Here is a 112153-nt window from a genome sequence, read left to right on the forward strand (position 1 = left end):
GGACCTGGATGCGTTGATCGCGGAGGCGGGTGGCTCGGCACACCTGTTCGGGGCGTCCTCTGGTGGCGCGCTGGCGCTGGAAGCCGCCGCGGCCGGGTCAGCCATCGACACGATCGCCGTGTGGGAGGTGCCCTACGCGGTCGGGGACGACATACGCCCGCGATTCGAGGAGTACGTCGCCGACACCCGACGCGCCTTCGACGTCGGGCGAGACGAGGAGGTTCTCGAACTGTTCATGCGCCTGTCCGGCGCTTCCGACGACAACATCGCGGCCAGGAAAGCGGCAGGCAAGCAGACGTCGCATTGGGCGGATTCGGTCGCCCTCGCGCCCACGCTGGTCCACGACAGCGTCTTCCACAACCGCTACCAATTGCCGGCCGATCGACTGGCAACGGTCACCCAACCGGTCCTGGTCACCACCGGAGGACCGATCACGGTCCCCTACATGGCAGGCCTGCCCTCGGACTTCTTCGACCGCGCAGCCGACGAGCTTGCAGACCTCCTACCCCACGCTCAACGGGAGACCCTCGAGGGGCCGGATCACGTCGTCGACCCACAGACCATCGGCCCGCTGTTGCTACGGTTCTTCAGCAGCGAACACTGAGAGGCCCGCGAGGTGTTGCGGGGAGACCGATTAGGCACCCTGATCCTGGGCGTGCTCGTCACAACGTCTTCGTCGCCACGCGAGGCCGGGCCGTCGTACTGACCTGGGCCTCAGTGGAACTCGACCAGGCCTACCCGCTGCTCATCGGCTCCGTCGTCGGTCGTACCCCGCACTCCGGGCCGCCTCAGTACCGCCCGCCGAACCCCTGCGCAGCACATGACCAGGCACCTCGGTACGGCCAGTGATTCCGGGCTGTAATCGCATGCGGTCACCGTTCCCGGGCGGTGGCCCGGTGCCGAAAGTCGTGCCCACGGCGTGCTCACGTCAGGAGTGCCACCGATGACGCAGCCGCGTTCCCGGGTCGACCTGTACGCGGCGATCCGACGGGATGCCCGATCTGGGATGTCCAACCGCGCGCTGCAGCGCAAGCACGGCGTCGGCTTCCGAACCGTGACAGCGGCGCTGGAATCTGCATGGCCGAAGGAGAGAACGCAACCGCCCAAACGCGGCTCACGGCTTGACGCGTACCGAGTGGTGATCGACGACTGGCTGCGCTCGGACCTCTACGCGCCGCGGAAGCAGCGACACACGGCGAAGCGGATCTTCGATCGACTGCTTGACGAACAGGACGGGGCCGGGTGGTGTCGTACTGGATGGTCCGCGAGTACGTCGCCACCCGACGCCGTGAGATTCGCGTCGAGGTCGGACGGGAACCTGCCAACGCGTTCATCGCGCAAGAGCACCTCCCGGGCCGCGAGGCCGAGGTTGACTTCGGCGACGTCGCCATCCGCCTGCGCGGCGAGCTCGTAACCTGCGCGCTGTTCAGCCTTCGGCTCTCCTGCTCGGGCAAGGCCGTGCACAGGGTCAGTGCCTCGGCTGGGCAGGAAGCCTTCTTCGAGGGTCACGTCCACGCCTTCAACGTGCTCGGCGGGGTGCCGACCGGGAAGATCCGCTACGACAGCCTCAAGGCCACCGTCGCGAGCGTGATCGGGTTCTCCCGCCAGCGGGTCGAGGCCGACAGGTGGACCGCCGTCCGTTCCCACTACGGCATCGAAGCCTTCTATTGCCAGCCCGGAATCCAAGGTGCGCACGAGAAGGGCGGCGTCGAGGGGCAGATCGGCTTTCCTCGGCATCAAAGTTGGCAGGCGCTCTGGTCACCTGGGCAGCAGGCAGTACGACGGACCCACCGAGCATCCGGGTACCTCGAGCGATCCAGCACCCAGCGGCAGCTCCATCGGAGGCGGACCACTGTTCCAACCGGTGAATGCAAGTCGGTGACCGACTCTCCGAGCGAGAACTCGTCACCCCGTCGCCCAGCGCGTCGATGTCCCCGGCAACGTCCGACAGAGGAATCAGGTCCTCGCCCGGAAGCCGGCCGAACGGACCCGCGAGGGGCATCTGATCTCGGCCGTTGAACGACAATGCCTACCCGGAGCCGTACCTCGTCCGGGCCTGGCTCGGGCACCGGGGCTCGCGCAGAACGAGCGCGCGTGGGTCGTTGCTGTCGGCGGAGAGTCCGTTGTTCCACCAGCGGTCGATGGCAGTGGATCCTCTTCGCCGGCACGTCAGCTACCTGCATCGCGCAGGTATGCCGCGGATACGTGTTGGTGTCTCGCCTGTGGTAGCCGGCACGGCGGATGCCTCTGCAGTTCAGTGATCGGGCGAGTGCAGTCCCGTCAGAAGCAGAGCCAGCAAGGTGCGGATCGCATCGGGCCGTCGATCAGCCTGCGTGCGCAGCGAGGAAATCGCCATCAGGCCCACGCGGACATCTTTGACAGAGATCCCTCGCCGCAGGACCCTCTGCCGGCGTGCGCGTGCCACAAGTTGCTCCAGTGCCGCAGCGTGGGCCTGCCGGTCGTTGCGGAACGCGTCGCCCGCCGTGTGTGAGCCCAGCAGGGCCTCATTGAGGCCGGGGGCCCGGATCTGCTGTTCCGCGAACTGGCGAATAACTGCGCTGAGCGCGGTCCAAGCGTCCGGCTCCGACAGTGCCGCCTCCATGTCAGCCCGGCAGGCCGCCACATCCCCGGCAAGGGCCGCGCTGATCAATTCCGTGCGGGTGGGGAAGTGTCGGTACAGCGTCGCGATGCCCAGGCCGGCACGCCGCGCGATCTCGCGCATGGAAAGGTCCACGCCCTCCGCGGCGATGGCCTGACGGGCGGTCGCAACAATGTGTGCACGGTTGTCGGTCGCGTCGGCCCTGACTTTCCGAGTCACTTTTCTCCGCCTCCCTCTCAGTTGCTCTCGAAGTGGAACAGGGTGCTCAGGAAACATGCTTACCTCATCGAAGCGCCCGGAGACTCCGGTCGGGAGAGGTGATCATGTTTGCTGTGCAGTTCCAGCGGTTCGGCCCGCCCGAGGTCTTAACCCTGGTCCCCGCGCCCGAGCCGCACCCCGGTCCTCACCAGGTGAGGATCGCTGTCAGGACCGCGGCCGTCTCACCCGTCGACCTCGGACTGCGCGCCGGCTCGTCTCCCATGAGCAAGAACCTCCACCTGCCACACATTCCCGGCGTCGATGCCGCCGGAGTGATCGACGAGATCGGCGCCGGGGTAACGGACTACGCCGTCGGTGACGAGATCTTCGGCGCGGTCGACGTCGCACGGCTGGGCGGAGCGAGCGCGCAGTACGCGGTCCTGGACTTCTGGACGCACAAACCACCCGGCATGACGTGGGCCGAAGCCGGCGCGGCGGGCACTGGCATCGAGACCGCAACCCGTGCCCTCGACCTGCTCGACATCAAGGAAAACTCGACACTGCTGGTCGACGGTGCGGCCGGCGGCGTCGGCAGCATTGCCGTGCAGCTTGCGGTGGCACGCGGCGTCCGCGTGATCGGCACCGCACGCCCCGACAGCCACGCGTTCCTCAGGCAACTAGGGGTGGAACCAGTGGATTACGGGCACAATCTGCCCGCCCGCATCCGCGCGCTCACCGCCGCTCCGGTCGACCGGGCTCTCGACGTTGCGGGGGCCGGATCGCTGAGCGAACTGATCGAACTGACCGGGGCCGCCGACAGCGTCGTGACGCTGGCCGACTTCAAGGCTTCAACCTACGGAGTTCGGCTGTCCATGGGCCGTCTCGGCGGTCAGCCCGACGGCGTTCACGGACTCACGTCAGCCACAGCACTCGCCGATCAGGGCCGCTTCCATGTTCCAGTCCGGGGCACCTACCCAGCGGATCAGGCAGCACAGGCACATGAGGCAGCCGCACGACCGCCCCGACGGGGAAAGATCGTCATCGACATGACCCATACCAGTTAGACCACGACGCTCCTCCCCCCGCTGGGCGTGCTCCTCGCTGACCGAGGCGCGGTCGCCAGTGCGCGCGTCCGCGGCGCCCTCGCCACACGGGGCCTCACCATCAAGGCGGCCAGGTCGAGCAATGCTGTGGTGTCCGGCGCGGCGACCACGACCGACGCCGGCTCCGCCGCCGTACGACGATTCTCGAACCCCAACGCTGCTGCGTCAGGAGCACCGAGCACCCGGCACAGTGCGTCGCGGGCATGCTTATCGGGCCAGCGGTACCAGCCGCGCTCCCAGTCGGAGATCGACTTGGCGGTGATCGCACCGACTGAGCCCGTGGCGCGCAGGATTTTCTCGTTGCCGAGTTCGGCGAAGCGGGTCTGCCGGCCCGGTGGTGGAACGGTCAGCTTCCAGAAGGGCGACGGGCGTTATGCCGGTGGCAGAAGCTCTGTCGGATCGTCGGCGTGCGGGGGCATTCTGACACGATGGATCTGGGGTTTGGCGGCGAAGTTGCTGAGCTGTATCACCGGTACCGTCGCGGTTATCCGGCAGCGTTGATCGGCGCGTGCGTCGATGCGTTCTCGTTGCAGGGCGACGATCTCGTGGTGGATCTCGGTTGCGGCACGGGGCAGCTGGCGACGCCGATCGCGCCGCAGGTTCGGGCCGTGGTCGGGGTCGATCCCGAACCGGACATGCTGACCCGCGCTCGCTCCGCCGCCCAGGAACAGGGGGTCACGAATGTGGCGTGGATGGTCGGCAGCGACTCCGACCTTCCGCTGCTGCGATCGCTGTTGGGCGGACAGTCGGCTGGTGCTGTGACGATCGGACAAGCACTGCACTGGATGGACCACGAGGCGGTGTTTGCCGCGGTCGGTCCGCTCCTGCGTCCTGGAGGTGGTGTCATGGTCGTGGCCAACGGGATCCCGCTGTGGCTGCAGGACTCGGACTGGTCACGGGCGTTGCGCGAGTGGCTGTCCGACTGGTTCGGCGCGCGTCCAGCGGACAGTTGCGGCACCGACAACGCAACGCAGCAGCGCTATCGCCAGAGCCTGACGGCCAACGGCTTCGAGGTCAGCGAGGTCGAGTTCGACTATGCCGACGAACTCGACTTCGATCACCTGCTCGGCGGGGTCTACAGCGCGCTACCGGTCGACCGGCTTCCCTCGCCCGAGGAGCGTCCACAGATCGCAGCGGAGCTCCGTGAACTGCTTCATCCCCATCGGCCGTACATCGAGCAGGTCCCGGTGCGAGCCCTCCTCGGCACGAAGGTCGCGTGAGCAACCGGCCATCTCCTCCCACGGGGTCTCGCCGGCTCCAACTCGGCATCTCCCGCGCCAAGTGCCCGGTGATCACCCCCTGTCCGGGCACCCGTAACAGACTGTATTCGGGGTTCGAGACGGGTTCGCCGCCGCTGGGCCGGCCCGTGAGAAACTACTTCTCGACCACTCCGCGGTCCTGGCTGATCGACTCCTGGTAGAGGTCGGCGTAGGTGCAAGAGTCCTGGATCAGGTCGTCGCAGAACGCAGCCACGTCGGTGCCGATCAGCTCGAGGACTCCCTTGCCGGACGCAACGCCCTGCTCGAAGAAGTCGACGATCCCCGACAGCAGGTCCCCCTCGGTCAGCTCGACCGGACCGACCTTGAAGAAGTACTTCTGCATCTCCTTGTAGACGATCTGGTAGTCCGGAGGCAGCGCCTTGACCCGGGCCACGTGCGCCCGCCACTGCTTCTTGCCCTCGATGATGTCGCGAATTCCCATCTCAGCCTCCCAACCGGCCCAGTTTGCGGGCGACGTTGCTGTTCAACTGCTCACGCCACCGGTCGCGATACGTCCGGCTCCCCTCTCCACCAACCAGCGCCGTGCAGAAGCCCTGGATGTCTTCACCCAGCACCTCGTCGACGCTCTGCCCCTGGGCGGCCGTCTCTTCGAGCAGGCCCAGGGCTCCATCGAGAATCGGCAGCAAGTTCCGGCCCGTGAAATCTCCGTACGGAAACAGATGTCCTTTGACCTGTTCCCACGCCGCCCGGTAGTCGGCCGGCAACGCCTCGGCCCGCGCCTCGAACGCCTTCCACTCCCTGGTGAGATCGCTGCCTGTCATCGACTCCCAGATCTTCATCTCCCGCCCTCCCTGAGCTTCTCGATCCGTGTGCTGACGTAGTCCCACTTCGCCCAGAACGTGGCGAGCTCCTTGCGGCCTGCGGCGTTCAGCGCGAAGAACTTGCGCGGCGGACCCTGCTCGGACGGTCGTCTCGTCACCCGGACGAGCCCGTTGCGTTCCAGCCGCAGCAAGATCGTGTAGACCGTGCCCTCGACGACGTCGGCGAAGCCGAGCTCGTTCAGCCGGCGGGTGATGTCGTACCCGTAGGTCTCGTCGCTGCTGATGATCTGCAGGACACAGCCCTCGAGCGTGCCCTTCAGCATCTCCGTCAGGTCATCCATCGTGATCCTCGTCAACCCTCGCAGTACTCAGTGGCACCGAGTACTAGTACACAGTAGCACTAGGTAGAGATGGTGCAACGGGTCATCGATCCCCCATGCCGGGTTCTCACAGGTCTCTAACACCGATTACGGCTTGGCCGGAAAGCTCATGCATCCTGGCACCCGTGACCACTCAAGACGACTATGCCGTACCCGCCACCGTCCAGGGTCCGAGCGACAACGCCAGCACGCGCGGAGTGCGCGGCTGGTTGCTGCAGCACCGGGTGCAGCCGGTGGGTCCGGAGGCCGGCGAGGGGCACGCGCCGCCGCAGGCGTGGTGGAAGGTCATGTGTCTGACCGGCGTCGACTACTTCTCGACCCTGTCGTACCTGCCGGGCATCGCCGCCCTCGCCGCCGGCGCACTGTCGCCCTTGGCAACGCTCCTGATCGTGGCGCTCACGCTGCTCGGCATGTTGCCGATGTACCGGCGCGTGGCCAAGGAGAGCCCGCACGGCCAGGGCTCGATCGCGATGCTGGAGAACCTGCTGCCGTTCTGGCGCGGCAAGGTGTTCGTCCTGGTTCTCCTCGGATTCGTCGCGACCTCGTGGATCATCACGATCACGCTGTCCTCGGCCGACGCCACTGTGCACCTGCTGGAGAACCCGTACGCGCCGGGATTCCTGCACGGTCAGGAGGTCGCGGTCACCGTCGTACTGCTGCTGGTCCTGGGCGGAGTCTTCCTGCTCGGATTCAGCGAGGCCGTCGGCGTCGCGATCCCGTTGGTCGGGATCTTCCTCGCGCTGAACGCCGCCGTCGTGGTGGTCGGCCTGTACGACGTCGCCACGGGCTCCGGCGCGTTCTCCCATTGGGTCGACGCGCTGACCGAAGGCCGCAACGGTTTCGGCGGGGTCGTCGGGCCGGCGATCGTCGCCTTCCCGCTGCTGGTCCTCGGTCTGTCCGGTTTCGAGACCGGAGTCAGCATGATGCCGCTGGTCGCCGCCGACGGCGAAGACGCAGAACAGCGCCTCGCCAACCGGATCCGCAACACCAAGAAGCTGCTCACCGTCGCCGCGCTGATCATGAGCGTCTACCTGCTGGCCACCAGCTTCATCACCACCGTGCTCATCCCCGCCGAGGAGTTCGAACCGGGCGGCGCCGCCAACGGGCGCGCGATGGCCTACCTCGCCCACGAGCACCTCGGCGAGATCTTCGGTACGGCGTACGACATCAGCAGCATCCTGATCCTGTGGTTCGCCGGCGCCTCGGCGATGGCCGGGCTGATCAACATCGTGCCGCGCTACCTGCCGACGTACGGCATGGCGCCCGAGTGGGGCCGCGCCGTCCGGCCGGTGGTGCTGGTCTACACCGCGATCAGCATCCTGATCACCGTGGCCTTCGGCGCCGACGTGGACGCCCAGGCCGGCGCCTACGCGACCGGGATCCTGGTCATGATGGTCTCCGGCGCGGTCGCCGTCACCGTGTCGGCCGCCCACCGGCGGCAGCGTCGCCAGACGATCGCCTTCACCGTGCTCACCCTGGTCCTGCTCTACGCCCTGGTCGAGAACATCCGGGAGAAGCCCGACGGCATCGCGATCTCCGGCCTGTTCATCGCCGGGATCATCGTCGTCTCGCTGGTCTCCCGGGTGTCGCGCACCACCGAACTGCGCGCCGACCGCATCGAGTTCGACGACAACGCCCGGCGGTTCGTCACCGACTCGATCCGCAACGACGGCGCCCTCAACCTGATCGCCAACCGCCGCCAGGCCGGCGACGCCGCCGAGTACTCCGCCAAGGAGGCCGAGGTCCGGGCCATGGACCCGGTCCCCGGCCACGCCGACGTGATGTTCCTGGAGATCGACGTCGTCGATCCTTCCACCTTCAGCGACGTACTGCGCGTCGAAGGCGTCGACGTCGACGGCTACCGGATCCTGCGCGCCAAGAGCCCGGCCGCGCCCAACGCGATCGCCGCGATCCTGCTGACCCTGCGCGACACCACCGGCGTACGGCCGCACTGCCACTTCGAGTGGTCCGAGGGCAATCCCCTGTCGCACCTGCTCCGCTACCTGATCCTCGGCCGCGGCGACACCGCACCCGTCGTCCGCGAGATCATCCGCCAGCACGAGCCGGACCCGGCGAAGCGACCCGGAATCCACGTGGGCTAGACGAAGTGGTTCAGGACTCCGAGCACGAGCGCCAGTACGCCGACCACCAGGATGATCCGCACGACCGCCAGCAGCTCGGGATTGACGGCATCGGGCCGCGACTCGGGCTTGTCTCGATCAACGGTCATGGGAGCCCACCAGCTCCGGCGTCGTGGCTCCGACATCGGGTCCGATCAGTGCGGCGTCGAGCTGGATCACCTGAACGCCGAGCTGCACCAGCAGGCCGCGCAGCTCGCGCTCGTCCATCCGTACCCAGTCCTGCCGCGGGCCCGACGCCGCCCGCAACGCTGCCAAGCTGCTGAACGCAATGCCTACTCGGACACCATCGGGCCGCCGACCGATCTGAATCGCCACGACGTCCGGTGCTCCGGCGGTCCGGGTCGGCACGAACAACGGAACTTGATCATCCTCGGATCTGCTCACGTGTCCACGCTAGGCGCGGGATCGCCCGGATCGGCGCTTCCTCACACCACTCCCACAGCGACCGGCCGAGTTCGCACGGATCTCTCACAGCCGGCCGACTCTCAGGGTTCGAACCGGTAGCCCATGCCCGGCTCGTTCAGCAGATGCCTCGGGCGGGTCGGGTCCGGCTCGAGCTTGCGGCGCAACTGCGTCATGTAGAAGCGCAGATTGCCGCTCGCGGTCTCGTAGCCCGGGCCCCAGACTTCGGTGAGCAGCTGGCGCTGCGGCATCAGTTTGCCGGGATGACGCGTCAGCACCTCAAGCAGGTGCCACTCGGTCGGGGTGAGGTGGATCAACTCCCCCGTGGCCTTTCGCACCTTCTTGGCCGCCAGGTCCACCTCCAGGCTGCCGATCGTGAACTGCGGCGTATCCGGTGTGAGGCTGCTGCGACGCAGTACGGCGCGGAGCCGGGCGAACAACTCGTCGATGCCGAACGGCTTGGTCATGTAGTCGTCGGCCCCGGCGTCGAGGGCCTCCACCTTGTCGGAGCTGTCGGTGCGGCCCGAGAGCACGAGGATCGGCGCCTTCAGCCAGCCTCGAAGTCCGAGGATCACGTCCACGCCGTCGAAGTCGGGCAGGCCGAGGTCGAGCACGACCAGGTCCGGCGGGTACTTGCCGGCCGTCGACAACGCCGAGGCGCCACGATCGGCCGTGTGCACCTCGTACCCGCGGGCCTTCAGGTTGATCTGCAGGGTTCTGATGATCTGTGGTTCGTCGTCGACCACGAGAACTCTGGTCACTGGTTCTCCTCCGACTCCGGCGCGGATCGTTCCCGGCTCCCGGGAACCGGCGCTGCCTCGGCCTCGGCCGCGGGGACCGAAACCACCATGGTCAAGCCGCCACCGGGCGTGTCCTCGGGCTGGAGCGTGCCGTGCATCGTCTCGGTCAGTCCGCGGGCGAGCGCGAGGCCGAGACCCACGCCGGTCGAGTTGTCGGTGTCGCCGAGGCGCTGGAACGGCGCGAACACCCGGCCTCGGTCGGCCGGCGGAATCCCCGGCCCTCGATCGACGACCCTGATCTCCACGACACCGCCCAGCGCGCTTGCGGACACCAGCGGCGGCCGGTCCGGCGGGGAGTACCGCACGGCATTGGCCAGCAGATTGACGATCACTCGTTCGAGCAGGGCGGGATCGGCGTCGATCAGCGGCAGGTTCTCAGGAACGTCGACCCGGACCTCCCGGCCGTCACCGAGTTCGGCCAGTACGCCGGGCACGATCTCGTCGAGGGCGGTGGGCCGGTTGAAGACCGGCAGTACGCCGGCCTGCAGCCGGCTCAGGTCGAGCAGGTTGTCGACCAGGCGGTTCAACCGGTCGAGTGACTCGTCTGCCGTCGCCAGCAGTTCCCGGCACTCGTCCTCGGTCCAATGGACGTCGGTGCTGCGCAGGCTGGTCACGGATGCCTTCGCCGACGCCAGCGGAGTGCGCAGATCGTGGCCGACGGCTCGAAGCAACGCCGTACGGACCTTGTCTGCTTCGGCCAGCGGCTTGGCTTCGGCGGCGGCCTCGGTCAGCCGGGCGCGATCCACGAGCGCCGCGGCGTGAGCGGCGAACGCACCCACTAGCCGGCGCTCGTCGGCGGCCAGTGACCGGCCCTGCAGCACCAGAACGAGATCTTCGCGCCCAGGGATCTCGGCATCGCCGTCCTCGGGCCGCCGGCAGGTCGGCGTACCGGCGGAGGCGATCGGCCGCCAGATTTCGGTCATCTCGTCGCCGACCCGCTCCATCAGGCAGGCGCTGGTCATCCCGAAGGCCTCGCGGACTCGTTCCAGCAGCGCGGGCAGCGCGGTCTCCCCGCGCAGGACCGTGCCGGCCAACGTCGCCAGAGTCTCCGACTCCGCTGTGGAGCGCGCCGCCTGCCTGGTACGGCGGGCCGCCCGGTCGACCACCGAGGAGACCAGCGCCGCGACCAGGACGAAGATCGCCAACGCCAGGACGTTGTTCGGCTCGGCGACCGTGAAGGTGCGTGTTGGCGGCGTGAAGTAGTAGTTCAGCACCAGCGATCCACCGACCGCGGTCAGCAGCGCGGGCCACAGGCCGCCCACCAGCGCGACGACGACCACCGCGAAGAGGAAGACGAGCACGTCACTGGTCAGGTTCAGGGTGTCCGCGCCGATCCCGAGCAGCAGCGCCAGCAGCAGCGGCAGCCCGCAGGCCAGGACGAACCCGTAGACCTTGCGGCGCCGCGACAAACTGCCCCGCCGCCGCGGCAACCGGCCTCGACCCATCTCCGAGTGCGTGACGATGTGAACGTCGATGTCGCCGGACTCCCGGATCGTGCTTGCGCCGATCCCAGGCCCGCTCAGGGAAGCCAGCACCGATCGCCTGCTGCCGCCCAGCACCAACTGCGTCGCGTTCTCCGCACGAGCGAACGACAGCAGTGCTTCCGGGACATCGTCCCCGACGACCTGGTGGTAACTGCCGCCCAGGCTCTCGACCAGTTCACGTTGCTGAGCCAGGCGGGCAGGGCTCGCACCCGTCAACCCGTCGGATCGCGTGACGTGAACCGCCAACAGGTCTCCGCCAGAGGACCGCGCCGCGATCCGGGCCGCACGCCGGATCAGCGTCTCGCCCTCGGGACCGCCGGTCAACGCGACCACGACCCGCTCACGTGCCTCCCAGGTCGAGTCGATGTCGTGCTGCTCGCGGTACTGCTGAAGTCCCGCGTCCACGCGATCGGCCAACCACAGCAGCGCCAACTCCCGCAGGGCGGACAGGTTGCCGATCCGAAAGTAGTTGCCCAAGGCAGCGTCCACCTTGTCGGCGGCGTACACGTTGCCGTGGGCCATCCGCCGTCGCAGCGCCTCCGGCGTCATGTCGACCAGCTCGATCTGCTCCGCCGCCCGGACCACCCGGTCCGGCACGGTCTCGCGCTGCGGGACGCCGGTGATCTTCTCGACCACGTCGTTAATCGACTCCAGGTGCTGGATGTTCACCGTGGAGATCACGTCGATCCCGGCGCTCAGCAGCTCGTCGACGTCCTGCCAGCGCTTCGCGTTCCGGCTGCCCGGGACATTGGTGTGGGCCAGCTCGTCGACCAGCGCGACGTCCGGTCGACGGGCCAGTACGGCGTCCAGGTCGAACTCGGTGAAGCTGGCACCGCGGTGGTCGACGATCCGCCGCGGTACCACCTCCAGGCCTTCGAGCATGGCCTCGGTGTGAGGCCGGCCGTGGGTCTCCACGATGCCGACCACCACATCGGTGTCGCGGGCTTCCCGGCGCTGTCCCTCGCCGAGCATCTTGTACGTCTTCCCGACTCCCGGGGCAGCGCCGAGATAGACCCGCAGACGCCCACGGCCGTTCCTGCTCATGATCCGACTCTCGATCCGGTCAGCTCTGCTCGGCCAGGTCGCGGTTCAGTGTGACCACGTTCACCGCCGGCTCCCCCACGAACCCCAGCGTCCGGCCCTTGGTGTTGTCCTTCACCAACTGCTGGACCTGACCGACGTCGAGCCCCCGCTCCCGCGCGACCCGCTGTACCTGCAGTGCGGCGTACGCCGGGCTGATGCTCGGGTCGAGCCCGCTGGCGCTGGCCGTGACCGCGTCCGGCGGAACCTGCGACGGGTCGACGCCCTCGAGCTTGGCGACGTCGGCGCGACGCTGCTCGATCAGCTTCAGCAGGTCGGGGTTGTTCGGCCCGTACTGCGACGCCGAGCTGCCCATCGCGTCGTAGTCGACCGCCGACGGCCGCGTCTGGAACCACCGGGGATCGGCTTCCATCACCGCTTCCCCGTCCGCGTCCCTCTGCCCGGTGTCGCGGGTGTAGGCCTGACCGATCAGGTCCGAGCCGACGTCCTTGCCGTCCACCTGGACGATCGAGCCGTTCGCGTTGTCGTGGAACAGCGCCTGCGCGGCGCCGGTCATCGCCAGCGGGTAGAGCACGCCGAGCAGGACGGTGAGCGCGACCATCGCGCGGATGGCGACGCCGAACTGGCCGAGGCGGATTCTTCTGGTTGCCATGTGAGATGCCTCTTCTAGCCGATGCCCGGGATGACCGAGACCAGCAGATCGATGAGTTTGATACCGATGAACGGGGTGACCAGGCCGCCGACGCCGTAGATCAGCAGGTTGCGGCGCAGCATCGCGGAGGCCGACGACGGCTTGTACCGGACACCGCGCAGTGCCAAGGGCACGAGAACGACGATCACGAGCGCGTTGAAGATGACGGCCGACAGGATCGCCGACTCGGCCGAGTCGAGCCGCATGATGTTGAGCTTGTCCAGGCCCGGGTACGCCCCGGCGAACAGTGCCGGCAGGATCGCGAAGTACTTGGCCACGTCGTTGGCGATCGAGAACGTGGTCAGCGAACCTCGGGTGATCAGGAGTTGCTTGCCGATCTCGACGATCTCGATCAGCTTGGTCGGGTTGGAGTCCAGGTCGACCATGTTGCCGGCCTCCTTGGCCGCCGACGTCCCGGAGTTCATCGCGACGCCGACGTCGGCCTGCGCCAGTGCGGGCGCGTCGTTGGTGCCGTCGCCGGTCATCGCGACCAGCCGGCCACCCTCCTGCTCCTTCTTGATCAGCGCCATCTTGTCCTCGGGCGTCGCCTCGGCCAGGAAGTCGTCGACCCCCGCCTCCTCGGCGATCGCCTGCGCGGTCAGCTGGTTGTCGCCGGTGATCATCACCGTCCGGATGCCCATCGCACGCATCTGGTCGAACCGCTCCCGCATACCGGCCTTCACGACGTCCTTGAGATGGATCACGCCCAACGCTCGTGCGCCGTGGGAGTTGCTCTCGGCAACCACCAGCGGAGTCCCGCCGGAGGCCGAGATACCGTCGACCAACTCGCCGAGGGCACTGTCGAGCTGACCGCCCTGCGCTGTTATCCACGCCGTCACCGCGCCCGCGGCGCCCTTGCGCACCTGCCGGCCGTCCACGTCCACGCCGCTCATCCGCGTCTGCGCGGTGAACTCCACGAACGTTGCGTGCGGCAACTCACCGGTGTGCCGCTCGCGCAACCCGTACCGGCTCTTCGCCAGGACGACGATCGACCGGCCCTCCGGCGTCTCGTCCGCCAGACTCGACAACTGCGCCGCATCCGCCAGCTCGGTCTCGCTGACGCCGGCCACCGGGATGAACTCCGCAGCTTGCCGGTTGCCGAGCGTGATCGTGCCCGTCTTGTCCAGCAGCAACGTGTTCACGTCGCCGGCCGCCTCGACGGCCCGGCCGGACATCGCCAGCACGTTGCGCTGCACCAGGCGGTCCATCCCCGCGATCCCGATCGCCGACAGCAGGGCGCCGATCGTGGTCGGGATCAAGCAGACCAGCAGCGCGACCAGGACGACCAGGCTGAGGTCCACCCCGGCGTACTGGGCGAAGGGCTGGAGTGTCACCGTGGCCATCAGGAACACGATGGTCAGGCTGGCCAGCAGGATGTTCAGCGCGATCTCGTTCGGCGTCTTCTGCCGCGACGCACCCTCGACCAGAGCGATCATCCGGTCGATGAAGCTCTCCCCCGGCTTCGTGGTGATCTTGACGACGATCCGGTCCGACAGCACTCGGGTACCACCGGTCACGGCACTGCGGTCACCGCCGGACTCACGGATCACGGGCGCGGATTCGCCGGTGATCGCCGACTCGTCGACGCTGGCCACGCCCTCGACGACGTCACCGTCGCCGGGGATGATCTGGCCGGCCTCGACGACCACTCGGTCGCCCAGTTGCAGGGCTGTCGCCGGCACCTCCTCTTCGGTGCCGTCAGCGGTCAGCCGGCGCGCGGTGGTTTCGGTCTTGGCCCGGCGCAGCGTCGCCGCTTGAGCTTTGCCCCGGCCTTCGGCGACGGCTTCGGCGAGGTTGGCGAAGAGCACGGTGAGCCAGAGCCAGACCACGATCCACCAGACGAACGTGCTGGAGTCGGTGAAGGCGAGCACCGTGGACGCGATCGCGCCCACCTCGACGACGAACATCACCGGGTTCTTCACCATCAGCCGCGGGTCGAGCTTGCGCAACGCGTCCGGCAGGGAGGTGAGCAGCATCTTCGGGTCGAACGAGCCCGACGGCGTCTTCTGCTGGACCGGCTGCTCCGACGGTGCTTCCGGTGCAGGCGTCATGGTCTGGGTGGTCACAGTCCCTCCGCGAGGGGTCCGAGAGTGAGTGCGGGAAAATAGGTGAGGCCCGTGACGATCAGTACGACGCCGACGAGCATCGTCACGAACAGGGCCTTGTGGGTGGGCAGCGTTCCGGAGGTGACCGGGACCGGCTGCTGACGCGCGAACGAACCGGCCAGCGCGAGCACCAGGATCATCGGGACGAACCGGCCGAGCAGCATCACGATGCCGAGGGCGGTGTTGTAGAAGGTGGTGTTCGCGCTCAGTCCGCCGAACGCGCTGCCGTTGTTGTTGGCCGCCGAGGTGAACGCGTACAGCACCTCGGAGAAGCCGTGCGGGCTGTCGGTGTTGAAGATCGACGCGCGTGCGCTCGCCAGACCCATCGCGACGGCCGCTCCTGTCAGGACCAGCGACGGGGTCGCCAGGATGTAGAGCGAGACGAGCTTCATCTCCCGCGCGGTGATCTTCTTGCCGAGGTACTCCGGCGTGCGACCGACCATCAAGCCGGCCACGAACACGGCCAGCACGGCGAGCACGAGCATCCCGTACAAGCCCGATCCCGTACCACCCGGTGTCACCTCGCCCAGCATCATGTGGAACAAGGCAGTGCCACCACCCAGTGGGGTGAAGGAGTCGTGCGCGGAGTTCACCGCACCGGTCGACGTACCGGTCGTGGACGAGGCGAACAACGCCGACGCCCATTCACCGAAGCGGGTCTCCTTGCCCTCCATGGCCGCGCCCGCCGCGCGCGTCGCCGTACCGGCGCCATTCACCTCGAACGCGGTGGCGGCCGCGGTGAACGCAATCCACAGCGTCGTCATCACGCCGAGGATCGCGTAGCCCTGCCGCTTGTCCTTGACCATCAGGCCGAACGTCCGGGTCAGTGCCACCGGGATCAGCAGCAGCAGGAAGATCTCGAACAGGTTGGACAGGCCGTTCGGGTTCTCGAACGGGTGCGCGGAGTTGGCGTTGTAGAAGCCACCACCGTTCGTCCCGAGCTCCTTGATCACCTCCTGGCTCGCGACCGGACCACCCGGGATCGTCTGCGTCTGACCGACCACCGTCGTCAACTCGTGCCCGGACGACAGGTTCTGCACGACGCCCGTCGCGACCAGAACCAGGCCGCCGACGATCGCCAGCGGCAGCAGGACCCGCAGCACGGTCCGGGTCAGGTCCACCCAGAAGTTGCCCAGGCGCTCGGTCTTCGACCGGGTGAAGCCACGGATCAGGGCGACCGCGACGACGATGCCGACGGCCGCGGACACGAAGTTCTGCACCGCGAGGCCGGCGAACTGGACCAGGTGGCCCATCGTCACCTCAGGCGAGTACGACTGCCAGTTGGTGTTCGCGACGAACGACGCGGCGGTGTTGAACGACAGCCCCTGCTCGACGCCGGGCAGGCCGTTGGAGAACGGCAGGTGACCCTGCAGTCGCTGCAACACGTAGAGGAAGATCAGGCCCACCGCGGAGAACGCGAGCACCGACCGGGCGTAGACCGCCCAGGTCTGATCGGCCTTCGCGTCGACGCCGAGCAGCTTGTACGTCGTACGCTCGAACCGGCTGTCCTTGGTGGAGGTGTAGACCTTGGCCATGTAGCCGCCCAGCGGCCGGTAGGCGGCGGCCAGGAGCAGGACCAGCAGGCCGACCTGAAGCAGGCCGGCGGCGGTGTCGGACATCAAAACCTCTCGGGGAAGATCAGGGCGGCGACCAGGTAAAGCACCAGCGCCGCGGCCACCACGAGACCCGCGATGTTGTCGGTGCTCACAGCTTCTCCACCCCCCGCAGGGCGAGCCAGACCGCAGCGAACGTGGCTACACAGACGGCGAGGAACACAACGTCCTTCATGACTTGCCCCACCCCTCGGCTAAAGAGCTCATGGGACCACTGCACACCGCTCGCTGCCCGATCAGGAGCCTTCTCGCACACCTCTCACGTCCGCGTAGTCACCTCTCACAGGACTCTCACAAGCCGGCGCCGGTCACCGCGGGGCGCGATCACCACGCCGCACCGCTGACCGACTGACTTGTTGGTGGTTTCACCGCTGTGACGCGAGGATCGGCCATCATGACGGGGTGATGCACCTCCGACTGATCCTTCCGCCCGACCGCACAGAGCTGATCGTGGACTCGCTGGTGGCCGACGACCGGACGACCAACATCGTCGTACTGCCGGCCGCCGCCAAGCGCCCGGCAGGGGACGTCGTGCACTGCGACGTCACCCGGGAAGCGACCTCCGACATCCTCGAGTGGCTCAAGGACCAAGGCATCTACGAGGACGGAGCCGTCGCTCTGTCCACCGTCGACGCAGCGCCGTCCCGCAATGCCAGGGAGACCGAGGAAGCAGCACCCGGAGCACCCGACGACGCGGTCGTCTGGGACGCCGTGGTCGACCAGGGGTACGCCGAGGCCCGCGGCTCCTGGGCCTTCTACGCGTTCTTGACCCTGGCAACTATGATCGCGGCGATCGCGGTCATCACCGACTCGTCCATCCTCGTGGTCGGCGCCATGGTCGTGGGCCCGGAGTTCGGCGTCGTCGCCGCCTTGGCGCTCGGCCTCGCCCTGGGGAGGATGAGGCTCACCTCGCAGGCCTTCCTTCTGCTGGCCAAGGGCTTCTTGCTGGCGATCGTCCTCACCACCCTGGCCGCTCTCCTGGCCCGGGCGGTCGGGTGGATCGACACAGGTGACGTCACCGCTGCCCGCCCGCTGACCGGCTTCATCTGGCGGCCCGACCGATGGTCGGCAGTCGTCGCCGTCCTGGCCGGCTGCGCCGGCGTACTGTCACAAACCGCGGGCCGCTCCAACGCCCTGGTCGGCGTCTTCATCTCCGTCACCACCGTCCCGGCCGCCGGCGACCTCGCCCTCTCGGTCGCCCTGTGGGCACCGCACCAGATCGGCGGGTCAGCAGCCCAACTCGGTATCAATCTCGCCGGAATGACGATGGCCGGAGTCGCGACCTTGATCCTCCAACGAATCCTGTGGCGGTGGCTGATCAACCGCAGGTCACCCTCAGCCCCGCCCGAACTCCCGATCGGCTGACCGACGACATCCGCGCCGACAAGGTCGAAGCTCAGTCGATCGCCTGGTACACCGTGGCCCAGAAGTCGTGCAGGAGTCGCGTCGAGTCCGGCGTGGACGCCCCGACCTGCGTGAGCAGCAGGCCGACGAGCTGGTTCTTCGGATCGGCGTACGACGACGTACCGCTGCCGCCGTCCCAGCCGAACTGGCCGACCGGCGCGTAGTCGCCGCGGTAGGTGCGCACGGCCATCCCGAAGCCCCAGCCACCGTGCTGTCCCTGCCCGTGCGAGATGTGCACGTTGTCGCGGCCCATCGCCTCCCGGGCCGCCAGCTGCTCGGCCGTCAGGCGGTTCGTCGTCATCAGCTCGACGGCGGGCCGGGACAGGATCCGGTCGGCTCCGTGCAGGCCGCCGTTCAGCAGCATCCGGAAGTAGGCGTGATAGTCGTCGACGGTCGAGTTCAGCCCACCGCCACCGCCCTGGAACGCCGGCGGCTTGCTGTGCCGACCGCCCTCGGCCTCGTCCCAGACGTGGAACTCACCGGTCTGCGGGTCGGGCGCGTACAGCGGAGGCAGCCGGTGCAGCTGCTCCGTCGGCACGTGGAACCCGGTGTCCTTCATCCCCAGCGGACCGAAGACGCGCTCGCGCAGGAACTCCTCGTACGACTGCCCCGACACCCTCGAGACGAGGACGCCGAGCAGGTCGCTGCTGATCTGGTACTGCCAGCGCTCCCCCGGCTGGTGCATCAGTGGAAGCGTGCCGAGCCGGCGCATCCACTCGTCCTGCTCGGGCATCGGCTCGGGCAGGTTCGGCGTGATGCCCTGCTCGAACACCGCGCCCATGATCGGCGTCCCGAGGACCGTCATGTCCATCCCCAGCCCGAAGGTCGACGTCAGCACGTCCCGGACGGTGATCGGCCGCTTGGCCGGTACGACGTCGTCGATCGGCCCGTCGATCCGCTGCAGCACCTTGCGGTCGGCGAGCTCGGGCAGCCACGGCTCGACCGGGTCGTCCAGCCGCAGCCGGCACTCGTCCAGCAGCACCATCGCCGCCGAGACCGCGACCGGCTTGGAGGTCGAGGCCATCCGGAAGATGGTGTCGCGCTGCATCGCGTCGCCGCCGTCGTGGCGCATCGTGCCGAGCGTTTCGACGTGGGTCTCGTCCCCGCGGCTGACCAGGGCGACGAGACCGGGGATCCGCCCGGACTCGATGTGACGGTTGAGCACGTCGTGCAGCCTGCGGAGGCCCGTGGTGGTGAAGCCGGTGGTGGACATGGTGATTGTGCTCCTTGCTGTGGAGGGGACGGGGCGTGGGGCGTCAGAGGCTGCGGGCGACGATGTCGCCGTGCGAGGTGATCGCCTGGATCGCCAGATCCGCAGTGCCGTCGTTCTTGAGCGAGTTGTCGACCCGGCCGAGCGTCGTACCGGCGTCCAGCGAGGCCGACACCCCGTGCGCCGCGGTGATCGACACGTCGCCGGACTGCGTGCGCAGTACGACGGCACCGCCGTGAGCCTCGGCGATCCGGATGTCGCCCTTGCTGGTGGTGATCTCGGCCGGCCCGTTGAGACGGTTGACCGAGACGTCGCCGGCGAGCGCGGTCAGGCGGACACTCGCGGCCTCGTCGACCTCGATCGTCCCGTACGCGCCGTCGAAGACGACCTCGCCGAAACGTCCCACGGCCTGGAACTCGGCAGCCGCCGCCTTCCCCTCGATCGAGGAGCCCGCGGGCAGCTGAACGGTCACGTCGATCGAGCCGGAGGTGCGGAAGTACTGGTTCTTCGCCGAGGCCTCGATCCGCAGCACACCGTCGGCGTACTCGACCGTGGTCTGCTCCGCGACCTTCAGGTCACGGCTCTTCGAGGCGTCCGCCGGCCGCACCTGGACGACGGTGTCGGCCCGCTCGCCGGCGACGAACCGGACACGACCGGCCGGAATGTCGAGTACGGCGGAGATCGCGGCGGCGGTGGGGAAGGTGTGCATGGTGTTCTCCTGAACGTTTCGTCCGAGCGCCACCGCTGGTGGCGACGCATCCGGTCACGAGAACCACGATCGCCCGCCGTACTGACACCACCCGGCCAGCCCGCTGACGCGGTCCTGACACCGTGAGCAGGCTGCGCTGGATGGCCGCAGGGTGCAGTAGTTGTCGACCACGGGAGTAGTGCGGATTGTCCACCGTGGGCGGACGAACGAGCTGACCTGCTGGGCCAGTGTTTGAGGTCCGAAGACAGGGGGTTCTCGTGTTCACGTTGCCAGCAGGGCGGCGGGGTACGTGGGGTGTGGTCGCGGTCTGGGTGCTGTTGCCGCCACCCGGCGGGCGGTGCGGGCCACCGCGCCGGTGATCGCGTCGGCCGGACTGGTGCTGGCGGCAACCTTCGGGGTGCTGCCGTTCGTGCCGATGGTGGAGATGGGGGGTGGTGGTCGCCGTCGGGGTTCTGCTGCAGACTCTGCTGGTAGCGCCTGCGTTGCCGGCGCCGATGATGGTGGGTCTGCGCCGATGGATCTGGTGGCCGAGCCGCTCGGTGGACAAGGCACAACCGGCAACAGTCCCGGACGAGTCGGTGCTGGTCGGCGAGGAACGGAGCTGAACGATGGGGACGGTGGTCTTGGTGGGAGCGAGGCGGTACGGGATCGGCAGGGCCGACCTGCTGCTGACCGCTGCGCTGCTGCTCCTGCCGGTGGCCGCCGTCCTCTTCCTGCCGCGGCAGTGGCTCGACGACAGGCAGCTCGACGCTCTCGGGTTCACCCTGCTCGTTCTGGCGACCCTGCCGGTTCTCGTCAGGCGCCGCTACCCGATCCAGGGGCTGCTCTTCTGTGTGGCCGTCCAGATGGTCTACCACGCCTTGAACTACACGCACGACGTCATGCTGCCGGTGGCGGTCGTCCTCATCTACACCCTCTCCCTGACCACCTCCCGCATCTCGACGCTGGCACTGGTCGGCATCAGCATCGCCGGAGTCCTGGTGAGCGCGAGCGTCCCTCAGGACGAGTCGGTCGGCGCGGAAGTGATCAGCCCGCTCGGCTGGTTCGCGGTCGCCGCGGTCGGCGGGCAGGCGATGCGTCTGCACCGCGCGCTGCTCGCGGAGACGAGCGAGCGCCGGGTTGCCGAGGAGCGGCTGCGGATCGCGCGCGACCTGCACGACGTCCTGGCCCACCACATCGTCGTGATCAACTCCCATGCCGGCGTGGCCGCTCATCTGCTCGACGAGCGCACCGACGATCCGTCCCTCGCACCGGTCTCGCAGTCGCTGCACACAGTGGCGGACGCGAGCAGCGGAGTACTGGCCGAGCTGAGAACTACCCTGGACGTCCTCCGCGGCCACGAGGTCGACGTGGATCGGCACCCGACGCCGGACCTCGCCGGCCTGGCCCGGCTCGCAGCGGTCACGACGGCGGTCGGCGTACAGGTCGAGCTGCGCATCAGCGGCACCAGCCGGCCGCTGCCGGCCGCCGTCGAGATCACCCTCTACCGGATCGCGCAGGAGGCCCTGACCAACGTGGTGAAGCACGCGCACGCTCGACAGGCACTGGTGCAGCTCGAGTACGACGACGAGGAGGTTCGGCTCGAGGTCACCGATGACGGCCTGGGCAGCTCCGACGGCGGCAGCACAGCCGGCTACGGCATCGCGGGGATGAACGAGCGGGCGCAGTCCGTCGGTGGTCAGCTGGTCACCGGCGACGGCCGGTACGGCGGGTTCCGGGTGGCGGCGACCGTACCCACTCCGGGAGCGCGATGATCAGGGTGGTGCTGGCCGACGACCAGGAGCTGGTGCGCAGCGCCTTCGCGATGCTCGTCCGCTCGGCACCGGACATGGACGTCGTCGGGGAAGCCGCCGACGGCGACCAGGCCGTCGAGCTGGTCCGGTCGACCCGGGCCGACGTCGTCGTGATGGACATCCGGATGCCGGGGACGGACGGGATCACCGCCACCGGCAGGATCGCGGCCGACGAGGATCTGAGCGGCGTACGGGTGCTGATCCTGACCACGTTCGAGAGCGACCACAACGTCGTGGCCGCGTTGCGGGCGGGAGCGAGCGGATTCCTGGTCAAGGACACCAAACCCGCGCACCTGCTGGCCGCCATCCGCACCGTGGCCGCCGGCGAGGCACTGTTGTCACCCGGCGCGACCCAGGCCCTGATCGAAAGAGTGCTGAGGCAACCCGATCCGGCCGGCCCGGCGCCCGGCGTACTGGCCGCGCTGACCAGGCGGGAGCGCGAGGTCCTGACGCTGATCGGCCGCGGCCTGAGCAACGGCGAACTCGCCGAACAACTGGTGATCAGCCCATTGACCGCGAAGACCTACGTGAGCCGGTTGCTGACCAAGCTGGACGCCCGCGACCGGGCTCAACTCGTGATCGCCGCCTACGAGTCCGGCCTGGTCCGGGCCTCCGGCCAAGGAGAGTCCTCTTAGGGGTGCGGACTGCGGCACTCGCCGTGTCACAGTCCGCACCAGTGGTCGTCAGGTCAGAAGCCGCCGGTCGTGGTGCCGCCGCTGCCTGTGGCGGGAGTGACGAAGGTGATGTTCGGGTCAGGTCCCCACTGGTCGGCGGAGGCTGGGTAGTTGGCCTCTTGGCGCTTGACGCACTTCCACTCGATCGTCGTGTTCGGCGGAAGGTTGCTGATCGTGCCGGTCCAGGTCGGGTAACTCGTCGGTGAGAGCTTCACCGCACTGGCCACCGACCAGGAGCCGAGCTGCGGCGCGCTGCCAACGGCGTACACGGACTGGCCTGTGGTGGTCGTGCCGTTGGTGCAGCTGAACGTCTTGGACACCACCGCCTGGCCGAGCGTGAAGACGAACGACTTGGCCGTGCTCGTCGCCACCGAGGCGGACTTCGCGACGACCAGGTTGCCGCCGGCGTTGTACCAGCCACTGGAGGCTGCGTCGAATGCCGCCTTGGTGGCGTGCTGGGTCAGCGCGGCCCCGTTCAGCGTCACACCTGAGGCCTGGGTGTCGGCCACCAGCTCGATCACGTTCTGCCTCGACGACGGCGCTCCGGTGTAGGTGCCGGACGACGCCGCCACCCCGACCGTCGCCGTACTGCCCGATCTCACCTGGGTCAGGTCGGTCGTCCGCTTCGCGCCGGTCTGGTAGCCGATGGTCGCGCCGTCGTCCTCGGCGAGCGTGAACGAGGACGCGGTGGTGTCGGCGTACACCCGCGCGACGAGCTCGTTGCGGGTTGTCCCGTCGGCCCGCTTGCCCAGCACGTTCATCGTCTGGTCGTCGACGACCATCTTCGGGATGATCGCGCCGGCCCGGGCGTAGGCGGGCAGCTGGAACTTGCCGTTGCGCCACAACGGCACGTCGGCCAGGGTCTGGCCGGTGCTTACCGTCTTGGTGTTGGTGTAGTAGTCGAACCAGGTCCCGGCCGGCAGGTAGACGTCCCGCTTGCGCTGGTTCGCTCCGGCCACCACGCCGACCAGCAGGTCCTTGCCGATCAGCTTCTCGTGGCCCATCTCCCGCACGGTGGGATCGTTCTGGTACTGGTAGACCAGCGGCGGGACCAGGGGTTCACCGGTGGTGTGCGCCCGGTGCGCCAGCGAGTAGTAGTACGGCGTGAGCTCGTAGCGCTGCCGCAGGTTCGCCAGGTTGCTCGGTACGTCGCCGATCGAGTCCGGCGAGGTCTCCGCGCAGTTGCACAGGTTCTCGGTGTGCGGCCGGATCGGTACGTCGAACCACGACGAGTTCGCGAACCACTGGGTGTACAGCTCGTTCAGGTCGGTGTTCAGCATCTCCCGGCGGAAGCCGCCGATGTCGGAGCCGAAGTAGTCGATGCCGGACATCGACATCTGCATCTGCACGTTCTGCTGCGACGCGAGCGCGGTCAGCTTCGACCCGATGTCCCCGGACCACATCGCGGCGCCGGTGCGCTGGATTCCGCCGGCAGCGGACCGAGCCAGCATGAACGGCCGCTGCTGAACCGCGTTGTCGGTATAGCCCTTGGCGATCCCGCGGGCCCACTCCAGGTTGTAGAGGTTGTGGTAGTCGGAGTGCGCGTGCTTGCCCGGCAGCAGCCCGGCGGTCCAGTCGCCCGCGTCGTACATCTCGGGCTCCCCGAGGTCGAGCCAGTGACCCATCACCCCCGCGTCGACCAGCGGCTGCCGCTGCCCGTTGTGCCACTGGGCACTCGCGGCCGGCTGGGTCCAGTCGATCATCCCGCCGCGGCCCCACCAGTCGTTCCCGGTCAGGTACGCCGGGCTGCAGCTCGAGCAGCCCGCCCGGATCAGGTAGCCGGCCGTCGCCATGCTCGAGTGCTCGGGCAGGTTCTTGCCGACGTACGACTCCTCGATCGTCATCACGCCGACGCCGTTGGTGTTCTTGTACGCCGCCAGCTTGGTCGCCGGGTTGGGGAAGTTGACCGGGTCCCAGTCCAGCGTGCCCATCCGGGTGTTGTCCGAGCCCGCGGTGACCCCGCCGAACCAGTTCACGTCCAGCATCACGCCGTCGGTCGGGAACTTGTTCGCCCGCAGGCCGTTCAGCGTGGTGTCGATCTCGGACCAGTTGTCGTAGCCGTACTCCGACATCCACAGGCCGAACGCCTTCTTCGGCGGCACCGGCGGCCGGCCGGTCAGCTCCAGGTAGTCCTTGCGCAGGTCGGGCAGGTCGGGGCCCGACATCACGTACCAGCGAAGCTGGTCGCCGAAGGTGTCCATCGTCCACGGATCGCCGGTCAGGTCCCACTGCTGCTTGTAGACCTGGTCGACGAACATCCCGTAGTTGGTGGTGTTCGCGCCGACCGCGAACAGCACCGGGATCTGCGCGTTGCCGACGGGACCGTTGTCGGCGTCGTACAGCATCGCGTTGCCGTAGGTGCCGCCGGTGCGCTGCCGGCCGACCCAGTCGCCGTCGGCGCTGCCGCCCGTGAAGAACTGCTCGCCGAGCCCGTACGCGTTCTGCATGGACGACTTGGTGAAGCTCAGCCCCTTCCAGGCCTGGCTGAGATTGCGCGGGCAGGTGGTGTTGAGCAGCAGCTGTGGGGAGCGGGTGGTGTCGTAGACCGTCGCGCACAAGGTGCTCGTGTTGACATCCACCTTGATCCCCGGCGTCGTCAGTACGCCGCCCGCCTGGGTCAGGCTGGTCGGGCCGGGATAGTCGGTCTTGGCGATCTGCGTCGTGGTGAAGATCGGAGAGCCCGTCCCCGGACCGGATCCCGCGCCCATCTCGAAGTGCACGAGATCGTTGTCCAGGAACTCGACCACCAGATAGTTGCCCCCGGCAGTGAACTGGACCCGCTGCACCGCGGCCTGAGCCGTGGCGGTCGGCAACACCACGAGCAACGGCAGCAGCAGGACGAACGCCATCAGCCGCTTCATGGCCGGGCCACCGAGACGTTGTCGAGGTTGATTCCCCCGGATCCGTACACGACCTTGACCATCCGTTGACCGGCGGTCAGGTTGGTTGTCAGCGTCGCGGTTCCCCACGTGTCCCAGTTGCCGGTACTCGGCAGGTTGACCGAGCCGACACTGACACCGTCGACCTGGATCGTCCGCGTCGCGGCGGTGGCCGCGCCGTTGGCGTACCGCAGCTTGATCACGTGGCTGCCGGTGACACTCGCGCTCGTGTCGACCTGGACCGCGTCACCGGCCGTCTCGAACCCGTCGACGAAGCCGGTCCCGGTGTAGCCGGGGTGGTCGGTGTTGGTCGTCGTACCGGTGTTGCTGCCGAACTCGGCCTCGTACGCCGCCTTGTCGACGCCGTTCAGGACGACGCTACGTGCCGCCGCGCTCGACGCGGTCTTGACCAGCGTGAGCTGCTGGACCGGGTCCCAGTACCAGCCCTCGGCGGCCGCCTGCAGAGCGGCGAGGGTGGCGTGCGCGGTCATCGTCGACCCGTCCTTCGTGACCGACGTCGGCTTGCTGGAGGCCACCTGCAGGGTGCTCTTCGTGGCCAGCGGCGGCACGCTGACCGTGACCTGGTGGGCGGCGAAGTTCTCGGTCGAGGTGAACGTGCGGGTCTGGTTCGCCGAGTCCTCGAAGTAGCCGTAGCTCGTCGTACCGGACGGGTACACGCGGAAGGCGAGGTTGGTGTAGGTGTCGACGCTGTTGCCGATGGTGCCGCCCAGTTCGTAGTTCGCGTTCAGGTTGAGCGGGACGATCGCGCCGGCCTTGGCGTAGACGGGAATCGTGCCGGTGTCGGCGTTGTAGACCTTGGTCCCGGCGCCCTGCGCGCGGCCGCCGTTCCAGAAGTCGTACCACTCGCCGGCGGGCAGGTAGACGCTCTTGCTGGTCGCGCCCTGGGTGGTGATCGGTGCCACCAGCAACTGCCGCCCGAACATGTACTGCTGGTCCTGCGCGGCCGCGGTGGTGTCGGACGGGTACGCCACGCTCATCGCCTGCATCATCGGCAGCCCGGTGGTGGAGGCGTTCTTCGCCTCGGTGTAGAGGTACGGGATCAGGTTCATCCGGGTGTTGGCGAACTTGCGGAACTTCGGGACCACCGTGGTGTCCCCCGACCTGGCCTGCACGTTCCACGGCGTCCGGGCCTCGGAGACGCCCGGGTTCGCCTTCTCCGAGTGGTACTGCATGATCGGCGAGAAGGTCGCCTGCGCCGCGGAGCGCAGGTAGAGCTCACTGCTCGGGAACGTGCCGGTGAAGCCGGCCAGGTCCCAGGACCAGAACGGGACGCCGGACTGCCCGGCGCTCTGGCCCGCGCGGACCGCCTGCTGGAAGGCGTCGAAGGTCGAGGCCTGGTCGCCGGCCCAGAAGATCGAGTTCGCCTGCGCCCCCGCGGTGCCGCCACGGCTGAACAGCACGCCCTGCGAACCCGTCTTGGTCTGGACGAAGTCCTTGTACGCGCGGGTGTACTCGTTCGGGTAGGCGTTGTGCAGTTCGTCGCCCTTGCGGCCGCTCGCGCTGGTCACGTTCCGGCCGAACACCGCCTCGCTGCCGTCGGTCTTGAAGCCGTCGATGCCGACGTCGTCGAACAGGTAGGCGCGCTTGCTCATCCACCAGTTGGTCGCGGCGGTGCTGGTGAAGTCCGGCACGGTGCTGTTGCCGAACCACTGGCCGGACGGGATCCGGTACGGGCCACCGGCGCCGTCACCGAGGACGTAGCCCTGCGCCACGGCGTAGTCGCGGTCGTTGACGTGCTGCTGCGGCGCTGTCGGTGGATTGCTGTCGAAGTCCTGTTTCAGCACCGGGATCTGCCAGAGCACCACCTTGATGTTCTGGTTGTGCGCCGCGGTCACCATCGCCTTCGGATTGCTCCAGGCGGTGCCCGCGGGGAAGGTCAGATCGCTGTACGCGAGCGCCTGGCTGCCCGGCTTCGGCGTGTACGTCGCGCCGTGCCACAGGTAGAAGGTCGCCTCGTCGGCCCACTGCTCCAGCACCATCGCGCTGTGCGGGATGTTGTTCGCGGTGACGTTGGCCAGCTCGGTGTTCACCTCGGACTGGGTGTTCCACTCGTTGGCCGACATCCACAGCCCGAACGACCACTTCGGCGGCAGCTTCGGCCGGGCGGTGGTGGCCGTGTACTGGTCCAGGATCTGCGCCCGGGTGCCGGTGAAGAAGTGGTAGTCGACGGTGGAGTTGAGCGCGCCGCCGGTGTCGACGGTGAACCCGGCCATGTCGCTGAGATGGGTGCCGAAGTTGAACACCGAGTACCGCGTGCTGGGCACGTAGATGCCGTAGCCGGCCGAGTTGGTGAAGAACGGGACGCTGAGATAGGTCCGGCCGGTCGGCCCCTGGTCCTGGTACTGGTTGTAGACGTAGTTGTGCACGTCCTTGCCGCGCTGGTTCAGCGCGTCGTACCGCTCGCCGAGGCCCTCGAAGCGTTCGGTCGCCGGGGACAGCCAGTGGTCCTCGACCTTCGTCACCGTCGTACTGCCGTCGCTGGCCCAGCCGGTGTTGCGGAAGGTGGCGGGGTCGTACTGACGGGCGATCAGCGTGGTGCCGTCGCCCTTGTAGACCGCGACCCGGTACGGCGTCTTCTGGATCTTCAGCACCACGTTGCTGGTGGCGATCTGCAGCGTGGTCGCGCTGTTGGTGACCGTGTACGCCGACGAGCCGCTGATGTTCAGGCCGCCGCCGGTCGGCGCGACCTGGACGTGGAACCGGTCGGTCGCGGGGAACGCGAACCGCACCTTCGGCACGAAGCTGCCGGCGGTGTCACCGGTGGTCACGTCGACGCTGGTGCCGTTGTCGACGTACCCCGAGACGTTCCCGGTCCCGGAGAAGCTGGTGACCGCGAACGAGAACGGCCCGGTGGTCTTCTGGTTGGCCCCGTCCACGTCGGCGTTCACCGTGTAGGTGATCTTGTCGCCACGGGCAAAGGTGCCCAGGGCAACCTTCCAGTAGGTGTTGTTGCCGCTGTTGTGGTCGAAGGCGGCGCCGACCGGCGTCTGGTTCACGCCGTTCTTGGTCCAGGTGATCCAGACCGTCTGGCCGGGTGAGATCGGCCAGGTGGTGGCCTTCACCTCGACGGCCTGGCCGGCCATCGGGTCGCGCGGCGCGCGCTCGGTCGCGGTGGTGTTGTATAGCTCGTCGGCGCCGTACGGCGCGTGGAAGACGCCGGTCAGCGTCCCGGCGAACGCCGGCGACGGGGTGAACTGGAAGACCACCGCGGCGAGCACCAGGATCGCCGCGACGGCTCGTCGGCGCAGCAGGGCGGGTTGTCGGGGCGTGACGGCATGACTCATCTACGGCCTCACTTCGTCTGCCCGGCACGGGCCGGGGCGAGTGGTGTCAGCTGGCGGATCGAGTGGTCAGGGAAGGACGGTCTGCTTCGTCCGGGCGGAGATTGGGCTGGAAGAGCTCGCCGAGGAACAGTCCGGCGGCGCCGCGCGCCCACGCTTCGTCGTCCCAGTCGTCGACGACGACCTCCAGGTCCTGCTGGAGTCCGTCGAACACGGCCTGGCGCAAGGCGTCGTCGAAACCGGGCAGCAGCAGTTCCCCCGCCCGGGTTCCCTCTCCGGCGAGAACGATCAGCTTCGGGTTGAGCACGTTCACGAGGTTGCCGACGGCCGTCCCGAGGGTCCGGCCGACTTGGTCGAAGACGGCCCGGGCGGCTTCGTCGCCGCCGCGGGCCAGCTGCATGGCCTGCTCGATCGAGGTGGTGCGGGTGGCGGCGAGCACGGCGGGCTCACCGATGAAGGTCTCCAGGCAGCCGCGCGCGCCACACGCACACAGCGGCCCGTCCGCCGCGACCTTGGTGTGGCCGAACTCCCCCGCGCCGCCCCCGGCGCCGCGGTACAGCCGGCCGTCCAGCACCATGCCGAGTCCGACACCGCGGCCGATGCTGACCACGGCGACGTCGGACACCTCGCGGCCGGCGCCGAACCACTGCTCGTTCGCGACCAGCGTGTTGACGTCGTTGTCGACCACGACCGGCAGTCCGGTGCGCTTCTCCAGCAGGCCGGCCAGGTCGACGTCGTGCCAGTCGGAGTACGTCGAGTGCCGGACCACCCCGCTGGCCCGGTCGATCACCCCGGCCAGTCCGACTCCCACGCCGTACACGGGACCGATGCCGGCGGTCAGCTTCTTCGCCACCGCCGCCATCGTCCGTACGACGGTGCCGACGTCGTCGTGGCTCACCGCCCTGGTGGCCCGCTCGACGATGCCCGCACTGAGGTCGGTGAGCACGGCGATCACGCGCGTCTCGGTGAGCTTGATCCCGACCACGTAACCGGCCTCGGGCCGGAGCCCGAGCAGCACGGGCCGGCGGCCGCCGCCGGAGGACGCGGTCTCCCGCTCCTCCACCACGCCCGCGCCGATCAGGTCGCCGACGATCTCGGAGACCGTCGGCAGGCTGAGGCCGGTCCGCTTGGCCAGCTCCGTCCGCGACACCAGCCCGCCCCTGAGCTCCCCCAGCACCAGGGACGCGTTGATCTCGCGGATCAGCTCCTTGTTCCCGGCCCGAACCGGCTGCACCCGCCCACCCCTTACTAAGGTCACCGAAGGAAGTCTCCGGAAGCTAACCCCGGGATCAGGCCCGGGTCAACAGCTCGGCACCGCATCGAGCGCTTGAACTCCATCGACGGCGTGGCTCTTGACAGCGTCACCGGGCCGGGCTTAGTTTCTCACTAAATTTAGTGCCGAACTAAGTCGAGAGGACGCCGCGTGGTCAACGCCCAAGGTCCGATTCCCCGCGGTGACCTGGTCCCGTCGGGAGTGGTCGGGCTGCTCGGCACCAAGGGTCCGACGTCGCGGGCGGAGATCGCCCGGGCGCTCGGACTCAGCCCGGCGACCGTCACGCAGGTGACCAAGGACCTGATCGCCCGGGGGCTGGTCCAGGAGCTCGACTCCGTACCGTCGACCGGTGGCCGGCCGGCCCGCCTGCTCGGACTGGTCACCGACGCGGGCGTCGCGCTCGGCGCCAAGGTGACCGCCGACCACGTGGCCGTGGTGACCGTCGAGCTGGACGGCACCGTGCGGTCGTCGGCCGAGCACGAGTACGACCCGGCCGCCGGTGACGCGATCACCCGGCTCGGTCAGATCCTGGCCAAGGAGATCGCCGCGCTCGACGACCGCCTGCTCGGGGTCGGTGTCGGTGTCCCGGGATCGGTGGACTCCCAGGCCTCCGGCATCGTCGACGCGCCGACGCTGGGCTGGCGGTCCGCGGCGGTCGGGGCCACCTTGCGCGCGGCGCTGGACACCCCGGTCCTGGTCGACAACGACGTGAACACGCTGGCCGCCGCCGAGCGGCTCTACGGCATCGGCCGCGACCACTCGGCGTACCTGGTGGTCACCATCGGCCGCGGCATCGGCTGCGGGATCGTCGTGGACGGCGGCATCTACCGTGGCGCCAACGGCGGCGCCGGGGAGATCGGGCACATCCCGGTCTGGAGTGACGGCGGCGGCGAGCTGCCGCCCTGCACCTGCGGCTCGACAGGTTGCCTGGAGGCCTACATCGGGGCCGCTGGCATCGTCCGCGCCGCTCGGGCCCGGAAGGCGGTCGGCCCGCGCGGCACGGTCGCCACGCTGCTCCGGGCCGCCGCAGGTGGCGATCCGGTCGCACTGCAGGTCTTCGAAGCGGCCGGTGCGATGCTCGGACGAGCGCTCGCCGGTGTGATCCACACGGTCGACCCCGAGGTGGTCGTGCTGATGGGTGAGGGGGTGGACGGATGGGAGTTCTGGCAGACCGGGTTCGAGCCGTCGTTCCGGCGATCGTTGCTGCCGGCCCGCAAAGACGTGCCGGTCGTGGTGGAACCGTGGACAGAGGACCAGTGGGCCCGCGGGGCCGCGTCGCTGGTGCTGACGTCGCCGTTCGACTCGGCCGGCAACGGCGGCGAGCAGAGCCGCCTGGTCCGGGCCCGGATGGAGACCCGGTGAACGGCGTGAAGGTCGCGGCGAACGCACCCGCGACGGACGGCGTCGCCCCGGTCCGGGACCTCCCGGCCAGGCCACCGCGAGCGAGCCGCCGGCCAGGTCAGTGGAAACGCCTCGGCTGGGTGCTGTTCTTCCTGCTGCCCAGCGCGATCCCGCTGTTCGTCTTCACGCTGATCCCCATGGTGTCCTCGCTCTGGGTCAGCCTGCACAAGTGGAACCTGATCTCCCCGATGGAGTGGGTCGGCCTCGGCAACTACGCCAACCTGCTGAGCGACGAGATGACCCGGCGGGTCTTCCTGCACACGCTGATCTACGTCGCCGGCTACCTGCCGCTGGTGTACGTCGGCGGTCTGGCCCTGGCGCTCGCGCTGAACCAGAAGCTGAAAGGCCGCTCGTTCCTGCGGGCGACGTACTTCCTGCCGGTGGTGACGAGTTGGGTGGTGGTCGCGCTGGTCTGGAAGTGGCTGCTCAATCCGACCAACGGCCTGGTCAACCAGGTGCTCGGCGCGATCGGCCTGCCCGAGCCGGGCTGGTGGACCGACCCGCAGTGGGCGCTGCCCGCGGTGATCCTGTCGTCGGCCTGGAAGGACCTCGGCTTCGTGATGGTGATCCTGCTGGCCGGCCTGCAGGCGATCCCCAGCGACCTGTACGAGGCGGCGAAGGTCGACGGCTCGAGCGCCTGGCAGCGCTTCTGGCGGGTCACCCTTCCGCTGCTGTCCCCGTCGACCTTCTTCGTGGTGGTGATCTCCCTGATCAACGGCTTCCAGGTCTTCGACCAGGTCTACGTGATGACCGCCGGCGGCCCGGCCGGGTCCAGCCAGGTGGTGGTCGGGCAGATCTACGACCTGACCTTCCGCTACGGGCGGGCCGGCGAGGCGTCGGCCCTGTCCTGGATCCTGTTCGCGGTCATCCTGGTGATCACCGTGGTGCAGATCCGCGGCCAGAAGCGGTGGGTGCACTATGCGTGACACCCGCTCGTGGCCGGCCAAGCTCGCCCTGTACGCCGCCGTCCTGGCCGGCGCGGCGATCATGCTGTTCCCGTTCCTGTGGACGGTGATCACCTCGATCACCCCGGAGGGCTCGCTGGCCGACGGCCCGAAGCTCGTCGTCGACGATCCCACCCTGAACGCCTACCGCACGCTGCTGGACGCGATCCCGATGTGGCGGATCATGCTGAACTCGCTCGGCATCGCGATCGCCTCCACCCTGCTGCAACTGGTCACCGGCGCGATGGCGGCGTACGGGTTCGCCCGGTTGCACTTCCCGTTGAAGAACGTCGTGTTCGGGTTCTACCTGGCCACGCTGATGGTGCCGCTGCAGGTGCTGGTCGTGCCGCTGTTCATCGAGATGAAGACGCTGAACCTGCAGGACACCTACTTCGCCCTGCTCGCCCCGACGATCGCTTCGGCGTTCGGGGTGTTCCTGCTCCGGCAGGCGGTCACCGCCGTACCGCTGGAGCTGGACGAGGCGGCCACCATCGACGGCGCGGGACACCTGCGCATCTTCACCACCATCGTGCTGCCGCTGATCCGGCCGGCGCTGGCGACCGTCGCGGTGTTCGCGTTCATGGGCAGCTGGAACAGCTTCCTGTGGCCGCTGGTGGTGATCAGGTCACCGGAGTTCATGACGCTCCCGCTCGGCCTGTCCACCCTGCAGGGCCAGTTCACCACCCAGTGGGACGTCGTGATGGCGGGCTCGGTCGTCTCGATCGTGCCGATCGCGATCGTCTACCTGCTCGCGCAGCGCCACATCATCGCCGGTGTCGCACACACCGGCATCAAGTGAGGGGAACCGGAATCATGCGTCTACTCAAGTTCGGGGCGCTCGGCCTGACCGCCGCGCTCGCGCTGACGGCCTGCGGGCAGGGCTCAGCCACCAAGGAAGCGGCGGCGCCGGAAGGCAAGTCGGTCGTCCGCTACATGAACTTCTCGTCCAACGACGGTCACGAGAAGGACCTGACGGCGATCGTCAACGCCTTCCAGACCGCGAACCCGAACATCACCGTGCAGGTCGAGACGGTGCCGTACGCGGACTACTTCACCAAGCTGCAGACCTCGGTGGCCGGCGGCACCGCGGCCGACGCGTTCGAGCTGAACTACGAGAACTTCGTCACCTACGCCAAGAACGGCTCGCTGGGCGAGCTGAAGGACGTCGACGGCTCGGTCTACAAGAAGTCCCTGTACGACGCGTTCAATGCCGATGGCAAGCAGTACGGCGTACCGGAGTCGTTCTCGAACGTCGTGCTGTTCTACAACAAGGCGCTGTTCAAGAAGGCCGGGGTGGCCGAGCCGACCGCGGACTGGACCTGGAAGGACGAGCAGGCCGCGGCCGCGAAGCTGACCGACAAGGGCGCGAAGGTCTGGGGCGACTACCAGCCGGTCTCGTACAACGAGTTCTACAAGGTGCTGGCGCAGAACGGCGGCGAGTTCCTGAACGCCGACCGGACCGAGGCGACCTTCAACTCCCCGGCCGGCGTCGAGGCGGCCAAGTTCCTGATCGACAAGGTCGGCAAGACGATGCCGACCGAGGCCGACGGCGCCGGGACGCCGGACTTCGACTCCAAGCTGTTCAAGTCCGGCAAGCTCGCGATGTGGCACACCGGGATCTGGATGTTCTCCGCGATGGCCGACGCGCCGTTCGAGTGGGACGTCGTGGTCGAGCCGGGCAGCACCAAGAAGGCCTCGGCGATGTTCGTCAACGGCCTGGTCGTGTCGGCGGCGTCCAAGAACGCCGAGGCCGCGCAGAAGTGGATCACCTTCCTGGCCTCGTCCGACGAGACCACCAAGACCCGGCTCGCCACCTCGTGGGAGCTGCCGCCGGTCGCCGACGAGGCCAAGCTCGCGCCGTACCTGGAGCAGAAGAAGCCGGCCAACCGCAAGGCCGTCTTCACCGCGCTCGAGGACACCGTGCTGCCGCCGGTGATCGAGCGCCAGCAGGAGATGCAGGACCTGGTCACCCAGGAACTGACCTCCGCCGCGGCCGGCCGCAAGCCGGTCGAGAAGGCGCTCGCCGACGCCCAGACCAAGGTCAACGGCCTGCTGAAGAAGTGAAGGACGCGATGATCCCCACCTCCGCCCCCGAGACCACCGCCGCGCTGCGCGAGCTCGCCCGGCACAGCCACGCCGTGATCACCGAGCACCAGGACCCGGGCGGAGCCTATCCCGCCGCGCCGACGTTCTCGGCGTACCGGGGGTACGCGTGGCTGCGGGACGGCTCGTTCACCGCCGAGGGAATCTCCCGGTACGGCGACGTCGCCTCGGCCGGACGGTTCCACGACTGGGTGGACGGCGTACTGGGCCGTCGTCGCGAGCAGGTCGACAGCCTGCGCGCGGCGACCGCCCGGGGTGAGACGCCGCCGAACGAGGCGATGCTGCCGACCCGGTTCACGTTCGACGGCGCGGACGGTTCGGACCCGTGGTGGGACTTCCAGACCGACGGGTACGGCCTGTGGCTGTGGTCCGTCGTCACCCATGCCGCACGGCACGGGGTGTCGCTGGACCGGTGGCGGGCGGGGATCGACGTCGCGGTGGACTACCTGGTCACCTTCTGGGACCGTCCGTGCTACGACTGGTGGGAGGAGCACGTCGAGCACCGGCACGTGTCGACGCTCGGCGCGATCTACGGCGGACTGGTGGCCATCGCGCCGTACACGTCGGTCCCGGTCCTGGAAGTTGCCGAGCGCATCCGCGCGCTGGTCGAGGCCGAGGGTGTCCAGGACGGCCACCTGACGAAGTGGCTGGGCAGCTCGGCGGTCGACGGGTCGTTGCCCTCGTGCGTCGTCCCGTTCGGGCTGGTGACACCGGACTCGCCGACGGCCGCCGCGACGCTGGCCAAGGTCGCTCGTGACCTGGACGTCGACGGCGGAGTCCACCGCTTCACCGCGGACGTGTTCTACGGCGGCGGCCAGTGGATACTGCTGTCGGCTCTGCTTGGCTGGAACCTGGCCGCGGCCGGCGACACCGCCGGCGCCTGGCGGCACCTGCGCTGGATCGCCGACCAGGTGACGGCCGACGGCGATCTTCCCGAACAGGTCGACCACCACCTGCTCCACCCCGACTCCCGGGCCGAGTGGATCGCCCGCTGGGGGTCCGTGGCCAGCCCGCTGCTCTGGTCGCACGGCATGTACCTGATCCTCGCCGACGAACTCGGCATCACCGCAAAGGACGCCTGATGCTCACGCACCGGCCGTACGGCATCGAGCACCCCTATGCCGCCTCCCCTGACCAGCGCGTCCCCGTTCTCCCGCTGACCGGTGAACCCGTCCGGCTCGGGGTCGTCGCCCCCGGCGTCGATCGGGTGGTGTGCGAGTGGGGTTCGCTGGAGCTCCCGATGGAGCGAGGCTCCGCGGCGGCCGCGGACGCTGCCGCACTGGCCGGCGGCGAAGGACACCTGAGCGAGGCGCAGGCCAGGTCGCTCGGCGCCGACGGGGCCTGGTCGGTGGTTACCCCACCGGTGACCGAGCCGGTCAAGTACCGGTTCCACGCGGGGACCGAGACCACCGAGTGGTTCGAGGTCTCGCCGGCCGCGTGGGTGTCGTCCGGTGGCGAGATTCGGGGAGGTGACGGGCGGGTGCAAGACGTCGAGTGGCTGACGTCGGCGGAGGGAGTGCACCGGGCCCGGTTCTCCTTCGCGCTCGGGCCGGACGATCACCTGGTCGGGTTCGGCGAGCGGTACGACGTACTCGATCAGCGGGGGCGGTCGCTGGACGCCGTCGTGTTCGAGCAGTACAAGTCGCAGGGGGTGCACGGGCGGACGTACCTGCCGATGCCGTTCGCCCACGTGGTGGACGCATCTGGTCGTGGGTGGGGATTCCATGTGCGGACTTCCCGGCGTACGTGGTACTCGTCGGACGACCGCTCGCTGACGGTGGAAGTTGCCCTGGGCGACGAACCGGTGGTTGACCTGGGCATCTACGAAGGCTCCGCAATCGAAGTCCTGAAGGCCTTCCTGGACGAGGTCGGCCGGGCCGAGGAGCTGCCCTCGTGGGTCTTCCGGTTGTGGGCCTCGGGCAACGAGTGGAACACCCAGGAGCTGGTGACGGCGCGGATGGACGCGCACCGCGACCTGGCGATCCCGGTCGGCGCCGTGGTGATCGAGGCCTGGAGCGACGAGGAGGGCATCACCATCTGGCGCGACGCCCGCTACGCGGTGACGGCCGACGGCAGCGCGCACTCGGCGGACGACTTCAGCTACCCGGCGGACGGCGCGTGGCCGGACCCGAAGGCGATGATCGACGACCTGCACGCCCGCGGGATCAAGGTGATCCTGTGGCAGATTCCGCTGCAGAAGACCGAGTTCGACACCGGTCAGGTGGCGGCCGACGCCGCGGCGATGGTGCGGGACGGGCACGCCGTACTGGAGGCTGACGGTACGGCGTACCACAACCGCGGCTGGTGGTTCCCGAAGGCGCTGATGCCCGACCTGTCGGTACAGCGGACCCGCGACTGGTGGACGGACAAACGGCGCTACCTCGTCGAGGACCTGGACGTGGACGGCTTCAAGACCGACGGGGGCGAGCACGCCTGGGGCCACGACCTCGTCTACGCCGACGGCAAACTCGGTGATGAGGGCAACAACCTGTACCCGGTGCACTACGCCCGGACCTTCGGCGACCTGCTCCGCTCGGCCGGCAAGGCGCCGGTCACCTTCTCCCGCTCGGGCTTCACCGGCTCGCAGGCGCACGGCATCTACTGGGCCGGCGACGAGGACTCCACCTGGGAGGCGTTCCGGTCCTCGGTGACCGCGGGCCTGACGGCCGCCTCGTGCGGAATCGTCTACTGGGGCTGGGACCTGGCCGGGTTCTCCGGCCCGGTGCCGGACGCCGAGCTCTACCTCCGCGCGACCGCGGCCTCGACGTTCATGCCGATCATGCAGTACCACTCCGAGTTCAACCACCACCAGCTCCCGCTCCGCGACCGCACGCCGTGGCACGTCGCGGAGACCACCGGCGACGACCGCGTGGTCCCGCTCTTCCGCGAGTACGCCGAACTGCGCGAGCGCCTGGTCCCCTACCTGACCGAGCAGGCCGCCCGAACCATCGCCACCGACCGCCCACTGATGCGCCCCCTCTTCTTCGACCACGCCGACGACCCCGAGGTGTGGAACCACCCGCACCAGTACCTGCTCGGCGACGACCTGCTGATCAACCCGGTCCTGGAGCCCGGCGCAACCAGCTGGACGACCTACCTCCCCGCCGGCCAGTGGATCGACGCCTGGACAGGCGCCGCGACCGGCCCCGGCAGCGTCACCCGAGAGGTCCCCCTCGACGTCGTACCGGTCTACGCCCGAGCCACCGGTTGGCACCACCTCGAGCCGATCTTCCACAGGAAGGCGTAGCCGGACGGGCGGTCAGCTAAGCCGGACTGCCTTGCGGTGGCTTGCGTGGCGATTGCAGGGGGAAGTAGACGGTGTAGGGCTCGTCACGGATTTCGGCGAGCGGAACGAATCGGATGTTGGAGGGCTGACCGACAGTCCGGTAAGTCCCCGCCCGCCACCAACTGTGGTGCCGTTCCTGGTCGGCGGTGAGGAAGCTCGCCGGGTCGTCCGGTTCGCCGTACAGGATTGACTCTTGGCTCGTCAGACCGGCGAGGACCAACGGGCCGTCGAGCAATGCGACCGTGCCGGGCTGATCTGCCAGCGGCACCGTGCTCAGCCGTGACGGCAGGCTCAGCCGAATGCGCTGGTTGCTCCACACCTCTGAGGTGACGATCCATCCGTTGTCCACAGTGACCGGCACCGGCTCACCGTCGATCTCGAGCATCGGCGTCCCGGCTGCCCAGGACGGAACTCGAAGCCTGAGCTCGAACCGCGAGGGTCGATCGCAGCGAACGTCGACGACGTAGACGCGCTGGTCCGGTCGCCGCGGCGGTAGCGGCCGGGACAGCAGTTGCTGGATTCCGGCGGCACCGTGGGAGGTTTGTCGTTGCCCGAGGACGACCCCTTCGTCGGCGTCGGCGGTGATGGTGACCTGGACACGTCCGCCGAACAGATCGGGCCAAGTCGTCACCGAGTTCAGGTACTGGCTGACGGAGATCCCGGTGTCGTCGACGTACAGCGCGGCCTCGTCGACCGAGGCATGGGCCTGGAGCAACGTTCCGTGGCAGCACCAGAAGTCCTCGGTCGGCCGGCCCCACTGCTTGCGGCTTCCGGCGGCCAAAGGCAGGAAGTACGCCGGCATGCCGGAGTCCGGGTGCTGCTGGGCCCACATCCCGTTGACCAGGTTACGTTCCCAGTAGTCGGCGTACCGGTGATCGCCGGTCCAGCGGAACAAGACGGCGGCGAGTCGCATCATGTTGTGGACCAGGCAGTGCTCCTGCACCGCATGAAGACGCGCGGACTGTTCGCCCGGCGGCTGCCAGACCTCACCGCAGCTGCTACCGCCGGTGCAGTAGGTCCCGCGCGCCTCCACCGCGGCGTCCCAGAAGGCTTCGACGATGTCGCGCCAGCGCTGGACTCCAGTGACCTCCCACGCCCGCGCGGCGCCCAGGATCTCCGCGATCTGAGTGTTCGCATGCTTGTTGGTCAGCACGTCGACGCCGGCGAGCAGCGGCTCGAAGAACCGCGGCCGGTCGTACCGGTCGACGAGATCGGCGGCGCGCTGGTCGCCGGTGAACGCGAGCAGATCCGCCCAGACCTCGAGCATCCCACCCGTCTCCTGGTCGAGTACGTCGTCCAGCTGCTCGCGCGACAGCTTCCCACTCCAGTCGTGGAACCACCCGGCGAACGCCGAGACCACGCCGAGGGCCTCCTCGTTGCCGGCGACCCGGTACTGATCCAGCAGTCCCATCAGCGTCTTGTGGACGACGTAGTGCGGTGCCCACACGGGCTTGCCCGCCACCAGCCGTTCGAAGTACGCCGGTGGGATGGACGCAGCCCATCGACCGCCGTTGGCGCGCTGGCACGCAGCGAGTTCGGCGACGATCGACGACGCTCGAGCGGCCACCTCAGGGTCCTGGCGGCCGATCCGGGCTGCTGCGGACAGCCAGTGCCCGAGAATGTGGCCCCGCAGCTCGCAGGTGATCGATTCCCAGCCCCAGTGCCAGTCCTCCGGCCCGTCGACGGCTGCGGCGCCGACCGTCGTACCCCACGACCCGGAGTAGCTCCACAAGCCGGCCTCCGCACGGTACGGCCGCAGCAGGTTGTCGGCGCTGAGACTTCGCAGGTAGCGCGCATTCAGCCGCCAACGGTCCTTGGCCGGTCCGTCCGTCAGCTCCGTCCGCCCGCCCGCCCCAACGACCGTCCGCAGCACTGCTGTACTCCTCGTCAGTGATGGATCTGCCACAGCAGCGACTGCTCTCCATCGTCGCCATACATGGGATCTCTTGTCGTCTTCCCTGCGGATAAAGTATGAGCTTCCACCACACCAAGCGCTACCTCCCAGCATTCATGGGATTAATTCGAACGCGTGACTGGCTTCGGTGCGCCACTCGTCCGGTGCACCGTCTGGCACGATCCGCGCGGAGTCTGGCACCGCCCGCCCTGGCGCAGGCCATCCGTCGGCGCCTACCGTCGAACGATCACCGGTCCGGCGCTGAAGGGAGAGGCGGATGGCTGACGTAGCCCCCCACGGGCTTCACCACGTCACTGCGATCGCGGAGGATCCGCAGCGAAACGTCGACTTCTACACCACGGTGCTGGGGCTGCGCCTGGTCAAACGCACCGTCAACTTCGACGCGCCCGACAGTTACCACCTGTACTACGGCGACGATTCCGGGCGGCCGTCCACCCTGCTGACCTTCTTCCCGTGGCTGGGCGCGCCCAAGGGTCGGCAGGGCACCGGGCTGACCACGGCAACGGCTTTCAGCATCCCGCCGGAGTCGCTCGGCTGGTGGCAGTCGCGCCTGAAGGCCCTCGAGGTCTCGGCCGACGAGCCGGTCGCCCGCGGCGAGGAGGAGGTCCTGCGGCTGCGTGACCCCGACGGCCTGGTGATCGAGCTCGTCGCCTCCGACGGTGACTCCCGTTCCGGATGGGACGGCGTCGCCGCGATTCCGTCCGACCACGCGGTCCGGGGCCTGTTCTCGGTGACCATGACCGAGCAGCGGCTCGATCCCACGGCCGGCATGCTGGCCGGTCTGCTGGGCATGGAGCACGGGCACGACGCCTCCGAACGGAGCCGCTTCGTGATGTCCGGCACCCACGACGGCACGGCGGTCGACGTCCTCGCCAGTACGGGATCCCGGGGACTGCAGGCGGCCGGGACGGTGCACCACATCGCCTTCCGCGCGCCCGACCGCGAGACCCAGGCCCGGTGGCGGCTGGAGTTGATCGAGGCGGGAATCAACGTCACCGAGATCCTCGATCGGCAGTACTTCACCTCGATCTACTTCCGCGAGCCGGGCGGCGTACTGCTCGAGATCGCGACCGACCAGCCGGGGTTCACCGTCGACGAGCCGCTGCTCGAGCTGGGTCAGCACCTCAAGCTCCCGCCCTGGCTGGAGCCGAACCGCGAGCAGATCGAGGCCTCGCTGCCGGCCCTGCGCGTCCCGCCGGCACCGCGGCCGGAGGAATCCGGCGGATGACCGGCAACACACTCCAGCGACCGCACGTGTGGCACCCCGGACCAGGCGGTCCGCCGTTGCTGCTGCTGCACGGCACGGGCGGCGACGAGCACGACCTTCTCGGTCTGCGAGCCCACCTGGCGCCCGACGCCCCCGTGCTGTCGCCGCGGGGCACCGTGTCGGAGCACGGCATGTCCCGGTTCTTCCGCAGACTCCGCGAGGGCGTGTTCGACGAGGACGACCTGCGGCTCCGGGCCGACGAGCTGGCGGCGTTTCTCACCGCGGCCGAGGCCGAGTACGGCGTCGAGCCCGGCGCCTGGGTGGCCGTCGGATTCTCCAACGGCGCGAACATGGCGTCAGCCCTGCTGCTGCGCCATCCCGAGTCGATCGCCGGCGCGGTCCTGCTCGCCGCGATGGTGCCCTTCCAGGACGACGAGCCCGACGACCAGGCGCTGGCCGGTCAACCGGTGCTGATCGTCAACGGCACCAAGGACCCGATGGCCACTCCCGAACAGACCGCGAGGCTCGCCGATCAGCTGCGCCGACGGGCAGCGGACGTGTCGGTGCTGTCGTTCGACGGCGGCCACACGATCGACGCCGGTCAGTTGCCGCGCATCAGGGAGTTCGTGACCGCGCTCAGGTCCTAGACCCCGGTGGCATCCGTCGGCGTCGCGCCGGGTGCCGTCGCAGCGTCGGGTCACCGGTCCGCCGGCGGGCGCGGGCATCATGGGCGCATGCCCGTTCACGAAGGCTTCAGGAATCAGCGGATCGTCGTGGTGCCTCGGCCGTTGGTCACGGAAGCCTTGGGGCGGCCGGTCACTCGGCGGCTGGTGGTCACCGTGGCGGGGTACTTCCCGACGGCGGGTGGGCACCGGATGCAGCGGCCGCGCGGAATCGACGAGACCGTGGTGATCGTGTGCGCGGCGGGGACGGGGTGGGCGCGGGTCGGTGACACCACGCACCGGATCGGGTCGCAGTCGGCTTTGATCATTCCGCGAGGGGCACCGCACACGTACGGCGCGGACGAGGGCAGTCCGTGGACGATCTGGTGGTGCCATCTGCTGGGGACCGACGTCGCGGAACTCGTCGAGACGCTCGAGGTTTCGGTGGAGCGACCGATCGTGCCGATTCGGCGGGTGGAGAAGGCCGTGGCGCTGCTCGACGAGATCGTGTCCAGCCTCGAGCGGGACCAGTCGCCGCCTCGGCTGATCGGCACCGCCGGGGCGGCGTGGAAGCTGCTGACGCAGATCAACGTCGACCGGGTGATGCCCGAGGACGGTGATCCGCTGCAGCGGGCGATGAGCCATCTCGCCGAGCGACTGGACAGCAGCGTGCGCGTGCCCGAACTGGCGAAGCTGGTCGGCGTTTCGCCGTCGCACCTGAGCGCCCTGTTCCGCAAGGTCACCGGCGGCGGCGTACTGGCTTATCACCAGAGCCTCCGGATGGCCCGCGCCCGGCAACTGCTCGACGGCTCGCCGGCGACGGTCGCCAGCGTTGCCGACGAGCTGGGCTACACCGACCCGCTCTACTTCTCCCGCCAGTTCAGCCGGTTCCACGGGATGAGCCCGACCCAGTTCCGCAGGCGCGACGCGAGCTGATCGTCACCCCTTCAGTCCGCTGTTCGCGATGCCGGCGAAGAACTGCCGCTGCAGCACGATGAAGACGACGACCAGCGGGAGCGTGCAGACCAGGGCACCCGCCATCAGCGTCGGGTAGTCCGTTCCGAACTGGCCCTGCAGACTCGCCAGCCCGACCGGGAGCGGCCGGGCGTCACCAGCCGGCGCGACGATCAGCGGCCAGAGCAGGTCGTTCCAGGAGTAGAGCGACGTCAGTACGGCGAGCGCGGCCAGCATCGGCCGTGCCATCGGCAGCATCACGCTCCAGAAGGTCCGGAAGGTGCCGGCGCCGTCGAGCCGCGCCGCCTCCTCGTACTCCTTCGGCATGGTCAGGAAGGCCTGCCGCATCAGAAAGGTGCCGAACGCCGAGAAGATGCCCGGGATCGCGAGCGCCGGCACCGTGTCGAGCAGCCCCAGCCCCTTCATGAGGTCGAACTGCCCGAGCAGGAACAGCTGGCTCGGAACCATCAGCATCAGCATGAACGACGCGAAGAGGACCTTCCGGCCGGGGAAGTTCAGCCGCGCGAACGCGTAGCCGGCCAGCGCGGCCACGAACACCTGGCCGACGACGCGCAGCACGAGCGAGGCCGCCGAGACGAGGAACTGCGCCCAGAACGGCGTGACCGCGAAGAAGCTGCGGTACCCCTTGGCCGTCGGGTCGGACGGGAACAAGGTCGGCGGCAGCGACGCGACCTCGTTGCTGGTCTTGAACGAGGTCAGGATCTCCCAGCCGAACGGCACGACCATCAGGGCCACGGCGATGATCAGGACGAGGTGGAGGCGCCACTGTCCTCGACGGTCAGTCATAGACGACCCATTTCTTCTGGAGCCTGAACTGCAGGGCGGTCACGAGCATGATGATCACCAGCAGGACGATCGCGATCGCCGCGGCGTACCCCTGCTTGAACTGCACGAAGGCCGCTTCGTAGAACAGGTAGACGATGGTCTTCGACCCGCTCAGCGCGGTGTTGTTGACGCTGCCGAGCATGATGAAGACCAGGTCGAACATCTGCAGCGCCGAGATCGTGGTCAGGATGGTCACGAAGAAGATGCTCGGGCTGAGCAGCGGCAAGGTGATCGAGAAGAACTGCCGCACCCGGTTGGCGCCGTCGAGCGCCGAGGCCTCGTACAGGTCGACCGGGATGTTCTGCAGCCCCGCGCCCAGGATGATCAGGTTCACGCCGAGCCCCATCCAGATCCCGACCACGGCGAACGCGTAGACGGCGAACCGGTCGTCGGCCACCCAGTACTCACCGGGCAGACCGACCAGCGACAGCACGTAGTTCAGCAATCCGAAGTCGCCGTTCAGGATGAAGCGCCAGACCATCCCCACCGCGACCGGCAGCGTCACCACCGGCAGGAAGAACAGCACCCGGTAGATCGCCCGGCCGCGCGACACCTGCTGGATGAGGGCGGCGAAGACGATCGCCAGCGGGATGCCGAGCAGCACGATCGCGGTGTACTTCGCCGAGTTGCCGAGCGCGGTCCAGAAGTCGGCGTCGGAGAGCAGCTTCTCGTAGTTGGCCAGGCCGGTGAACTCGGCCTGGCCGAAGACCGGCACCTTGCTGAAGCTCTTGACGAAGGTCGAGAGAAACGGCCAGAGGTAGAGGGCGGCCAGGCCGACGAACGCCGGAGCGATCATGGCGAAGGCCGCCCAGTCGGTGCGCTTCCTCATCCGTTCTCGGCCAGAACCTTGTCGATCGCGTCGGCGTACTGCGCGGTGGCGTCGGCGACCGAGACCTTCCCGTCCCACGCCGGCGTCAGGTACTTCGCCTGCAGCCCCTGCCACTCCGCGGCGTTGCCCTGCACCGGCAGCGGAACCGAGTACGCCTTGGCGTCGATGAAGACCTGCAGGTTCTCGAACTCCGGCATCGCCGCCATCCACGCCTTCTCCGTGCCCTGGTACGCCGGCAGCACGGCACCCGACTTGGCCTGGATGTTCGCCGCCTGCTCGCCACTGGCGAAGAGCAGGAACTTCTTCGTCTCCTCCGGGTGCTTGGTCCCGGCGTACCCGACGTTCTCGATCCCACTCGTCACGGTCGCCTGCTTGACGCCGGTCGGCAGCGGCGCGACGTCGACCTTGGCCCGGATCGCCGGGTTGTCGTAGAGCTTGAGCGCCCAGTAGGCGCCCGAGACGTACATCGCGACCTTGCCCTGCTCGAACATGGTCTCGGCCTCGGTGTCGGACAGTTGCTGCAGCGTCGGCGACGACTTGTCGGCCTGCAGGTCGGTCCAGAACTTGATCCCCGCCTGCGCCTCGGGGCTGTCGATGACCGACGTCTTGCCGTCGTCGGCGATCACCTTGCCGCCGGCCTGGAAGATGGAGTTGTAGTACCCGCCCTGGTAGTCCAGCGGCGCGGCCACACCCCACGTCCCGGCGGCCGGGTCGGTGAGCTTCTTCGCCGTCGCGCGGAAGTCGGCCCAGGTCCAGCCGGCCTTCGGGTAGGCGACGCCGGCCTTGTCGAACATCGCCTTGTTGAACCACACGGCGTTCGTGTCGACGTCCTTCGGGAGGCCGTAGAGCTTCCCGTCGCCCTGGTCGTACAGGTCGAGCACGGCCTTCGGGTAGTTGCCGAGGTCAACCTTCTGGTCCTTGACGGCGTCCGAGATGTCGAGCAGCTGGCCGCCGGCGGCGTACGGCCTGATCTGCTGCGCGAGCATCCAGAAGGCGTCGGGCGCCGTCCCGCCCGCGGCGCCGGTCTGCAAGGTGGACCAGAACTCCGGATAGGGCCGCTCCTGGATCTTCACCGTGATGTCCGGGTTCTCCTTGGTGAAGGCGGTGGCGATCTCCTGCATCGCGGGGGTCTGGGTCCCGGCCCAGATGCCGTACGTGATGGTCACCGGGCCGTCCGAGTCCGACGACTCACCGCCCGAGCACCCCGCCAGCAACGCCGCCACCATCACCAGTGCCGGCGGCAACAACGACCTTCTGTTCATGCGATTCCTTCCATCACCATGAGGCGGGCCGAAGCCCAGTCCACGTGCGCGGCTGGGTCACCGGCGGCGACCTCGCGGGTGGACAACGTCAGTACCTGCACCCCGGACACATCGAGGTCGAGCTCGGCCGCGGGCTCGCCCGCTTCCAGTACGACGGACCCGAGCTCCCGCCCGTCGCCGCTCACGACTGCTCGCGCGCGAGTTCCCGGCGTCTCGTCGTCGACCCCGACGCGGGCGGTGAACCGCCCGGCGTGCCCGCCGAAGTACAGCTCGACCGACGACGGCGTCGACACGCCCAGACCGTCCGCGAAGTACACCCCGGCCACATGCATCGGCGACCCGTCGGCCGGATTGCCGCCACCGTTGCTCTGATCGCGCTCGACCGGGCCGCTCTCGTTCTGGAAAGCCAGCATCGGCAGCGCCGAGACGCGGTGCACACCTGCCACCAGCGGAACCACGGCTCGCGCGTGGGCAATTGCCGGAGGCAACGAGGTGGACTCCACGGTGACCACGCCCAGCGATCCCGGCTCCAGGTCGCTCGGGGCCTGAATCCGCCACCGCTCGTGACCGAGCGGCTCTGCGCTCCAGCCGGGCGCAACCCGCACCCGCACACCAGCGGTCGTCGTCACAACAGCGGTGTTGTCAGCGTCGAGCACGGCCAGAGCCGGTACGACGGTCGGCGCGTCCGCCGCGACCCGCGGCGTCGACCGGAAGAGCTGCCCGTCGGAGACGATCGCCACGAATCCCCCGTTGAGGGCCAGCGAGACCTCGAACGAACGGCCGGACACCGTCCGTTCGGCCAACCCGCCGACCGCGTCCTCCACGATCCACGCGACCGGATCCGTCAGCCCGAGCCGATCCAGCTCGACCGTCACGACGCGTCGGTCTCCGACGGCGACGCATCCGACGTACCAGCGGTCGCCGCGGCGACGCGCGATCACGGCCTCGGTGTCCGGCGTCCCCGATAGCAGGACCGTCTCGTCCCACACCGGCGCAAGCTCGGCGAGGAACCGCGCGGCGAGCGGCCGCTCGGCGTACACGGCCACGTCGTCGGCGAAGTGCGTGATGCCGCACTCGAACACCACGCTGAGCGCCAGCTCGTGACCGTCGCTGGTGACCCGGCCGGGGGCCGAGAAGGCGACGGGCGTGTAGTCCATCGCCCCGACGACGTTGCGGGTGAACGGCTGGATCACGTTGTGCTCGGCGGTCAGCGGGGCGTCGTCGTAGAACACGTAGTACTCCGAACCGCGGATGGCCTCGTACCCGATGACCTGCGGCCAGGTCCGGGCCCAGCCACGCGGGATGACCGAGCCGTGGAAGTTCACCATCAGGCCGAGGCGCGCGGTCTCCCGCAGCACGGCGTCGTACCAGCGGTACCGGTCCTTCGACTCCGACTCCATGAAGTCGACCTTGATGCCGGCGACTCCCCACGAGCGCCACAGCGCCAACTGGGCGAGCTTCTCCGGGCCGTCGAGATCGTGCCAGACGGTCCACAGGTGCACCTGGACACCGCGCAGACTCGCGTACGCGACGATCTCCGGGACCCAGGTCTCCTCCCAGCCGCAGTCGATCAGCAGGTGCTCCCAGGAGAACTCGGCCGCGGCGTCGACGAAGCGTTTCTGCTGCGCGAGCTGGGCGCCGGAGTAGAAGTCCGACCACCACGACCACGCGGCGCGACCGGGTCTGATCCATTCGGCGGCGGCGAGCTCCGGGGTCACGGGCGACGCCAGTTCGTCGACGAGCAGCGACTCCACGACCTCCGCGAGGGAGCCGAGGACGAACACCCGCCAGGGCGTGACGTCACCTCGGGCGATCTCGACAGCGGTATCAGCGAGCTCGAAGCCGAGCGTCGTCCCCGACATCGCGGCGTGGGCTCCGGAGTACCGGCCGTCGATGCCCGACTCGGACACCAGCAGGTAGTCGTCACCGGACCGGGCGAGGAACGGAAACCCGTACGCGCCCGGTTCGAGGTCGGCGAGGTCGACACCGACGCGCGGGGTTTCGTACCAGGTCTGGTACTCGAGCACCCAGGCCCGCGAGAACGCCGAGAGATCGAGGCTGGTGTTGTCGGACGTGAGCATCGCGGTACCCGGCAGCTCGGGCATCGCGTACCGTACGGCGACTCCGTCGGCGCTCACGCGAACGCGGATCGTCCAGTCGCGGCCCGTCCCGGCGTGGTGAAGCTCGACCCGCAGCTCCCGGTGGTCGACCAGGTGCTCGCCACGCGCCTTGCCCGAGTGGGCGAACCACTTCTCGACCACCGCGAACTCCGACGAGCGCACGACCACCGAGCCCGCGCCGAGGTCGACACCGTCGACGCCGATGCCCAGGGCAACCACAGCGAGTGGTTGCCGCCGTCGGCTGACCGTCATCGCGATGGACGATTCGCCGACCACGACCGACGCCTCGAGACCGCCGTTCCCGACGAGCTGGCCCTCACCCACCACGGTCACTCCACACTTCCACAGGAGTGCTCCGGCCCTCCTTCGTGCTTGAACCCTAGCGATCCCGCACCCTGGCGAACATGGTCGTTCGGCGCCAGGACATGGACGATCCGACGAACCAGTTCGCTTGCGCCCAGCCCTGTCCGCACATCACCGCATGGCGGGACTTGACCTCAACCTTGGTTCAGGAGTGATGCTCGGACGATGCTGAACGAGTCCCTTCGACATCAGGCCGCGGGGTCGGCCTGCCCACGGACGTTCGAGCTCGGGATCGTGGTCGGCAGCACGCGACCGGGGCGGAAGGGTGCTGCGGTGGCGCAGTGGGCGCTCGAGGTCACCGGCGCTCACACCCGGTGCTCGGTAAGCCCCGTCAGGATCACCCTGCTCGATCTCGCCGACTTCGGCTTGCCGCTGCTGGACGAGCCGGTGCCTGCGGCGATGGGGGCACCGACCAAGGACCACACCCGCCGGTGGGCCGCGGCGGTCGGGGCCTGCGACGGGTTCGTGTTCGTCACTCCGGAGTACAACCACTCGCTGCCCGCGGCGCTGAAGAACGCGATCGACTTCGTCTGCACCGAGTGGCACGACAAGGCCGCCGGGCTGCTCGGCTACGGGGTCGCCGGCGGCGTACGGGCCGTGGAGCACCTGCGTCAGATCCTGGCCGAGGTGCGGGTCGCGGACGTTCGGACCGCCGTCGCACTGTCCCTGTACGACGACTTCGCTGGCGATTGCCCCGCGCCGCGCGCGCATCAGCACGTACAGCTGCGGCAAATGGTCGACGAGGTGATCGCCTGGTCGGGCGCGCTCAGCAGTTTGCGGCGCCGATGAGAGCTCGCGGGCAGTTGCTGCTGGTGCTGCTGCTGGGGTCGACGTTGACGGTGATGGCCGGGGCGATCCTGGCGCCGATTCTCGAGGTCGTACGGCGGGACCTGGCGCTGTCCGAGACCGAGACCGGGCTGGTGCTGACCGCGCACGCGGCGTCCTTGGCGGTCGTCAGCCCGCTCATCGGGCGCGCGATCGACCGCTTCGGCGTACGCGGGACGCTGGCCGCCGGGCTGGTCCTGTACGGCGTGGCCGGCGGGGCGGGGCTGGTGACGAGCGACTACTCCGCCTTGCTGGTCAGCCGCCTGGTCTTCGGCGTCGGCGCGGCGGCGGTCTTCACCGGCACCACGCTGCTTCTGCTGGAGTCCTTCGAGGGCGCCGCGCGGGATCGCGCGATGGGATGGAGGTCGTCGGCGATCAGTCTCGGGGGCCTGATCTGGCCGATCGCGGGCGGCGCGCTCGGCGGCCTCTCCTGGCATGCGCCTTTCGCGATCTACCTTGTCGGCGTACCGCTCGGCATCCTCACCCTCACCGCACTGCCGCGCCGGAGCGGGCTTCCCTCGACCGGCCGAACCACCCAGGGCTCCCTCGCGACCTTCGTCCTCGGCCGGCCCACCGTGATCCTGTACTACCTGATGCAGCTCGCCAGCTCGTTCCTGCTGTACGCCGTACTGATCTTCCTCCCGCTGCGCCTCGGCGAGGTCGGCGTCACGAAGCCGCTGCTGGTCGCGCTCTGCACGGCGATCCTGTCGGCGGCCATGACCGTCGTCGGCCTCAAGTACGCGTCCCTGCGGAAAGCCGTCAGCGACGTCGGGCTGCTCCGCGTCGCCTTCCTGATCTGGGCGGTGGCCCTGGCCGGCCTCGGCGTCGCCCGCGAGCCCGCGCTGATGATCGCCGCGGCGGCCGTCTTCGGCCTGGGGATGGGCGTCGTCGTCCCGACACTGACCCTCCTCATCGGCGAGGCCGCGGCCCCGGAGCTCCGGGGCCGCGCGACCGCCGTACTGGCGACCATCACCTTCGGCGGCCAGGTGATCGTCCCGTTGCTCCTCGGCCCCCTGGCCGCGGCCACGTCGACCCCGACCGCCTTCACCGCCGCCGCGACTCTGGCGGCCGGCTTCCTCCTTGTTCTCCTGAGGATGCCGACTTCAGAGCGTGCGGACGACCCTCGCCGGTGAGCCGACGACGAGCATGCGCGGCGGTACGTCGCGCGTGACGACCGCTCCGGCGCCGATCACCGAGTCCTCCCCGACCGTCACCCCCTGCAGAACCATCGCCGAGGCGCCGATCCAGACGTCGTGCCCGATCCGGATCGGCGCCGCGGTGATGCCCTTGCGGCGCTCCGCGGGCGCGACCGGGTGCCCGGAGCTGATCAGGCTCACGTCCGGCCCGATCATCACCCGGTCCCCGATCTCGATCCCGCCGATGTCGTTGAACCGGCACCCCTGGTTGACGAAGACGTTCCGGCCGATCCGGACGTTGACCCCGTGGTCGGAGTACACCGGCGGGATCAGGTGAAAGGTCTCGTCGACCGGCTGCCCGGTCAACTCGCTCCACGTCGCCAGGATCGCCGCCTGGTCGTCGTACGGCAGCTTGTTGAGTCGCTCGGTCACGCCGATCGCCCGAACGACACGCTCACGGAAGGACGGTCCAGAAGTCTCCATGGGAGCAACCCAACCAACGCGCCCGACGAGCGCGCAAACAACCGGCCGCACAACGTCCGGTTGTCCGCCTACAGTGTCCGCGTGGACCTCGAGGCCGTCCGGACCTTCGTGACAGCAACCGACGTCGGCCAGTTCCAGGCCGCCGCGGACGAGTTGCGCATCACCCAGCAGGCGGTGTCCAAGCGCATCGCGGCGCTCGAGCGGGAGCTCGGCGTCCTCCTGTTCACCCGGTCACCGCGGGGCGCCCGGCTGAGCGTCGAGGGTGAGACCTTCCTGCCCCACGCCCGCGAGCTGCTCCGGGTCGCGCAGCAGGCGGAGGCGTCGGTGCGACCGGTACGCCGTGCGCTGCGCATCGACGTACTCAATCGCCGGACCGCGCCGGCCGCCGCGCTCCACGCCTTCCACCGGCTGCACCCCGAGATCGAGCTGGACATCGTCGAGCTGCCGGATGCCACCGTCGACGAGGCAACCAAGGCCGTTGCCGAAGGCGCCATTGATGCCACCTTCCGATACCCGCGACACCGGGTTCCCACGCCGGCACGTGCCGAGCGCGTCATCGACGATCGGCATCAGTTGCTGGTCGGCCCGCGGCACCCACTCGCCTCGGCCGCGCGGCTCACGCTTGCCGAGCTGGCGGAGTACCCGGTCTGGATGCCTGGCCTGCCGGCCGATTCCGAATGGGGTTCGTACTACGCCGCGCTCGCGGCGACCTTCGGTCTCGAGATCGTCACCACCGGACCGAGCTTCGGGATCGAGGTGCAGCTCGACGAGCTCACCGCCTCCGCCGACCTCGCCACGCTCGTCGGCGAAGGCACGCGCTACCTCTGGCCCGAGGCGTACGGCCTGCGCCGGATCCCGATCGTCAAGCCGATCCCTGTCTACCCGCACTCGCTCATCTGGCGGGACGACAACCCGCATCCGGGTCTGGCCATCTTCCTCGACCATCTCCGAACGGCGCGAGCTGCCGTCGCCGCAGAGCGCACCTGGGTGCCCGCCTGACTTCGATCAGCTGAAGCGCTCGACCAGGGCCGGGGCGTCGAAGACCGTGATGGCGGCGATTCCGTCGTGCCGGGCGTCCAGGACCGCCAGGCCGTACGGCTTGCCTTTCAGGTAGGCGATCGCGGCGGGCTGGCCGTTGGCGGTGGTGGGGGTCATCCGCCAGTCGCCCGGCTCGCCCATGGCGGCCTGGAAGATCGGCACGCACTCGGTCAGGCCGTCGTACCAGCGTCGGCCGGGCAGGATCTCGAGCTTGATGTCCGAGCGCAGGACCTCGACCAGTACGTCGACCTCCGCGTTCTGGAACGCCGTGACGTACGCGTCGAGGAACCGGCGCGCCTCGGCGGCGTCCGGCTCGACGATGTCGTCCGGCTGCAGGTCGGCCTCCTTCAGTTGCGCCCGGGCGCGCTGCAGGCTGCTCTTGACCGCGGCGACCGAGAGGTCGAGCATCTCGCCGACCTCGGCCGCCGGGAACGCCAGTACTTCGCGCAGCAACCACACCGCGCGCTGGGTCGGCGGCAGCATCTGCAGGCCCGCGACCAGCGCCAGCCGTACGTCGTCGCGCGTGGCGGCGTACGGCTCCACCCACTCGCCCACCTGATCCGTCGTACTCAAGGCCGACGGCAACGCCCGCCGCGTCCGGCCCTCCAGCGCCGTCAGCGACACGTTGGTCGTGATCCGGTACAGCCAGGTCCGCACCGACGACCGCTGCTCGAACTTGTCCCAGGCCCGCCAGGCCCGCACCAGCGCGTCCTGTACGGCGTCCTCCGCGTCGGCCCACGACCCGAGCATCCGGTACGAGTACGCGACGAGCTCCCGCCGGAGCGGCTCCGTGGCCGTCGCGAAGTCGGTCATGACCCCAGTATCTGCCGCAACCATCCGCCCGCCCTTCCGATCGCGTCGTCGGCCACCGTGGTGTTCCCGGCGGTCATCTGGAACGTGTGCAGCTCACCGGGGAACACCTCGAGCTGGACGTCGACACCGGCCGCGCGCATCCGGTCGGCCAGCATCCGGCTGTCGTCGAGCAGGCCCTCCTCGCCACCGACCTGGATGTACGTCGGGGCGAAGCCGCGGTAGTCGGCGTGCAGCGGAGACGCCGCCGGCGTCCGGGGATCGGCGCCCGCCAGGTACGCGGCACCGAGCCCGCGGACCGTCTCGCGCGCGAAGAACGGGTCGGTGCTCGTGTCGTACGACTCGCCGGCCGCTTCGAGATCGGTCCAGGGCGAGATCAGATACAGGGCGCGCGGCTGGGGAAGCCCTTCGTCGCGCGCCCGCAGGGCGACGCCGAGCACGAGCGTGCCGCCGGCGGAGTCACCCACCAGCGCGACCGGGTGCTCGGCGGCCAGCCGGCGATAGGTGCTGACCACCGCGTCGAGCTGGCTCGGGTAGACGTGCTCGGGAACGAGCGGGTACTCCACGGCGTACGCCGAAGTCCCCGCCGCGTTCGCGATGTGTCCGAACAGCTTGCGGTGGCTGGCCACCGATCCACCGACGAAACCGCCGCCGTGGATCGCCAGCAGCACCGCGTCGTTCGCCGTCACCTCCGGCCGCAGCCAGAGCTCGTCGCCCACCCATTCCTCACGGATCGCCTTGGGCTCGGCGGTCAGCTCCTCCCACGGGATCGAACGGTCGTTGGCAGCGGAGCGCTGCCAGTGGTCACGGTTGATGTCTTGGTTGCTCATACGGACTAGACCCGGCCCGGCCGCAAAAGGAATCGAAATGTCGAGTTGTCGTCCGGCCGTCCGACGTCCGCCCCAGATGCTGACCACCACGAAGGAGCCACCCGCGATGAAACCGTTCCGGATCCAGGTCACCGATCAGGCACTCGACGAGCTGCGGGCGCGGCTCGCCGGCGTACGGCGTCAGGCGCCACCCGGCAGCACGGCGGCGGTCGAGGAGCTCGTCGAGTACTGGCGTGATCACTACGACTGGCGCGCCTGGGAGGCGAAGCTCAACCAGTATCCGCAGTTCAGCACGACCATCGACGGCGCGACTGTTCACTTCCTGCACATCAAGTCGCCGGAGCCGGCGGCCCTGCCGCTCGTGCTCACCCACGGCTGGCCCGGGTCGGTCGCGGAGTTCCTGGATCTCATCGGACCGCTCAGCGATCCCCGGCGACACGGCCTCGATCCCAGCATCGCGTTCGACCTGGTCATCCCCTCGTTGCCGGGTTTCGCCTGGTCAGGCCCGACCTCCGGCGGCTGGGGGCCGCGCCGGATCGCGCGGGCGTGGGCGGTCCTGATGCGGCGGCTCGGCTATCGCCGGTACGGTGCCGCCGGCAACGACTGGGGATCGATCATCTCGCCCGAGCTCGGGCGGATCGCCCCGGACGAGGTGGTCGGCGTCCACGTGACGCAGCTGTTCTCGCTCCCGGACGGCGAGTCCATGGCGTTCCTCCCCACCAGCGAGCCGGCTGACCTGGACCAACTGAGCCCGCCGGACCGCCAGGCGCTGCAGGCGCTCCGGTCCCTGCAGCGCGAGGGCGCCGCCTACAGCCACATCCACACGCAGCGGCCCACCACGCTGGGGTACGCGCTGTCGGACTCGCCGATCGGGCTGCTGGCCTGGAACCGTCAGGTGATGAGCGACCTCGACCCCGATCGGCTTCTCACCCACGTCTCGACGTACTGGCTGACCGGAACCGCCGGTTCCTCGCTGCAGATCTACGCCGAAGCCGAGCGCGAGGATCCGATCGACTCCCCCACCACGGTCCCTCTCGGCCTCGCCCAGTTCGCCGACGACATCCAAGCCATCAGGCACTACGCCGCGCGCGACCACGCCAACATCGTGTCCTGGAACGTCTACGACCGCGGCGGCCACTTCGCGGCGCACCAGGAACCCGACCTGCTCATCGAAGACCTGCGCAGCTTCTTCACGGCTCAGGCAGGTGCGCCTGGACCTCGGTGAGGCGGTTGGTGAGGAAGGTGCGTTCGACGTCGTTGTCGGTGAGAGCCAGGGCCTCCTGGTACGCCTCGGCCGCGGGCTGCCAGGACTGGAGCCGGCGGAGGAAGTCGGCGCGGGCGGCGCTCAGATAGCCGTACGTCGCGAGCGCCGGTACGTCGAGCAACGGGTCGAGTTCGGCGAGCCCGGCGCGTGGGCCGTCCCGCAGGCCGATGGCGACCGCGCGGTTGAGCTGGACGACGGGCGTCGGCCAGAGGGTGAGCAGTACGTCGTACAGGCCGACGATCTCCGACCAGTCGGTGTCCTGCCAGGTCGGCGCCTCGGCGTGGACGGCGGCGAGCGCGGCCTCGACGGCGTACCTCGTCGGTGGTTGCCGGCGCAGCGCATCGGTCAGCAGGGCGACGCCTTCGGTGATCAGCGACATGTCCCACAGCGCCCGGTCCTGCTCCGCGAGCAGCAGCAGTTGCCCGCTGCTCGACACCCGCGCGGCCCGACGTGCGTCGACGATCAGCAGCAAGGCGAGCAGCCCGGCGACTTCCGCGTCGGTGGGCATCAGCAGATGCAGCAAGCGGGCCAGGTCGATCGCGCTCTCGACCAGGTCCTGCCGGACGAGCTCGGTGCCGATGGGTGCGGTGTGGCCGGTGCTGAAGATCAGGTGGACGACGTCGAGCACCGTCCGCACCCGCTCGGCGAGGTGGTCCGCCGACGGGACGCGGTACGGGATGCCGGCCACGCTGATCTTCTTCTTGGCCCGGGTGATCCGCGCGGCCATCGTCGACTCCTGCACCAGGAACGCGTGCGCGACCTCGGCCGTCGACAGGCCGCACACGAGCCGCAGCGTCAGCGCGACCCGCGCGTCAGGACTCAGCGCGGGGTGACAGCAGGTGAAGATCAGCCGCAGCCGGTCGTCGTCCAGCCCGTCCTCGGGTCCGGGCACGGACTCCTCCGGCACCAGCAGCGGCAGCGCACGCCGTACGACGGACTCTCGGCGGAGCAGATCCAGGGCGCGGTTGCGTGCCGTGGTCGTGAGCCAGGCGCCCGGCCGCTGCGGGATCCCCATCCGCGGCCAGGTCTCCAGCGCCTGGACGAACGCGTCCTGGGTGCACTCCTCGGCCAGGTCGAGGTCGCGGATCACCTGCGCGGTCGTGGCGAGCACCTGCGCCCACTCGCCGCGGTGGGCCTGCGCCACCGCGGCGACGACCTCGTCGGTCATCAGCGAACGACCACCGGGCGGATCTCCACCCCGCTGTGCGACGCGTGGACCTCCGGCAGCAGCTCGGTCAGGGCGATCACCTCGTCCAGGTCGGAGGCCTCGACCAGGTAGTAGCCGCCGACCGCTTCCTTCGTCTCCAGGAACGGCCCGTCGGTCGTCGTCACCCGCCCGGAGGCCGCGTCCGTCCGTACGGTCGTCGCCGCGATCGACGCGAGCTCCAGCTCGTGGCTGGACAGGACCTTCGCCGCCGCCGCGAACTCCTTGTGCGCCGCGGCGTGCGCGACCTCCTGCTCCGAGCTCATCGCCGCCCACTCGGCCGCGTCGCCGTAGATGAGAATCAGGTACTTCGCCATCGTGTCCGTCCCTTCGTGTGCCGCCCCCAGTTGGGCCGCTTACCTGAACGACGAGACCGACGGTCCCGAAATCGACATCCCGCCCGAGAATTCTCGGCCGGACCGCAAAACGACCGGCGGCGGTAGCCGGATCGTGTAGGGAGTCAGCAACTCCGGGGATGGTTTGTGTTCACGGGTGCTGGCTACGTTGCAGTCCGGTTCGAGGACGGGAGCAGCGGATGAGGTTCAGGGTTCGGACGGCGCTGGCTGTGGTGGCGGCTCTGGTGGGGGGTGCGGTCACGGCGCCGGCGCAGGCGGAAGCCGCGATTCCCGTGCAGTTGTTGAGCATCACCGACCTGCACGGGTACCTGTCGGAGGCGGAGAACCTGACCATCAACGGCCTGCAGGTCGGTGGGGCCGGGTACCTGAAGGCGCACCTCGATCGGCTGCGCGAGGGGCAGCCGAACTCGTTCCTGATCGGGTCCGGCGATCAGTTCAGCGGGTGGCCCGACTACACGCAGGCGTTCGCGAACGAGCCGACGATCGAGGTGCTGAACGCGTTCGGGATGGACTTCGACGTGGCCGGGAACCACGAGTTCGACCGGGAGTTCCCGTTCCTGCAGCGGATGGTGTCCGGCAGCTGCTACGGCAAGCCGGGCTTCGACAGCTGCTTCACGGACTCCACCGGCCGCGCCTTCCACGGCGCCGACTACGCGTACCACGCGGCGAACGTGGTCGACCGCCGGACGAAGCGGCCCGCGCTGCCGCCGTACTGGATCACCTCGGTGCCGAAGCCCGGTGGCGGCACGGTGAAGCTCGGCGTGATCGGCCTGGCCTTCCCCGGTACGCCGACCGAGTCCCTGTCGATCGAGGGCTCCGGCTTCGACTTCCAAGCGCTGGTCGGTACGGCGAACCGCGCCGCCGCCGAACTGAAGGCGCAGGGCGTCGAGGCGATCGCGGTCAGCATGCACGAAGGCGGCCAGCAGGGCGGCCAGTTCAACGACTGCCTGAACCCGACCGGCCCGATCTTCGACGCCGCCCGCGCGATGTCGCCCGACATCGACGTGATCCTCGGCGGCCACTGGCACACCGCGTTCAACTGCATGGTCCCCGACCCGAACGGCGTCCCGCGCCCGGTCCTGGAGGCCTCCAACCACGGCCGCGTCCTCGGCGAGGTCAATCTCAATCTCGACCCGGAGACCGGCGACGTCATCCGCTCCGCGACGACAGCGACCAACCACGCGGTGACCAAGGACCTCACGCCCGACCCAGGAGTCCAGAAGATCGTCAAGTACTGGACCGACCGCTGGGCCGCCCGCCAGAACGAGCCGCTCGCCCGGCTGGACCGCGACCTCGACTTCTCGACCACGGCCGAGAGCCGCACCGGCAACTTCGTCGCCGACCTGTACCACGACGAGGCCGCCCCGCACCGCAGCGGCGACGCCGACCTCGCGCTCGTCCCGGCCGACCTCGGCGTCGACGTGATCGCAGCCGGCCTGAAGTACGCCCCCGGCAACCAACCCACCGACGCGCCCGGCCGCGTCCTGTACGGCGAAGCCTGGCCGGTCGCCGGCATCTCGCCGATCACGACCCAGTCCCTGACCGGCCGCGAGCTCGACGCGGTCCTCGAGCAGCAGTGGATCCCTCCGGCGTACGGATGCCAACGGCTGTCCTCGCTGGCGATCTCCAAGAACGTCCGCTACACCTACGACCTCGGCGCGGCACCCGGCAACCGCGTCGACCCGCGGCAGGTCTTCATCGACGGCCGGAGGCTCGATCTCAACCGCACGTACCGCGTCGCGACGACCGCGGTGCTGCCGCTGCACGGCGCGCAGTACGGCTACCCGGCCTTCGAGCAGCCGAGGAACCTGGTCCGGGCCCCGAGGATGGGCCAGGAGGTCTTCCTCAACCACCTCCGCACCCACCCGTCGATCAAGGCTCCCGCACTCGGCCGCGTCACCGCGATCCCCGGTACGCCGAAGCCCGTCGACGGCCCGTTCGGACCCCTGAAACTCCTGCCCCAGCAGGAGATGACGGCTACCGCGACCAGCCAGGGTTCGGCGGCGTACGCCGCGCCGTACGCCATCGACGGCAAGTGCTCGACCATGTGGCACTCCAACTGGAGCCCACCCGCGCCGCTCCCGCAGTCGATCACGCTGGACCTCGGCACCACCCGGTCGATCGAGGCCCTGATCTACACCCCACGCCAGGACGCCGCCGTACCGAACGGCCGGATCTCCTCCTACGACGTCCAGGTGAGTGCCGACGGCAACACCTTCCGGTCCGTGGCCACCGGCAACTGGGACGGCACGGTCGACGCCAAGATCGCCCGCTTCCCGGCCGGTACGACGGCCCGCTACGTGAAGCTGATCGGCCTCGCCGGCGGCGCCGACTACGCCGCAGCGACCGAACTCAACATTGCCCTGGGTTCCTGACCGATCGCCGGTAGTCGCTCGGCGAAGCCCCGAACCGGCGGCCGAACTGGCGACTGAAGTAGTGCGGCGACTCGAAGCCGACGGCGCGAGCGACCTGTCCGACGGACATGTCGGTCGCGCCGAGCAGCTCGGACGCGCGCTGCAACCGCAACCCGACCACGACGCTCATGATCGAGTCGCCCACCTGCTCCTTGAAGAGGTGGGCGAGCCGGGACACCGAGACCTGCGCCAGCCCGGCGAGTGAGTTCAGCGTGTGCGCCCGCGCCGGGTCGGACGTCACCGCGTCGAGCACGAGCTGCACCCGCGGATCGAGCGAACGAGTCTCCCGGCGCAGGCTGCTCGCGGCGACGAGCAGGACCTCCTCGATCCCGTTCATCGTGAGCTGGACGGCCAGGTTCTGCTCGAGCAGGTGCAGCTCCGTGTCGCCGGTCGGTGAGAGCCCCGCGCGTTGTGCGTCCCGGTGCAGCCGCGCGAAGGCGGACACCAGCCGGTCCGTCTCCGACGGCCGGGTCAGCCGCACGTACGACAGCCCGGGCATTGCCTGCGGCAATGACCACCAGGTGTGCCAGTCACGCCGCGGCTGGAAGTGCGCCCACCAGGTCTCCCAGTAGGTGCCGACCGTGCCGTAGTCGTGCTCGGTCCCCGGACTGACCAGCACGAGATCCCCGACGCGCAGCGTGAGCGAGTCCCCACCGATCCGGTACCGGCCGGTGCCGCCGGCCGTGTAGAGCAGGTACCAGCTTCCGACGCCGTCCGGCCGGACCACGCGGTAGTCGCCGCCGCTGTGGAAGTGGCCGGTCACCAGCTTGCTGGGCGGCGGGATCTCGCTGTAGAGCTCGATCAGCACCTGAGTAGCAAGATCGTGCTCGTAGTCAGCAGGCTCTGTCATGGTGCACCCTTCGCGCGGGTCCTTAGATTACCCATCCAGCAGCAAGATCCTGCAACCCCGACGAAGTGAGGATCCCGTGGGCTTTCGTACCGTCACCGAGCTCGTGCACGACACCACCACCCGGATCTTCGAGCACGGGTGGCAGTCGTGGAGCCCCAGCGGCTGGTACGACGTGACCGCGCATCCGCCCAGGCCGACGGCCCCCAACCACCACGTGATGGCCTACCGGCCGGACGTCGCGGCGGGCCGCTTCCAGGGCGAGGGCCTGCTCGCGGTCGCGACCGGCGGCGAGGTCACCGTCGTCGCGGCGCTCTCCCCCGACGTCGTCCCGTCGATCCGCTGCGAGGTCGACGGCGACCGCCTCCTGATCACCGCCGACGGCGAGGTCGAGGTGACCACCAGCACCCAGGGCAACCCGAACCAGTCGCTCGCCGACTGGGCCGACACGTTCGCCGCGCAGTACCACCCCTCCGTGCGGGTCTTCGGCCCGTCCTGGTGCAGCTGGTACGCGTACTGGGGCAAGGTCACCGAGCGGGACGTGATGAACGAGGTCCGTCAGTTCGACCAGCACGGGCTCAGCGTCGACCTGGTCCTGCTCGACGAGGGCTATCAGGCCGAGATCGGCGACTGGCTGACGCCCCGCGACGACTTCGGCTCGACCGTCCGGCTCGCCTCCGACATCCGCGCCGGCGGCCGGCGGGCCGGGATCTGGGTGGCGCCGTTCCTGGTCGGCAGCAGGAGCGAGACCGCCCGCCGGCATCCCGAGTGGCTCGTCCCCGGCATCACCGCGGGGACGAACTGGGGCCAGGAGCAACTGGTCCTGGACGTCACGAACCCCGCTGCGGCGAGGCATCTGCAGGACGTGTTCACCGAGCTGTGCCGCCAGGGCTACGACCACTTCAAGCTCGACTTCTGCTACGCCGGCGCGATCGAGGGTCGCCGGCACGACCAGGTCGACGGCATCACGGCGTACCGGCACGGGCTGCGGCTGATCCGTGAGGTGGTCGGACCGAACAGGATCCTGCACGGCTGCGGCGCCCCGATCCTGCCGAGCCTCGGCCTGGTCGACTGCATGCGCGTCTCCCCCGACACCGACCCGCTGGTCGATCCGCCGTCGGGCGACATCAGCCAGCCCGGTCAGCGCGGCGCCCGGTCGACCTCGGTGGCCCGCGAGTTCCTGCACGGCCGCTGGTGGGCGAACGACCCCGACTGCCTGATCGTCCAGCCCGACATCCAGGACCGCGAGGCCTGGGCCGACCACGTCAATCACTCTCCCGGCTTGCGGATGTCCAGCGACCCGATCGGCGCGCTCGACCGGTGGGGCCTCGACCGGACCCGCGAGCTGCTGACGCCGAGCTCGGCGAGGCCGCATCCGTTGAGGACCTTCGATGCTTAAGCCGGCCCACCGACCAGTACGCCGTACGCAACGCCGCCGGCAGGCGCTGGCCGGCTACGCCCTGCTCGCCCCTAGCCTGGTCGGCGTCCTGGGCTTCCTGCTCGCGCCGGTCGTCATCGTGATCGTGCTCAGCCTGTTCGACTGGAAGTTGCTCGCGGCCCCGGAGTTCATCGGGCTGGCGAACTACCGCGAACTGCTCGGCGACCGCGAGGTCTGGCACTCGTTCCTGGTCACTGGGTACTACGTCCTGATCTGCGTGCCCGGTACGACGATCCTGTCGCTGCTGCTCGCGCTGCTGGTCGACCGCAAGCTGCGCGGGATGAAGTACTTCCGGGCGCTGCTGGTGATTCCGTGGATGGCGACCCCGGTCGCGATGGGACTGGTCTGGGCGTGGATCTTCGACCCCGGCCAGGGCGCGCTGAACCAGTTCCTCGGCCTCTTCGGACTCGACGGCCCGGCCTGGTTGTCGTCCTCGCTGCTCGCGATGCCGAGCGTCGCCGCCGTGCACATCTGGCAGTTCGCGGGCTACAACATGTTGTTCTTCCTGGCCGGACTGCAGAACATCCCGGCGTCGTTGCGCGAGGCATCCTCCCTCGACGGCGCCTCACCGGTCGCGCACTTCTTCGGCATCACCCTGCCGCTGCTGCGTCCGACGATGCTGTTCGTGCTGATCACCAACGTGATCGGTTCGTTCCAGGCCTTCGACACGATCTTCGTGATGACCGAGGGCGGCCCGGGCGACAGCACCGAAGTCGCCACCTACCTGATCTACGACGAGGCGTTCCGCAAGTTCGACTTCGGCTACGCCGCCACGATCTCGGTCCTGTTGTTCCTGGTCATCCTCGCGGTGACCGTCGCCCAGTTCGCCTACTTCGAGCGTCGTACGACGTACGACCAGTCCTGAGGAGGTGACCATGTCCAGAACTCGCCTGCCCATCAGCCTGCTCTGCTACGGCGTCCTGGTGGCCGGCTGCCTGCTCGCGGTCTTCCCGTACCTGCTGACCGTGCTGACCGCCTTCAAGGGCCCGGGGCAACTGTCAGAGACGATGCCGTGGGAGCCGGGGCTGCCGCCGAGCACGGCCGCGTTCGACCGGCTGTTCGCGTCCGGCTTCGGCGGCTACCTGGTCAGCTCGACGCTCGTCACGGCCGGCATCACCGCCGGGCAGATCGTCTTCGCCGTCCTGGCGGCGTACGCCTTCGCCCGGTTGTCGTTCCCCGGCCGGGACGCCTTGTTCTGGGTGTATTTGTCGACACTGATGGTGCCGCCGGTGGTCACGATGATCCCGCTCTACCTGATGATGCAGAAGCTCGGCCTGGTGGACACCTGGGCCGGACTGATGCTGCCCACGATGCTCGGTACGCCGTACGCGATCTTCCTGCTCCGGCAGTTCTTCCGCAGCATCCCCGCCGACCTGGAGGACGCCGCCCGGATCGACGGCGCCGGCCGGGTCCGGACCCTGCTGTCGATCGTGCTGCCGCTGTCCCGGCCGATCCTGGTCACCGTCACCACGCTCGCCGTGGTGGCGAACTGGAACAGTTTCCTGTGGCCGCTCATCATCACCAGCAGCGAGGACAAACGCCTGCTTCCGCTCGGGATCGCGCTGTTCAAGGGCGAGGTCGGAGTCGACTACAACGCCGTGATGGCCGGCAGCCTGATCGCCCTCGTGCCGCTGCTGGTGCTGTTCGTGTTCTTCCAGCGCTTCATCGTCCGCTCGGTCGCCGTCACCGGGCTCAAGTAGTTCACCGGAGGTCGTCATGTCACATCCCCTGCCCCGAACCGCACTGTCGCGACGGACCCTGCTCCGCGGTGGCGCCGGACTGATCGGCGCGGCCGGAGTCCTCGGTACGACGGGCTGCGGCTCGTCGGACGACACCGCGGCCGGCGGCCCGGTCGAGCTCGTGTACCGGCTCTGGGACGAGCAGCAGGAGGTCGGCTACAAGTCGGTCTTCGCCGCGTTCACCGCCGAGAACCCGGGCATCACCGTCCGGATGGAAGTGCTGCCGTGGGACCAGTACTGGACCAAGCTGACCACCGAACTGGCCAGCGGCAAGGCGCCGGACGTCTTCTGGCTGACGGTGGAGAACTTCCCCGACCTGGCCAGCAAGGGCGTGCTCGCGCCGCTCGACGACCTGCTCAAGGGCGCGAAGCTCGATCTCGCGTCGTACCACCCGAACGTCGTCCAGTCGTACAAGTACGAGGACAAGCAGCTCGGCGTACCGAAGGACCTCGGCGTGGTCGGGCTGCTCTACAACAAGAACCTGGTCGCCAAGGCCGGGATCACGATGCCGGAGAAGCTGACTTGGGCGCCGGACGGCAGCGGGACGTTCCTCGACGTCGCGCGGAAGCTGACCGTGGACAAGGCCGGTCTCAAGGCCGGGCAGAGCGGGTTCGACGCCGGGGCGATCAAGCAGTGGGGGTTCTGCTCCTGGAACCACAGCCAGACCCAGTGGCTGAACTGGATCGCCTCGAACGGCGGGAAGGCGATGGACGCGCCGTACGGGACGTTCGAGTTCGCCGGGGCCAAGTCGGTCGAGGCGCTGCAGTGGGCCCGCGACCTGGTCTTCAAGTGGCACGTGTCGCCGGACGGGACGCGGACGAACCCGCCGACCGGGCAGGCGACCGAGATGTTCTACCGCGGCGAGGTGGCGATGTTCCCGGCGAACAACGCGCTGCTGCCGTTCGCGCTGCCGGAGGTGAAGTTCCCGATCGGCGTCGCGTCGATGCCGGCCGGGCCGAGCGGGCGGACCGTGGTGATCAACGGGCTGGCCGAGGTGATGTTCGCCAAGACCAAGCACCCCGACGAGGCCGGGAAGCTGATCACGTTCCTCGGGTCGGAGAAGGCGCAGAAGCTGATGGGTGACGCGGGTTACGTCATCCCGGCCCTGAACGGTACGGCGGCCGGCTACTCGCAGTACTGGAAGAAGAAGGGGATCGACGTGCAGCCGTTCCTCGACTCCGCGGCCGGCAGCACCGTGAACATGCCGATCGCGACCGGCTGGACGGCGAAGGTTGCCGACATCAACAAGGTGGTCAACGAGCTGTACCTGGACAAGGGCGACGCCACGAAGGTCGCCACCGCGATGGACGAGAAGGGGAACGGCCGATGAAGGAACTCACCGACTCCGCACCGGCACTTGACGACACCGCGACGCTGCGGGCCCGCCTGGCCGACGAGGGCTACCTGTTCTTCCGGGGACTGCTGCCGGCCGACGTGGTCGACGACGTCCGGACGCAGATCGCGCGGATCCTGTTCGACAGCCACTGGCTCGCGCCGGGGACCGCGGCCGAGGAGCTGATGGCGTCGGACCGCGCGGTCGAGGAGGGATCGGCCGGGTTCTTCGGCGCGTACACGGCGATCCAGAGCACCGAAGCCTTTCACCAGTTGGCGATCCGGCCCGAGCTGCTGGACCTGACGGCGCGGCTGCTGGGCGAGCCGTCGTTCGCGCACCCCGCGCACATCTGCCGGATCGCGCCGCCGTCGCCCGGCGCCAACCCGACACCGATCCACCAGGACTACCGCTTCATCCAGGGCTGCATCGACACGCTGACGACCTGGCTGCCGCTCAGCGCTGCCCCGCCCGAGATCGGCGGGCTGCGGGTGCTGTCCGGATCACCGCGGCTGGGGGTGCTTCCGGTGAAGCCGTCCGACGGGCCGGGGATGATGCGGGCCGAGGCGGACGAGGAGCACCCGGAGTGGCGTACGGCGACGTACCGGCCGGGCGACGTCCTGCTGTTCACCAGCCTGACCGTGCACGGCGCGATGCCGAACCGGACGCGGCAGCTGCGGTTGTCGGCGGACTTCCGGTACCAGGCACTCAGCGCGCCGATGGCGGTCGACGCACTCGGGACGGGCAAGCCGCACTACCACCCGGACGTGCCCGACTTCCCGACGCTGACCCGCGGCTGGGAGTCGACGGCGAGCATCGAGGTGCCGCCGGGCGTGCGGTTCGTCGAGCGGTTCGACCCGCGGCTCGACGACGTACCGACCCCCGTCTCACGGTTCGCGGCGGTCTAGACCTTTCTGACGAGGGACGTCGTCCTTCGGGATGAAATGGCGGGATCGCGTCCACCACTGAGCGTGGTCGCGGCGTCCTGGTGGGTGACCTGTCACCCACCAGGAGGTTCCGGTGCGCCGAAGGATCGTGCGGATCGCGGGATGGTGCCTCGGCCTGTCGTTCGTCGTGCTGATCGGGACCGTGGCGGCGTTCTTCGTCGGGTACGCCCGGACCGACATCCCGGACCCGAACACGAAGTTCGAGGCGAACACCACGATCGTCACCTACGCCGACGGCAAATCCGAGATCGGCTCGTTCTACGAGCAGAACCGCAAGTCCGTCCAGCTGGAGGAGATCCCGAAGCACGTCCAGGACGCGGTGATCGCCGCCGAGGACCGCACGTTCTGGACCAACGCCGGCATCTCGCTGCCCGGCATGGCGCGGGCCGCCGTCGCGATCGCTCGCGGTCGGCAGCTCCAGGGTGGATCGACGATCACCCAGCAGTACGTGAAGATCATGTACCTCACCCAGGAACGCACGATGGGCCGCAAGCTCGACGAGCTGTTCATCGCGACCAAGATCAGCCGGACCCAGGACAAACGCACGATCCTGGGCACCTACCTGAACACGATCTACTTCGGCGAAGGGGCCTACGGCATCCGCGCGGCCGGGCAGACGTACTTCGGGGTCGACCACCCGCGGGACCTGACCGTGCCCCAGGCCGCCTACCTGGCGACCGTGCTCAACAACCCGACCAAGTTCGACGCCGACGATCCCGACGCCGCGCCGGCGATCCTCGGGCGGTACCGGTACGTGCTGAGCGGGATGGCGTCGATGGCCACCATTTCCTCTTCCCAGTACGACGCCTACCGCGCCGCCGTGCCGGTGCTGCGCAAGAAGCCCAGGGGCAACCGGTACGCCGGGCCGACCGGCTTCCTGCTCGACCTCGCGCGCCGGGAGCTCGGCACGTACGGATTCGCGGGCGATCGACTCAGCGGAGGTGGGCTGCGGGTGGTCACCACCTTCGACGCCACGCTGCAGGCGCGAGCTGTCGCCGCGGTTGCGTCGGGGCGAGCAGGGGGGTCGCAGGTCGAGCGGCCGGGTTTGCAGGGCGAGCGGCCGCCGGGTCTGCAGGTCGGGCTGGCCTCGATCCGGCCCGGCACCGGCGAACTCGTAGCGCTTGTCGGCGGCAACGATTTCCTCGCGAGCCAGCAGAACTGGGCGACGCGCAAGGCGCCGCCCGGCCAGCTTCTACGACCGTTCGCGATCGCCGCCGGCTGGTCCGACCGCGCCGACCCTTCCGACGTACCGCCTTCGGTGAACAAGGCGTTCTTCCAGCTCGTCGACTCCCGCCGCGGCCACCTCGTCTCGACCGTCGCCGAGAACGCCGGCGTGCCGCCGATCCCGCCGGCGGACCGCCCCGCCCCCGGCCTAGGTCCTGACGCCCTCGCCTCACCGGTCGACCTCGCCACGGCGTACAGCACCTTCGTCGCCGACGGCCGCCGCGTCCCCGCGCACGTGATCAAGGAAGTGCGGGACTCCAGAGGCAAACTCCTGTGGACAGCCGCCAAACATCCCGGCCTCAGACCCGTCCAAGCCTTCCCGCCCGAGATCGCGCGCCTGACCGGCAAGCTTGTCGGCGAAGGCAAGGCCACCACGGTCAACGGCCTGAGCATCGAGAAGCGCCGACTCAACACGAAGTGCCGCTGCCGCGCGCAGAAAGGCCTGCAGCCACTCGCCGCCTGGCACGTAGGCTTCACCCCCGAGCTGTCCACGGCCGTCGTCTACCGAGCCGGCCCCCAAGGCGAGTCGGCCCTCCCCGCGAAGGTCGCCGCCCAATGGCCAACGCTCACCTGGGCCACCTACACCGGCGGCCCGATCCCACAGGGCCGCTGACCCCGGCCCCGCCCACCCCGCCGACCCCGAGCCCTAGCGTCCGAGGAATCCGCACGCGTCCGAAGCCCCGAGCCCTATAGCCTCGGCTTTCTCGGACGCATCACCCTTCTTCGGACGCACCGGCTCGGTGGAGGCGCGATTCGGCTTGATCGAGCACGGCTGTGAGTGCGACAGGCGGGTGATCCCACAGCAGCTCGGCGCGGGCGTTGTGGAGGGCGGGCCAGAGGCTGGCGGCCCAGGCGACTTCCAGCTCGTCTGTCGTGAAGGCACCAGCTTCTTCCTGGTAGGCCGTGAGGAACGCTTCGGAGCTTTCGAGGGGAGCCAGTGTCGGGGTCTCGGTGCTGGCGAAGGCGCCTGCGGCGGCTCCGGCCAGCGCGGGCTCGGGGAGCCAGGCGATGCTGTCCCAGTCGTGAACGACGGTGTCGTTCCAGCGGAGGTTCTGGGCCTCCCAGTCGGCGTGGCCGAGGACGCGGGGCAGCGACGTGGCGGCGAGCAGGCGCGCTCGGGTGCGGGCAGCGATGGTCAGGAGCTCTGTCGGCAGCGAGTCCGCGCCCGGGCGGTTGTCGTGCACGGGATTCGGCGGCCAGTGGCCAGGGCCCGTGTGGTCCCAGTGCACCCACTCAGGGTTGGGCAACGGCGGCGGGAGCTGCAGGCGACTGGTGACCGCGGTGACGGCGGCGTACAAGCGAGCCGACCGCTGGGCCGACGCGGGGTCTGTGCCGCGAGCAACCTCGCCACCCGGCAACCACTGCTCGGCGTGTACGGCGAGACCGTCGACCGTCGTCGCCCCGGTCAGTGGCCGCGGGCAAGGAAGGCCGGCTCCGGAGACTGCTTGCTGGACCGCCAAGCAAGTGGGCACCCGGCCGCCGGGATCAGGACGGGACTTGATCACCACCTCCCGGCCGTCGTCGAGCCGGAACGCTTGGACGTCGGACATCAGAGTGGCCGAGAGCAGTTGCTGAACCGGCGACGCACCCAGCTCGCGCGCGCACCACCGGCTCAGCCACGGTTCGACCGTCACGGGCACCACTCCCTCACCGGCCGTCCGAAGAAGCCGCACGCGTCCGAAGAACCCGAGGCTATAGGGCTCGCTCCTTCGGACGCATCGCCGTTCTTCGGACGCTGCGGGCACTGGCGGCCCGGTCCGGCGGGATCAGTACGGCCCGAAGACCCACTGGGACGGGGACTTCGGGTCGTCGCCGATCCAGAACCCGGCCCACAGCTCGCGGAACTCCTCGCGGGACAGCTGGCCGTCGCCGTTGGTGTCGAGCTTGCCGAACACCTCCTCGACACCGTCGGCCGAACCCTTCCACGCCTGGACGACCTGCTGGTGCTCGGCCAGCGCGATCCGGTCGTCCCCGTTCTGGTCGACCACGTCGAACATCGCCTCCGCGGTCGCGTACACCGCGTCGTCGATCTCCGGGAGCTTGTCGACCACCGTCATCAGTTCGTCGAGCGACACCTTGTCGTCGTGGTCGGCGTCGGAAAGGGCGGCCACCGCCGACCACCAGCCCATCATGATCGCCCGCATCCGGTCGTGGTCCTCGGTGCCCGGCTGCCAGCCCCGGATGCCGACCCAGCGCGCGGTCAGCGTCTCGAAGTCGGACTCCTCCAGGTAGCCGTTGCCGTCGGCGTCCATCGCGTGGAACACCCCGGCCACCTTCTGCCGCTGGAATTCACTGGCCATGCGTTCTCCCCTTTCACACCGTTGCCGGTGGTCCGGTTCAGACGATACGAGTGAGCCGGCCGTCGCGCGCGGTGAGCAACGACCGGTTCGCGTCCCACGAATAACCCCGGGTCCGGTCCGTTCAGACCCGGGGTCGGCATCGAGAAAACTCGTGGTCGGCAGGCCAAAAGTCCGGGGTCGCAGACTGTTGCCAAACGCCCCTGAGCCGGCCCTCGGGCCGGCCGGTGGGAGGCGGACCGGCGGGAGTGGCCCCTGCACACGCCCGACGGTCCGTCCCCCAGCTACTGGGGCCAGCTCGCCTCGGTGACCTGGCCGCCGGTGACGGCGACGGTCAGTCGGACCGGTCCGTCGGGGAGGACATACAGGTCGTACCTGCCTTCCGGTACGTCGGGAAAGACGGCCGAGTGGATCGTCGTGCCCTCGGGCGACGGCCGCGGGACGACGGCGACGTGCGGCAGATGGTGATGACCGTTCCCATGCCCATGACCGTGCCCATGACCGTGCCCAGCCGGTACGCCGTGCGGGCGGCGCTCGATCTCGGTGTCGTTCAGGGCCGCGGGCATCCTCACGACGATCGCGCCGATGCCGTCGCCGATGTCCAGCAGGACCGAGGAGCCCTGGCCCGCATGGGGATTCTCCTCGGCGTTGGTCAGCGGCCTGGTCACGAGACGGCCGGGATGCCGGGCTTGGACTGGTAGCCGCCGGCCGGCGTACCGAGGTACGGGAACCAGCTCAGGTAGCCGGAGTTCGTGTTCGACGTCCCGTCCTTGATCGCGCCCGCCGCGTCGTCGGGGGTGAACGTCTTGTCGACCAGCGGGATCGTCAAGCCGGCCACCGCGCGCAGCTCGACGGTGACGACGTCGTCGAAAACCCTGCGCCCGTTGGGGAAACCGGCCGCGTCGCCCGCGACCAGGCCGAGCGGGTTCGGCGACTTGGCCGGAGGGACGGCGACGTTCAGCCGCAGCATGTCCGCCTGCACCGGACCGGTGTAGTTCTGGAATCCCGGGACCACGCCTGCCGGGATCCCGGTGAGTAAGATCGCGGCCAGGTCGGCCCGCGGTTTCTTGTACGCCGCCAGCTTCGGGAACACGCCCGGGTACAGCGCCGGCAGCAGCCCGGCGAGCTCGGGCTTGGTCACGTACTGCGCGTACTTCTTGTCCTCCGACGGCGGCCGGGTGTTCCACTTGTCCTTCTCGGCCATCGGCACGATGACCTCGTTGAAGAGCGGGTTGCCCAGCCGCGAGACCTGCTTGTACGGGCCGTGCCAGACTGGTACGCCGAGCACGTCGTCGAGCAGCCGCGACTGCTGACGGCTCGCCGAGGCGTAGACGCCGATGACGGACTTCGCGTCCATCACGTCCTTGGGCCGCTTGCCGTCGCGGGTCAGATCGGTGATCGGGACCTGGAGCGCGATCGTGTGCACGTTCGAGCCCTGCAGGCCGTTGACGCCCATCGCCGCGGCCGACGGGATCAGGTGCGCCATCTGGAACGGGCGCAGCGTGCCGAGGTCGAAGATGCTGCCCAGGTCGGCGAAGAACCCGTCAGCGCGCTGACCGGCGAACACCTTGCGGCGGGCACCGATCGTGTGGATCGCCTGGCGGGCGAGCTTGGCGTAGTTCGGCGTGCTGCGCGGGCCGACGTTGACCGGCGGCGCGGCGAGCTCACGGGCCAGGATCCGGGAGCGGCCGTTCTCGACCCGGGTCACCGAGTAGTACTGCGGCCGGTTCCAGGTGGTGTCCTTGATCGACGTGATCGGCCCGGTGTTGTACAGGAACGTCTTCTTGTTCCGGATCTCGGCGTGGAAGCGGAACTGGTAGCTGACGTCCGCCTTGCCGGAACCACTGTTGGAGATGTGGATCTGGTACAGCACGTCGTCGCCGAACTCGTAGAAGTTCGGGCCGCCGTACGGGTTCTGGAACGGGATGAAGTTGGCGATGATCGTCACGGTGTCCGGCTGGTCCGGGCTGACGAACGCGTAGACGTCGGTGTTGTCGGCGACCGGATCCTTGGAGATCTCCGGCGCTTCGCGGTGCGAGGACATGGCTCAGGCCCCCTTCGCGCCGGCGAGCCGGGCGGCCAGCTCGCGATCGGTCACCAGGACCTCGCGCTCGCCGACCATGATCGCCATCCGCCCCGACTTCACGTCCTTGACGTGGACGACGAACGACTCGGCCCCGGCCAGGTCGCTCGCCTCGAGCTGCGGCGCCGCCGCCTCGCCGGAGCGCTCGCTGAAGATCTTCGGTGCCGCGACCGCGCCGACCGCGGCCGCCGTCCCCGCTCCCGCGAACACCAGGAACCCACGTCGTGATGCGTCACTCATGACTGCCCCTTCCCTCCCGTACCGCCCGACCGCCGACTCCTGCCGACGCAGCCACGGTTGCGACCCAGTCGGATCTGCTGTGAGCTGGCTCACCACCACAACCGCACGGCCTTCGGAGCGGACTGCCGGGCGGATGGGTGAGCCGGGCCCAGGGGCGTCTACGCAACGTGTAGACCCGGCATGGGACGATAGTTCTTGAAAGGTGAACTACTCTCTGGGGCGGTGGGTGTGGCGGACGACCGGACCGCGTCCTGGTTCACCGTGCTCGGGCCGGTGCGGGCGTGGCAGGGCGAGACGGAGCTGCGGCTCGGGTCGCCGCAGCAGCGGGCGGTGCTCGCGGCGTTGCTGGTCCGGGAGGGCGCCCAGGCGACGATCGGGGAGCTGATCGACGCGGTGTGGGGCAGCGGCGACATTCCCGAGTCGGCGGCGCAGACGGTCCGGACGTACGTGCACCGGCTTCGCCGGGTGCTGGACCCGGGCCGTCCGGCGGCGCAGTCGGTGATCGCGTCGATCGGGGACGGGTACGCGCTGACCGCCGCCGCGGGGACGCTCGATCTCGGGGTGTTCAAGCAGCACGTCGCCGATGCCCAGGCGGCGGCGAACTTCCGCGACCTCGGCCGCGCCGAGCGGCTGCTGCGCGAGGCGCTCGCGTTGTGGCACGGCACCGCCCTGGCCGGCATTCCAGGGGAGTACGCCGAGACCCAGCGCGTCTACCTCGGCAAGCTGCGTCTCGCGGCGCTGGAGCTGCTGATGACCGCGCAGCTCGAGCTCGGCTCGGCCACCGAGGCCGCGGCCGAGCTGGCCACGATCACCGCCGAGCACCCGTACGACGAACGCTTCCGCGAGCTGCACATGACGGCCCTGTACCGGTCCGGCCGGCAGGCCGAGGCGCTCGCCGTGTACCAGGACTGCCAGAAGTTGCTCGCGAACGAGCTGGGTATCGATCCGGGACCGGCGCTGCAGGAACTCCACGAGCAGGTCCTGCGGGGTGAGGTCCCGCCGGCACAGCACAGCGCCGCCACCGCACGCCCCGGCTCGGGTTTTCGCGCCGGGGCAGGCTCACCCGACGACCCCAGCACCGCGCGCCCGGTGCCCGCGCAACTGCCCGCCGACCACCGGGGCTTCAGCGGTCGCAAGACCGAGCTCCTCGCGGCCGTGCAGAAGCTCGACCGTGCCGGCGTCGCCGTGATCACCGGTATGGCCGGCGTCGGCAAGACGACGTTCGCCGTCCATCTCGCGCACCGCTTCGCCGGCCGTTACCCCGACGGTCAGCTGTACCTGGACCTGCGCGGCTTCGCCTCGGGCGCCGAGCCCGTCGCTCCCGAGGACGCGCTGCGCTCGTTGCTCGAGGCCCTCGACGTACCGGCCGAGACGATCCCGAGGGACCTGGCCGGCCGAGCGGCCATGTTCCGGACGTTGCTGTCCGGCCGCCGGATCCTGCTGCTGCTCGACAACGCCAAGAACGCCGAACAGGTCCGCCCACTGCTTCCCGGCGAAGCCACGTCCCTGGTCCTGATCACCAGCCGGGACCGCCTGACGAGTCTGCTCGTCACCGACGACGCGGACCTGATCACGCTCGACGTCCTGGAACCGGCCGAGGCCCGGACCTTCCTGGTCGGCAAGCTCGGCGCCCGCCGGGTCGGCGCCGAGCCGGAGGCCGCCGAGGAGATCCTGCGCCGCTGCGGACGGTTGCCGCTGGCAATCTCCCTGGTCGCCGCGCGGGCCATCGTCAATCCCGGCTTCAGCCTGGCCGCGATCGCCGCCGAGCTGAGCCACAGGGACGGACTGGACGCGTTCGAGGACCTGGACGGCGCGGACGTCCGCTCGGTGTTCTCCTGGTCGTACAACGCCCTCAGCCCGGACAGCGCCCGGCTGTTCCGGGTGATGTGCCCGGCGCCCTGGCCGCGCTACGACCTGACCGGAGCCGCCAGCCTGGCCGGCCTTCCGGTCAGCGAGACCCGGCGCCTGATCGCCGAGCTCAGCCGCGTCAACCTGATCACCGAGGAGCGTCCCGGCGAGTTCGCCTTCCACGACCTGGTCCGCGCGTACGGCGTGGAGAAGGCCGCCGCGGGCGACCCGCAGGAGCGCCACGACGCCCTGGTCCGCGCACTCAACCACACGCTGTACACCGCGCGAGCGGCCGTCGTACTGCTCAATCCGACCCGGCGCACGATCCCGCTGGTCCCGCTGCGGGACGACGTCACCGTCCGCCCGATCAAGGACCGCGCGGCCGCCTGGGCGTGGTTCGCCGCGGAGTCACCGATGATCGGCACGTGTCAACGGCTGGCGGCCGAAGCCGGCCTCGACGTGTACGTCGGCCAGCTGGCCTGGACGGTGAACACCTATCTCCTGCGCTCCGGCCAGTGGGCCGAGATGCTCAGCGTGTACGAGCGGGCGCTCGCCGCGGCCACCCGGCTGGGCGACGACTACCTGATCGCCACCGCGAGCATGGTGGCCGGCAAGACCGAGACCTGGCTGCACCAGTACGACGCCGCCGACCAGCACCTGACCCGGGCGATCGCCGGTTTCCACGCGGCCGGGCGGACCACCGAAGAGGCCAACGCGGTGGACAGCCTCGGCAACCTGCGCAGCTTCCAGGGCCGGTCCGCCGAGGCGATCGAGCAGTTCCAGAAGGCCGTGAAGCTGTCCTCGGACGTGTCGTCGCGGGCCAGCGCGCTGAACAACCTGGCCAACGAGTACAACACCACCGGGGACTACTCGGTCGCCGTACCGATCTGTCTGCAGGCGGTCGAGCTCTGGGACGGGGCCGGTGACCAGCACGGGCTCGCGAACGGCTGGGACACCCTCGGGACCTCGCACCGCGGCCTCGGCCACTACGCAGAGGCCGCCGGTTGCTACCGGCAAGCGTTCGAAGCGTTCCGCGAGCTCGGGAACCGCTACAACGAGGCGCGCACGCTGATCAACTACGCGGCGGCCGTGGAGGCGCTCGACGACGGCCAGGCCGCGCTCGAGGCGCGCGCCTCGGCGGCCGAGATCCTGCGCGACCTCGACCACCCGGACGCCGTACGGCTCGCCGGTCAGTTGGAGCCGACCCTGTCTCGCTGACCGGCCGCGGCCGACGTCAACCAGTTGTCTATCCAGGATGCGGACACTGGAGGGCACGCTCCACCGTGCAGCCGTTCCCTGTCCACGAAGGAGTTCCCTGATGTCCACCACCGGCCTCCCGCCGGGCACTTCGGGCGCCGCCTTCAGCGGCCGGGTGCTCGGCCCCGGGGACCCCGAGTACGACGAGGCCCGTGCCGTCTTCAACGGCATGGTCGACCGCTTCCCCCAGCTCATCACGCAGCCGGCGACGGCTGACGACGTCGCGGCCGCGATCCGGCACGGCATCGACGCCGGGCTGGAGATCGCCGTCCGGTCCGGTGGTCACAGCCGCCAGGGCAACTCGACCACCGAGGGCGGCCTGGTGATCGACCTGCGCCGGATGAACTCGGTCAGCATCGATCCGGTCGCGCGGCTCGCCAGGGTCGGCGGAGGCGCGACCTGGTCCGAGGTCGGGCGCGCGGCGCAGGAGCACGGGCTGGCGACCACCGGCTGCCGCCAGGACCAGGCCGGCGTGGCCGGACCTACCCTCAGCGGCGGCTCGGGCTGGCTCGAACGCGAACTGGGCCTGGCCTGCGACAGCCTGGTCTCGATCGACCTGGTGACCGCGGACGGGCAGCAGCTCACGGCGAGCGAGACCGAGCACCCCGACCTGTTCTGGGCCCTGCACGGGGGCGGCGGCAACTTCGGCGTCGCCACCGCGCTGACGTTCCGGCTGCACCCGATCCCGGCCGTCGCGACCACGACGCTGCTGTGGCCGTGGGCGGCGTACGGCGAGGTCGTCCGGACGTTCCGCGGGATCTTCGACGGCGCGCCGCCGAACGCGCTCGGCGGCGCGGTGGTGGCGATGACCGACCCGCCGGGCACCGTCGTACCGGCGGAGCTGAACGGCGGGCTGGTGACCAAGGTGCTCGCCGTGCACACCGGCTCGCCGCGGGAACTGACCGAGCTGATCGCTGCGCTGCTTGCCCTCGGCCCCGGTTTCGTCCAGCAGGCGGAAACCGCGCCCGCCGCGATCAGGCCGAGCCCGAACGGGCCCGCCGGGCTGCGCAGCTTCTGGCGGACGGAGTACCTGCGGTCACTGCCCGACCAGGCGATCGACGAGTACGCCGGATGGATGGCCCAGGTCCCCGACCAGACCGTGGTCCGGATGGCGATCGCGCCCTGGGGTGGTGCCGTGGCCGCCGGCGCGGACCGCTGGCCGGCGCCGTTCCGGCAGGCGCCGTGGGTGCTCGCGCCGATCGCGCGCTGGGCGTCACCGGCCCGCGACGACCACATCCTGGGCTGGATCGGTGCCCTGCACAACCTTTCCGGGCACGAGCGGATGGTCACCGGCATCGACCCGGCGAACCAGGCCCGGCTGAGCGCGGCCAAGTCGGCGTACGACCCCGGCAACGTGTTCCACCTCAACCAGAACATCCCGCCGGCCTGACGCACGGAGCCCGCGCACCGAAACGGCGCGCGGGCTCCGGTGAGCGTGAGCTCAGGCGGTCGGGTACCCCGGCTCCGCACTGCCGGCCGCGGTGCCGAACCGCTCGGCGGCCTTCGGGTCCGGGCCGTGGCTGTTCTCGCCCGGCGTGCCCTCCTGGACGGTGAAGACCAGCAGCACGATCCACCCGATGATCGGGATCAGCCCGATGAAGATCCAGGCCCCGCTCCGGTTGGTGTCGTGCAGCCGCCGCACGGTGACCGCGAGGCTCGGCAGCAGCACGAGCAGCGAGTAGATCCCACCGAGCAGGCCGGTCCCGCTGGCGTTGTCCGTGCCGATCGCGCGGTCGATGACACCCAGCACGATGGAGATGATCGCGCTGAACAGCGTGAACATCCAGAACTCCTTGCGGCGCGCCCGGCCGCTGAACACGACGTACTTCTTCAGGACATCCAGGTACCACTGCATTGCCGAACTCCGATCATCAGCCACCTGGCCGACCCAGGTCGTAGGACTCCTTTGCCCCCTCGGCCGCGATCGTTAAACGTGCGAGCAGGTCCTCGACGCGCTCGGCGCGGCCGTACCGCCGGTGGGCCTGCCAATCCTCGGGGTTGATCACCGCGGCCACAAGCCCTGAAGCCTCGTCGAGCTCTTCGGCAAGATAAGGATTTGGTATCGCCAGCCGTTCTCCCATCGCTTCCTCCGCGCCGAACAGGCGCGCGGCAGCGACGGCGTCGCCCTGCCGGGCGAGAATCGTCATCATCGTGTTGGAGAACGCCATCGTCAGGCTAGGGCTGCCGAGGCTCAGAACCGTCGGGATCAGTCCGCGGGCCAGCGTGTCGGCCTCCTCGACCCGGCCGGTCTGCGCAAGCAGGTAGGCGAGATTCTGGCCCTGGATGGCGCTTTCGTGGGCGTCACCGATCTTGTTGAGCACGGCAAGGGACTCGCGCAGCAGCGCCTCGGCGCGGTCGTGGCGACCGAGCTCCTCCTCGATTCCGGCGAGATTGCCGAGCAACCGGGCCAGGCGGCCGTTGTCGTCGTTCAGTTGCCGGTGGAGCTCGAGTCCCTCGGTCAGCGTCTGCCGCGCGGCGTCGAGCTCGCCGTGGTGGCGTTGCGCCGTACCGACCAGGCTCATCGCCCAGACGACGCCGGCGCGGTCGTCGAGAGACCTGGACAGCTCAAGAGCCTTCGAGGCCTCGGAGAGTGCCCGCTGCACCTCGCCCTGGACCAGCAGGAGGTTGGACAGTCCGCGCCGGCAGGCGGCCAGGTCCGCCGAACGGTACGCCGTCCCGGCCCGGGCCAGCACGTCCTCGTGCCAGCGGCGGCCCTCCGGAACGTCCCCGGTGAGGATCCACAGCCAGCTCAGCGCCGCGCACAGCCGGATGCCTTGGGCAACGTCTGCCGTGGTTGCCCAGGACAACGCCGCGCGGAAGTTGCCGAGCTCGGTCTCGACGCGTTCGAGGGCGGTCCCGTGCCGGGACTCGCGCAGGCCGCGGAGGCCGGCGCCGAGATCGGCGTAGTACGCCGCGTGGGCGGCGCACAGGGCCTCGGACTCGTCGGTCGCGGCCAACTTCTCCCCGGCGTACTGGGCGATCGTCTGCAGGAAGGCGACCCGGGTCGGTGCGCCCTGGGTGACGGTGATCAGGTTCGCGTCGTGCAGCTCGGCGACGGCGTCCAACGGGTCGGCGCTGTCCGTGGCGATCGCGGTGATCGCGGCCAGATCGGCGCCGCCGGAGAAGACGGCGAGCCGGCGGAAGACGCGCTGGTGCTCGGGGCTGAGCAGGTCGTAGGACCAGGCGATGGTGTCGCGCAACGTCCGGTGCCGGTCGGGCGTCACCCGGCTGGTCGAGGCGATGTCGAGCGGGTCGTCGATCCGGTCGAGCAGCTCCTCCAGGCTGAGCACGCGGATCCGCGGCGCACACAGCTCGATGGCGAGCGGCAGGCCGTCGAGCCGTTCGCAGATCTCCCGGACGATGGCGAGATCGGGGCTGAAATCCGGCTGTACGGCGGTCGCGCGCTGCACGAACAGCTCGACCGCGGCGGAGCCGGGATCCAGCGGCATCACCAGGTGCTGCCGCTCGGCGACCAGCCCGAGCGGACGCCGCGACGTGGCGACGACCTTGACCTGCGGCGCCCGGTCGAGGATCTGCGCGACCACGCGGTCGGCGCCGTCGACCTGTTCGAGGTTGTCGAGGACCAGCAGCAAGGTGCGCTGGGCAAGGTACGCCGTCAGCCGGGCCGGCGTCCGTTCGCGCGGCGGTACGTCGAGCCCCTCGGCGATCGAGGACCACATCACCTCCTCGGACACCGCGTCGGCGAGCGGAACGAAGTACGCCCCGCCCGGGAACTGCTTGATCGCCCCGGCGGCCACCGCGATCCCCAACCGGGTCTTGCCCGCACCGCCCGGCCCGACCAGACTCACCAGCCGTACGTCGGGCTGCCGGACCAGCTCGCCCAACCGGACCAGATCTGCCTCCCGTCCCAGCAGCGCGGTCGCCGGAACGGGCAGACTCGTTGCCGTCCCCAACGTCCGCGGCGGCGGGAACTCCTCCTCCAGCCCGAGGACGGTGACCTGGAACAGCCGCTCGGGCTCGGGAATGTCCTTGAGGTGATGGGTGCCCAGGTCCCGCAGCACCGCGCCGTCGGGCAGTGCCTGGCGGATCAGCTCGCCGGTCGTCGCCGAGAGGATCACCTGCCCGCCGTGCGCGGCCGCCGCGACCCGGGCCGCCCGGTGCACGTCCATTCCCCAGTAGTCGCCGTCGGAGATGCCCGGCGTACCGGTGTGGATTCCCATCCGCACCCGCAGCCGCTCGCCACCCGGCCACTCGTGGCCGGCGAGCCGCCGCTGCCCCTCGACCGTGGCTCCGACCGCACCGGCGGCCGTCGGGAACACCACGAAGAAGCTGTCGCCCTCGGTCCCCTGCTCGATCCCGTCGTACTCGCGCCAGACCGCGCGCAGGATCCGCCGGTGCCCTTCCAGCGCCTCCAGATAGCTGTCGCCGAGCCGGCGCAGCAGCACGGTCGACCCCTCGATGTCGGTGAACACCATCGAGACCGCGTCCATCAGACCGTGAACTCCACCCAGAGCGGATAGTGGTCGGAGATCCGGAAGGACAGCTGGGACTTGGTCAGGTCGGTGAGGACCAGCGGGACGAAGTCCAGGCTCCCGCAGCGGTTGGTGAAGGTCAGGCCGTTGAGCATCGGCGGGAGGTCGGCCTTGGTCGGGTCGTTGAACCAGGCGATCTGGTCGTAGTAGTGGTGGTCCTTGTCGTTGTCGAAGATGGTGCGCGGGACCAGCCCGAGGTCCGGCGGCGGCCACAGACCGGTCGAGACGAACGCGGCGTACAGCGGGTCGTCGATCCGGTCCAGGTTGAAGTCGCCGAGCACGAGCAGGTTGTGGTTCCAGTCCTTCGGGCGGTCGGCCCACTGGCGCATCCAGTCGGCGAATGCCTGGACCTCGCCGAGCCGGTCCTTCGGGCCCTTGCCCCACAGCACGTGCACGGTGGTGAGGATGAAGTCCGTGCCGCCCCGGACGAAGGCCGCCGCGTACGGCGTCCGCGCGAACTGCTCGACCTTGTCGTCGGCCGCGGCCGGCAGAACGATCTCGCCGACCAGCCCGGACGGCTGCACCCGGTCGGAGTCGTAGACGTAGGCGAGCCGTTCCGCGTTGCCGGGAGCACCTTCGGTCGCGTCCGACACGATCACCCGGTAGCGCGGACCGAGGTGGTGCAGCAGCGCCATCAACGCGGTCGTGTCCCGCTTGCTCTCCTGGATCGCGGTCACGTCGAACCGCTCGACCACGGCCGCGACGCACGCCAGCGCGTGCCAGTCCCGCCGCGGGCTGTCCTTCGGACCGGACTGCCACTTCGGCGTCAGGCCACCGAAGCCGCGTACGTTCCATGTGCCGATCAGCAGGTTGTCCTTCACCTTCGCCGGCAGTTGCTGGTCCAGCGCCGCACCTAACCGGTTCAGGTCCTGCGTCACCGCTGTCGGCACCGGACCTGCCGGTGGTCCCACCACTGCACGCGCCACGATCCCCCACCCCACAACGGAACCCGGCCACCCCAACCGTTGTACCGAGCGTGATCGCCGACCGGGCGCCCGTCAAGAGCCGCGACCTCTGGACCCGGGATTAATTGTTAGGTAAGTTTCCTGTTAGTTAGCTCCGATCGCCCCGTCAGGAGTCCCGATGTCCTATCGCAAGTTCCTCGCTGTCCTCTTACCGCTCCCCCTCCTGGTCGCCCTCGGCGGCGCCCAGGCCGACGCCGCCGACACCTTGCTGTCCAAGCGGCAACCAGTCCTTGCCTCGAGCATCGAAGACGACACGTTGCCGGCCGCGCTCGCCGTCGACGGCAGTACGACGACCCGTTGGGCCAGCACCGAAGGCGTCGACCCGCAGTGGATCCGGGTCGACCTCGGCCAGCCGGCCGCGATCCGCCGGGTGAAGCTGAACTGGGAAGCCGCCTACGCCAAGGCCTACCGGATCGAGGTGTCCGACAACGGCACCGACTTCCGGACCGTCCAGGACGTTGCCAACGGCAACGGTGGGACCGACGACCTGACCGGCCTGACCGCCCACGGCCGCTACGTCCGCCTGGTCGGCACCCAGCGCGCCACGCCGTACGGGTACTCGCTGTGGGAGCTCGAGGTCTACGGCACCGCCGACTCCAGCGGCGACACCCAACCACCGACCGTCCCGACCGGTCTGCAGACCACCGCGGTCACCGCGACCTCGGCCGCGCTCAAGTGGACCGCCTCGACCGACAACGTCGGCGTCAGCGGGTACGACGTACTGCGCAACGGCGTCGTCGTCGCGTCGACCGAGTCCCCGGTCTTCAACGACACCGGCCTGACCGACAGTACGACGTACCAGTACGCCGTCCGCGCCCGCGACCTGGCCGGCAACCAGTCGGGCCTGAGCCAAGCCATCAGCGTGCAGACGAGTGCCGGCGGCACCGGTGCGTTCGTGCTCGCCGCGGCCGGTGACATCGCCGACCGGTGCACCGAGTCCGACTCCAGCTGCGTGCACCCGAAGACCGCCCGCCTGGTCCAGGCGATGAACCCGGCGAACGTCATCACGATGGGCGACAACCAGTACGACGACGCGCACCTGTCCGACTTCAAGAACTACTACGACAAGACCTGGGGCAAGTTCAAGGCGATCACCAAGCCGATCCCGGGCAACCACGAGTCGTACGACGACACGCCCTTCGCGGGCTACCGGTCCTACTTCGGCTCGATCGCCACGCCGCAGGGCAAGCAGTACTACAGCTGGGACAAGGGCAACTGGCACTTCGTCGCGCTCGACTCCAACGACTTCGTCACCGGAGAGGGCCTGGCCGAACCGGCCCAGCTGACCTGGCTCAAGCAGGACCTCGCGAACAACACCAAGGGCTGCGTCGCGGCGTACTACCACCACCCGCGCTTCAGCTCCGGCGACCACGGCGACAACCCCGACAGCATCGCCCTGTGGCAGACGCTGGTCGGCGCCAAGGTCGACCTCGTCCTCAACGGCCACGACCACCACTACGAGCGCTTCCTGCCGCAGAACGTCAACGGCCAGGTCGATCCGAACGGTCCGGTGCAGATCATCGGCGGGATGGGCGGCGCGCCCCTGTACGACGTCCACTCGGGCCACCCGGCGACCGCGAAGATCCTGTCGACGTACGGCGCGCTGAAGCTCTCGATGACCGACACCACCTTCTCCAGCCAGCTGATCGGCCTGGACAGCAAGGTGCTCGACAGCAGCCCGACCTACACCTGCCACTGACGGGACGGCTGATGTATCTGGCGAACAGCCGAGCCGCCGACCAGGCCACGCGCCGGGTCGGCGGCACCCCGCGGTGGCACCGCGTCCCGCCCAACGTCCTGGCCCTGGGGGTCGTCAGCCTGGTCACCGACATCTCCGCCGAGATGGTGACCGCGGTCCTCCCGCTCTACCTCGTCCTCGGGCTTGGTCTGAACCCGCTGCAGTTCGGCCTGCTCGACGGCCTGTACGCCGGTTCGACCGCGCTGCTCCGATTGGTCGGCGGCCACGCAGCCGACCGCTGGCGCCGCCTGAAAACCGTCGCCGGAATCGGCTACGCCCTCTCCGCCGTCTGCAAACTCGGTCTGCTCGCTGCCGGCTCGTCGGTAGCCGCGATCGGCGCGGTCCTAGCCGTCGACCGAGCAGGCAAGGGCATCCGCACAGCCCCACGAGACGCGCTCATCTCACTGAGCAGCTCCCCCGAGACATTGGGCCGGTCGTTCGGCGTCCACCGAGCCCTGGACACCTTCGGCGCCTTCCTAGGCCCTCTGGTCGCCGTAGCCGTCCTGTGGGCCAGCCTCGGCTCGTACGACGCGGTCTTCGTGTTCAGCTTTTGCATAGCCGGGTGCGGAGTCCTGCTGCTGGTGTTGCTGGTGAAGGACCACCGGCCGCCGTCGGCGCAGCCGACTGGCGTTCGGGGGCGGCCGGCCTCCTCTCCACCCCCATCCGGGGGCGAGGCGGGCGAAGCCCGCGAGCCCGTCCCGCTGCGCACGATGCTGGGGCTGCTGAGGATCTCGTCCTTCCGGCGGTGCTGTGTGTGGGCTGCGGGGCTTGGGCTGGTGACGATCACCGACTCGTTCGTCTACCTCGCGCTGCAGCGCCGCTGGGAGATCGAGAGCACCTGGTTCCCACTCCTCGCACTGGGCACCGCCGGTTCGTTCCTCCTGCTCGCCGTTCCGCTCGGACGACTGGCCGATCGGGTCGGGCGGTGGAAGGTGTTCCTCGCCGGGCACGCAGCGCTGGTGGTCGCGCTGCTGCTGATCTGCGGTCCGGCGACCAGCCCGTGGATCGCGGTCGTCGCCCTGGCTCTGCACGGTTGCTTCTACGCCGCAACAGACGGCGTACTGCCGGCGACCGCCGGCCCGCTGTTGCCCGAGCACCTGCGGGCGAGCGGCCTCGCCTTGCTGCAGACCGGCCAAGCGCTCGCGCGCATGGTGTCGGCCGTGCTGGTCGGCCTGGCCTGGACCCTGTGGGACCTACGACCAGCACTGATCGCAACCACCGCAGCGCTGCTCGTCGTCACCCTCGCGGCCGCCGCGTTCAAACCCTGGGAGGTCAAGCGATGAGGAAACTCCTGCTCGGCGCCATCGGCACCCTGGTGCTGATCGGCGGAGGTCTCGCGTACGTCGTATCAGCACGCGGCGACGGCCCGGCGGTCGACGCCCAGCCAGTCGCCCCCGGCGAAGTCACCCTGGAACCCGGCACCCTGCTGTTTCGCAACACCGCCGCCGGACCGTCGTACGGAAAGCTCGCGACCGGCTCCCCGCGCAAGGTCGCGGACCTCCACTGCGACCGCTTCGCCGTTGCTCACGGCACCGGAGTCTGCCTGCGCACGAAACTCGGATCGTTGCCCCCACTCACCGAAGTCCTTGTCCTCGGCCCCGATCTCCGAATCAGGCACAAGCAGACGCTCCCCGGCACCCCCAGCCGCGCCCGCGTCTCCCCCGACGGCAAGATCGTGAACTGGACGCTGTTCGTCACCGGCGACTCGTACGCCGCGACCGGCTTCTCCACCCGCAGCGGCCTGTACGAGGTGGAGACCGGCCGGCTGGTGAAGAGCATCGAGGAACTCCCCGTCTTCGTGAACGGACAAAGGTACTTCGCCCACGACGCGAACTACTGGGGCATCACCTTCGGGGCCGACGGCAACCGCTTCTACGCGACCCTCGGCAGCAAGGGCAAGACCTACCTCATCGAAGCGGACTACCGCTCCTACCGCGGCACCGCGATCCTCGAGAACGCCGAGTGTCCGTCCCTGTCCCCCGACGGTCGCCGCGTCGCCTTCAAGCAGAAGAGCCCCGACGGCACCTGGCGCATCGCCGTACTGGACCTGTCCACGCGCCGCGTGACCTACCCACCCGAGCAACGGCACCTCGACGACCAGGTCCTCTGGCGGGACAACACCACGCTGCTCTACGCCCTCCAACGCCCCGACAAGGGCACCGACATCTGGTCCACCCCGATCACCGGAGGCCGACCAACACTGGTGATCCCCGACGCCGCCTCACCCGCCGTGGCATGACAACTCTCAGGCTCCCGACCGTCGCCCGAACCAGCGTGGGAGGTGGGAGACCAAGTCGGCCTGGTCCGAGCCGACCCACGCGACGTGCCCGTCCGGCCGCAGCAGTACGGCGGGAGCGTCCAGCTCCTCGCTGACGTCGACCACGTGATCGACGCGGTCGTCCCAACCGTCCACCGAGAGCCGACCGGTCTGGTCGAGCAGCAGGCCACGACCTTCGTGCATCCAGGAGTACAGGCGACCGCCCTTCAGCTCCAGATCCCGCAGCCGGCGGCCGAGCAACGCGTGGCCCTCGCCAACGTCGTACCGGATGCTGATCGCGACGATCCTCTCGATCAGCAGCCGGTTCACGTCCTCGAAGTCCATCAGCTCCGAGAACAGCCGTCGCAGCGCCTGGGGCCCGGCGTCGAGCGACATCAGCACGCCCTGCGCCCGCGTGCTGTCCAGTACGGCGGCCGCCACCGGACGGCGTTCGGTCTCGTAGCTCTCCAGCAATCCGGCCGGCGCCCAGCCGTTGATCTCACCGGCCAGCTTCCACCCGAGGTTGAACGCGTCCTGGACCCCGAGGTTGAGTCCCTGACCACCGAGCGGCGGGTGGACGTGGGCCGCATCGCCAGCCAGCAGCACCCGGTCGATCTGGTACCGGTCGGCCAGCCGCGTGGCATCGCCGAACCGCGACAACCACCGCGGCGAGTGCACTCCGAAATCAGTGCCCGCGGCAACGATCAGCCGCTGCCGGAACTCCTCGAACGTCGGCGGCACGTTCCTGTCCTCGGCCACACCGTCAGCCGGTACGACGACCCGGTACGCCCCGTCCCCGAGCGGCATCAGCCCGAACCGCTTCTCGGTCTTGCGCACCTCGTTCTGCACGGCGTTCACGCGGTCCGGCGCGTCGCCCACGTGCATCTCGCCCAGCAGCGTCTCCACCTGCGAAGGCTCGCCGGGGAACCCGATCCCGAGCAGCTTGCGCACCGTGCTGCGGCCGCCGTCGCACCCGACGACGTACCCGGTGCGCAGCCGCGTCCCGTCGGCCAGCTCGACGTCCACACCCCGCTCGTCCTGGCTCAGCCCGACCACCTCGGCGCCGCGCCGGATCTCGGCCCCGAGCTCGGCCGCGCGCTCGGCCAGGATCCGGTCAATCGTCGGCTGCGGGATCGCCAACGTGTACGGGTGCGTCGTGTCCAACGCCGGCGCGGGCTTCGGGATCGCCGCGAAGTACCCGCCGACCGGGTGCTTCGTACCGACCGCGAGGAAGCGCTCGAGCAGCCCGCGCTGGTCCATCACCTCGATCGACCGCGCGTGCAGGCCGAGCGCCCGCACCACCCTGGTCGGCTCGGCGTCCTTGTCCAGCACGAGCACGTCCACCCCGTGCAGCCGCAGCTCCGCCGCCAGCATCAACCCCGTGGGACCGCTGCCCACCACGAGTACGTCAACCACAAGTCCCCATTCCCCGAGCTGTCGATCAGCAACTCGCGGAATTCTGCAGCACCTCCTGGGCCTTGCGGCAAGTCCCCACCTGCGCTATAACCTGAAGACGGCAGGGAGATTCGTTCCCCCTGCTGTTGTCATGCCGGGGCCGTTTCAGCTCGCGGCGGCATACAGCCGAAAGCTCGCGCCGGTCTCCGTCCCCAGGTGCGGGTCCGGGTCGAGGACGCGGAAGCAGGTCCCGGTGCGGTCGGCGAACACGGCGTACCGGCCGAGGGCCGTGCTGACCGGCGCGATCAGCCAGTCGAGCTCGCCGTGCTCTTCGTAGAACGTGTCGACATCACCCACGTCGTACACGCCTCCCGCGCCCAGCGCCGCTTCGGCCGGGTCGCGCACGAGCACGATCGTCGCCGTCCCCTCGTGCGGGCCGAGCAACGCCGTCTCGTCGTCGGGCCAGCCGAGCGTCTCCAGCCCGAGGCCGCGGTAGTAGTCCACGCTGGCTTCGAGGTGCTCCACGGGACGGACTTCGAACAGCAGCTTCATCGTTCGTTCTCCCCTCTCAGCGTTCCGTACGCCGGGCCTCCCGGATCTCGTGGGTCCGGTCCCCGACCGCCGAGATCCGCTCGGCGAGTGCCGGGTGGTCCACGGCCAGGCGCGGGCCGGCCTCGGCCAGCGGTCCGAGCAGCGCGGACGAATCGCTTCCACCCAAGGCGTCGTGCACCCGGTCGACACTCGCCTGGGTCCGTCGGTCGAGCCCGTCCAGGGCGCTGACCTGTCCCGCCAGCCGCCGCAGGTCGGCGGCGTTGTCCCGGGCCCAGGCGACCACGGCCCGGTCGCCCGCCCGCTGGTCCCGGGCCGCCTGCACCCGTTGCTCGCCGGTCATCGCCGGCGCCGCCGCGTCGGCGTTGAGCCGCAGGTACCGCTTCTCGGCGGCCTGCCGGCTGGCCACTCCGAGGGCCGGCGCGAGGTCCGCCCAGCTGACGCCCACCGCCCGGGCGGCGTCGATCAGCTGGGGCTCCCACGCGGTCAGCTGCTCGCGAAGACTCCGGATCCGCGCCAGGGCGGCGAGCAGCTCGGCCCGCTCGATCCCGGCCTCCGTACGCCGCGCGACCACGTCGCCCACAAAGGCGACGTCGGCCGCGGCGGTGGCGTCCTGCTCCATCGTGTCTCCAGCCTCGAAGTGGCCGCGGGCGAGCGGCCGTGGTGGGTCAGGCGTCCAGCTGGCGCGCCTCGTTGCCGGCAGCATCGATCTTGATCTTGCGCGGCTTGGCCTGCGCGGCCACCGGGATGCGCAGCGTCAGGACGCCGTTGTCGTACGACGCGGCGATCCGCTCCGCGTCCAGCCCGTCGCCGAGGAACAGCTGCCGGGAGAACACCCCGAGCGGCCGCTCGGACATCTGCATCTCGACCCCTTCGGCCACCGGCGCCGGCCGCCGTTCGGCCTTCACCGTCAGCACGTTCCGCTCGACGTCGAGGTCGATCGCGTCGGGCGCGACGCCCGGAAGATCGAACAGCACGACGTACTCGTCACCGGAGCGGTAGGCGTCCATCGGCATCGGGTTCGGCTTCGACCACGTCCCCGCCGTCGCCCCACCACTGAGCTGCTGAGCCAGCCGGTCCAGCTCCCGGAACGGGTCAGTGCGCATCAACATCGTTTCCCACCTCCACAGATCGTTGTCCGGTCTGTCAACACGCACCACTGTTCTAGCATGTCGTCGAAAGGATGACAAGCCCTCTGTCATCCTTTCGATGACAAGCTCAGGACGCGGCGTACAGGGGGTGGGCGGCAGCCAGTACGGCGACCCGCCGGCGCAGTTCGGACAGGTCGGCGTCGGCGTCGGCGGTCAGCGCCTCGGCGATGATGTCGGCCACCTCGGCGAACGCCGCCTCGCCGAAGCCGCGGGTGGCCAGCGCCGGCGTACCGATCCGCAGGCCCGACGTCACCATCGGCGGCCGCGGGTCGAACGGTACGGCGTTGCGGTTGACGGTGATGTCGATCGAGGCCAGCCGGTCCTCGGCCTGCTGACCGTCGAGCACGCAGTCGCGCAGGTCGACCAGCACGAGGTGGACGTCGGTCCCGCCGGAGACGACCGAGATGCCGTGCTTGGCGACGTCCGGCCGGTTGAGGCGCTCGGCCAGCAGGCGGGCGCCCGCGAGCACGCGCTCCTGGCGCTCGCGGAACTCTTCCGACCCGGCGATCTTGAAGGCCACCGCCTTGCCCGCGATCACGTGCTCGAGCGGGCCGCCCTGCTGGCCGGGGAAGACGGCGGAGTTGATCTTCTTGGCCAGGTCGGCGTCGTTGGTCAGGATGATCCCGCCGCGCGGACCGGCCAGCGTCTTGTGCGTGGTCGAGGTGGTGACGTGCGCGTGCGGCACCGGTGACGGGTGCAGGCCGGCCGCGACCAGCCCGGCGAAGTGCGCCATGTCGACCATCAGGTACGCGTCGACGGCGTCGGCGATCCGCCGGAACTCCGCGAAGTCCAGGTGCCGCGCGTACGCCGACCAGCCGGCCACGATCAGCTTCGGCCGGTGCTCGTGCGCAAGCCGTTCGACCTCGGCCATGTCGATCCGGTGGTCGTCCGCACGCACCTGGTACGGCACCACGTCGTACAGGCGGCCGGAGAAGTTGATCTTCATGCCGTGCGTGAGGTGCCCGCCGTGGGCCAGGTTGAGACCCATGATCGTGTCGCCCGGACGGATCAGCGCGTGCATGACGGAAGCGTTCGCCTGCGCGCCGGAGTGCGGCTGCACGTTCGCGTACGCCGCGCCGAACAGGGCCTTCACCCGGTCGATCGCCAACTGCTCGATCACGTCGACGTGCTCGCAGCCGCCGTAGTACCGGCGGCCCGGGTAGCCCTCGGCGTACTTGTTGGTCAGCACCGACCCCTGGGCCTGCATCACGGCCGCCGCGGTGTGGTTCTCCGAGGCGATCATCTCCAGGCCGTCGCGCTGCCGGGTCAGTTCGTCGGCGATCTTCGCGGCGATCTCCGGGTCCAGGTCGGCGAGGTCCGCATCGAGGCTCGGGGCAACGACCTGCTGGAAGGTGCTCACAGTTCACCGCCGTGCTTGGCCGCGTAGTCCTCGGCCGACAGCAGCGGGCCGCCCTCGGTGGCGTTCACCTTGAACAGCCACACGCCGTACGGGTCCTCGTTGATCGCCGCGGGGTCGTCGGCGACCGCGGGGTTCACCTCGGTGATCTCGCCGGACACCGGGGAGTACAGGTCGGAGACGGACTTGGTGGACTCCACCTCACCACAGGTCTCGCCCGCGGTGACGGTGCTGCCGACCTCGGGCAGTTCGACGTAGACGATGTCACCGAGGGCGTCGGTCGCGATCGCGGAGATCCCGACCGCGACCGTCCCGGCCTGCTCGCGGGCGACCCACTCGTGCTCGTCGGAGTACTGCAGTCCAGCCTTGACTGTTGGCATGGTGGGTCCTCACTTCTGGCGCTGGTAGAAGGGCAGAGCGGTCACTTCGAACGGCTCGGGCTTGCCGCGCAGGTCGACGTGCAGTGCGGTCCCCGGCTCGGCGTGCTCGGCGTCGACGTAGGCCAGAGCGACCGGTACGCCGAGCGTGGGGCTGGGCTGGCCGGAGGTGATTTCACCGACCACGACGCCGTCCTTGAGGACCGGGTAGTGGCTGCGCGGCGACCGCCGGCCGGTGCCGGTCAGGCCGACGAGCTTGCGGGCCGAGCCCACTTCCTTGCTATTGGCAAAGACTGTCTTGCGGTGGGCAAGGGCTTCCTTGCCGACGAACTGTTCCTTGCTCAGTGCAACGACTCCGCCGAGACCGGCCGCGAACGGGTCGCCGTCGCGGGAGAGTTCGTTGCCGTACAGCGGCATCCCGGCCTCCAGCCGGAGCGAGTCACGAGCGGCCAGACCGCACGGCGTCAGCTCGCCGTCCACGGCGGCGGCCTCGATGGCGCGCCAGACGTCGGTGGCGTCGTCGTTCGCGACGAAGATCTCGAAGCCGTCCTCGCCGGTGTAGCCGGTCCGCGCGACCAGCAGGTCCAGGTCGGTCACGGTGATCTCGACGGCCGCGTAGTACTTGAGCGTGGTCAGGAGCTCCTGCTGCCCGGCCGGGATCAGCCGGAGCAGGATCGCCTCGGCCTTCGGGCCCTGGACGGCGATCAGCGAGGTCCGTGCCGAGGCGTCGTCGACGGTGACGTCGAATTCCTTCGCCCGCTCGTGCAGCGCGGCGACGACGACCTCGGCGTTCCCGGCGTTCGGGACGACCAGGAACGCGTCCGGCCGGCGGTAGGTGATCAGGTCGTCGATCACGCCACCGTCCTCGGCGCAGATCAGCGAGTACTTCGCCCTGCCGACCGCCATCGCGGAGATCTTGCCGACCAGCGCGTGGTCGAGGAACGCCGCGGCGTCCGGGCCGGTCACCCAGACCTCACCCATGTGGGACAGGTCGAAGAGCCCGGCCGAGCGTCGTACGGCGTGGTGCTCGGCCAGCTCGGAGCGGTACTTGAGCGGCATCTGCCAGCCGCCGAAGTCGGTGAAGCTCGCGCCGAGCCGTTCGTGCTCGGCGCGCAGGGCCGTGTACTTGGGTGAACCCGCCATGAGGAACTCCAGAATCCAGGTGGCACGCGCCACGAGATCGGGGTTCCTCCCCGCTCTGTATGGGACCTGAGAGTTTCCGCGCGCCCGTCGTCCAGGGCCTCGCTTGCACCGTCGGTGAGCCGGACGTCCGGCTGCTTTCCAGAGTTGCCTGACCGCGGCGGTACGGGGGCCTGAGAGATTCCCGGGGAGGATTTGCTCCTACGGCACCTGCACGGCGGCAGGGTTCTCCCGCCGCGGATCAACAGCGTGTTCAGTTGTCGGTCGCACCTTAAGCGGGCTGCGCCCGGGCGCGCAAGGCGGGTCTCAGGCGAGCGTCAGGCCGAAGCCGGGGCGGTCGGGGACGGTCAGGTTGCCGTCTGCCCAGCGGTAGGCGCTCGTGTCGACGCCGTCCGTCGTACCGGGCACGCCCTCGACGGTCGGGACGTTGCCGAGACCCGCGGCCAGCTGTGCGGCGTACAGGGTCTTGAGCGGGAGTCCCCAGGCGTGTGGCGACGCCTGGCAGGCGATCCTGGGCATCACCTCGCGCCAGCTGGTCAGGCCGAACGACACCACGTCCATCAGCAGCACGTCGATGTCACCGTTGGCCGCTATCTCCAACAACGGCTCCAGGTCGGGGTTGGACTCGCCCTCGGCGATCAGCGTCTGCGAGCCCTGCAGGTGCTTCTTGAGCCGCGCGAGGTCGTCCGCGTCGTCCAGGAACGGCTCCTCGACCCAGTACAGGTCGCAGTCGGCGACCGCTTCGAGGTACTCGATGAACCCGTCGCAGTCGTACCCGTCGTTCGCGTCCACCAGAATCCGGTGCTTCGGGTACGCCGCCCGCACGGCCCGCGTCACCTCGATGTCCCGCGCGTCGCCGGCCGCCCGGTCCATCCAGCGGTTCCCGCGTCCGATCTTCAGCTTGAACGCGCGGTACCCGGCCGCGTCGTCGGCCGCACAGTGCGCCAGTACGGCGTCCACGCCGCCCGCGTCGTCGAGGTCGGCGAAGTAGATCGCGCCGTCGTAGATCGGAATCGTCGTGCTCCCGCGCCCGCCGAGCAGCGCGTGCACCGGCAGGTCCAGGATCTGTCCCGCGAGGTCGTGCAGCGCGAAGTCCAGTCCGCGCAGCCCGGGCTCGGTCACTCCCGTCGCCGGATCGATCAACTCCCCGACCGACCGCCCGACCACCTCCTCGGGAACCGGCCCGGCAGCGAGCCCCCAGCCGGTCTTCCCGGTGTCGGTGTGCAGGATTACGACGTCGTCGACGCCACCGTTCCCATGGCTCCCGAGCCGGGCGTTCCGCCCGACGGTCCGCGGATACCGGGACTGGATTGTCGAGTGTTCCACCCGGTGGACGAAGTGGCGGTCCAACGTCATCTGGACTCCTCAGCGTGGGGTTCCCTGCCTAGTCTGCGACGGTCGCGGCCCGCGCAAACCTCGCGGGCCCCGCTCTGGGTACTCATTTCGCCATGGAGACGTGAGTCACACCGCGGCCGTGTCACACCTGGGTGGGTGCGTGTGTCTGAGGGGTAACAGACGAAATCACCTGGAGGATCCTGATGGACGCCCGTATCGACCTTCACAGCAACGCACTGGCCGGTCAGGTCTTGAAGTACGTGAACTCCGCCGGCAAGGCGCTCAGCGGGTCGAGCCTGCCGATGGCGACGCAGGAGCTGGTGAAGCTGCGCGCCAGCCAGATCAACGGCTGCGGCTTCTGCACCGACATGCACTTCAAGGACGCCGTCGCCGCCGGCGAGACCCCGCAGCGGCTCAACCTCGTCGCGGCCTGGCGCGAGGCGACCGTCTTCACCGAGGCCGAGCGCGCCGCCCTCGAACTGGCCGAGGAAGGCACCCGCATCGCCGACGCCGCCGGCGGCGTCCCCGACGAGGTCTGGGCCAACGCCGCCAAGCACTACACCGAGGACGAGCTGGTCGCGCTGATCTCGGTGATCGCCATCATCAACACCTACAACCGCATCAACGTCATCGTCCAGCAGCCCGCCGGGGCCTACGAGCCGGGCATGTTCGGCTGATCCAGTACGCCGGTACGCCGGTTCGCCGGCCGCTGGTTGCTGGCACCACGGTCCGCGGGTGTTCCGGGCACCCGCGGACCGTTGACGTACCCACCCAGCGGCGTGTGCCCGGCACGAGACCGGGCCGGCGCCCGCGCCGGTCGTCTCGCCGTGGCCGAAGGCCACAGGCGGTTCGGGGCGGCCTGCTCCCCTATCCCCTTCACTCACGCACGAGCCTGGTCGGGGTGGTTCAGGTGGTGGGGATGGTGAAGTTGATCAGCGGGCCGTCGCGGTCGGCCGGAGCGGTGGGCCAGCGGCGGCGGATGAGGCGGAGGGTTCGGTCGTTGGCGGCGCTGACGACGAGGAGGAGTTGCCGGGCACCGGCGGCGTGGGCGTGGGCGCCGGCGAGGTCCAGCATGCGGGTGCCGAGGCCGCGGCCCTGGTACGGGTCGGCGACGATCGCCGCGAGCTCGGCGGTCGGGGTGCCGGTGGCGCCGTACACCCAGGCCCACATGGCGTGCGCGACGAGGTGATCGTTGCGCTCGGCAACCCAGGACTGGCCGGAGGAGCTCAGCAGCGGTTCGATCACGGCGGCGCGGGGTGGATGGCCGACGGCGGTCTGGAAGCGGAAGTACAGGCTCAGTTCGGAGAGGCCGTCGAGCATCGCGGAGAGCTTGCAGCGGTCGCCCGCGACCGCCCGCCGGATCAGGAAGTCGTCGGTACGGCGGGTGACCGGGGCGGGCACTACCAGCTGAGTCTGCTTCACGGATTCAGGGTGCGGGGCTTGGCTGAGTCTGTCAAGTGGACTTATCGTGGGACCATGAGCGAGCAGGAGACGATGCCCGAGGCGCTGCGGTGGTCGACGGCGAACTGCACGATCTCGCGGACGATGGAGATCCTCGGCGAGAAGTGGACGTTCCACGTCCTGCGTGAGGTGTTCGTCGGGCTGCGCCGGTTCGAGGACATCCGGGCCCGGACCGAGATCCCCCGCCAGGTGCTCACCGACCGCCTGGCGCGCCTGATCGACCGCGGCCTGCTGCGCCGCGTCCCGTACCGGCTCCCCGGGCAGCGCGAGCGGTACGAGTACCGCCTGACCCAGGCCGGCCTCGACCTCTACCCGGTGATGGTCGCCCTGGTCCAGTGGGGCGACGAGCACCTGCCGCTCGACGACGGCCCGCCGCTCATCGCCCGTCACCGCGGCTGCGGCGAGGAGGTCACCGTCAGCATGCACTGCGCCGCCGGCCACACCCCCGAGCCCCGCGAGGTCGCCTTCACCCCCGGCCCGTCGGCCCAGGTCCGCGTCATCGACTAGCCGTACGTCGCGCAACTCAGCCCGCACCCCGCCGCACCCGGCAGTCACCCGATGCGCTGGAGTGCCTTCTCGCGGCGGACGGCGACCGACGAACCGGACTCCCGGCGCGCCATCCGGCGCAGCAGCACCGGCGCGAAAAGCAAGCCGACCACTCCCCACGCACCGAGCACCGCCACAGTCTCCACAGACCGCCAGGACTCGCCCACCTCCACCACAACGGTTGCGTCAGGCAACAACGCCGACCGGGTCCCGAGCCCCAGCCAGTAGATCGGCGACACCTGCGCGACCACCTGCACCCACCCCGGCAGAGCCGTCAGCGGGTAGAAGATCCCCGAGATCGCGATCATCCCCAGCACCGGCAGCTGCACCAGCCCCTGCGCCCGCGCGCTGGGGAACGCCGATCCCAGCATCGCTCCGATCGGCAACGTCGCGACCAGCCCGAGCAACAAGACGCCCGCCAGCGCGAGCAACGACAACGGCGTGAAGACCAGCCCGTCCACCAGGAACATCGCCGGCACGAAGAGAATCGCCAGATCCGCGATCAGGCCACCGGCGACCGAGATCACCTTCCCTACCAAGTACGCCTGTACGCCGTACGGCGTCGCCTTCGCGCGCAGGAGGGTGCCGTCCTCGCGGTCGGCGGTGAGCTGCTGGCTCATGCTGACCATGCCCATCGCGGCGTTCATCCCGAGGATGCTCGGCAGCGCCAGCGTGCCCAGTAGGATCCCGGTCCCCGCGAACTCCCGGTCGCGCAGGAAGAACAGCGCCACCAGCATCAGCAGCGGCCACAGGAAGTGGCTGACCAGATCACCGCCGTTGCTGAACGACTGCCGCAGCTCGATCACCCCACGCGCCCATCCCAACCGCCACGCCTGCATCGATCCCCTCCCGACAGCGCCGGATCCACGCCACGCCTTCATCGGTCGCCTCCCACCAGCGCCAGGTACGCGTCCTCCAGCCGAGCCCGCCGGACTTCCAGATCGCTCACCGCCTCGCCGTACCGGGTGAACAGCTCGCGGGCGAACGCCGTCGACTCCCCCGTCAGTTCCACGTACGCCGTACCGCCGACCCGCCAGCGGACCTCGTCGCGGCCGGCGATCTGGCGGGTCAGCTCGTCCGGCGTCCCGCTCGCCAGAACCCGGCCGTCGGCGAGGACCAGGATCCGGTCGGCCAGCTTGCTCGCCTCGTCGAGATCGTGCGTCGTGAGCAGGATCGTCGTCCGCAGCTCGGTCGCGAGCCGCCGGACCAGCGCGTGGAAGGCGTGCCGCGCGACTGGGTCGAAGCCCGTCGTCGGTTCGTCGAGGAACAGCAGCTCCGGCCGGCCAACGATGCCGATGGCAACATCCAGCCGGCGCCGCTGACCGCCGGACAGCGTCTTGAGCTTCTGGTCCGCGCGATCGGCCAGCCCGACCAGCTCGATCAGCTCGTCGGTGTCCCACGGGTCTTCGTAGTACCGGCCGAGATGCGCGAGCAGTTCGCGAACCCGCCACTTGCCGTGGTCGCGCCAGGACTGTAGGAGGACGCCGAGCTTGGCGCGCCAGACCTCGTCGCCGTGGGCCGGATCGGTTCCCAGGACAGCGACCGTCCCGGCCGAGCGGATCCGGAAGCCTTCGAGGATCTCGATCGTGGTCGTCTTGCCCGCGCCGTTCGGTCCGAGCAGCGCGAGCACCTCGCCGGCCCCGGCCGTGAAGCTCACGTCCTGCAGCACGTCGGTGGCGCCGTAGCGCATCCGCAGCCCACGCACGTCGATCGTTTCCATAGTCGTGAACGTAGATTGCATTCAGCGCTCCGGCAACCGACGAAAAGCCGCAGAAGCCTTGTTTTCCTGGAGATCAGGCGATTCAATGCAATGGCGCTGACGGTGAATGCACACCACCGTTGCAATGAGCTGACGACTAATGCACCGGGAGGAGACGCGAATGCCGGGCGACAGGCTGAGCCAGGAGGAGCGCCACGCGATCGGCGCCGGCCTGGCCGACGGTCTCGGGTACGCCGAGATCGCGCGCCGGCTCGACCGGCCGACGTCGACGGTGAGCCGCGAGATCACCCGCAACGGCGGGCCGCGCGGCTACCGCGCCGAGCACGCCCACCACGCGACGGCGTACCGGGCCCGTCGTCGTACGCCGCTGGACCGGCCCACCGCACAGGACGGGGATCCGAAGGTTCTCGAGTTCATCGACCGCTTCACCGCCACGATGATCGCGAACGGCGTACCCAGGATGGCCGCGCGCGTGCTCGCCCGGCTCTACACGACCGACGAACGCAGCCTCACCGCCGCGCAACTGGTACGGCAGTTGCAGGTCAGCCCGGCGTCGATCTCGAAGGCGATCGGCTATCTGGAGGAGCTCGAGATGGTCGAGCGCGGCCGTGAACCCCAGAGCCGCCGCGAGCACTACGTGATCGCCGACGACGTCTGGATGCGCGCGTGGATCACCAGCGCTCGGGCCAACGCCAGTTGGGCGGAGACCGCGCGGGAAGGCGCGGCGCTGTTCGACCCCGGTACGCCGGCCGGGGCGCGGCTTCAGCAGATGGCGCGCTTCTTCACCCAGCTCAGCGACGACATGTCCGGCGGCTCGTCGTCGGCGGCCGCCGAGGACGCGGCGACCGTACTGGCCGCCCTGCTGCATGCTCGACGCCCGTTGACCGCCGACGAACTGACGGCAGCTCTCGACTGGCCGCCCGCGCGAGTGGCCCAGGCTCTCCAGGACGCCGAGACCTACGCGCCGTACACCGACCCGCTGGTCCTCGACCGGCCCACGCCGACCAGCTACACCGTTGGAGCAGCGCCCGATCGGCTCACGCCGGATCAGCGACGGGCGCTCACGGCAGCAGGTTGACCGGGATCACGCCCGCCAGCACGAGCACGATCAGGACGAGGCCGACGACGGTCGCCGCCCACTCCTCACCGGAGCGAAGCCAGCTGACCTGCTTCTGCTCGCGCGCTCTCGTCTCGTCCGGCATGGAAGCCACCGTAGAAGGATTTGAATGGCCAGTGGGCAGATCGACAAATCGCCCGCATCCTGAGACGGCGGTTCAGCGGCGGACGAGCGACCGCAGGACCCGCCCGGTGATCCGCCCGTCGGCCAGTCCGAGCGCCACCAGGTCGTCGAACACGCGCTGGTCAGCGGCCGCACCACGGATCCCCCGGTCCAGCACCGCCGGTACGCCGGACAACCGCCCAGCCAGCGTCGCGTGACGGAAGTGCGCAGCCAGCGGCCGCACGAGCTTGCGGTAGATCGCTCCCGCACCGGACCCGTCGGCGGCGGCGCTCCCACGCAGGGAGCCGACGGCCGCCCGGCCCGCATGAAGCCCCGTGGCGACGGCGTAGTAGATCCCCTCACCCGTCATCGGGTTGATCAGCGCCGCGGCATCTCCGGCGAGCAGCACCCGCCCAGGCGGCGGCCGCCAGGTCCACGTCGTCAGCGGCAGGTGATGCGCCTTCCACTCCTCACCGTCCCGCGTCGAGTCCGGCAGCAGCCTCTCCAGCTTCGCCAGCAACTCCGCCCGCGTCGGATGCGGCCGCCCCGGATGCAGCGCCTCGCCGTACCCGACGTTCGACAACCCGTCGCCGCGATCGAACGACCACGCGTACGACGGCTGCCGCCCAGGCCCGTACACGATCGCCTGCCGCTCCTCCCGCCCTGCCCGCGTCGGCGCGTACCCCCGCAGCGCCAGCGCCGCCGGAGCCGCCTTCAGGCCCAGCCCACGCCGTACGACGGACTGCGCGCCGTCCGCGCCGACCACCACCTTGGCCGCGATCGAACCGTCCAGCACCACACAGTCCGGCCGGACATCCATCGCCCGGACCCGATGCCTGACCAGTTGCGCCCCCGCCGCAACCGCAGCGTCGACCAACCGCGCGTCGAACACCTCCCGCGGCACCACCCAGGTCGCCCGCTGCATCTCGCGGTCGACCACCAGCCCGTCGCGCTCGAGCGACAGCCGCCGTACCGGCGTCCAGTCGTCGAGCAGGCCGGTCACCCCGACCGATCCGAGCAGATCGAGCACGTGCGGCGCGATCCCGTCCCCGCACGTCTTGTCCCGCGGGAAGCCGGCCCGATCGAGCAGCAGCACCGACAGCGCCGGATCGGCGGCGAGCGCCCCCAGCGCAGCCGAAGCCCCGGCCGGGCCGGCCCCGACGATCGCCAAGTCCCACACGGGTTTCACCTGATCCAGCCTAGACAGGATCACGCGTTCGCGCCCGGCCCGGCATCCACGACCCGCGTGCGCGGACTTGCCGACGCGGGGCCCCGCGTGCGCGGACCTTGGGCGCGGGGCCCCGCGTGCGCGGAGCTGGGCGCGAACCCGCGTGCGCGGAGCTGCCGGACCGCTGGTGCTCCGGACGCCTACCGCTCTGGCCGTCGCCGGCTGCGGGGCGTACGCCGGGCCGGCGGCACGCTCGGCGGCGTCCGGCGACGTACCACCCGGCGATCCGCGTGGCCGGTTCCCTCGGCGACCGGGGTGATCTCGCGCGGCCCGTCGAGGTCGATCACGCGGGGCACGTACTCGGGGAGCGGCTCGTCGTCGTACGGCTCCAGCACCGGCTCAGGCTTCGGCGTCGGGACCCGGACCGGCGCCCGGGCCGCGGCCTCCTTGCTGGCCCGCGGCTTCTCCTCCACGATCGCCACCGCCGGCGCCGGCACCGCGACCGGAACCACCTTCACCGGCCACCGGGTCTGCACGTCGATCCCGAGCACCCGCACGAGCTTGCCCAGGACAACGATCGTCAGCGCCACCGCGAACACGCTGCACCCCGCGAACAGAACCGCCTGCCAACCGGCGCTCCAGTTCGACGGGTCGGTCCGCCGCATCGCGGCCAGCATCGCAACCACGACGGCGTTCGTCAGTCCCAGAACCACGGTGGCCAGGACGGTCCAGATCAGCTCGCGGCGTTCCAGGCCGACATCGTCGGCCGCGGCAACCAGTCCCGCGACCAGCCCGGCCAGCACCGGAACGGTGTAGACCAGCGCCAGCGCGAGACCCGGACTGGCGACCAGGTAGAACACGTCGAAGACGAGCGCCGTACCGGCCAGGGCACCGGCGAAGCCCACCACCATCCGCGGATACCACCGCACCACGGCGATCGCATCCTTGGGCAACGTCCACATCAACCGGTAGTACAAGGCCCTCGTTTTCCCAGGCTCGTCGAGCGTTCACTGCCATTGTGCCCGTCTTCGACGGCGGCGAACGCCAACCACACACCTCAGGCGACGGCCGGGAGCGGGGAGAGCTTGGCCCGCAGGTCGTCGAGGATGCGGCGCAGGACCCGGGAGACCTGCATCTGGCTGACCCCGATGTCCTTGCCGATCTCGGACTGCGTCCAGCCTTCGATGAAGCGCAGCTGCAGGATCCGGCGTTCGCGCGGACCGAGGTCCTCGAGCACCGGCTGCAGCATGTCGACCGCTTCCAGCTGGTCGATGCTGTTGTCCTCGTCGGCAACGACATCGGCCAGCGTCAGGTCGGCGTCCGTCTCGGCCGGGCGGTCGAGCGAGAGCACGTTGAAACAGCCGCGCGCGGCCAAGGCCTGCTCGACCTCGGCCGGCTCGACGTCCAGGTGGTCGGCGATCTCGGCCGGCGTGGGCTCGCGGTTCAGCTGCTGCTCGAGCTCGGGCAGCTTGCCGGCGATCGTGCCCTGCATCTCCTGCAGCCGGCGCGGAATCCGTACGGTCCACGCGCAGTCGCGGAAGTAGCGCTTCACCTCGCCCCGGATGGTCGGGATGGCGAACCCGATGAACGGGGTGTCGGCGTCCAGCCGGTAGTGGTGCGCGGCCTTCAGCAGACCGAGCGACGCGACCTGTTCCAGGTCGTCGGCCTCGGCTCCGCGGCCGCGGAAGCGGCGGGCGATGCCCTTGGCCATCTCCAGGTTGAGCTCGACGACCTGCTCGAGCAGCTGCTGCCGCTCGGCCTCGTCGGTGCTGGCGGCACGGCGTTCCAGTAGCTCGTGAGTGGCGGCCTCGCGCGCGGCCCGATCGGCCGCGGTCGAACACTGGGTCGGAACGGTACTGAGACTGGTGACCATTACTACGACCTCGCGACAAGAGTCACGGCGTGGCACATCTCTGGACCACAAGCACTGCTGGCCACTCCGTACCCCGAAGCGGTCGACACCATGCACACCGGCCCGGGAACGGCAGAAGGCGCGCACTCCCCGAGGGGAGTGCGCGCCTTCGGACGCCGTACGGCGTCAGGCCTTCTTCGCGATGCCCGCCATCAGGATGCGCTGGTACGGCTGCAGCTCGTCGACGTCGGGGACGTCGCCGTCGGGGTCGGCCGGGTTCCAGCGCTCGAGGAAGTCCAGACCCGGGGGAATCAGCGGCAGACCGAGGAAGTGCTGCTCGATCCGCTCCGGCGTCCGGATCCAGCCGTTGCCGAGGCTCTCCAGGCCGGCCTGCTCCATCGCCTTCTGCAACGGCTCACCGGTGTCGACGAAGTCGGTGATGAACAGGTAGCTGCCCGGGGCAAGCTTGTCCATCAGCGTGCGGACCCACTCGTCCGGCTTCTCGTCGTCGTGGAAGTGCATGTGGATGCCCACGATCATCAGCGCGATCGGGCGGTCCCAGTCCAGGTGGTCCTTGATCTCGGGGTGGTCGAGGATCTCCTGCGGCTTGCGCAGGTCCGCGGTCACCACGATCGTGCTGTCGTTGGTGGCCAGCAGCGCCCGGCCGTGCGCGAGCACGATCGGGTCGACGTCGACGTAGACCACGCGCGCGTCGGGGTTGATCTCCTGCGCCGCCTGGTGGGTGTTCTTCTGGGTCGGCAGGCCGCTGCCGATGTCCAGGAACTGGTCGATGCCCGCGTCCCGGACCAGGTACTGCACGCCCCTGACCAGAGCGGCCCGGTTGTCGATCGCGCAGCGGCCGGCGTCCGGGACGAACTTCAGGTAGGTCGCCGCACCCTCACGGTCGGCGGCGAAGTTGTCCTTGCCACCCAGCAGTGCGTCGTACACGCGCGCGATGGTGGGTTGGGAGGTGTCGAACGCCGGAGTGGACTCCGAGCCGTCGGGATTCGCCATCGACGCAGCCTTTGTGTTGTAGGGATCAGTGCCGGTCACTGTAGTGCATTTCGATACCACTGGGACCCCTGGATCAGTGCCCTCGCGAGGTTCGTCCGAGCTGAATCCGAAAAGCCTGATTTCTCAACTAGGCAAGGGATTCCGGGCCGCCCGGTGCGGCAGTACCGGCAGCTGTCCGCGAGTACGGCGTACCGGCGACCCGGTCGGAGTCTGCCCTACTTGCGCACCGGTCAACCACGCGGCGTGGAACCGCCGGAATCCATCACCCAAAGCGACACCGCGGGGCTGCGCGACACACCTTCGGCCACGCTCCGTATTGGACCGGACACGAGGCCCTCCAACGTGTACGATGCAAATGCAAGCCCAAATGCACGTGCATATGCCAAAGACGTACGGAAGGTGCAGCTGATGACTGCTGTCTACAACGGCATGCCTGGCGACGCGATGAGCGAGCTGATCTGGCGCAAGAGCCAGCGGAGCGGCCCCAACGGCAACTGCGTTGAGGTGGCGAAGCTTCCCGGCGGCGGCGTGGCGATGCGGAACTCGCGTCACACCGACGGCCCGGCCCTGGTGTTCACCCACGCGGAGATCGAGGCGTTCCTCGGCGGCGTCCACGACGGCGAGTTCGACGACCTCGCCTGATCGGTCCCGACGCAGGACCTCTGACGAGAAACCCCCCACCGGGCGAGCGGTGGGGGGTTTCTTCATGTCCGGTCCAGGTCCCTCGACCGCAGCGGCCGGGCCCAGGCATGACAAAAGGCCGTCCCTTGAGGAGGAGGACGGCCTTTTGCCCAGCCGTCTCCTGAGGAGGGAGACGGCCTTCCAACGAGGCGCTCCGGGAACCGTGGAGCGGTGGTGCCCCGCCGGCGGACCCGATCACTGGCCCGCGGACGGTCGATTGATGAGGCTGTACTACTAGGGCTACTGCACGGTGAGCGGCCAGAGCTGCTCGCTGCGCGGCAGCTCCGAGGCGCTGCCGGGGCCGGCCGCGTTGTCGACGGTGATGCGCAGACCGGTGAACTTGGGCGTCATCACCCGCTGGTAGCGCGAGGCCCGGTCCGGCTCCGCGACGTACTCGGCGATCAGGTGGTCGCCCAACCAGATCCGCACCATTTTCCGTCCTCCTCGATCGCTGTTCATGGACTCAGGCTCACGATCGGGTCGCCGTCGAGCTGACGGACGCCGCGGAGCCATCCTTCGAAGGCCCAGCGCTGCTGCTCGGGGCAGCGCGCCACCAACTCCTGGATCTCCCGCTCGGTGAGCTCGTCAGGGGCACGTTCGCCGGTCTGCGCGGCGACGTACTCGACGGGCTGTGCGTCGTGGTCACTCATCGACTCGGGTACCCCAACCAGTCGTGCCGGCAGCCAGCTGCCGACGGGCCAAAGGTCCGGCCTGCCAGTTCTCGCGATGTCACTTGGCGCGAGATCCAGCTCACCTTCTGTGCATGAAGTAATCATGGCGTCGGCACGCTGCGAATGCAAGCGCCCGATGCACGTGCATTCGCACGTTTTGCGTTTGTGACCTTGTGGAGACCTGTTTCAGGCTCAGCAGGCTCGGCGCAGGCGTGATCTCGCCGTCCTCGACGGCCCGAATCGGCGCTATTATGTCCGGACAAACCCGGCCGATCCGATGGCCTAGGCTGGGCCCGCAATGACCCTGGGTAGTGGTCCGGGCGCGACCACGACTCTTAAGTAAGAACTTCGACAGATCACCTGCCGAACGTGCGATGATTTGGCTCGGGGTAGACAGAGGCAGCTGGGGCGTCGGAGGTGAGTGTGACGGAGTCGGGCGCGCAAAGCGGGCCGACCGCGCTTCGCATCATCCTGGGAGCGCACCTGCGCAGAATGCGTGAGGCCGCCGGCATCACCCGTTCCGACGCGGGCTGGGAGATCCGGTCGTCGGAGTCGAAGGTCAGCCGGATGGAGCTCGGCCGGGTCGGCTTCAAGGAGCGCGACGTCGCCGACCTGCTCCGGCTCTACGGCCTGGACGACCCCGAGGAGCGCGAGCGACTGCTCTCCCTCGCGCGGGATGCGAACAACCCCGGCTGGTGGCACCGCTTCGGCGACGTGCTGCCGAGCTGGTTCCACTCCTACCTCGGGCTCGAGGCGTCGGCTCAGCTGATCCGTACCTACGAGCTGCAGTTCGTGCCCGGCCTGCTGCAGACCGAGGAGTACGTGCGCGCCGTCGTCCAGCTCGGCCGCGGTCTGATCCCGGCCGACGAGGTCGACCGCCGCGTGTCGCTGCGGATCAACCGCCAGGAGGTTCTGACCCGCCCGAGCCCGGTCCGGCTCTGGGCCGTCGTCGACGAGGCGGCCCTGCGCCGGCCGATCGGCGGCGTGAAGGCGATGCGCGACCAGCTGGAGTCGTTGATCGAGGCGACCCACATGCCGAACGTGACGCTCCAGGTGATGCCGTTCGAGGCCGGTGGCCACGCGGCGACCGGTGGCGCGTACAGCATCCTGCGTTTCCCCGAGCAGGACCTGCCGGACATCGTCTACATCGAGCACCTGACCAGCGCGCTCTACCTGGACAAGCTCGAGGACCTCGACCAGTACACGGCGACGATGGAAGCCCTCTGCGTCGCGGCGCCGCCGCCGAGCCGGACCCGCGACCGGATCGCGACCATCCTCAAGGACTTCTGACCGGACGCCGTGCTGCTCGAGGCCCTGCGCTGTTCGAGGCCCGGTGCTGTTCGAGGGCGCGGCGCCGATCAGGCGTTGGCGTCCAGCCAGTCGAGCAGCGGCGTGACGTCCCGCCAGTCGGCGCGGACCCGGTCGACCAGCTCGGCCGTGTGGATCACCGGCTCGAACCCGTACGACTTGTTCAGCGCGATCGACTTGTGCCGTAGCAGCTCGATCCGCGGGTGCGCGGCGTCGTACCCGCGCGGTGAGGTCTTGAGCTTCTCGCCGCCGATCGTCCAGCCGGCGGCGACCAGCGCGTCGAGCAGGTTCTGCAGCTCCTTGCCGCGGCGGTCCTCGTCGATCGCGGTCCGGATCCGCCCGAGCCGGTCCGCGGCCGCCTCGTAGAACCCGGCTCCCACCCGTACGCCGGGCGCTGACAGCTCCACGTACCGGCCGGTCGACGGCCCGGTCGGCAGGAACGCGCCCTGATGCGTCTTGTACGGCGTCTTGTCCTTGGCGAACCGCACGTCGCGGTACGGCCGGAAGATCTTCGCCGCCCCGAACTCCGCCTCCAGCTCGGCCAGCAACGCGGCCATCGGCGCCTTCACCGACTCCTCGTACACGTGCTTGTGCTCGGCCCAGAAGGTCTTGGTGTTGTCCATCTCGAGGTCGTCGTAGAAGTCCAGCGCGGCGACCGGGAACCCGGTGAAGCTCATGGGTTCACCTTAGTGTCAGTAACCTGAAGCGATGCTGACGGTTCCCACTCTCGACGTCCTCCGGCAACGCCGCAGCGAGAAGTGGTCCGGGCACCCGCCGGGGGTGATCGGCGCGACGGTCGCCGAACTGGACTTCGAGCTCGCGGCACCGATCGCGACCGTGCTGCACGACGCCGTCTCCCGCAGCGATCTCGGCTACGCGCACGAGGTGACGCCGCGACTGCGGGAGGCCTTCACCGGGTTCGCCGCGCGGCGACTCGGGTGGCAGGTCGATCCCGATCGCCTGACGCTGATCCCCGAGGTGCTGATCGGGCTGATCGAGTTGTGCCGGGTGCTCGCGCCGGGCGGCAAGGTCGGGTTCGCGACCGCCGAGTACCCGCCGTTCCTCCAGCAGCTCCCGCCGGCCGGCTTCACGATCCGGCAGATTCCGCTGCGGAGCGATGGCTCGTTCGACCTCGACCAACTGACCGCCGAGTTGCGTGACGGACTGCGGGTGCTGATCCTGGCCAGCCCGCACAACCCGACCGGTCGCGTGCTGCCGCGGGCCGAGCTCGAGCAGATCGCCGAGCTGTGCGCCCAGTACGACGCGTGGGTGCTCGCCGACGAGATCCACGCGCCGCTCGTCCTCCCCGGCGCCGAGTTCGTGCCCTGGCTGGAGGTGTCCGACGCCGCGCGCGACCGCGGGATCGCGCTGACCTCGGCGTCGAAGGCGTTCAACCTGGCCGGCCTCAAGTGCGCGCTGATGGTGACCGCCTCGGATCGCGCGCAGGACGTCGTACGGCGGTTGCCGTTCTCGGCCGAGCAGGTCGGGCTGCTCGGGGTGATCGCGGCGGAGACGGCCTTCTCCGAGGGTGATCCTTGGCTCGACGCGTTGCTCACCCAGCTCGACCGGAACCGGACGCTGATCGGTGAGCGGCTGCCGGCCGGAATCACCTGGTCGCCGCCGCAGGCGACGTACCTGGGCTGGCTCGACTGCGCGGGACTGGACCTCGCGCCGGACCCGGCGTCGTTCTTCCTGCGCGCGGCGAAAGTTGCCCTGGGCACCGGTTCGGACTACGACCCGGCGGGGCGCGAGCGGGTCCGGCTCAACTTCGGCACCGGACCGGAGCTGCTCGGCGAGATCCTCGACCGGATGACTAGATCGCTAGCCCGCTGAAGAAGGCGCGGATGTCGTCGACCAGCACGGTGGGTTGCTCCATCGCGGCAAAGTGACCGCCGTCCGGGTAGGTCGTCCAGCGGACGATGTTCTCGGTCCGGTCGGCGATCGCGCGCAGCGGGATGAAGTTGTCGTGGGCAAAGTCCGCGACGGCCGTCGGCGTGCGGGACGGCTCGAGCGGCCGGCCGTGGTGGGCGCGTTCGTAGTAGATGCGCCCGGCCGAACCCGCCGTACCGGTGAGCCAGTAGAGCATCACCGTGGTGAGCAGGTGGTCGCGGCCGATCGGGTTCCGCTGGTCGGCCCACTCGTGGAACTTCTCCGCGATCCAGGCCAGCTGGCCGACCGGCGAGTCGACCAGTGCGTAGGCGAGCGTCTGCGGGCGGGTCGACTGCAGGTCGGCGTACCCCTGCTTCTCCTGCTGCCACGCGCGCGTCCGCTGCCAGGACGCGATCGTCCGCGCGCGCTCGGCGGGATCCAGCGCGGCCAGCTCCTGCTCGGTCGGCTCGGCCGTCGCGGCACCACCGGGCAGCAGGTTGAGATGTACGCCGATCACCTGGTCGGGCCGGATCCGTCCCAGCTCGCGCGAGATCGCAGCGCCCCAGTCACCACCCTGTACGCCGTACCGCCGATGGCCGAGCTGGTCCATCAGCTCGGCGAAGGCGCGGGCGACCCGGTTGACCTCCCAGCCCGGTTCGCTGGTCGGGCCGGACAGGCCGAAGCCCGGGATGCTCGGGATCACCAGCTCGAACGCCGGCGCTCCCCCGGCGCCGTGCCCGCGCGGATCGGTCAGCGGTCCGGCGACGTCGACGAACTCCGCGATCGAGCCGGGCCAGCCGTGCGTGAGCAGCAGCGGGATCGCGTCGGGCTCGGGCGAGGAGACGCGCGCGAAGTGGACCCGCGTGCCGTCGATCGTGGTGGTGAACTGCGGCCACTCGTTCAGCCGGGCCTCGGCGGCGCGCCAGTCGTACTCGTGCCGCCAGTACTGCACCAATTCACGCAGGTAGTCGCGCGGTACGCCGTACGCCCACCCGACGCCGGGCAGCTCGTCGGGCCAGCGGGTCAGGTCGAGCCGCAGTGCGAGGTCGTCGAGCTGCTGCTGGGGAATCGCCAGCCGGAAAGGTTCGAGGGTCACGACCGCAGCTTCCCGCAGCCGCGTGCCCCGGCGCACCCGGTTTGCCGGGTCAGGCGTCGACCTTCCGGTCGTGCACGAGCTTCAGCACCAGCGCGACCAGCAACGCCAGGACGCCGGCCACGAGCACGACGGTCACCAGGGTGACCGAGTTGTTGAGCTTGCCGTCGCAGGCCATCGGGGTGATCCCCCCGGCCGGCGAGAACGCCGATCCGCAGTCGACACTGCTCACCGAGACCGACCGGAACCCGAGTCCCAGGCCGACCAGCAGCAGCACGACTCCGGCAGCCGCCAGAACCTTGTTCATCGTCGTCACGATCGCGCCGACACCATCTCCCGCGGGCCGGCCAACGGCACGACCCGACTGCCCCGTAACACTTCGTTCACTCCCGACTTCGACCGACACCTCTACGAACTTACGGTCCGCTGTGCGCTGATCCACCCCGACAGAGCCGTCAGCAGTGATTCTTCACAGAGTCCTTACTCAGGACAAACCAGCTCGTCACGATGGTCTCAGAGCACGATACGGGCAGTGACAGTGGCATACCAGTGCCACCTTCGGCGACACGGTGCAAGTGTTCCGACACTCCGGTGGCTGGCTCCGCGAGCACCGGTGCTCTACCGTGTGACATATGAAGAGTTCTGCAGATGTGCAGTCCGCTGCCGCGGTCGACGCCTGTGCGGTGAAACTGGTCGACCCCGAGCGCGTGGCGGCCGTCAACGCCAGGATGCCTTCCGAGCAGGACGTCGTCGACACGGCCGACGTGTTCGGGCTGCTCGGCGACCCCCGGCGGCTCAAGCTGCTCGTCGCACTGCTCGACGGCGAACTCTGCGTCTGCGACCTCGCCGCCGTCACCGGCCTGAGCGAGTCGGCGACCTCGCACGCTCTGCGGCTGCTCCGCGCCCACCGCGTCGTCTCCGTACGGCGGGACGGCCGGATGGCCTACTACCGCCTCGACGACTCCCACGTCCGCATGCTCGTGGATCTCGCGGTCGCCCACACCGAGCACACCGACGCCATCCACCCCGAGCGCACCTCATGAACGCGCACGAGCCGGTGGACGCGGCCCGTCCGGCGTCCGCGGCCGGACACGGCCACGGGCACGGCCACGGGCACGGCGTCAGCGCTGATGCCGACCGGAAGCTCCTGAGTGGTGCTCTCGCGCTGATCCTCGCCTTCATGGCGGCCGAGGTCATCGTCGGTTTTGCGGCCGGGTCGCTGGCGCTGATCACCGACGCCGCGCACATGCTCACCGACGCGATCGCGATCGCGCTCGCGCTGGTCGCGATCCGGCTGGCCGCACGCCCGCCGGCCGGTGGGTTCACGTTCGGCTTCAAGCGGGTCGAGATCCTGTCCGCGCAGGCCAACGGCATCACGCTGCTGCTGCTCGCGGCGTTCTTCGTCTACGAGTCGGTCCAGCGGATGATCCACCCGCCGGAGGTCGAGGGCGTCCTGGTCCTGATCACCGGTGTGGTCGGCATCGTCGTCAACCTCGCCGCGACCTGGCTGATCAGCAAGGCGAACCGGTCCAGCCTGAACGTCGAGGGCGCGTTCCAGCACATCCTCAACGACCTGTTCGCGTTCATCGCGACCGCGCTGGCCGGGCTGGTGGTCCTGCTGACCGGTTTCACCCGCGCCGACTCGATCGCCGCGCTGATCGTCGCCGCGCTGATGCTGAAGGCCGGCATCGATCTGGTCCGCGCCTCCGGCCGGATCTTCCTCGAGGCCGCACCCGCCGGAGTCGACCCGGCCGCGCTCGGCAAGGAACTGTGCCGCATCCCGGGCGTCGTCGAGGTGCACGACCTGCACGTCTGGGAGATCACCTCCGGCGAACCGGCCGCGTCCGCGCACATCCTCGTCCGCGAGGGGCTCGACTGCCACCTGATCCGCGAACAGATCGAGCAGGTGCTGGCCGAGCGGCACCACCTGACCCACTCGACCCTCCAGGTCGACCACGCGTCAGGCGACGTACCGGAACTTCACTGCAACGACGCGCACGGCGCCGTGCACCGCGCGGTCACAACCGTCGCGCCAGCACCTGACCCGGCCACACCGAGTCATTGACCGGTACGCCGAACGTCTGTGTCCGGGTGAACCCCTGGCGCTCGTAGTACCGGACGAGGGCGCCGTCGTCTCCGGCGTAACAGTCGACGCGGACCAGGCCGACGCCTTCGTCCTGGGCCAGCTTCAGGGCGTGCTCGATCAGCGCCGTGCCGATCCCGCTGCCCTTCGCCGTCCGGTCGGTCACCAGGAGGCGGATGTACAGCTCGGGCTCGATCGCGGCCGGGATGTGGTCCTGCGGCGGACCGACGGCCAGCGCGCCGACCACACGGCCGTCGCGCTCACCGATCCACAGCCCGCCGTCGGCCGCGAACCCGGTGACCTGCGCGATCCGCCGCGGGTTGGTCGAGTGCGGCTCGGTCCCCCACTGGCCGGTCCGGCCGTTGGCCACCAGCCACTCGGTCGCGCCGTCGAGCAGCGCGAGAACGGCCGGTACGTCGTCGTGTCCTCCGGTACGAATCTCCACGGATGGAATTGTCGCGCAGAATGATGTCGAAACCGGTCCGCCGGCTTCTACCTGTGGATAAAGCACCCGATCCGAGGAGGAACCGATGAACACCCTGGACCACGACTTCACCGCCGCCCTGCAGACCAGCGACGCCAAGGGTGGCTGGACGTACGTCGTGATGCCCGGCTCGGCCGAGTTCTTCGGCACCCGCGGCCTGGTCAAGGTCCGCGGCACGATGGACGGCCACCCGTTCGAAAGCGCCTTCATGGCCCTCGGCGACGGCACCCACAAGCTCCCGGTCAAGGCGGACGTCCGCAAGGTGATCGGCAAGACCACCGGCGACGAGATCACCGTCCACCTCTCCGAGCGCCTCTGACCGCTCGCCCCGCCCCTGCGGGGCGGGGCGAGCGGGAGGGGGTGAGAAGCGAGCCGCCCCGGGCCCACGCCCCTCCGGGGCGGGAGGGGGAATGGAGGGCGGCCGCCCCGGGCCCACGCCCCTCCGGGGCGGGAGGGGGAATGGAGGGCGGCCGCCCCAGGCCCACGCCCCTCCGGGGCGGGGCGGGATGGGTGGGATGAAGGGCGACCCCCCGGGCCCACGCCCCTCCGGGGCGGGGCGGGATGGGTGGGATGAAGGGCGACCCCCCGGGCCCACGCCCCTCCGGGGCGGGGCGAACGCTCACGCCAGTGAGACCAGCTCCAAGTAGTCGTCGGTCCACAGGTCCTCGGAGGCGTCCGGGAGGAGCAGGACGCGGTCGGGGCGGAGGGCTTCGATGGCGCCTTCGTCGTGGGTGACCATGACGATGGCGCCGGGGTAGTTGCCGACGGCTCCCAGCACCTCGTCGCGGGACGCGGGGTCGAGGTTGTTGGTGGGCTCGTCGAGCAGCAGCAAGTTGGCGCCCGAGTGGACCAGGCCGGCCAGCGCCAGCCTGGTCTTCTCGCCGCCCGACAGCACGTGCGCCGGCTTGTCCGCGTCGTCGCCGCTGAACAGGAACGAGCCGAGGACGTTGCGCACCTCACCGTCGGTGAGCCGCGGCGCGACGGCCGCCAGGTTCTGGCGGACCGTGCCGGCCAGGTCCAACGTGTCGTGCTCCTGCGCGAAGTACCCGAGCCGCAGCCCGTGCCCGTGCACGACCTCACCGCTGTCCGGCGTCTCGCGACCGGCGAGGATCCGGAGCAGCGTGGTCTTGCCCGCGCCGTTGAGCCCAAGGATCACCAACCGGCTTCCCCGGTCGACCGCGAGGTCGACGCCCTTGAGCACCTCCAGAGCGCCGTACGACTTGGTCAGGCCGACCGCACTCAGCGGAGTCCGACCGGACGGCGCCGGGTCGGGCAGCCGGATCCGCGCGACGCGCGCGGCCCGGCGTACCGGCTCGAGGTCGGCGAGCAGCTTGTCCGCCCGCCGCGCCATGTTGCGCGCGGCAACCGCCGTACTGGCTCCGGCCTGCATCTTCGCCGCCTGCGCGTGCAGCACCGCCGCCTTGCGCTCGGCCGTGTTCCGCTCGCGCGAACGACGCCGCTCGTCGGTCTCCAACTGGGTCAGGTACTTCTTCCAGCCCGTGTTGTGGACATCGATCGTGCGCCGCTGCGGGTCGAGATGGAAGACCCGGTTGACCGTTGCCGCCAGCAAGTTACGATCGTGGCTGATGACAACCAACCCGCCGGAGTACCCGAGCAGGAACGACCGCAACCAGACGACCGAGTCCGCGTCCAGGTGGTTGGTCGGCTCGTCGAGCAGCAACGTGTCGTGCTCGGCGAACAGGATCCGCGCCAGCTCGACCCGCCGCCGCTGCCCCCCGGACAGCTCGCCGATCGGTTGCTCGAGCGCGCGGATCGGCAACCCGACACCGGCCGCGAGCCGACCGGCCTCCGCCTCCGCGGCGTACCCGCCGGCTGCCTGGAACTCGGTCTCGGCCCGCGCGTACGCCGCCATCGCGCGCTCCTGCTCGGCGCCGGTCGCCGTGCTCATCGTGGCCTCGGCCCGCCGCAGCCGCTCGACCACGGTGTCCAGCCCGCGGGCGGACAGGATTCGCGCGGTGACGGTGAGCGTGGGATCGGCGGCGCGCGGGTCCTGCGGCAGGTACCCGACCGAGCCGGTTGTGGTGATGGTGCCGGTGGCCGGGCGCTCCTCGCCGGCCAGGGCCTTGAGCAGCGTGGTCTTCCCGGCGCCGTTGCGGCCGACCAGGCCGATCTTGTCGCCGGGACCGATGTGGAAGGACAGGTCCGACAGCAGCAGCTGGGCGCCGGCGCGGACGTCGACCGCGTGAACGGTGATCATGAAACTGGTTACTCTCTGTGATGACTGCGGGACACACTTCGGGTACGGAAGCGGGTCGCGCAGCTAGACACAGAGGCAAGTAGCCATGGCTCCACGATAGGTGAGCGGTTCAACACCGCGCAGCTGATTTTCGGTCGCCCCACCGGCTGCCAGGATGTGCGGCATGAGTGAGAGAGATGTCGAGAAGACGTACACCGTCGAGGAGTTCGCGGCGAAGCTGCGCCGGCTGGCCGACGCGCTGGAGGCCGGGAAGCCGTTCCGGATCCAGATCGCCGGGGAGCGGTTCACCGTCCCGCGGAACGCGCAGTTCAGCGTGGAGCACGAGCGCGGCGAGGACGAGGAAGAGGTCGAGTTCCAGCTGAAGTGGAGCCTCGCCGACAGCGACGAGGACGCCGAGGACGACGACGCGGTCTAGTCGGCGACCAGCAGCGAGAAGCGTTCGTCGCACTGGACGATCTCGCGTGGCGTGAAGCCGGCGGCGGTGACCAGGTCCGACCATTCCTGCTCGGTCCGGTCGACGCCGCCGGCGATCACCAGCATCTCGATGTCGTCGAACTTGGAGTAGTGCGCGGTGTTGCCCGGCGGGATCATCGTCTCGGCCACCAGGACGGGTGCGCTGGCGGTGCGGGTCGCGCGGAGGATCTGGATCGCCTGGTCGTCGGTGAAGTTGTGCAGGCAACTCTTGATCACGTAGACGTCGCCGGGCGGGACCGCGGTGAAGAAGTCGCCCGCGACGAGGTCGACCCGGTCGCGCAGGCCGGCAGCTTCGAGGGCCTGGTCGGCCGCGGGCAGGACGGCGTCGAGCTCGAGCAGTACGCCGCGAAGGTCGGGGTAGGCGGTCAGCAGTTCGATCAGCAGGTTGCCGGAGCCACCACCGAGGTCCACGACAGTCCCGTACGGCGAGAAGTCGTGCGCGGCGACGATCGGCGCCATCGCCTGGTCGTGGAAGCTCGCGACCGTCGCGCCGAAGACCGCGGCGTCGTCGGGGTGGGTCTGCAGGTAGTCGTAGATGCTGGTCCCGAAGGTGCTCTCGAAGGCGGGCTTCCCGGTCCGGACGGACTCGGCGATGTTCGCGTACGGCGACCAGAACGGTTCCAGGGCGAACATCTGGGCCGCGGCCCGCAGGGATCCGGGGACGTCTGAGCGGAGCAGCTCGGCGGTCTCGGTGAGCGTGAAGCGGCCGTCGGAGTCCTCGGCGAAGACGCCGATGCTCGCGGCGGCGCGGAGTACGCGGTAGAGCGCGCGAGGGTCGGCTCCGACTTGCTCAGCCAACTCGGCGGCGGTCAGCGGTTTGCCGACCAGCGCGTCGGCGATCCCGAGTTCGGCCAGTACGGCGAGGACCGGTGGGATCCGTTTGCCGTTCAGGTACGTGGTCAGTTGCTGTCGGGCGGTCATCGCTCCCCCTTGTCGTGATGGTCAGGCATCCTGACCGTAAAGGTAAGGTACCCTGACCGTCATGTCAACGGAGTACAGCTCACCCGGGCGGTGGTTCGGGTTGTTGCGGGTGGCGTTCGATCAGGCGATGACTGCCGTCGAGGCAGAGCTCGGTCAGCGGTATCCGGAGCTCCGGCCGGCCCACCTGCAACTGTTCCGGTTCGGTGGGATCGACGGGCTGCACACGAGTGAACTCGCGGCGCACGCAGGGATCACCAAGCAGTCGATGCACGAGCTGGTGACGCATCTGGAGCGGCACGGCTATCTGACCCGGGCACCCGACCCAGCGGACTCGCGGGCTCGGCTGGTGCGTTTGACGGCGAAAGGACGCCGGCTGGAGAAGGACCTGGTGCGCGCGATCGACGTCGTCCGGGACGACTGGCGGGAGCGACTCGGCGCCGAGCGGCTGGACGAGTTGTGGTCGATACTTCAGGAGCTGACCGGTGAGGTCACGCCCGGAGGGAGAACGCGGTGACGATCGCGGTGTACGGCGCCGGTGGGATCGGCTGCTACGTCGGAGGACGGCTGGTCGCCGGTGGGGCCGACGTCGTGTTCGTCGGGCGGCAGCGGGTCGGTGACGAACTGGCCGAGCACGGGCTTCGTCTGACCGACTACCTCGGCGCGGATCTGCGGGTGGACGGGCTGCGGTTCGCGACGACGGCGGCGGCGGTCGCGGACGCCGATCTGGTGCTGGTGACGGTGAAGTCGGCTGCGACCGAGGGGGCCGCCGACGAGCTGGCCGCCGTACTGAAGCCGGGTGCGGTGGTCGTGAGCTTTCAGAACGGCGTGCGGAACGGCGAGGTGCTGCGCGAGCGGTTGCCGGAGCAGATCGTGCTGTCCGGGATGGTCCCGTTCAACGTGCTGAACAAGGGCGGCGGAGCGTTCCACCAAGGCACCGAGGGTGGGCTCGACGTGCAGGAGCACGCCGCATTGACGCCGTACGTCGAAGCGTTCGGGAAGGCCGGCCTGCCGTTGACGCAGCACGCGGACCTCTTGCCGGTGCAGTGGGCCAAGTTGCTGCTCAATCTCAACAACCCGGTCAACGCGCTGTCCGACCTACCGTTGCGCGACGAGCTGTCGCAGCGTGGGTATCGTCGCTGCCTGGCCGCGGCACAGGAGGAGACGCTGAAACTCCTGCAGGCCAAGGGAATCCGGCCCGCCCGCCTCACCGCGCTGCCCGCCGACCGACTGCCGATGGTGCTCCGTCTACCGGACTTCCTCTTCCGCCGCC

106 protein-coding genes and 2 riboswitches (2 of these 108 only partly in view) are annotated in these 112153 nt (G+C 69.6%); of the genes, 46 read left to right on the forward strand and 60 right to left on the reverse strand.

Going from position 1 to position 112153, the window contains the following annotated elements; translation table 11 throughout:
- Together ABD235_RS13435 and ABD235_RS13440 are read left to right on the forward strand one after the other, a co-directional pair.
- A protein-coding gene (locus ABD235_RS13435; RefSeq protein ID WP_344173862.1) for an alpha/beta fold hydrolase crosses the window boundary here: on the forward strand, positions 1-604 show its 3' portion. Its footprint begins 230 nt before the window's first position; the window shows 604 of its 834 coding nt (coding positions 231-834); the start codon falls outside the window, past its left edge; its stop codon occupies positions 602-604.
- Positions 605-1257: 653 nt separating this feature from the next.
- The gene (locus ABD235_RS13440; protein WP_344173864.1) at positions 1258-2019 is read left to right on the forward strand and encodes a hypothetical protein; all 762 of its coding nucleotides are present in this window, start codon (positions 1258-1260) and stop codon (positions 2017-2019) included.
- A 235-nt stretch (positions 2020-2254) separates the two neighbouring features.
- Here ABD235_RS13440 and ABD235_RS13445 read toward each other — a convergent pair whose 3' ends face one another.
- Entirely contained in the window at positions 2255-2818 is a 564-nt protein-coding gene (locus ABD235_RS13445) for a TetR/AcrR family transcriptional regulator (RefSeq protein WP_344173866.1), read from the reverse strand.
- Between the two features lie 104 nt (positions 2819-2922).
- On the opposite strand from ABD235_RS13445, the gene ABD235_RS13450 reads away from it, so the two are divergent.
- Entirely contained in the window at positions 2923-3861 is a 939-nt protein-coding gene (locus ABD235_RS13450) for an NADP-dependent oxidoreductase (protein WP_344173868.1), read from the forward strand.
- Positions 3862-4328: 467 nt separating this feature from the next.
- The gene (locus ABD235_RS13455; RefSeq protein WP_344173870.1) at positions 4329-5120 is read left to right on the forward strand and encodes a class I SAM-dependent methyltransferase; all 792 of its coding nucleotides are present in this window, start codon (positions 4329-4331) and stop codon (positions 5118-5120) included.
- A gap of 154 nt (positions 5121-5274) precedes the next feature.
- On the opposite strand, the gene ABD235_RS13460 is transcribed toward ABD235_RS13455, so the two are convergent.
- The 3 genes from ABD235_RS13460 to ABD235_RS13470 are packed head-to-tail and all read right to left on the reverse strand — an operon-like array spanning position 5275 to position 6282.
- Positions 5275-5601: a DUF1048 domain-containing protein gene (locus tag ABD235_RS13460; protein ID WP_344173872.1), complete on the reverse strand. Its 327-nt coding sequence runs from the start codon at positions 5599-5601 to the stop codon at positions 5275-5277.
- A 1-nt stretch (position 5602) separates the two neighbouring features.
- Positions 5603-5959, reverse strand: coding sequence for a DUF1048 domain-containing protein (locus tag ABD235_RS13465; RefSeq protein WP_344173874.1), 357 nt, complete (start codon positions 5957-5959; stop codon positions 5603-5605).
- Positions 5956-6282, reverse strand: a complete 327-nt coding sequence (locus ABD235_RS13470; RefSeq protein WP_344173876.1) for a PadR family transcriptional regulator — start codon at positions 6280-6282, stop codon at positions 5956-5958. The genes ABD235_RS13465 and ABD235_RS13470 overlap by 4 nt, the downstream gene beginning before the upstream one ends.
- A gap of 164 nt (positions 6283-6446) precedes the next feature.
- On the opposite strand from ABD235_RS13470, the gene ABD235_RS13475 reads away from it, so the two are divergent.
- On the forward strand, positions 6447-8423 hold the full coding sequence (locus tag ABD235_RS13475) for an APC family permease (protein WP_344173878.1): 1977 nt from the start codon (positions 6447-6449) through the stop codon (positions 8421-8423).
- On the opposite strand, the gene ABD235_RS13480 is transcribed toward ABD235_RS13475, so the two are convergent.
- From ABD235_RS13480 to kdpF, 8 genes are all read right to left on the reverse strand, one after another.
- Entirely contained in the window at positions 8420-8551 is a 132-nt protein-coding gene (locus ABD235_RS13480) for a hypothetical protein (RefSeq protein WP_344173880.1), read from the reverse strand. The two genes, ABD235_RS13475 and ABD235_RS13480, sit on opposite strands and share 4 nt — an antisense overlap.
- Positions 8541-8846 carry an SAV_915 family protein gene (locus ABD235_RS13485; protein WP_344173882.1) on the reverse strand — a complete coding sequence of 102 codons (306 nt, stop codon included), beginning with the start codon at positions 8844-8846 and terminating at the stop codon, positions 8541-8543. Before ABD235_RS13485 ends, ABD235_RS13480 begins: the two co-directional genes overlap by 11 nt.
- 101 nt (positions 8847-8947) lie before the next feature.
- A complete protein-coding gene (locus ABD235_RS13490; protein ID WP_344173884.1) occupies positions 8948-9625 on the reverse strand; it encodes a response regulator in 678 nt (225 codons plus the stop codon).
- Positions 9622-12192, reverse strand: coding sequence for a sensor histidine kinase (locus ABD235_RS13495; RefSeq protein WP_344173886.1), 2571 nt, complete (start codon positions 12190-12192; stop codon positions 9622-9624). Before ABD235_RS13495 ends, ABD235_RS13490 begins: the two co-directional genes overlap by 4 nt.
- A 19-nt stretch (positions 12193-12211) precedes the next feature.
- Positions 12212-12841, reverse strand: coding sequence for a K(+)-transporting ATPase subunit C (gene kdpC, locus ABD235_RS13500; RefSeq protein ID WP_344173888.1), 630 nt, complete (start codon positions 12839-12841; stop codon positions 12212-12214).
- A 14-nt stretch (positions 12842-12855) separates the two neighbouring features.
- Positions 12856-14856: a potassium-transporting ATPase subunit KdpB gene (gene kdpB, locus ABD235_RS13505; protein ID WP_344178645.1), complete on the reverse strand. Its 2001-nt coding sequence runs from the start codon at positions 14854-14856 to the stop codon at positions 12856-12858.
- 86 nt (positions 14857-14942) lie between these two features.
- Entirely contained in the window at positions 14943-16604 is a 1662-nt protein-coding gene (kdpA, locus tag ABD235_RS13510) for a potassium-transporting ATPase subunit KdpA (RefSeq protein WP_344173890.1), read from the reverse strand.
- Positions 16604-16693 carry a K(+)-transporting ATPase subunit F gene (gene kdpF / locus ABD235_RS13515; RefSeq protein WP_344173892.1) on the reverse strand — a complete coding sequence of 30 codons (90 nt, stop codon included), beginning with the start codon at positions 16691-16693 and terminating at the stop codon, positions 16604-16606. Before kdpF ends, kdpA begins: the two co-directional genes overlap by 1 nt.
- Positions 16694-17003: 310 nt before the next feature.
- On the opposite strand from kdpF, the gene ABD235_RS13520 reads away from it, so the two are divergent.
- Positions 17004-17963 (forward strand): DUF389 domain-containing protein, encoded by a 960-nt coding sequence (locus tag ABD235_RS13520; protein WP_344178647.1) that lies wholly within the window; start codon positions 17004-17006, stop codon positions 17961-17963.
- A 31-nt stretch (positions 17964-17994) separates the two neighbouring features.
- On the opposite strand, the gene ABD235_RS13525 is transcribed toward ABD235_RS13520, so the two are convergent.
- Together ABD235_RS13525 and ABD235_RS13530 are read right to left on the reverse strand one after the other, a co-directional pair.
- Positions 17995-19215, reverse strand: coding sequence for a serine hydrolase domain-containing protein (locus tag ABD235_RS13525; RefSeq protein WP_344173894.1), 1221 nt, complete (start codon positions 19213-19215; stop codon positions 17995-17997).
- Between the two features lie 43 nt (positions 19216-19258).
- Entirely contained in the window at positions 19259-19921 is a 663-nt protein-coding gene (locus ABD235_RS13530; protein WP_344173897.1) for a DUF4097 family beta strand repeat-containing protein, read from the reverse strand.
- Between the two features lie 431 nt (positions 19922-20352).
- On the opposite strand from ABD235_RS13530, the gene ABD235_RS13535 reads away from it, so the two are divergent.
- The 3 genes from ABD235_RS13535 to ABD235_RS13545 are packed head-to-tail and all read left to right on the forward strand — an operon-like array spanning position 20353 to position 22349.
- The gene (locus ABD235_RS13535; protein WP_344173900.1) at positions 20353-20526 is read left to right on the forward strand and encodes a hypothetical protein; all 174 of its coding nucleotides are present in this window, start codon (positions 20353-20355) and stop codon (positions 20524-20526) included.
- 3 nt (positions 20527-20529) lie between these two features.
- Positions 20530-21675, forward strand: a complete 1146-nt coding sequence (locus ABD235_RS13540) for a sensor histidine kinase (RefSeq protein WP_344173902.1) — start codon at positions 20530-20532, stop codon at positions 21673-21675.
- Positions 21672-22349: a response regulator gene (locus ABD235_RS13545; protein ID WP_344173904.1), complete on the forward strand. Its 678-nt coding sequence runs from the start codon at positions 21672-21674 to the stop codon at positions 22347-22349. The genes ABD235_RS13540 and ABD235_RS13545 overlap by 4 nt, the downstream gene beginning before the upstream one ends.
- Positions 22350-22402: 53 nt before the next feature.
- Here ABD235_RS13545 and ABD235_RS13550 read toward each other — a convergent pair whose 3' ends face one another.
- The 3 genes from ABD235_RS13550 to ABD235_RS13560 are packed head-to-tail and all read right to left on the reverse strand — an operon-like array spanning position 22403 to position 29827.
- On the reverse strand, positions 22403-25249 hold the full coding sequence (locus ABD235_RS13550) for a TIM-barrel domain-containing protein (RefSeq protein WP_344173906.1): 2847 nt from the start codon (positions 25247-25249) through the stop codon (positions 22403-22405).
- Positions 25246-28572 carry a TIM-barrel domain-containing protein gene (locus tag ABD235_RS13555; RefSeq protein WP_344173908.1) on the reverse strand — a complete coding sequence of 1109 codons (3327 nt, stop codon included), beginning with the start codon at positions 28570-28572 and terminating at the stop codon, positions 25246-25248. The genes ABD235_RS13550 and ABD235_RS13555 overlap by 4 nt, the downstream gene beginning before the upstream one ends.
- Before the next feature lie 46 nt (positions 28573-28618).
- Positions 28619-29827: an ROK family transcriptional regulator gene (locus ABD235_RS13560; protein ID WP_344173910.1), complete on the reverse strand. Its 1209-nt coding sequence runs from the start codon at positions 29825-29827 to the stop codon at positions 28619-28621.
- A 165-nt stretch (positions 29828-29992) separates the two neighbouring features.
- Between ABD235_RS13560 and ABD235_RS13565 the strand changes: the two genes are divergently transcribed.
- From ABD235_RS13565 to ABD235_RS13590, 6 genes are read left to right on the forward strand one after another with little or no spacing between them, the layout of a single operon-like run.
- Positions 29993-31204: an ROK family protein gene (locus ABD235_RS13565; protein WP_344173912.1), complete on the forward strand. Its 1212-nt coding sequence runs from the start codon at positions 29993-29995 to the stop codon at positions 31202-31204.
- Positions 31201-32169 (forward strand): carbohydrate ABC transporter permease, encoded by a 969-nt coding sequence (locus tag ABD235_RS13570; protein WP_344173914.1) that lies wholly within the window; start codon positions 31201-31203, stop codon positions 32167-32169. The genes ABD235_RS13565 and ABD235_RS13570 overlap by 4 nt, the downstream gene beginning before the upstream one ends.
- Positions 32162-32986 carry a carbohydrate ABC transporter permease gene (locus ABD235_RS13575; RefSeq protein WP_344173916.1) on the forward strand — a complete coding sequence of 275 codons (825 nt, stop codon included), beginning with the start codon at positions 32162-32164 and terminating at the stop codon, positions 32984-32986. The genes ABD235_RS13570 and ABD235_RS13575 overlap by 8 nt, the downstream gene beginning before the upstream one ends.
- 14 nt (positions 32987-33000) lie before the next feature.
- A complete protein-coding gene (locus ABD235_RS13580; protein ID WP_344173919.1) occupies positions 33001-34251 on the forward strand; it encodes an ABC transporter substrate-binding protein in 1251 nt (416 codons plus the stop codon).
- A gap of 8 nt (positions 34252-34259) precedes the next feature.
- Complete coding sequence (locus ABD235_RS13585; protein ID WP_344173921.1) at positions 34260-35372, forward strand: glycoside hydrolase family 15 protein; 1113 nt, start codon at positions 34260-34262, stop codon at positions 35370-35372.
- On the forward strand, positions 35372-37537 hold the full coding sequence (locus ABD235_RS13590; RefSeq protein ID WP_344173923.1) for a glycoside hydrolase family 31 protein: 2166 nt from the start codon (positions 35372-35374) through the stop codon (positions 37535-37537). The genes ABD235_RS13585 and ABD235_RS13590 overlap by 1 nt, the downstream gene beginning before the upstream one ends.
- 16 nt (positions 37538-37553) lie before the next feature.
- Here the strand turns inward: ABD235_RS13590 and ABD235_RS13595 are convergent, their stop codons facing one another.
- Entirely contained in the window at positions 37554-39449 is a 1896-nt protein-coding gene (locus ABD235_RS13595) for a beta-L-arabinofuranosidase domain-containing protein (RefSeq protein WP_344173925.1), read from the reverse strand.
- Positions 39450-39747: 298 nt separating this feature from the next.
- Between ABD235_RS13595 and ABD235_RS13600 the strand changes: the two genes are divergently transcribed.
- From ABD235_RS13600 to ABD235_RS13610, 3 genes are all read left to right on the forward strand, one after another.
- A complete protein-coding gene (locus ABD235_RS13600) occupies positions 39748-40719 on the forward strand; it encodes a ring-cleaving dioxygenase (protein ID WP_344173927.1) in 972 nt (323 codons plus the stop codon).
- Complete coding sequence (locus ABD235_RS13605) at positions 40716-41345, forward strand: alpha/beta hydrolase (RefSeq protein ID WP_344173930.1); 630 nt, start codon at positions 40716-40718, stop codon at positions 41343-41345. Before ABD235_RS13600 ends, ABD235_RS13605 begins: the two co-directional genes overlap by 4 nt.
- A gap of 87 nt (positions 41346-41432) precedes the next feature.
- The gene (locus tag ABD235_RS13610) at positions 41433-42296 is read left to right on the forward strand and encodes a helix-turn-helix domain-containing protein (RefSeq protein ID WP_344173932.1); all 864 of its coding nucleotides are present in this window, start codon (positions 41433-41435) and stop codon (positions 42294-42296) included.
- A 3-nt stretch (positions 42297-42299) separates the two neighbouring features.
- Here ABD235_RS13610 and ABD235_RS13615 read toward each other — a convergent pair whose 3' ends face one another.
- Genes ABD235_RS13615 through ABD235_RS13630 form a run of 4 tightly spaced genes read right to left on the reverse strand, consistent with a single transcriptional unit; the run spans position 42300 to position 47695 of the window.
- Complete coding sequence (locus ABD235_RS13615; RefSeq protein WP_344173934.1) at positions 42300-43121, reverse strand: carbohydrate ABC transporter permease; 822 nt, start codon at positions 43119-43121, stop codon at positions 42300-42302.
- A complete protein-coding gene (locus ABD235_RS13620) occupies positions 43114-43989 on the reverse strand; it encodes a carbohydrate ABC transporter permease (RefSeq protein WP_344173936.1) in 876 nt (291 codons plus the stop codon). The genes ABD235_RS13615 and ABD235_RS13620 overlap by 8 nt, the downstream gene beginning before the upstream one ends.
- A complete protein-coding gene (locus tag ABD235_RS13625) occupies positions 43986-45251 on the reverse strand; it encodes an ABC transporter substrate-binding protein (protein ID WP_344173938.1) in 1266 nt (421 codons plus the stop codon). The genes ABD235_RS13620 and ABD235_RS13625 overlap by 4 nt, the downstream gene beginning before the upstream one ends.
- Positions 45248-47695 carry an NPCBM/NEW2 domain-containing protein gene (locus ABD235_RS13630; RefSeq protein WP_344173940.1) on the reverse strand — a complete coding sequence of 816 codons (2448 nt, stop codon included), beginning with the start codon at positions 47693-47695 and terminating at the stop codon, positions 45248-45250. Before ABD235_RS13630 ends, ABD235_RS13625 begins: the two co-directional genes overlap by 4 nt.
- 204 nt (positions 47696-47899) lie before the next feature.
- On the opposite strand from ABD235_RS13630, the gene ABD235_RS13635 reads away from it, so the two are divergent.
- Positions 47900-48523, forward strand: coding sequence for an NADPH-dependent FMN reductase (locus ABD235_RS13635; RefSeq protein WP_344173942.1), 624 nt, complete (start codon positions 47900-47902; stop codon positions 48521-48523).
- Positions 48520-49692, forward strand: coding sequence for an MFS transporter (locus ABD235_RS13640; protein ID WP_344173944.1), 1173 nt, complete (start codon positions 48520-48522; stop codon positions 49690-49692). The genes ABD235_RS13635 and ABD235_RS13640 overlap by 4 nt, the downstream gene beginning before the upstream one ends.
- On the opposite strand, the gene ABD235_RS13645 is transcribed toward ABD235_RS13640, so the two are convergent.
- Positions 49663-50178, reverse strand: coding sequence for a sugar O-acetyltransferase (locus ABD235_RS13645; protein ID WP_344173946.1), 516 nt, complete (start codon positions 50176-50178; stop codon positions 49663-49665). The genes ABD235_RS13640 and ABD235_RS13645 overlap by 30 nt on opposite strands.
- 81 nt (positions 50179-50259) lie before the next feature.
- Here ABD235_RS13645 and ABD235_RS13650 point away from each other — a divergent pair, with 81 nt between their 5' ends.
- Positions 50260-51177: a LysR family transcriptional regulator gene (locus tag ABD235_RS13650; RefSeq protein WP_344173948.1), complete on the forward strand. Its 918-nt coding sequence runs from the start codon at positions 50260-50262 to the stop codon at positions 51175-51177.
- Positions 51178-51183: 6 nt separating this feature from the next.
- On the opposite strand, the gene ABD235_RS13655 is transcribed toward ABD235_RS13650, so the two are convergent.
- Both ABD235_RS13655 and ABD235_RS13660 read right to left on the reverse strand, forming a co-directional pair.
- Positions 51184-52029: an RNA polymerase subunit sigma-70 gene (locus ABD235_RS13655; protein WP_344173950.1), complete on the reverse strand. Its 846-nt coding sequence runs from the start codon at positions 52027-52029 to the stop codon at positions 51184-51186.
- Positions 52026-52856, reverse strand: a complete 831-nt coding sequence (locus ABD235_RS13660) for an alpha/beta hydrolase (RefSeq protein WP_344173952.1) — start codon at positions 52854-52856, stop codon at positions 52026-52028. Before ABD235_RS13660 ends, ABD235_RS13655 begins: the two co-directional genes overlap by 4 nt.
- 106 nt (positions 52857-52962) lie before the next feature.
- Between ABD235_RS13660 and ABD235_RS13665 the strand changes: the two genes are divergently transcribed.
- Positions 52963-54081 carry an epoxide hydrolase family protein gene (locus ABD235_RS13665; protein WP_344173954.1) on the forward strand — a complete coding sequence of 373 codons (1119 nt, stop codon included), beginning with the start codon at positions 52963-52965 and terminating at the stop codon, positions 54079-54081.
- Here the strand turns inward: ABD235_RS13665 and ABD235_RS13670 are convergent.
- Both ABD235_RS13670 and ABD235_RS13675 read right to left on the reverse strand, forming a co-directional pair.
- The gene (locus ABD235_RS13670) at positions 54047-55288 is read right to left on the reverse strand and encodes an RNA polymerase sigma factor (RefSeq protein WP_344173956.1); all 1242 of its coding nucleotides are present in this window, start codon (positions 55286-55288) and stop codon (positions 54047-54049) included. The two genes, ABD235_RS13665 and ABD235_RS13670, sit on opposite strands and share 35 nt — an antisense overlap.
- Positions 55288-55641 (reverse strand): YciI family protein, encoded by a 354-nt coding sequence (locus tag ABD235_RS13675; protein WP_344173958.1) that lies wholly within the window; start codon positions 55639-55641, stop codon positions 55288-55290. The genes ABD235_RS13670 and ABD235_RS13675 overlap by 1 nt, the downstream gene beginning before the upstream one ends.
- A 218-nt stretch (positions 55642-55859) precedes the next feature.
- Here ABD235_RS13675 and ABD235_RS13680 point away from each other — a divergent pair, with 218 nt between their 5' ends.
- The gene (locus ABD235_RS13680; RefSeq protein ID WP_344173960.1) at positions 55860-58055 is read left to right on the forward strand and encodes a discoidin domain-containing protein; all 2196 of its coding nucleotides are present in this window, start codon (positions 55860-55862) and stop codon (positions 58053-58055) included.
- Here ABD235_RS13680 and ABD235_RS13685 read toward each other — a convergent pair.
- Positions 58033-58944 (reverse strand): helix-turn-helix domain-containing protein, encoded by a 912-nt coding sequence (locus ABD235_RS13685; RefSeq protein WP_344173962.1) that lies wholly within the window; start codon positions 58942-58944, stop codon positions 58033-58035. The genes ABD235_RS13680 and ABD235_RS13685 overlap by 23 nt on opposite strands.
- 76 nt (positions 58945-59020) lie before the next feature.
- Between ABD235_RS13685 and ABD235_RS13690 the strand changes: the two genes are divergently transcribed.
- The 6 genes from ABD235_RS13690 to ABD235_RS13715 all read left to right on the forward strand — a co-directional run bounded on the left by ABD235_RS13690 (position 59021) and on the right by ABD235_RS13715 (position 66232).
- A complete protein-coding gene (locus ABD235_RS13690; protein ID WP_344173965.1) occupies positions 59021-60340 on the forward strand; it encodes a glycoside hydrolase family 36 protein in 1320 nt (439 codons plus the stop codon).
- Positions 60333-61244: a carbohydrate ABC transporter permease gene (locus tag ABD235_RS13695; protein WP_344173968.1), complete on the forward strand. Its 912-nt coding sequence runs from the start codon at positions 60333-60335 to the stop codon at positions 61242-61244. The genes ABD235_RS13690 and ABD235_RS13695 overlap by 8 nt, the downstream gene beginning before the upstream one ends.
- A 10-nt stretch (positions 61245-61254) precedes the next feature.
- A complete protein-coding gene (locus tag ABD235_RS13700; RefSeq protein ID WP_344173970.1) occupies positions 61255-62079 on the forward strand; it encodes a carbohydrate ABC transporter permease in 825 nt (274 codons plus the stop codon).
- 16 nt (positions 62080-62095) lie between these two features.
- Positions 62096-63448, forward strand: a complete 1353-nt coding sequence (locus tag ABD235_RS13705) for an ABC transporter substrate-binding protein (RefSeq protein WP_344173972.1) — start codon at positions 62096-62098, stop codon at positions 63446-63448.
- Positions 63445-64356, forward strand: a complete 912-nt coding sequence (locus ABD235_RS13710) for a phytanoyl-CoA dioxygenase family protein (RefSeq protein ID WP_344173974.1) — start codon at positions 63445-63447, stop codon at positions 64354-64356. The genes ABD235_RS13705 and ABD235_RS13710 overlap by 4 nt, the downstream gene beginning before the upstream one ends.
- A gap of 112 nt (positions 64357-64468) precedes the next feature.
- Positions 64469-66232 (forward strand): transglycosylase domain-containing protein, encoded by a 1764-nt coding sequence (locus ABD235_RS13715; protein ID WP_344173976.1) that lies wholly within the window; start codon positions 64469-64471, stop codon positions 66230-66232.
- 100 nt (positions 66233-66332) lie between these two features.
- Here the strand turns inward: ABD235_RS13715 and ABD235_RS13720 are convergent, their stop codons facing one another.
- From ABD235_RS13720 to ABD235_RS13740, 5 genes are all read right to left on the reverse strand, one after another.
- Positions 66333-67253, reverse strand: a complete 921-nt coding sequence (locus ABD235_RS13720; protein WP_344173978.1) for an aminoglycoside phosphotransferase/kinase family protein — start codon at positions 67251-67253, stop codon at positions 66333-66335.
- Between the two features lie 132 nt (positions 67254-67385).
- On the reverse strand, positions 67386-67919 hold the full coding sequence (locus tag ABD235_RS13725; protein WP_344173980.1) for an EF-hand domain-containing protein: 534 nt from the start codon (positions 67917-67919) through the stop codon (positions 67386-67388).
- A gap of 281 nt (positions 67920-68200) precedes the next feature.
- On the reverse strand, positions 68201-68584 hold the full coding sequence (locus ABD235_RS13730) for a hypothetical protein (protein WP_344173982.1): 384 nt from the start codon (positions 68582-68584) through the stop codon (positions 68201-68203).
- On the reverse strand, positions 68581-69960 hold the full coding sequence (locus ABD235_RS13735) for a DUF4331 domain-containing protein (RefSeq protein ID WP_344173984.1): 1380 nt from the start codon (positions 69958-69960) through the stop codon (positions 68581-68583). Before ABD235_RS13735 ends, ABD235_RS13730 begins: the two co-directional genes overlap by 4 nt.
- A 3-nt stretch (positions 69961-69963) precedes the next feature.
- Positions 69964-70239: a twin-arginine translocation signal domain-containing protein gene (locus tag ABD235_RS13740; protein WP_344173987.1), complete on the reverse strand. Its 276-nt coding sequence runs from the start codon at positions 70237-70239 to the stop codon at positions 69964-69966.
- A 222-nt stretch (positions 70240-70461) separates the two neighbouring features.
- On the opposite strand from ABD235_RS13740, the gene ABD235_RS13745 reads away from it, so the two are divergent.
- Together ABD235_RS13745 and ABD235_RS13750 are read left to right on the forward strand one after the other, a co-directional pair.
- The gene (locus tag ABD235_RS13745; protein WP_344173989.1) at positions 70462-73305 is read left to right on the forward strand and encodes an AfsR/SARP family transcriptional regulator; all 2844 of its coding nucleotides are present in this window, start codon (positions 70462-70464) and stop codon (positions 73303-73305) included.
- 100 nt (positions 73306-73405) lie between these two features.
- Positions 73406-74734: an FAD-binding oxidoreductase gene (locus ABD235_RS13750; protein ID WP_344173991.1), complete on the forward strand. Its 1329-nt coding sequence runs from the start codon at positions 73406-73408 to the stop codon at positions 74732-74734.
- 51 nt (positions 74735-74785) lie between these two features.
- On the opposite strand, the gene ABD235_RS13755 is transcribed toward ABD235_RS13750, so the two are convergent.
- Genes ABD235_RS13755 through ABD235_RS13765 form a run of 3 tightly spaced genes read right to left on the reverse strand, consistent with a single transcriptional unit; the run spans position 74786 to position 78727 of the window.
- Complete coding sequence (locus ABD235_RS13755) at positions 74786-75199, reverse strand: DUF805 domain-containing protein (RefSeq protein ID WP_344173994.1); 414 nt, start codon at positions 75197-75199, stop codon at positions 74786-74788.
- A gap of 16 nt (positions 75200-75215) precedes the next feature.
- The gene (locus ABD235_RS13760) at positions 75216-77795 is read right to left on the reverse strand and encodes an adenylate/guanylate cyclase domain-containing protein (protein ID WP_344173996.1); all 2580 of its coding nucleotides are present in this window, start codon (positions 77793-77795) and stop codon (positions 75216-75218) included.
- Positions 77795-78727: an endonuclease/exonuclease/phosphatase family protein gene (locus ABD235_RS13765; protein WP_344173998.1), complete on the reverse strand. Its 933-nt coding sequence runs from the start codon at positions 78725-78727 to the stop codon at positions 77795-77797. The genes ABD235_RS13760 and ABD235_RS13765 overlap by 1 nt, the downstream gene beginning before the upstream one ends.
- Before the next feature lie 193 nt (positions 78728-78920).
- Here ABD235_RS13765 and ABD235_RS13770 point away from each other — a divergent pair, with 193 nt between their 5' ends.
- From ABD235_RS13770 to ABD235_RS13780, 3 genes are read left to right on the forward strand one after another with little or no spacing between them, the layout of a single operon-like run.
- Positions 78921-80501 (forward strand): discoidin domain-containing protein, encoded by a 1581-nt coding sequence (locus tag ABD235_RS13770; protein WP_344174000.1) that lies wholly within the window; start codon positions 78921-78923, stop codon positions 80499-80501.
- Between the two features lie 11 nt (positions 80502-80512).
- Positions 80513-81823 (forward strand): MFS transporter, encoded by a 1311-nt coding sequence (locus ABD235_RS13775; RefSeq protein ID WP_344174003.1) that lies wholly within the window; start codon positions 80513-80515, stop codon positions 81821-81823.
- The gene (locus ABD235_RS13780; RefSeq protein WP_344174005.1) at positions 81820-82779 is read left to right on the forward strand and encodes a TolB-like translocation protein; all 960 of its coding nucleotides are present in this window, start codon (positions 81820-81822) and stop codon (positions 82777-82779) included. The genes ABD235_RS13775 and ABD235_RS13780 overlap by 4 nt, the downstream gene beginning before the upstream one ends.
- Positions 82780-82785: 6 nt before the next feature.
- Here ABD235_RS13780 and rox read toward each other — a convergent pair whose 3' ends face one another.
- From rox to ABD235_RS13820, 8 genes are all read right to left on the reverse strand, one after another.
- On the reverse strand, positions 82786-84213 hold the full coding sequence (gene rox / locus ABD235_RS13785) for a rifampin monooxygenase (RefSeq protein ID WP_344174007.1): 1428 nt from the start codon (positions 84211-84213) through the stop codon (positions 82786-82788).
- 144 nt (positions 84214-84357) lie between these two features.
- Positions 84358-84744, reverse strand: coding sequence for a hypothetical protein (locus ABD235_RS13790; RefSeq protein WP_344174009.1), 387 nt, complete (start codon positions 84742-84744; stop codon positions 84358-84360).
- A 16-nt stretch (positions 84745-84760) separates the two neighbouring features.
- Entirely contained in the window at positions 84761-85363 is a 603-nt protein-coding gene (locus tag ABD235_RS13795) for a hypothetical protein (protein WP_344174011.1), read from the reverse strand.
- A gap of 46 nt (positions 85364-85409) precedes the next feature.
- A complete protein-coding gene (locus ABD235_RS13800; protein ID WP_344174013.1) occupies positions 85410-85853 on the reverse strand; it encodes an Hsp20/alpha crystallin family protein in 444 nt (147 codons plus the stop codon).
- A gap of 106 nt (positions 85854-85959) precedes the next feature.
- Positions 85960-87252 (reverse strand): serine hydroxymethyltransferase, encoded by a 1293-nt coding sequence (gene glyA / locus ABD235_RS13805; RefSeq protein WP_344174015.1) that lies wholly within the window; start codon positions 87250-87252, stop codon positions 85960-85962.
- Positions 87249-87629, reverse strand: coding sequence for a glycine cleavage system protein GcvH (gcvH, locus tag ABD235_RS13810; RefSeq protein WP_344174017.1), 381 nt, complete (start codon positions 87627-87629; stop codon positions 87249-87251). Before gcvH ends, glyA begins: the two co-directional genes overlap by 4 nt.
- Positions 87630-87638: 9 nt before the next feature.
- A complete protein-coding gene (gene gcvT / locus ABD235_RS13815; RefSeq protein WP_344174019.1) occupies positions 87639-88769 on the reverse strand; it encodes a glycine cleavage system aminomethyltransferase GcvT in 1131 nt (376 codons plus the stop codon).
- A 45-nt stretch (positions 88770-88814) separates the two neighbouring features.
- Positions 88815-88917, reverse strand: a riboswitch (glycine riboswitch).
- Positions 88918-89010: riboswitch (glycine riboswitch) on the reverse strand.
- A gap of 62 nt (positions 89011-89072) precedes the next feature.
- Positions 89073-90122, reverse strand: coding sequence for a mandelate racemase/muconate lactonizing enzyme family protein (locus ABD235_RS13820; protein WP_344174021.1), 1050 nt, complete (start codon positions 90120-90122; stop codon positions 89073-89075).
- 182 nt (positions 90123-90304) lie between these two features.
- On the opposite strand from ABD235_RS13820, the gene ABD235_RS13825 reads away from it, so the two are divergent.
- Positions 90305-90778 carry a carboxymuconolactone decarboxylase family protein gene (locus ABD235_RS13825; RefSeq protein WP_344174023.1) on the forward strand — a complete coding sequence of 158 codons (474 nt, stop codon included), beginning with the start codon at positions 90305-90307 and terminating at the stop codon, positions 90776-90778.
- A gap of 229 nt (positions 90779-91007) precedes the next feature.
- Here ABD235_RS13825 and ABD235_RS13830 read toward each other — a convergent pair whose 3' ends face one another.
- Positions 91008-91523: a GNAT family N-acetyltransferase gene (locus tag ABD235_RS13830; RefSeq protein ID WP_344174025.1), complete on the reverse strand. Its 516-nt coding sequence runs from the start codon at positions 91521-91523 to the stop codon at positions 91008-91010.
- Between the two features lie 54 nt (positions 91524-91577).
- On the opposite strand from ABD235_RS13830, the gene ABD235_RS13835 reads away from it, so the two are divergent.
- A complete protein-coding gene (locus ABD235_RS13835; protein WP_344174028.1) occupies positions 91578-92069 on the forward strand; it encodes a winged helix-turn-helix transcriptional regulator in 492 nt (163 codons plus the stop codon).
- A gap of 44 nt (positions 92070-92113) precedes the next feature.
- Here ABD235_RS13835 and ABD235_RS13840 read toward each other — a convergent pair whose 3' ends face one another.
- Complete coding sequence (locus ABD235_RS13840) at positions 92114-92947, reverse strand: ABC transporter permease (protein WP_344174030.1); 834 nt, start codon at positions 92945-92947, stop codon at positions 92114-92116.
- Positions 92948-92985: 38 nt separating this feature from the next.
- Positions 92986-93828 (reverse strand): ABC transporter ATP-binding protein, encoded by an 843-nt coding sequence (locus ABD235_RS13845; RefSeq protein WP_344174032.1) that lies wholly within the window; start codon positions 93826-93828, stop codon positions 92986-92988.
- A 160-nt stretch (positions 93829-93988) separates the two neighbouring features.
- Between ABD235_RS13845 and ABD235_RS13850 the strand changes: the two genes are divergently transcribed.
- On the forward strand, positions 93989-94906 hold the full coding sequence (locus tag ABD235_RS13850; protein ID WP_344174034.1) for a GbsR/MarR family transcriptional regulator: 918 nt from the start codon (positions 93989-93991) through the stop codon (positions 94904-94906).
- Here ABD235_RS13850 and ABD235_RS13855 read toward each other — a convergent pair.
- From ABD235_RS13855 to ABD235_RS13875, 5 genes are all read right to left on the reverse strand, one after another.
- Complete coding sequence (locus tag ABD235_RS13855; RefSeq protein ID WP_344174036.1) at positions 94890-95030, reverse strand: hypothetical protein; 141 nt, start codon at positions 95028-95030, stop codon at positions 94890-94892. The genes ABD235_RS13850 and ABD235_RS13855 overlap by 17 nt on opposite strands.
- A 72-nt stretch (positions 95031-95102) precedes the next feature.
- Positions 95103-96236, reverse strand: a complete 1134-nt coding sequence (locus ABD235_RS13860; protein WP_344174038.1) for an NAD(P)/FAD-dependent oxidoreductase — start codon at positions 96234-96236, stop codon at positions 95103-95105.
- 179 nt (positions 96237-96415) lie between these two features.
- Positions 96416-97177 carry a hypothetical protein gene (locus tag ABD235_RS13865; RefSeq protein WP_344174040.1) on the reverse strand — a complete coding sequence of 254 codons (762 nt, stop codon included), beginning with the start codon at positions 97175-97177 and terminating at the stop codon, positions 96416-96418.
- A 95-nt stretch (positions 97178-97272) separates the two neighbouring features.
- Positions 97273-98088, reverse strand: a complete 816-nt coding sequence (locus ABD235_RS13870; RefSeq protein WP_344174042.1) for a SigB/SigF/SigG family RNA polymerase sigma factor — start codon at positions 98086-98088, stop codon at positions 97273-97275.
- Positions 98089-98253: 165 nt separating this feature from the next.
- Positions 98254-99081 (reverse strand): SAM-dependent methyltransferase, encoded by an 828-nt coding sequence (locus tag ABD235_RS13875; protein WP_344174044.1) that lies wholly within the window; start codon positions 99079-99081, stop codon positions 98254-98256.
- Positions 99082-99489: 408 nt separating this feature from the next.
- On the opposite strand from ABD235_RS13875, the gene ABD235_RS13880 reads away from it, so the two are divergent.
- The gene (locus ABD235_RS13880; RefSeq protein ID WP_344174046.1) at positions 99490-99723 is read left to right on the forward strand and encodes a DUF397 domain-containing protein; all 234 of its coding nucleotides are present in this window, start codon (positions 99490-99492) and stop codon (positions 99721-99723) included.
- Between the two features lie 279 nt (positions 99724-100002).
- Here the strand turns inward: ABD235_RS13880 and ABD235_RS13885 are convergent, their stop codons facing one another.
- Together ABD235_RS13885 and ABD235_RS13890 are read right to left on the reverse strand one after the other, a co-directional pair.
- On the reverse strand, positions 100003-100194 hold the full coding sequence (locus ABD235_RS13885) for a hypothetical protein (protein WP_012919557.1): 192 nt from the start codon (positions 100192-100194) through the stop codon (positions 100003-100005).
- 23 nt (positions 100195-100217) lie between these two features.
- A complete protein-coding gene (locus tag ABD235_RS13890) occupies positions 100218-100412 on the reverse strand; it encodes a hypothetical protein (protein WP_344174049.1) in 195 nt (64 codons plus the stop codon).
- A gap of 444 nt (positions 100413-100856) precedes the next feature.
- Here ABD235_RS13890 and ABD235_RS13895 point away from each other — a divergent pair, with 444 nt between their 5' ends.
- The gene (locus tag ABD235_RS13895) at positions 100857-101723 is read left to right on the forward strand and encodes a helix-turn-helix domain-containing protein (protein WP_344178649.1); all 867 of its coding nucleotides are present in this window, start codon (positions 100857-100859) and stop codon (positions 101721-101723) included.
- A 68-nt stretch (positions 101724-101791) separates the two neighbouring features.
- Here ABD235_RS13895 and ABD235_RS13900 read toward each other — a convergent pair whose 3' ends face one another.
- The gene (locus ABD235_RS13900; RefSeq protein ID WP_344174051.1) at positions 101792-102418 is read right to left on the reverse strand and encodes a DUF2461 domain-containing protein; all 627 of its coding nucleotides are present in this window, start codon (positions 102416-102418) and stop codon (positions 101792-101794) included.
- A gap of 31 nt (positions 102419-102449) precedes the next feature.
- Here ABD235_RS13900 and ABD235_RS13905 point away from each other — a divergent pair, with 31 nt between their 5' ends.
- The gene (locus ABD235_RS13905) at positions 102450-103574 is read left to right on the forward strand and encodes a MalY/PatB family protein (protein ID WP_344174053.1); all 1125 of its coding nucleotides are present in this window, start codon (positions 102450-102452) and stop codon (positions 103572-103574) included.
- Here the strand turns inward: ABD235_RS13905 and ABD235_RS13910 are convergent.
- Both ABD235_RS13910 and ABD235_RS13915 read right to left on the reverse strand, forming a co-directional pair.
- Positions 103555-104706, reverse strand: coding sequence for an epoxide hydrolase family protein (locus tag ABD235_RS13910; protein WP_344174056.1), 1152 nt, complete (start codon positions 104704-104706; stop codon positions 103555-103557). The genes ABD235_RS13905 and ABD235_RS13910 overlap by 20 nt on opposite strands.
- 49 nt (positions 104707-104755) lie before the next feature.
- Entirely contained in the window at positions 104756-105010 is a 255-nt protein-coding gene (locus ABD235_RS13915) for a hypothetical protein (protein WP_344174058.1), read from the reverse strand.
- 325 nt (positions 105011-105335) lie between these two features.
- Between ABD235_RS13915 and ABD235_RS13920 the strand changes: the two genes are divergently transcribed.
- Both ABD235_RS13920 and ABD235_RS13925 read left to right on the forward strand, forming a co-directional pair.
- Complete coding sequence (locus tag ABD235_RS13920) at positions 105336-105746, forward strand: ArsR/SmtB family transcription factor (RefSeq protein ID WP_344174060.1); 411 nt, start codon at positions 105336-105338, stop codon at positions 105744-105746.
- Positions 105743-106768 carry a cation diffusion facilitator family transporter gene (locus ABD235_RS13925; RefSeq protein WP_344174062.1) on the forward strand — a complete coding sequence of 342 codons (1026 nt, stop codon included), beginning with the start codon at positions 105743-105745 and terminating at the stop codon, positions 106766-106768. Before ABD235_RS13920 ends, ABD235_RS13925 begins: the two co-directional genes overlap by 4 nt.
- Here ABD235_RS13925 and ABD235_RS13930 read toward each other — a convergent pair.
- Positions 106722-107231 (reverse strand): GNAT family N-acetyltransferase, encoded by a 510-nt coding sequence (locus ABD235_RS13930; protein ID WP_344174064.1) that lies wholly within the window; start codon positions 107229-107231, stop codon positions 106722-106724. The two genes, ABD235_RS13925 and ABD235_RS13930, sit on opposite strands and share 47 nt — an antisense overlap.
- Before the next feature lie 85 nt (positions 107232-107316).
- Here ABD235_RS13930 and ABD235_RS13935 point away from each other — a divergent pair, with 85 nt between their 5' ends.
- Positions 107317-107589 carry a DUF1905 domain-containing protein gene (locus tag ABD235_RS13935; protein WP_344174066.1) on the forward strand — a complete coding sequence of 91 codons (273 nt, stop codon included), beginning with the start codon at positions 107317-107319 and terminating at the stop codon, positions 107587-107589.
- Between the two features lie 300 nt (positions 107590-107889).
- On the opposite strand, the gene ABD235_RS13940 is transcribed toward ABD235_RS13935, so the two are convergent.
- Positions 107890-109488, reverse strand: a complete 1599-nt coding sequence (locus ABD235_RS13940; RefSeq protein ID WP_344174068.1) for an ABC-F family ATP-binding cassette domain-containing protein — start codon at positions 109486-109488, stop codon at positions 107890-107892.
- 163 nt (positions 109489-109651) lie between these two features.
- On the opposite strand from ABD235_RS13940, the gene ABD235_RS13945 reads away from it, so the two are divergent.
- A complete protein-coding gene (locus ABD235_RS13945; protein ID WP_344174070.1) occupies positions 109652-109903 on the forward strand; it encodes an amphi-Trp domain-containing protein in 252 nt (83 codons plus the stop codon).
- On the opposite strand, the gene ABD235_RS13950 is transcribed toward ABD235_RS13945, so the two are convergent.
- Positions 109900-110883: a methyltransferase gene (locus tag ABD235_RS13950; RefSeq protein WP_344174072.1), complete on the reverse strand. Its 984-nt coding sequence runs from the start codon at positions 110881-110883 to the stop codon at positions 109900-109902. The genes ABD235_RS13945 and ABD235_RS13950 overlap by 4 nt on opposite strands.
- 61 nt (positions 110884-110944) lie before the next feature.
- On the opposite strand from ABD235_RS13950, the gene ABD235_RS13955 reads away from it, so the two are divergent.
- Both ABD235_RS13955 and ABD235_RS13960 read left to right on the forward strand, forming a co-directional pair.
- Positions 110945-111397: a MarR family winged helix-turn-helix transcriptional regulator gene (locus ABD235_RS13955; protein WP_344174074.1), complete on the forward strand. Its 453-nt coding sequence runs from the start codon at positions 110945-110947 to the stop codon at positions 111395-111397.
- Positions 111394-112153, forward strand: the 5' portion of a protein-coding gene (locus ABD235_RS13960; protein ID WP_344174076.1) for a 2-dehydropantoate 2-reductase. Its footprint extends 236 nt past the window's final position; the window shows 760 of its 996 coding nt (coding positions 1-760); it begins with the start codon at positions 111394-111396; its stop codon lies beyond the right edge, outside the window. Before ABD235_RS13955 ends, ABD235_RS13960 begins: the two co-directional genes overlap by 4 nt.

This window comes from Kribbella lupini, assembly GCF_039529595.1.
In the GTDB taxonomy this organism is placed as follows: Bacteria; Actinomycetota; Actinomycetes; order Propionibacteriales; family Kribbellaceae; genus Kribbella; species Kribbella lupini.

Bases quoted from the DNA above. Each gene is read 5' to 3' on its own strand.
- ABD235_RS13440 (WP_344173864.1), top strand. From the start codon at position 1,258: ATGGTCCGCGAGTACGTCGCCACCCGACGCCGTGAGATTCGCGTCGAG.
- ABD235_RS13450 (WP_344173868.1), top strand. From the start codon at position 2,923: ATGTTTGCTGTGCAGTTCCAGCGGTTCGGCCCGCCCGAGGTCTTAACC.
- ABD235_RS13455 (WP_344173870.1), top strand. From the start codon at position 4,329: ATGGATCTGGGGTTTGGCGGCGAAGTTGCTGAGCTGTATCACCGGTAC.
- ABD235_RS13460 (WP_344173872.1), bottom strand. From the start codon at position 5,601: ATGGGAATTCGCGACATCATCGAGGGCAAGAAGCAGTGGCGGGCGCAC.
- ABD235_RS13465 (WP_344173874.1), bottom strand. From the start codon at position 5,959: ATGAAGATCTGGGAGTCGATGACAGGCAGCGATCTCACCAGGGAGTGG.
- ABD235_RS13470 (WP_344173876.1), bottom strand. From the start codon at position 6,282: ATGGATGACCTGACGGAGATGCTGAAGGGCACGCTCGAGGGCTGTGTC.
- ABD235_RS13480 (WP_344173880.1), bottom strand. From the start codon at position 8,551: ATGACCGTTGATCGAGACAAGCCCGAGTCGCGGCCCGATGCCGTCAAT.
- ABD235_RS13495 (WP_344173886.1), bottom strand. From the start codon at position 12,192: ATGAGCAGGAACGGCCGTGGGCGTCTGCGGGTCTATCTCGGCGCTGCC.
- kdpC (WP_344173888.1), bottom strand. From the start codon at position 12,841: ATGGCAACCAGAAGAATCCGCCTCGGCCAGTTCGGCGTCGCCATCCGC.
- kdpB (WP_344178645.1), bottom strand. From the start codon at position 14,856: ATGCTGCTCACCTCCCTGCCGGACGCGTTGCGCAAGCTCGACCCGCGG.
- kdpA (WP_344173890.1), bottom strand. From the start codon at position 16,604: ATGTCCGACACCGCCGCCGGCCTGCTTCAGGTCGGCCTGCTGGTCCTG.
- ABD235_RS13520 (WP_344178647.1), top strand. From the start codon at position 17,004: ATGCACCTCCGACTGATCCTTCCGCCCGACCGCACAGAGCTGATCGTG.
- ABD235_RS13525 (WP_344173894.1), bottom strand. From the start codon at position 19,215: ATGTCCACCACCGGCTTCACCACCACGGGCCTCCGCAGGCTGCACGAC.
- ABD235_RS13530 (WP_344173897.1), bottom strand. From the start codon at position 19,921: ATGCACACCTTCCCCACCGCCGCCGCGATCTCCGCCGTACTCGACATT.
- ABD235_RS13540 (WP_344173902.1), top strand. From the start codon at position 20,530: ATGGGGACGGTGGTCTTGGTGGGAGCGAGGCGGTACGGGATCGGCAGG.
- ABD235_RS13545 (WP_344173904.1), top strand. From the start codon at position 21,672: ATGATCAGGGTGGTGCTGGCCGACGACCAGGAGCTGGTGCGCAGCGCC.
- ABD235_RS13550 (WP_344173906.1), bottom strand. From the start codon at position 25,249: ATGAAGCGGCTGATGGCGTTCGTCCTGCTGCTGCCGTTGCTCGTGGTG.
- ABD235_RS13555 (WP_344173908.1), bottom strand. From the start codon at position 28,572: ATGAGTCATGCCGTCACGCCCCGACAACCCGCCCTGCTGCGCCGACGA.
- ABD235_RS13575 (WP_344173916.1), top strand. From the start codon at position 32,162: ATGCGTGACACCCGCTCGTGGCCGGCCAAGCTCGCCCTGTACGCCGCC.
- ABD235_RS13580 (WP_344173919.1), top strand. From the start codon at position 33,001: ATGCGTCTACTCAAGTTCGGGGCGCTCGGCCTGACCGCCGCGCTCGCG.
- ABD235_RS13585 (WP_344173921.1), top strand. From the start codon at position 34,260: ATGATCCCCACCTCCGCCCCCGAGACCACCGCCGCGCTGCGCGAGCTC.
- ABD235_RS13590 (WP_344173923.1), top strand. From the start codon at position 35,372: ATGCTCACGCACCGGCCGTACGGCATCGAGCACCCCTATGCCGCCTCC.
- ABD235_RS13600 (WP_344173927.1), top strand. From the start codon at position 39,748: ATGGCTGACGTAGCCCCCCACGGGCTTCACCACGTCACTGCGATCGCG.
- ABD235_RS13605 (WP_344173930.1), top strand. From the start codon at position 40,716: ATGACCGGCAACACACTCCAGCGACCGCACGTGTGGCACCCCGGACCA.
- ABD235_RS13610 (WP_344173932.1), top strand. From the start codon at position 41,433: ATGCCCGTTCACGAAGGCTTCAGGAATCAGCGGATCGTCGTGGTGCCT.
- ABD235_RS13615 (WP_344173934.1), bottom strand. From the start codon at position 43,121: ATGACTGACCGTCGAGGACAGTGGCGCCTCCACCTCGTCCTGATCATC.
- ABD235_RS13620 (WP_344173936.1), bottom strand. From the start codon at position 43,989: ATGAGGAAGCGCACCGACTGGGCGGCCTTCGCCATGATCGCTCCGGCG.
- ABD235_RS13625 (WP_344173938.1), bottom strand. From the start codon at position 45,251: ATGAACAGAAGGTCGTTGTTGCCGCCGGCACTGGTGATGGTGGCGGCG.
- ABD235_RS13635 (WP_344173942.1), top strand. From the start codon at position 47,900: ATGCTGAACGAGTCCCTTCGACATCAGGCCGCGGGGTCGGCCTGCCCA.
- ABD235_RS13640 (WP_344173944.1), top strand. From the start codon at position 48,520: ATGAGAGCTCGCGGGCAGTTGCTGCTGGTGCTGCTGCTGGGGTCGACG.
- ABD235_RS13645 (WP_344173946.1), bottom strand. From the start codon at position 50,178: ATGGAGACTTCTGGACCGTCCTTCCGTGAGCGTGTCGTTCGGGCGATC.
- ABD235_RS13655 (WP_344173950.1), bottom strand. From the start codon at position 52,029: ATGACCGACTTCGCGACGGCCACGGAGCCGCTCCGGCGGGAGCTCGTC.
- ABD235_RS13660 (WP_344173952.1), bottom strand. From the start codon at position 52,856: ATGAGCAACCAAGACATCAACCGTGACCACTGGCAGCGCTCCGCTGCC.
- ABD235_RS13665 (WP_344173954.1), top strand. From the start codon at position 52,963: ATGAAACCGTTCCGGATCCAGGTCACCGATCAGGCACTCGACGAGCTG.
- ABD235_RS13670 (WP_344173956.1), bottom strand. From the start codon at position 55,288: ATGACCGACGAGGTCGTCGCCGCGGTGGCGCAGGCCCACCGCGGCGAG.
- ABD235_RS13675 (WP_344173958.1), bottom strand. From the start codon at position 55,641: ATGGCGAAGTACCTGATTCTCATCTACGGCGACGCGGCCGAGTGGGCG.
- ABD235_RS13680 (WP_344173960.1), top strand. From the start codon at position 55,860: ATGAGGTTCAGGGTTCGGACGGCGCTGGCTGTGGTGGCGGCTCTGGTG.
- ABD235_RS13685 (WP_344173962.1), bottom strand. From the start codon at position 58,944: ATGACAGAGCCTGCTGACTACGAGCACGATCTTGCTACTCAGGTGCTG.
- ABD235_RS13695 (WP_344173968.1), top strand. From the start codon at position 60,333: ATGCTTAAGCCGGCCCACCGACCAGTACGCCGTACGCAACGCCGCCGG.
- ABD235_RS13700 (WP_344173970.1), top strand. From the start codon at position 61,255: ATGTCCAGAACTCGCCTGCCCATCAGCCTGCTCTGCTACGGCGTCCTG.
- ABD235_RS13705 (WP_344173972.1), top strand. From the start codon at position 62,096: ATGTCACATCCCCTGCCCCGAACCGCACTGTCGCGACGGACCCTGCTC.
- ABD235_RS13710 (WP_344173974.1), top strand. From the start codon at position 63,445: ATGAAGGAACTCACCGACTCCGCACCGGCACTTGACGACACCGCGACG.
- ABD235_RS13725 (WP_344173980.1), bottom strand. From the start codon at position 67,919: ATGGCCAGTGAATTCCAGCGGCAGAAGGTGGCCGGGGTGTTCCACGCG.
- ABD235_RS13735 (WP_344173984.1), bottom strand. From the start codon at position 69,960: ATGTCCTCGCACCGCGAAGCGCCGGAGATCTCCAAGGATCCGGTCGCC.
- ABD235_RS13740 (WP_344173987.1), bottom strand. From the start codon at position 70,239: ATGAGTGACGCATCACGACGTGGGTTCCTGGTGTTCGCGGGAGCGGGG.
- ABD235_RS13750 (WP_344173991.1), top strand. From the start codon at position 73,406: ATGTCCACCACCGGCCTCCCGCCGGGCACTTCGGGCGCCGCCTTCAGC.
- ABD235_RS13755 (WP_344173994.1), bottom strand. From the start codon at position 75,199: ATGCAGTGGTACCTGGATGTCCTGAAGAAGTACGTCGTGTTCAGCGGC.
- ABD235_RS13760 (WP_344173996.1), bottom strand. From the start codon at position 77,795: ATGGACGCGGTCTCGATGGTGTTCACCGACATCGAGGGGTCGACCGTG.
- ABD235_RS13770 (WP_344174000.1), top strand. From the start codon at position 78,921: ATGTCCTATCGCAAGTTCCTCGCTGTCCTCTTACCGCTCCCCCTCCTG.
- ABD235_RS13775 (WP_344174003.1), top strand. From the start codon at position 80,513: ATGTATCTGGCGAACAGCCGAGCCGCCGACCAGGCCACGCGCCGGGTC.
- ABD235_RS13780 (WP_344174005.1), top strand. From the start codon at position 81,820: ATGAGGAAACTCCTGCTCGGCGCCATCGGCACCCTGGTGCTGATCGGC.
- ABD235_RS13790 (WP_344174009.1), bottom strand. From the start codon at position 84,744: ATGAAGCTGCTGTTCGAAGTCCGTCCCGTGGAGCACCTCGAAGCCAGC.
- ABD235_RS13795 (WP_344174011.1), bottom strand. From the start codon at position 85,363: ATGGAGCAGGACGCCACCGCCGCGGCCGACGTCGCCTTTGTGGGCGAC.
- ABD235_RS13800 (WP_344174013.1), bottom strand. From the start codon at position 85,853: ATGTTGATGCGCACTGACCCGTTCCGGGAGCTGGACCGGCTGGCTCAG.
- gcvH (WP_344174017.1), bottom strand. From the start codon at position 87,629: ATGCCAACAGTCAAGGCTGGACTGCAGTACTCCGACGAGCACGAGTGG.
- gcvT (WP_344174019.1), bottom strand. From the start codon at position 88,769: ATGGCGGGTTCACCCAAGTACACGGCCCTGCGCGCCGAGCACGAACGG.
- ABD235_RS13820 (WP_344174021.1), bottom strand. From the start codon at position 90,122: ATGACGTTGGACCGCCACTTCGTCCACCGGGTGGAACACTCGACAATC.
- ABD235_RS13825 (WP_344174023.1), top strand. From the start codon at position 90,305: ATGGACGCCCGTATCGACCTTCACAGCAACGCACTGGCCGGTCAGGTC.
- ABD235_RS13835 (WP_344174028.1), top strand. From the start codon at position 91,578: ATGAGCGAGCAGGAGACGATGCCCGAGGCGCTGCGGTGGTCGACGGCG.
- ABD235_RS13840 (WP_344174030.1), bottom strand. From the start codon at position 92,947: ATGCAGGCGTGGCGGTTGGGATGGGCGCGTGGGGTGATCGAGCTGCGG.
- ABD235_RS13845 (WP_344174032.1), bottom strand. From the start codon at position 93,828: ATGGAAACGATCGACGTGCGTGGGCTGCGGATGCGCTACGGCGCCACC.
- ABD235_RS13850 (WP_344174034.1), top strand. From the start codon at position 93,989: ATGCCGGGCGACAGGCTGAGCCAGGAGGAGCGCCACGCGATCGGCGCC.
- ABD235_RS13855 (WP_344174036.1), bottom strand. From the start codon at position 95,030: ATGCCGGACGAGACGAGAGCGCGCGAGCAGAAGCAGGTCAGCTGGCTT.
- ABD235_RS13865 (WP_344174040.1), bottom strand. From the start codon at position 97,177: ATGTGGACGTTGCCCAAGGATGCGATCGCCGTGGTGCGGTGGTATCCG.
- ABD235_RS13870 (WP_344174042.1), bottom strand. From the start codon at position 98,088: ATGGTCACCAGTCTCAGTACCGTTCCGACCCAGTGTTCGACCGCGGCC.
- ABD235_RS13875 (WP_344174044.1), bottom strand. From the start codon at position 99,081: ATGGCGAATCCCGACGGCTCGGAGTCCACTCCGGCGTTCGACACCTCC.
- ABD235_RS13880 (WP_344174046.1), top strand. From the start codon at position 99,490: ATGACTGCTGTCTACAACGGCATGCCTGGCGACGCGATGAGCGAGCTG.
- ABD235_RS13885 (WP_012919557.1), bottom strand. From the start codon at position 100,194: ATGGTGCGGATCTGGTTGGGCGACCACCTGATCGCCGAGTACGTCGCG.
- ABD235_RS13890 (WP_344174049.1), bottom strand. From the start codon at position 100,412: ATGAGTGACCACGACGCACAGCCCGTCGAGTACGTCGCCGCGCAGACC.
- ABD235_RS13900 (WP_344174051.1), bottom strand. From the start codon at position 102,418: ATGAGCTTCACCGGGTTCCCGGTCGCCGCGCTGGACTTCTACGACGAC.
- ABD235_RS13905 (WP_344174053.1), top strand. From the start codon at position 102,450: ATGCTGACGGTTCCCACTCTCGACGTCCTCCGGCAACGCCGCAGCGAG.
- ABD235_RS13915 (WP_344174058.1), bottom strand. From the start codon at position 105,010: ATGAACAAGGTTCTGGCGGCTGCCGGAGTCGTGCTGCTGCTGGTCGGC.
- ABD235_RS13920 (WP_344174060.1), top strand. From the start codon at position 105,336: ATGAAGAGTTCTGCAGATGTGCAGTCCGCTGCCGCGGTCGACGCCTGT.
- ABD235_RS13925 (WP_344174062.1), top strand. From the start codon at position 105,743: ATGAACGCGCACGAGCCGGTGGACGCGGCCCGTCCGGCGTCCGCGGCC.
- ABD235_RS13935 (WP_344174066.1), top strand. From the start codon at position 107,317: ATGAACACCCTGGACCACGACTTCACCGCCGCCCTGCAGACCAGCGAC.
- ABD235_RS13940 (WP_344174068.1), bottom strand. From the start codon at position 109,488: ATGATCACCGTTCACGCGGTCGACGTCCGCGCCGGCGCCCAGCTGCTG.
- ABD235_RS13945 (WP_344174070.1), top strand. From the start codon at position 109,652: ATGAGTGAGAGAGATGTCGAGAAGACGTACACCGTCGAGGAGTTCGCG.
- ABD235_RS13950 (WP_344174072.1), bottom strand. From the start codon at position 110,883: ATGACCGCCCGACAGCAACTGACCACGTACCTGAACGGCAAACGGATC.
- ABD235_RS13955 (WP_344174074.1), top strand. From the start codon at position 110,945: ATGTCAACGGAGTACAGCTCACCCGGGCGGTGGTTCGGGTTGTTGCGG.